This is a genomic window from Bilifractor sp. HCP3S3_D3, assembly GCF_052063915.1.
GTDB lineage: Bacteria > Bacillota > Clostridia > Lachnospirales > Lachnospiraceae > Bilifractor.
Genome location: NZ_JBQHWP010000002.1, coordinates 1 through 115343, shown reverse-complemented (window position 1 = coordinate 115343; position 115343 = coordinate 1). Strand labels below are relative to the sequence as shown.

Annotated in this window: 98 protein-coding genes and 9 tRNA genes (1 of these 107 running past the window's edge); 95 read left to right on the top strand and 12 right to left on the bottom strand. The window is 50.6% G+C overall.

Going from position 1 to position 115343, the window contains the following annotated elements; translation table 11 throughout:
- From rpsM to rny, 22 genes are all read left to right on the top strand, one after another.
- A protein-coding gene (gene rpsM / locus ACTNDI_RS01715) for a 30S ribosomal protein S13 (RefSeq protein ID WP_441099030.1) crosses the window boundary here: on the top strand, window positions 1-119 show its final stretch. The gene continues 253 nt to the left of window position 1, outside the view; only the last 119 of its 372 coding nucleotides appear in the window; its start codon lies off the left edge, out of view; its stop codon occupies window positions 117-119.
- 82 nt (window positions 120-201) lie between these two features.
- The gene (gene rpsK, locus ACTNDI_RS01710) at window positions 202-594 is read left to right on the top strand and encodes a 30S ribosomal protein S11 (protein WP_441099029.1); all 393 of its coding nucleotides are present in this window, start codon (window positions 202-204) and stop codon (window positions 592-594) included.
- Window positions 595-618: 24 nt separating this feature from the next.
- The gene (rpsD, locus tag ACTNDI_RS01705) at window positions 619-1212 is read left to right on the top strand and encodes a 30S ribosomal protein S4 (RefSeq protein ID WP_441099028.1); all 594 of its coding nucleotides are present in this window, start codon (window positions 619-621) and stop codon (window positions 1210-1212) included.
- Between the two features lie 93 nt (window positions 1213-1305).
- A complete protein-coding gene (locus ACTNDI_RS01700) occupies window positions 1306-2268 on the top strand; it encodes a DNA-directed RNA polymerase subunit alpha (RefSeq protein ID WP_441099027.1) in 963 nt (320 codons plus the stop codon).
- A gap of 149 nt (window positions 2269-2417) precedes the next feature.
- Window positions 2418-2954 (top strand): 50S ribosomal protein L17, encoded by a 537-nt coding sequence (gene rplQ, locus ACTNDI_RS01695; protein ID WP_441099026.1) that lies wholly within the window; start codon window positions 2418-2420, stop codon window positions 2952-2954.
- Window positions 2955-3345: 391 nt separating this feature from the next.
- The gene (locus ACTNDI_RS01690) at window positions 3346-4284 is read left to right on the top strand and encodes a diacylglycerol/lipid kinase family protein (RefSeq protein ID WP_441099025.1); all 939 of its coding nucleotides are present in this window, start codon (window positions 3346-3348) and stop codon (window positions 4282-4284) included.
- A gap of 205 nt (window positions 4285-4489) precedes the next feature.
- Window positions 4490-5353, top strand: coding sequence for a class II fructose-1,6-bisphosphate aldolase (gene fba, locus ACTNDI_RS01685; RefSeq protein WP_441099024.1), 864 nt, complete (start codon window positions 4490-4492; stop codon window positions 5351-5353).
- Between the two features lie 220 nt (window positions 5354-5573).
- On the top strand, window positions 5574-7700 hold the full coding sequence (locus ACTNDI_RS01680; RefSeq protein ID WP_441099023.1) for a glutamine synthetase III family protein: 2127 nt from the start codon (window positions 5574-5576) through the stop codon (window positions 7698-7700).
- A gap of 460 nt (window positions 7701-8160) precedes the next feature.
- Window positions 8161-9252 (top strand): PucR family transcriptional regulator, encoded by a 1092-nt coding sequence (locus tag ACTNDI_RS01675; RefSeq protein ID WP_441099022.1) that lies wholly within the window; start codon window positions 8161-8163, stop codon window positions 9250-9252.
- Between the two features lie 37 nt (window positions 9253-9289).
- Window positions 9290-9976, top strand: a complete 687-nt coding sequence (gene ftsE / locus ACTNDI_RS01670) for a cell division ATP-binding protein FtsE (protein WP_441099021.1) — start codon at window positions 9290-9292, stop codon at window positions 9974-9976.
- Window positions 9966-10886, top strand: a complete 921-nt coding sequence (locus ACTNDI_RS01665) for a cell division protein FtsX (protein WP_441099020.1) — start codon at window positions 9966-9968, stop codon at window positions 10884-10886. The genes ftsE and ACTNDI_RS01665 overlap by 11 nt, the downstream gene beginning before the upstream one ends.
- Before the next feature lie 148 nt (window positions 10887-11034).
- On the top strand, window positions 11035-12414 hold the full coding sequence (locus ACTNDI_RS01660) for a S41 family peptidase (RefSeq protein WP_441099019.1): 1380 nt from the start codon (window positions 11035-11037) through the stop codon (window positions 12412-12414).
- A 119-nt stretch (window positions 12415-12533) separates the two neighbouring features.
- Window positions 12534-14516 carry an excinuclease ABC subunit UvrB gene (gene uvrB, locus ACTNDI_RS01655; protein WP_441099018.1) on the top strand — a complete coding sequence of 661 codons (1983 nt, stop codon included), beginning with the start codon at window positions 12534-12536 and terminating at the stop codon, window positions 14514-14516.
- Window positions 14517-14678: 162 nt separating this feature from the next.
- Complete coding sequence (locus ACTNDI_RS01650) at window positions 14679-15680, top strand: LacI family DNA-binding transcriptional regulator (protein ID WP_441099017.1); 1002 nt, start codon at window positions 14679-14681, stop codon at window positions 15678-15680.
- Window positions 15681-15948: 268 nt separating this feature from the next.
- Window positions 15949-17859 (top strand): glucose PTS transporter subunit IIA, encoded by a 1911-nt coding sequence (locus tag ACTNDI_RS01645; protein WP_441099016.1) that lies wholly within the window; start codon window positions 15949-15951, stop codon window positions 17857-17859.
- On the top strand, window positions 17853-19286 hold the full coding sequence (locus ACTNDI_RS01640; protein WP_441099015.1) for a glycoside hydrolase family 32 protein: 1434 nt from the start codon (window positions 17853-17855) through the stop codon (window positions 19284-19286). Before ACTNDI_RS01645 ends, ACTNDI_RS01640 begins: the two co-directional genes overlap by 7 nt.
- A 133-nt stretch (window positions 19287-19419) precedes the next feature.
- Window positions 19420-19677, top strand: a complete 258-nt coding sequence (locus tag ACTNDI_RS01635) for an HPr family phosphocarrier protein (RefSeq protein WP_441099014.1) — start codon at window positions 19420-19422, stop codon at window positions 19675-19677.
- A 184-nt stretch (window positions 19678-19861) separates the two neighbouring features.
- Window positions 19862-21511 (top strand): phosphoenolpyruvate--protein phosphotransferase, encoded by a 1650-nt coding sequence (gene ptsP / locus ACTNDI_RS01630; RefSeq protein WP_441099013.1) that lies wholly within the window; start codon window positions 19862-19864, stop codon window positions 21509-21511.
- A 194-nt stretch (window positions 21512-21705) separates the two neighbouring features.
- On the top strand, window positions 21706-23151 hold the full coding sequence (glgA, locus tag ACTNDI_RS01625; RefSeq protein WP_441099012.1) for a glycogen synthase GlgA: 1446 nt from the start codon (window positions 21706-21708) through the stop codon (window positions 23149-23151).
- Window positions 23152-23604: 453 nt separating this feature from the next.
- The gene (gene recA, locus ACTNDI_RS01620) at window positions 23605-24690 is read left to right on the top strand and encodes a recombinase RecA (RefSeq protein WP_441099011.1); all 1086 of its coding nucleotides are present in this window, start codon (window positions 23605-23607) and stop codon (window positions 24688-24690) included.
- Window positions 24691-24728: 38 nt separating this feature from the next.
- The gene (locus ACTNDI_RS01615) at window positions 24729-25265 is read left to right on the top strand and encodes a regulatory protein RecX (RefSeq protein WP_441099010.1); all 537 of its coding nucleotides are present in this window, start codon (window positions 24729-24731) and stop codon (window positions 25263-25265) included.
- A gap of 165 nt (window positions 25266-25430) precedes the next feature.
- Window positions 25431-27002, top strand: a complete 1572-nt coding sequence (rny, locus tag ACTNDI_RS01610; protein ID WP_441099009.1) for a ribonuclease Y — start codon at window positions 25431-25433, stop codon at window positions 27000-27002.
- Between the two features lie 165 nt (window positions 27003-27167).
- On the opposite strand, the gene ACTNDI_RS01605 is transcribed toward rny, so the two are convergent.
- Window positions 27168-27644 carry a gamma carbonic anhydrase family protein gene (locus tag ACTNDI_RS01605; RefSeq protein ID WP_441099008.1) on the bottom strand — a complete coding sequence of 159 codons (477 nt, stop codon included), beginning with the start codon at window positions 27642-27644 and terminating at the stop codon, window positions 27168-27170.
- A 478-nt stretch (window positions 27645-28122) separates the two neighbouring features.
- Here ACTNDI_RS01605 and ACTNDI_RS01600 point away from each other — a divergent pair, with 478 nt between their 5' ends.
- On the top strand, window positions 28123-29085 hold the full coding sequence (locus tag ACTNDI_RS01600; protein WP_441099007.1) for an N-acetylmuramoyl-L-alanine amidase family protein: 963 nt from the start codon (window positions 28123-28125) through the stop codon (window positions 29083-29085).
- A gap of 50 nt (window positions 29086-29135) precedes the next feature.
- Here ACTNDI_RS01600 and ACTNDI_RS01595 read toward each other — a convergent pair whose 3' ends face one another.
- Complete coding sequence (locus ACTNDI_RS01595) at window positions 29136-29840, bottom strand: helix-turn-helix domain-containing protein (protein ID WP_441099006.1); 705 nt, start codon at window positions 29838-29840, stop codon at window positions 29136-29138.
- 111 nt (window positions 29841-29951) lie between these two features.
- Complete coding sequence (locus tag ACTNDI_RS01590; RefSeq protein WP_441099005.1) at window positions 29952-30740, bottom strand: MarR family transcriptional regulator; 789 nt, start codon at window positions 30738-30740, stop codon at window positions 29952-29954.
- Window positions 30741-31226: 486 nt separating this feature from the next.
- On the opposite strand from ACTNDI_RS01590, the gene ACTNDI_RS01585 reads away from it, so the two are divergent.
- Window positions 31227-31799 (top strand): hypothetical protein, encoded by a 573-nt coding sequence (locus ACTNDI_RS01585; protein WP_441099004.1) that lies wholly within the window; start codon window positions 31227-31229, stop codon window positions 31797-31799.
- A gap of 222 nt (window positions 31800-32021) precedes the next feature.
- Here ACTNDI_RS01585 and ACTNDI_RS01580 read toward each other — a convergent pair.
- Window positions 32022-32092: transfer RNA gene (locus tag ACTNDI_RS01580), tRNA-Gly, on the bottom strand.
- Between the two features lie 218 nt (window positions 32093-32310).
- On the opposite strand from ACTNDI_RS01580, the gene ACTNDI_RS01575 reads away from it, so the two are divergent.
- The 33 genes from ACTNDI_RS01575 to rplT all read left to right on the top strand — a co-directional run bounded on the left by ACTNDI_RS01575 (window position 32311) and on the right by rplT (window position 61669).
- A complete protein-coding gene (locus ACTNDI_RS01575; RefSeq protein WP_441099003.1) occupies window positions 32311-33237 on the top strand; it encodes a class I SAM-dependent methyltransferase in 927 nt (308 codons plus the stop codon).
- A 141-nt stretch (window positions 33238-33378) separates the two neighbouring features.
- Window positions 33379-34848, top strand: a complete 1470-nt coding sequence (locus tag ACTNDI_RS01570) for a L,D-transpeptidase family protein (RefSeq protein ID WP_441099002.1) — start codon at window positions 33379-33381, stop codon at window positions 34846-34848.
- Window positions 34849-35228: 380 nt separating this feature from the next.
- Window positions 35229-36269, top strand: a complete 1041-nt coding sequence (locus ACTNDI_RS01565) for a D-alanine--D-alanine ligase family protein (protein ID WP_441099001.1) — start codon at window positions 35229-35231, stop codon at window positions 36267-36269.
- A gap of 99 nt (window positions 36270-36368) precedes the next feature.
- A complete protein-coding gene (locus ACTNDI_RS01560) occupies window positions 36369-37784 on the top strand; it encodes a UDP-N-acetylmuramoyl-tripeptide--D-alanyl-D-alanine ligase (protein ID WP_441099000.1) in 1416 nt (471 codons plus the stop codon).
- 315 nt (window positions 37785-38099) lie between these two features.
- On the top strand, window positions 38100-39266 hold the full coding sequence (locus tag ACTNDI_RS01555) for a THUMP domain-containing class I SAM-dependent RNA methyltransferase (RefSeq protein WP_441098999.1): 1167 nt from the start codon (window positions 38100-38102) through the stop codon (window positions 39264-39266).
- A gap of 58 nt (window positions 39267-39324) precedes the next feature.
- On the top strand, window positions 39325-39936 hold the full coding sequence (gene rdgB / locus ACTNDI_RS01550; RefSeq protein WP_441098998.1) for an RdgB/HAM1 family non-canonical purine NTP pyrophosphatase: 612 nt from the start codon (window positions 39325-39327) through the stop codon (window positions 39934-39936).
- Window positions 39937-40009: 73 nt separating this feature from the next.
- Window positions 40010-40495 carry a metallophosphoesterase family protein gene (locus tag ACTNDI_RS01545; RefSeq protein ID WP_441098997.1) on the top strand — a complete coding sequence of 162 codons (486 nt, stop codon included), beginning with the start codon at window positions 40010-40012 and terminating at the stop codon, window positions 40493-40495.
- 166 nt (window positions 40496-40661) lie between these two features.
- Window positions 40662-40736, top strand: a tRNA-Pro gene (locus tag ACTNDI_RS01540).
- 4 nt (window positions 40737-40740) lie between these two features.
- Window positions 40741-40811, top strand: a tRNA-Gly gene (locus tag ACTNDI_RS01535).
- Between the two features lie 26 nt (window positions 40812-40837).
- Window positions 40838-40911: transfer RNA gene (locus ACTNDI_RS01530), tRNA-Arg, on the top strand.
- A 66-nt stretch (window positions 40912-40977) separates the two neighbouring features.
- Window positions 40978-41051, top strand: a tRNA-His gene (locus tag ACTNDI_RS01525).
- A gap of 20 nt (window positions 41052-41071) precedes the next feature.
- A tRNA-Gln gene (locus ACTNDI_RS01520) sits at window positions 41072-41143 on the top strand.
- Window positions 41144-41150: 7 nt separating this feature from the next.
- Window positions 41151-41223: transfer RNA gene (locus tag ACTNDI_RS01515), tRNA-Lys, on the top strand.
- A 93-nt stretch (window positions 41224-41316) separates the two neighbouring features.
- Window positions 41317-41396, top strand: a tRNA-Leu gene (locus ACTNDI_RS01510).
- A gap of 249 nt (window positions 41397-41645) precedes the next feature.
- Window positions 41646-43493 carry a transcription termination factor Rho gene (gene rho / locus ACTNDI_RS01505; protein ID WP_441098996.1) on the top strand — a complete coding sequence of 616 codons (1848 nt, stop codon included), beginning with the start codon at window positions 41646-41648 and terminating at the stop codon, window positions 43491-43493.
- A gap of 317 nt (window positions 43494-43810) precedes the next feature.
- Window positions 43811-44011 (top strand): 50S ribosomal protein L31, encoded by a 201-nt coding sequence (gene rpmE / locus ACTNDI_RS01500; RefSeq protein WP_441098995.1) that lies wholly within the window; start codon window positions 43811-43813, stop codon window positions 44009-44011.
- Between the two features lie 223 nt (window positions 44012-44234).
- Window positions 44235-45104: a peptide chain release factor N(5)-glutamine methyltransferase gene (gene prmC / locus ACTNDI_RS01495; protein ID WP_441098994.1), complete on the top strand. Its 870-nt coding sequence runs from the start codon at window positions 44235-44237 to the stop codon at window positions 45102-45104.
- Between the two features lie 16 nt (window positions 45105-45120).
- Window positions 45121-46197 (top strand): peptide chain release factor 1, encoded by a 1077-nt coding sequence (prfA, locus tag ACTNDI_RS01490; protein ID WP_441098993.1) that lies wholly within the window; start codon window positions 45121-45123, stop codon window positions 46195-46197.
- A gap of 155 nt (window positions 46198-46352) precedes the next feature.
- Window positions 46353-47267, top strand: coding sequence for a nucleotidyltransferase (locus ACTNDI_RS01485; RefSeq protein WP_441098992.1), 915 nt, complete (start codon window positions 46353-46355; stop codon window positions 47265-47267).
- A 50-nt stretch (window positions 47268-47317) separates the two neighbouring features.
- Window positions 47318-48742, top strand: a complete 1425-nt coding sequence (locus ACTNDI_RS01480) for a tetratricopeptide repeat protein (protein WP_441098991.1) — start codon at window positions 47318-47320, stop codon at window positions 48740-48742.
- Window positions 48743-48779: 37 nt separating this feature from the next.
- On the top strand, window positions 48780-50015 hold the full coding sequence (hflX, locus tag ACTNDI_RS01475; protein ID WP_441098990.1) for a GTPase HflX: 1236 nt from the start codon (window positions 48780-48782) through the stop codon (window positions 50013-50015).
- A 28-nt stretch (window positions 50016-50043) separates the two neighbouring features.
- Window positions 50044-51111 carry a M24 family metallopeptidase gene (locus tag ACTNDI_RS01470; protein ID WP_441098989.1) on the top strand — a complete coding sequence of 356 codons (1068 nt, stop codon included), beginning with the start codon at window positions 50044-50046 and terminating at the stop codon, window positions 51109-51111.
- Window positions 51112-51375: 264 nt separating this feature from the next.
- Window positions 51376-52092 (top strand): IMP cyclohydrolase, encoded by a 717-nt coding sequence (locus ACTNDI_RS01465; RefSeq protein WP_441098988.1) that lies wholly within the window; start codon window positions 51376-51378, stop codon window positions 52090-52092.
- Between the two features lie 137 nt (window positions 52093-52229).
- Window positions 52230-53408 carry a phosphoribosylaminoimidazolecarboxamide formyltransferase gene (locus ACTNDI_RS01460; protein ID WP_441098987.1) on the top strand — a complete coding sequence of 393 codons (1179 nt, stop codon included), beginning with the start codon at window positions 52230-52232 and terminating at the stop codon, window positions 53406-53408.
- Window positions 53409-53658: 250 nt separating this feature from the next.
- Entirely contained in the window at window positions 53659-54012 is a 354-nt protein-coding gene (locus tag ACTNDI_RS01455; RefSeq protein WP_441098986.1) for a hypothetical protein, read from the top strand.
- A gap of 131 nt (window positions 54013-54143) precedes the next feature.
- Window positions 54144-54623: a DNA-deoxyinosine glycosylase gene (locus ACTNDI_RS01450; protein WP_441099143.1), complete on the top strand. Its 480-nt coding sequence runs from the start codon at window positions 54144-54146 to the stop codon at window positions 54621-54623.
- Window positions 54624-54809: 186 nt separating this feature from the next.
- On the top strand, window positions 54810-55037 hold the full coding sequence (locus ACTNDI_RS01445) for a hypothetical protein (RefSeq protein ID WP_441098985.1): 228 nt from the start codon (window positions 54810-54812) through the stop codon (window positions 55035-55037).
- 138 nt (window positions 55038-55175) lie between these two features.
- Entirely contained in the window at window positions 55176-56009 is an 834-nt protein-coding gene (locus ACTNDI_RS01440) for a P-loop NTPase (protein WP_441098984.1), read from the top strand.
- Window positions 56010-56095: 86 nt separating this feature from the next.
- Window positions 56096-58885 (top strand): ATP-dependent DNA helicase, encoded by a 2790-nt coding sequence (locus ACTNDI_RS01435; protein WP_441098983.1) that lies wholly within the window; start codon window positions 56096-56098, stop codon window positions 58883-58885.
- Between the two features lie 216 nt (window positions 58886-59101).
- Window positions 59102-60040, top strand: a complete 939-nt coding sequence (locus ACTNDI_RS01430; RefSeq protein WP_441098982.1) for a hypothetical protein — start codon at window positions 59102-59104, stop codon at window positions 60038-60040.
- Window positions 60041-60456: 416 nt separating this feature from the next.
- Complete coding sequence (gene infC / locus ACTNDI_RS01425) at window positions 60457-60954, top strand: translation initiation factor IF-3 (RefSeq protein WP_441099142.1); 498 nt, start codon at window positions 60457-60459, stop codon at window positions 60952-60954.
- A gap of 21 nt (window positions 60955-60975) precedes the next feature.
- Window positions 60976-61173, top strand: a complete 198-nt coding sequence (gene rpmI / locus ACTNDI_RS01420) for a 50S ribosomal protein L35 (RefSeq protein WP_441098981.1) — start codon at window positions 60976-60978, stop codon at window positions 61171-61173.
- A 142-nt stretch (window positions 61174-61315) separates the two neighbouring features.
- Window positions 61316-61669 carry a 50S ribosomal protein L20 gene (gene rplT, locus ACTNDI_RS01415; RefSeq protein ID WP_441098980.1) on the top strand — a complete coding sequence of 118 codons (354 nt, stop codon included), beginning with the start codon at window positions 61316-61318 and terminating at the stop codon, window positions 61667-61669.
- Window positions 61670-61999: 330 nt separating this feature from the next.
- Here the strand turns inward: rplT and aroC are convergent, their stop codons facing one another.
- Window positions 62000-63103: a chorismate synthase gene (gene aroC, locus ACTNDI_RS01410; RefSeq protein WP_441098979.1), complete on the bottom strand. Its 1104-nt coding sequence runs from the start codon at window positions 63101-63103 to the stop codon at window positions 62000-62002.
- A gap of 159 nt (window positions 63104-63262) precedes the next feature.
- Entirely contained in the window at window positions 63263-64351 is a 1089-nt protein-coding gene (locus ACTNDI_RS01405) for a glycerol dehydrogenase (protein ID WP_441098978.1), read from the bottom strand.
- Between the two features lie 368 nt (window positions 64352-64719).
- Here ACTNDI_RS01405 and ACTNDI_RS01400 point away from each other — a divergent pair, with 368 nt between their 5' ends.
- The 10 genes from ACTNDI_RS01400 to glmS all read left to right on the top strand — a co-directional run bounded on the left by ACTNDI_RS01400 (window position 64720) and on the right by glmS (window position 74327).
- Window positions 64720-65688: a hypothetical protein gene (locus ACTNDI_RS01400; RefSeq protein WP_441098977.1), complete on the top strand. Its 969-nt coding sequence runs from the start codon at window positions 64720-64722 to the stop codon at window positions 65686-65688.
- Window positions 65689-66051: 363 nt separating this feature from the next.
- Window positions 66052-67329, top strand: a complete 1278-nt coding sequence (locus tag ACTNDI_RS01395; protein WP_441098976.1) for a diaminopimelate decarboxylase — start codon at window positions 66052-66054, stop codon at window positions 67327-67329.
- 130 nt (window positions 67330-67459) lie between these two features.
- Window positions 67460-67543: transfer RNA gene (locus ACTNDI_RS01390), tRNA-Leu, on the top strand.
- A gap of 74 nt (window positions 67544-67617) precedes the next feature.
- Window positions 67618-67944 (top strand): hypothetical protein, encoded by a 327-nt coding sequence (locus ACTNDI_RS01385; protein ID WP_441098975.1) that lies wholly within the window; start codon window positions 67618-67620, stop codon window positions 67942-67944.
- A 112-nt stretch (window positions 67945-68056) separates the two neighbouring features.
- Window positions 68057-68917, top strand: coding sequence for a patatin-like phospholipase family protein (locus ACTNDI_RS01380; RefSeq protein ID WP_441098974.1), 861 nt, complete (start codon window positions 68057-68059; stop codon window positions 68915-68917).
- A gap of 65 nt (window positions 68918-68982) precedes the next feature.
- A complete protein-coding gene (locus tag ACTNDI_RS01375) occupies window positions 68983-69351 on the top strand; it encodes an ACT domain-containing protein (RefSeq protein WP_441098973.1) in 369 nt (122 codons plus the stop codon).
- 158 nt (window positions 69352-69509) lie between these two features.
- Window positions 69510-70118 carry a histidine phosphatase family protein gene (locus ACTNDI_RS01370; protein ID WP_441098972.1) on the top strand — a complete coding sequence of 203 codons (609 nt, stop codon included), beginning with the start codon at window positions 69510-69512 and terminating at the stop codon, window positions 70116-70118.
- 112 nt (window positions 70119-70230) lie between these two features.
- Entirely contained in the window at window positions 70231-70908 is a 678-nt protein-coding gene (locus ACTNDI_RS01365; protein WP_441098971.1) for an acyltransferase, read from the top strand.
- The gene (gene glmM, locus ACTNDI_RS01360; RefSeq protein ID WP_441098970.1) at window positions 70908-72245 is read left to right on the top strand and encodes a phosphoglucosamine mutase; all 1338 of its coding nucleotides are present in this window, start codon (window positions 70908-70910) and stop codon (window positions 72243-72245) included. The genes ACTNDI_RS01365 and glmM overlap by 1 nt, the downstream gene beginning before the upstream one ends.
- Before the next feature lie 243 nt (window positions 72246-72488).
- Window positions 72489-74327 (top strand): glutamine--fructose-6-phosphate transaminase (isomerizing), encoded by a 1839-nt coding sequence (glmS, locus tag ACTNDI_RS01355; protein ID WP_441098969.1) that lies wholly within the window; start codon window positions 72489-72491, stop codon window positions 74325-74327.
- Window positions 74328-74585: 258 nt separating this feature from the next.
- On the opposite strand, the gene ACTNDI_RS01350 is transcribed toward glmS, so the two are convergent.
- Window positions 74586-75383, bottom strand: coding sequence for a type III pantothenate kinase (locus ACTNDI_RS01350; RefSeq protein WP_441098968.1), 798 nt, complete (start codon window positions 75381-75383; stop codon window positions 74586-74588).
- 20 nt (window positions 75384-75403) lie between these two features.
- Complete coding sequence (locus ACTNDI_RS01345; RefSeq protein ID WP_441098967.1) at window positions 75404-76030, bottom strand: ECF transporter S component; 627 nt, start codon at window positions 76028-76030, stop codon at window positions 75404-75406.
- Between the two features lie 367 nt (window positions 76031-76397).
- On the opposite strand from ACTNDI_RS01345, the gene ACTNDI_RS01340 reads away from it, so the two are divergent.
- The 10 genes from ACTNDI_RS01340 to ACTNDI_RS01295 all read left to right on the top strand — a co-directional run bounded on the left by ACTNDI_RS01340 (window position 76398) and on the right by ACTNDI_RS01295 (window position 89786).
- Complete coding sequence (locus tag ACTNDI_RS01340) at window positions 76398-77105, top strand: 4'-phosphopantetheinyl transferase family protein (RefSeq protein WP_441098966.1); 708 nt, start codon at window positions 76398-76400, stop codon at window positions 77103-77105.
- Window positions 77098-78177: an HAD hydrolase family protein gene (locus ACTNDI_RS01335; protein WP_441098965.1), complete on the top strand. Its 1080-nt coding sequence runs from the start codon at window positions 77098-77100 to the stop codon at window positions 78175-78177. The genes ACTNDI_RS01340 and ACTNDI_RS01335 overlap by 8 nt, the downstream gene beginning before the upstream one ends.
- Before the next feature lie 295 nt (window positions 78178-78472).
- Window positions 78473-79552: an ABC transporter substrate-binding protein gene (locus tag ACTNDI_RS01330; protein ID WP_441098964.1), complete on the top strand. Its 1080-nt coding sequence runs from the start codon at window positions 78473-78475 to the stop codon at window positions 79550-79552.
- Between the two features lie 619 nt (window positions 79553-80171).
- Window positions 80172-81122 (top strand): ABC transporter permease, encoded by a 951-nt coding sequence (locus tag ACTNDI_RS01325; protein WP_441098963.1) that lies wholly within the window; start codon window positions 80172-80174, stop codon window positions 81120-81122.
- Window positions 81123-81920 carry an ABC transporter ATP-binding protein gene (locus tag ACTNDI_RS01320; protein WP_441098962.1) on the top strand — a complete coding sequence of 266 codons (798 nt, stop codon included), beginning with the start codon at window positions 81123-81125 and terminating at the stop codon, window positions 81918-81920.
- Window positions 81921-82273: 353 nt separating this feature from the next.
- Window positions 82274-82732: a tRNA adenosine(34) deaminase TadA gene (gene tadA / locus ACTNDI_RS01315; RefSeq protein WP_441099141.1), complete on the top strand. Its 459-nt coding sequence runs from the start codon at window positions 82274-82276 to the stop codon at window positions 82730-82732.
- Window positions 82733-82896: 164 nt separating this feature from the next.
- Entirely contained in the window at window positions 82897-83163 is a 267-nt protein-coding gene (gene rpsO, locus ACTNDI_RS01310; protein ID WP_441098961.1) for a 30S ribosomal protein S15, read from the top strand.
- 233 nt (window positions 83164-83396) lie between these two features.
- Window positions 83397-85544, top strand: coding sequence for a polyribonucleotide nucleotidyltransferase (locus ACTNDI_RS01305; protein ID WP_441098960.1), 2148 nt, complete (start codon window positions 83397-83399; stop codon window positions 85542-85544).
- A gap of 388 nt (window positions 85545-85932) precedes the next feature.
- Window positions 85933-88440, top strand: a complete 2508-nt coding sequence (locus ACTNDI_RS01300; protein WP_441098959.1) for a TIM-barrel domain-containing protein — start codon at window positions 85933-85935, stop codon at window positions 88438-88440.
- Window positions 88441-88595: 155 nt separating this feature from the next.
- Window positions 88596-89786: a trimethylamine corrinoid protein 2 gene (locus tag ACTNDI_RS01295; protein WP_441098958.1), complete on the top strand. Its 1191-nt coding sequence runs from the start codon at window positions 88596-88598 to the stop codon at window positions 89784-89786.
- A 6-nt stretch (window positions 89787-89792) separates the two neighbouring features.
- Here ACTNDI_RS01295 and dut read toward each other — a convergent pair whose 3' ends face one another.
- Both dut and ACTNDI_RS01285 read right to left on the bottom strand, forming a co-directional pair.
- On the bottom strand, window positions 89793-90230 hold the full coding sequence (dut, locus tag ACTNDI_RS01290; protein WP_441098957.1) for a dUTP diphosphatase: 438 nt from the start codon (window positions 90228-90230) through the stop codon (window positions 89793-89795).
- On the bottom strand, window positions 90227-90574 hold the full coding sequence (locus ACTNDI_RS01285) for a DUF1292 domain-containing protein (protein WP_441098956.1): 348 nt from the start codon (window positions 90572-90574) through the stop codon (window positions 90227-90229). Before ACTNDI_RS01285 ends, dut begins: the two co-directional genes overlap by 4 nt.
- 378 nt (window positions 90575-90952) lie before the next feature.
- Between ACTNDI_RS01285 and ACTNDI_RS01280 the strand changes: the two genes are divergently transcribed.
- Both ACTNDI_RS01280 and ACTNDI_RS01275 read left to right on the top strand, forming a co-directional pair.
- The gene (locus ACTNDI_RS01280; protein WP_441098955.1) at window positions 90953-93799 is read left to right on the top strand and encodes an NYN domain-containing protein; all 2847 of its coding nucleotides are present in this window, start codon (window positions 90953-90955) and stop codon (window positions 93797-93799) included.
- 316 nt (window positions 93800-94115) lie between these two features.
- Window positions 94116-94661 (top strand): TetR/AcrR family transcriptional regulator C-terminal domain-containing protein, encoded by a 546-nt coding sequence (locus ACTNDI_RS01275; protein ID WP_441098954.1) that lies wholly within the window; start codon window positions 94116-94118, stop codon window positions 94659-94661.
- 38 nt (window positions 94662-94699) lie between these two features.
- On the opposite strand, the gene ACTNDI_RS01270 is transcribed toward ACTNDI_RS01275, so the two are convergent.
- On the bottom strand, window positions 94700-95761 hold the full coding sequence (locus ACTNDI_RS01270; protein ID WP_441098953.1) for a hypothetical protein: 1062 nt from the start codon (window positions 95759-95761) through the stop codon (window positions 94700-94702).
- 256 nt (window positions 95762-96017) lie between these two features.
- On the opposite strand from ACTNDI_RS01270, the gene ACTNDI_RS01265 reads away from it, so the two are divergent.
- From ACTNDI_RS01265 to ACTNDI_RS01200, 14 genes are all read left to right on the top strand, one after another.
- On the top strand, window positions 96018-97139 hold the full coding sequence (locus tag ACTNDI_RS01265) for a 4-hydroxybutyrate dehydrogenase (protein WP_441098952.1): 1122 nt from the start codon (window positions 96018-96020) through the stop codon (window positions 97137-97139).
- 412 nt (window positions 97140-97551) lie between these two features.
- Window positions 97552-97842, top strand: coding sequence for a 30S ribosomal protein S6 (rpsF, locus tag ACTNDI_RS01260; RefSeq protein ID WP_441098951.1), 291 nt, complete (start codon window positions 97552-97554; stop codon window positions 97840-97842).
- Window positions 97843-97869: 27 nt separating this feature from the next.
- Complete coding sequence (rpsR, locus tag ACTNDI_RS01255) at window positions 97870-98160, top strand: 30S ribosomal protein S18 (RefSeq protein WP_441098950.1); 291 nt, start codon at window positions 97870-97872, stop codon at window positions 98158-98160.
- Window positions 98161-98338: 178 nt separating this feature from the next.
- Window positions 98339-99565 carry an FtsW/RodA/SpoVE family cell cycle protein gene (locus ACTNDI_RS01250; RefSeq protein ID WP_441098949.1) on the top strand — a complete coding sequence of 409 codons (1227 nt, stop codon included), beginning with the start codon at window positions 98339-98341 and terminating at the stop codon, window positions 99563-99565.
- A gap of 214 nt (window positions 99566-99779) precedes the next feature.
- Window positions 99780-100019 (top strand): acyl carrier protein, encoded by a 240-nt coding sequence (acpP, locus tag ACTNDI_RS01245; protein ID WP_441098948.1) that lies wholly within the window; start codon window positions 99780-99782, stop codon window positions 100017-100019.
- Between the two features lie 79 nt (window positions 100020-100098).
- Window positions 100099-100836: a Sir2 family NAD-dependent protein deacetylase gene (locus tag ACTNDI_RS01240; protein WP_441098947.1), complete on the top strand. Its 738-nt coding sequence runs from the start codon at window positions 100099-100101 to the stop codon at window positions 100834-100836.
- A 102-nt stretch (window positions 100837-100938) separates the two neighbouring features.
- A complete protein-coding gene (gltX, locus tag ACTNDI_RS01235; protein WP_441098946.1) occupies window positions 100939-102387 on the top strand; it encodes a glutamate--tRNA ligase in 1449 nt (482 codons plus the stop codon).
- Window positions 102387-104249 (top strand): ATP-dependent helicase, encoded by a 1863-nt coding sequence (locus ACTNDI_RS01230; protein WP_441098945.1) that lies wholly within the window; start codon window positions 102387-102389, stop codon window positions 104247-104249. The genes gltX and ACTNDI_RS01230 overlap by 1 nt, the downstream gene beginning before the upstream one ends.
- Window positions 104250-104275: 26 nt before the next feature.
- Window positions 104276-104692, top strand: a complete 417-nt coding sequence (locus tag ACTNDI_RS01225) for a zf-HC2 domain-containing protein (protein WP_441098944.1) — start codon at window positions 104276-104278, stop codon at window positions 104690-104692.
- 65 nt (window positions 104693-104757) lie between these two features.
- The gene (gene polA / locus ACTNDI_RS01220) at window positions 104758-107481 is read left to right on the top strand and encodes a DNA polymerase I (RefSeq protein ID WP_441098943.1); all 2724 of its coding nucleotides are present in this window, start codon (window positions 104758-104760) and stop codon (window positions 107479-107481) included.
- 183 nt (window positions 107482-107664) lie between these two features.
- Window positions 107665-108276, top strand: a complete 612-nt coding sequence (gene coaE / locus ACTNDI_RS01215; RefSeq protein WP_441098942.1) for a dephospho-CoA kinase — start codon at window positions 107665-107667, stop codon at window positions 108274-108276.
- A gap of 30 nt (window positions 108277-108306) precedes the next feature.
- Window positions 108307-109104, top strand: a complete 798-nt coding sequence (locus ACTNDI_RS01210) for an MBL fold metallo-hydrolase (protein ID WP_441098941.1) — start codon at window positions 108307-108309, stop codon at window positions 109102-109104.
- A gap of 110 nt (window positions 109105-109214) precedes the next feature.
- Window positions 109215-109487, top strand: a complete 273-nt coding sequence (locus ACTNDI_RS01205) for an ACT domain-containing protein (protein WP_441098940.1) — start codon at window positions 109215-109217, stop codon at window positions 109485-109487.
- A gap of 16 nt (window positions 109488-109503) precedes the next feature.
- Window positions 109504-110868: a PFL family protein gene (locus ACTNDI_RS01200; RefSeq protein ID WP_441098939.1), complete on the top strand. Its 1365-nt coding sequence runs from the start codon at window positions 109504-109506 to the stop codon at window positions 110866-110868.
- A gap of 237 nt (window positions 110869-111105) precedes the next feature.
- Here the strand turns inward: ACTNDI_RS01200 and ACTNDI_RS01195 are convergent, their stop codons facing one another.
- The gene (locus ACTNDI_RS01195; protein ID WP_441098938.1) at window positions 111106-112407 is read right to left on the bottom strand and encodes a tRNA(Met) cytidine acetate ligase; all 1302 of its coding nucleotides are present in this window, start codon (window positions 112405-112407) and stop codon (window positions 111106-111108) included.
- Between the two features lie 313 nt (window positions 112408-112720).
- Between ACTNDI_RS01195 and pta the strand changes: the two genes are divergently transcribed.
- The gene (pta, locus tag ACTNDI_RS01190; protein ID WP_441098937.1) at window positions 112721-113719 is read left to right on the top strand and encodes a phosphate acetyltransferase; all 999 of its coding nucleotides are present in this window, start codon (window positions 112721-112723) and stop codon (window positions 113717-113719) included.
- A 271-nt stretch (window positions 113720-113990) separates the two neighbouring features.
- Window positions 113991-115193, top strand: coding sequence for an acetate kinase (locus ACTNDI_RS01185; protein WP_441098936.1), 1203 nt, complete (start codon window positions 113991-113993; stop codon window positions 115191-115193).
- Window positions 115194-115343: the final 150 nt, after the last annotated feature.

Here is a 115343-nt window from a genome sequence, read left to right as displayed (position 1 = left end):
TCGGCTGCTATCGTGGAAAACGTCACAGACAGGGACTTCCTGTTCGCGGACAGAAGACAAAGACCAATGCAAGAACACGCAAGGGTCCGAGAAGAACAGTTGCCAACAAGAAGAAATAATTGTTGCTGACAGTTCCGATAGAACATTTTGACAATCAGAAGATAAAGCGATTAATTTGGAAAAGGTAGGTTAGTTTTTATTATGCCAAAAGCAGTAAAGAAAGCGACAAAGCGTCGCGTTAAGAAAAACGTTGAACGTGGACAGGCTCATATTCAGGCATCTTTCAACAACACAATCGTTACTCTGACCGATACTGCAGGTAACGCGCTGTCTTGGGCAAGTGCCGGCGGGCTTGGCTTTAAAGGTTCAAGGAAATCTACTCCATATGCGGCACAGATGGCTGCAGAGACTGCCACAAAGGCAGCTCTTATTCATGGATTAAAGAGTGTTGACGTATTCGTAAAGGGACCTGGTTCAGGCCGTGAGGCGGCAATCCGCGCACTGGCTGCAGCAGGACTTGAAGTTACAAGTATCTGTGATGTTACCCCGGTACCGCACAACGGATGCCGTCCGCCGAAACGTAGAAGAGTCTGATTGACAACAGGAGGTCATATATAAATGGCAGTAGATAGAACACCGGTCCTGAAGAGATGCAGATCCCTTGGACTTGATCCGACATATCTTGGAATTGATAAGAAATCCAATCGTCAGCTGAGAAATAACCGCCGCAAGATTTCCGAGTACGGCGCACAGCTGCGTGAAAAGCAGAAAGCAAAATTCATTTACGGAGTGCTTGAGAAGCCTTTCCGTAACTACTATGCAAAGGCTGACCGCATGAAGGGTCAGACAGGTGAGAACCTGATGGCTCTGCTTGAGCTTCGTCTTGACAACGTTCTTTTCCGTCTTGCATTCGCAAGAACAAGAAAAGAAGCAAGACAGATGGTAGATCACAAGTTCGTAACCGTTAACGGCAAGGTTGTAAATATCCCTTCTTATGAGGTAAAGCCGGGAGACGTTATCGAAATCAAGGAAAGCAAGAAATCCACCCAGCGGATGAAAGATATCGCTGATGCGACATCCGGACGCGTTGTACCGTCCTGGCTGACTGTAAATGCAGAGTCTCTGCAGGGCACAGTCGCTCAGGTTCCGGCACGTGATCTGATCGATGTTCCGGTTAACGAGATGCAGATCGTCGAGCTGTACTCCAAGTAATCTCTGAAATTCACTGATCACACATGCACTTGATGAATACAGAGTTATTTGCAGGAAATCGGACGACCGTGTATAAGAAGGAGGGACTTGAAGGTGTTTGATTTTAACAAACCCAAAATTGAAATTAGCGAGATTTCAGAAGATAAGAAATTCGGCAGATTTGTCGTTGAACCTCTGGAGCGCGGATACGGCACGACCCTTGGAAACTCTCTTCGCAGAATCATGCTTTCGTCCCTGCCGGGAGCTGCTGTCAGCCAGGTAAAGATCGAAGGTGTACTGCATGAGTTTAGTTCCATTCCGGGCGTAAAAGAGGATGTAACTGAAATCATCATGAACCTTAAGAGCCTTTCCATCAAGAATAACAGCAGTTCCGACGAGCCGAAGGTCGCATACATCGAGTATGAAGGCGAAGGCGTCGTACGCGCTTCTGATATTCAGGTTGACCAGGATATTGAGATCATGAACCCGGATCAGGTGATTGCGCATCTCAATGGCGGTGCTGACTGCAAGCTCTACATGGAGCTCACAATCACAAACGGCCGCGGATATGTAGGCGCTGACAAGGGCAAGACCGATGATATGCCGATCGGAGTAATTGCGGTTGACGCGATTTACACACCGGTTGAGCGTGTCAACATGACGGTTGAAAATACCCGTGTCGGGCAGGTGACCGATTATGACAAGCTGACACTGGATGTTTACACGGATGGAACACTCGGTCCGGATGAGGCTGTCAGTCTTGCCGCAAAGGTTCTCAGTGAGCACCTGAAGCTTTTCATCGACCTCTCTGAGAATGCAAAGACGGCAGAAGTCATGATTGAAAAAGAGAGCAACGAGAAAGAGAAAGTTCTTGAGATGAACATCGACGAGCTTGAGCTTTCCGTTCGTTCCTATAACTGTCTGAAACGTGCCGGTATCAATACCGTAGAGGAGCTCTGCAGCAAGACCTCAGAGGATATGATGAAGGTCCGGAATCTTGGACGTAAATCCCTTGAAGAGGTTCTCGCGAAGCTGAATGAGCTCGGACTGTCCCTTGCCCCGAGTGAAGAACAGTAAGAATCAATTTATTATTTTACAGATATACAGTTAACCCGTAAGACCGGAAGTGCAGGGTGAACGTGTTCTATTTGTAGATTAAAGCGGATGTTCAGTAAGTCCAAAGCAGCGTGAGCATCCGTTCCACAAATAACGGAGGAATTACAGAAATGGCTAAATACAGAAAGCTTGGCAGAACATCATCTCAGAGAAAAGCTCTTCTCAGAAACCAGGTTACAAACCTGCTTTATCACGGAAAGATCCGCACAACTGAGACCAAGGCCGGTGAGATCCGCAAGATCGCGGAGAGCCTCATCGCTCTTGCAGTTCGTGAGAAGGACAATTTTGAGACCGTTACCGTCACCGCAAAGGTTCCGCAGAAGGACGCCGATGGCAAGCGTGTGAAGAAGGTAGAGAACGGAAAGAAGGTTACCGTTTATACTGAGGTTCAGAAAGAACTCAAGAAAGATCTTCCTTCCAGACTTCATGCACGTCGTCAGATGAACAAGGTATTCTATCCGATTACTGAAGTTCCGGCAGAGGCGAAGGGCAGAAAGGCCAATACAAAGACTGTCGACATGGCAGCAAAAATGTTCGATGAAATCGCTCCGAAGTATGCAGACCGCAATGGTGGTTATACCAGAATCATCAAGATCGGTCAGCGCAAGGGCGACGGAGCAATGGAAGTTTTGATCGAGCTTGTATAATACGCTGCGTCGTAACAGCTGTTTTGACCGCATTCCTTGTGAATGCGGTCTTTTTATAGTTTTTTAATTTTTCCCTGTTTATGACTGATTGAAACAGAAATCCTCTTGATGTAAAATACCTATTATCATAATTTACAGTAATATCTCTCCCAGAAAATTACAGATGTCTGTTTAAATGTCTGCTTAATTCTGATCATTACAGCTGTCAGTTTTATTCTGATCTTTACAGCAGTCAGTATTATTCTGATCTATACAGCTGTCAGTTTTGTTCTGATCATTACAGTCAGCTTTCTGTTTCCGTTCCGCTTCTTATGGATCTGCTGTCTATTGTTCTGTCACTAAAAACCTGCTGTTATCATTTATCAAGGAATATTTTATTGAAGGACTATTTATGGGTAAGAAACTCCTGTTCGTTTACAATATGCATTCCGGTAAAGGAATGATCAAGGACCGACTTGCGGATATCATCGATATTTTCACGCAGGGTGGTTATGATGTAATTGCTCACCCCACGCAGGCGGTGGGGGACGCCACACGATTTGTGAGGGATTACGCCGCTATGAGTGACTGTGTGGTCTGCAGTGGCGGAGACGGAACGCTTGACGAGGTGGTAGACGGTGTAATGGACACCATTCCTGAACTCCCCGTGGGATATATCCCGGCCGGCAGCACAAATGACTTTGCCAACAGCCTTGCCATTCCGCGTGACATGCTCCAGGCCGCCCGCGACATTGTTCTCGGCGACTTGTATCAATGCGACGTTGGGGCCTTCAACGACAAGTTTTTCACTTATGTCGCGGCTTTCGGTATGTTTACAAATGTATCCTACGAGACCGATCAGACGCTGAAGAACAATCTCGGCCACCTCGCATATCTTCTGCAGGCAGGGAAGGAGGTTTTCCGCATTCCCAGCTATCACCTGGTCATTCAGGCAGATGGGCGCCGGATCGAGGGCAACTACACCTACGGAATGATCACAAACACACGTGTCGTCGGCGGCATGCGGAATCTGACCGGCACATCGGTCGACATGAATGACGGCCTCTTCGAGGTGACACTTGTGCGCACACCGACAAACCCCATCGAGGTCAATGAGATCGTCCAGAACCTTCTGAATATCAATGAGAACAGCTCGCCCCTTGTGGACAAGCTTAAGGCACACCGGATTGTGATTGATTCATCCGAGGAGATCGCGTGGACACTGGACGGTGAATACGGAGACGCTCATAACCATGTCAACATTGAAAACTGCTATAAAAAGCTAAACCTGTTCCTGAACCGCAGAAACAAGAGCTATCCGGACCAGAACAATTCGGTGGAGAAGCATTGAACCGCAAAACTGTCGCCATTTTTTGACATATAATTCACAAGCTATTGCAATAGCCAAACTATTTAGTATATAATGGGTGCGTCAGAAGATCAGTTTCCGTCGGTAATACGAATCTCATACAGAATCAGAGTCGGCACGGCGGTACTTCTTCTATCAAAACGGTACACGGTAACAATGTACGCAGTAATCCTAAGGAGGATAAGATATGTTAGTTAACGCAGCTGAGATGCTTAAAAAGGCACAGGCCGGTCACTACGCAGTAGGCCAGTTCAATATCAACAATCTGGAATGGACAAAGTCAATCCTCGAGACAGCGCAGAAGCTGAACTCCCCGGTTATTCTCGGTGTCTCCATGGGAGCCGGAAAGTACATGACAGGCTATAAGACAGTTGCTGCTATGGTTAAGGCAATGGATGAATCTCTCGGAATTACGGTTCCGGTTGCGCTTCATCTGGATCACGGCGACTATGATGCCTGCTACGCCTGCATCAAGGCCGGATTTACTTCCATCATGTTTGATGGCTCTCACCTTCCGTTTGACGAGAACTACGCGAAGACAACCGAGCTGGTATCTGTATCTCATAAGCTCGGACTTTCCATTGAGGCTGAGGTCGGAGCAATCGGCGGAGAGGAAGATGGTGTCGTAGGTATGGGCGAATGCGCAGATCCTGAAGAGTGCAAGAAAATCGCGGATCTCGGCGTAGACTTCCTGGCTGCAGGCATCGGCAACATCCACGGCGTATATCCCGCAAACTGGCCGGGACTTTCCTTCGACACTCTGGCAGCGATCAAGGCCAAGACCGGTGATATGCCGCTTGTACTTCACGGAGGCACAGGTATTCCGGATGACCAGATCACAAAGGCAATCTCTCTTGGTGTTTCCAAGATCAATGTAAATACCGAGTGCCAGATTGTATTCGCAGAAGCAACCCGCAAATACATTGAGGCCGGCAAGGATCAGCAGGGTAAGGGATTCGATCCCAGAAAGCTCCTGAAGCCTGGCGCTGAAGCAATCTGCGCAAAGGTAGAAGAAAAGATCAGACTCTTCGGTTCCGTAGACAAAGCCTGAGTAAAATGAGAGAAAAGCTCGCTGCACGGGTTTTTCTCTCTTTATCGCGATATCTGACTCACCCGACCGCTTTGCGGCCGGCTGCGGCTCACTGTTCGCGTAAATATGAAGACTGCCGCACTAGCCGCATTAGTGCGGCAGTCTTTTTGCAGTCATCATTTTCTGTAACTGCCCGGGCTGCAGCTGACAGAAACAATTTCCAGACAAGCAGGAGGAAGTCATGACAGACGATTATAATCCCTATGTAAACCCGGCCGACATCTTCGGCGAACTCGTATTCAATGATGAAACCATGCAGGAGCGTCTGCCGAAAAAGGTTTACGCAAAACTGAAGAAAATCATCAATGAGGGTGGCGATCTGGATCTGGATACCGCAGATGTCATCGCACACGAAATGAAAGAGTGGGCGATCGAGAAGGGCGCTACACACTACACCCACTGGTTCCAGCCCCTGAACGGACTCACTGCCGAAAAACATGATTCTTTTATCACTTCGCCGCTTCCTTCCGGGAAAACCCTGATGAGCTTCTCCGGAAAGGAGCTGATTAAGGGAGAGCCGGATGCTTCCTCCTTCCCTTCCGGAGGACTGCGCGCGACCTTCGAGGCAAGGGGATATACGGCGTGGGACTGCACCTCTCCGGCCTTTATCCGTCAGGATGCAGGTGGAGCCACTCTTTGCATTCCGACCGCATTCTGTTCCTATACCGGAGAAGCTCTGGATCAGAAGACGCCGCTGCTTCGATCCATGGAAGTGATCAATCGGGAATCGCTCCGTCTGCTGAAACTGTTCGGCAATACGACCTCCAAAAAGGTGACTCCTTCCATCGGCGCAGAGCAGGAGTATTTCATTGTCGATGAGAAAAAATATCTGCAGAGAAAAGATCTGATCTATACCGGCCGCACTCTGTTCGGAACCATGCCTGCGAAGGGGCAGGAGATGGATGATCATTATTTCGGAATCATTCAGCCCCGAATCGCTTCTTTCATGAAGGACGTCGATATTGAACTCTGGAAAATGGGCGTGACAGCAAAAACAGAACATAATGAGGTAGCGCCGGGACAGCATGAACTTGCCGTCATTTATTCCGAGGCTAACGTAGCGACGGACGACAACCACCTTGTGATGCAGACGCTGAAACGGGTTGCCAGAAAACATGGTCTGAAATGTCTTCTGCACGAGAAGCCTTTTGAGGGAGTCAACGGATCCGGAAAGCACGACAACTGGTCTCTGACCACCGATGACGGAATCAACCTGCTGGATCCGGGCAAAACCCCTCATGAAAACATCCAGTTTCTGTTGATTCTTTCCTGTATCGTAAAGGCTGTAGACGAACATGCAGGTCTTCTCAGAGAATCCGCGGCAGATCCCGGAAACGACCACAGACTCGGCGCGAATGAAGCACCGCCGGCTATTCTGTCTATTTTCCTCGGTGAACAGCTCGAGGATGTCGTGGAGCAGCTGATCAGCACCGGAGACGCAAAACGAAGTCTGAAAGGCGAACGGCTCTCCACAGGCGTATCCAGTCTGCCGGACCTGTACAAAGACGCGACCGACCGGAACCGCACCTCACCCTTCGCCTTTACCGGAAATAAATTTGAATTCCGCATGGTTGGTTCTCAGGATTCCATTGCAGAGCCGAATGTCGTACTGAATACGATCGTAGCGGAGGCTTTTTCCGACGCCTGTGATATCCTGGAGAAAGCGGATCAGTTCCAGCTGGCGGTTCACGATCTGATCAAGAAGAATTTCACGGAGCACGAGCGCATCATCTTCAACGGCGACGGCTACTCTGACGAGTGGGTGAAGGAAGCTGCCAGAAGAGGTCTTCCCAATATCACCTGCGAAGTAGACGCGATACCGGAGCTCGTCACAGAGCAGACGATCCGCATGTACGAAAAGTTCCATGTCTTCACCAGGACCGAACTTGAGTCCCGTGCTGAAATCAAATACGAGAACTACGCAAAGACAATCAATATCGAGGCGAAGGCAATGATCAACATCGCCAGCAAGCGTCTGATTCCGGCTGTCGTACGGTATACCACCGTCCTTGCGGATTCCATCAATGCAGTGCGTGCTGCCGGTGTCGATGAGGTTTCTGTGCAGACCGAACTGCTTCAGAAGACCAGCACTCTTCTTCGGGAGAGCATGAATGCGCTCCGGGCTCTTTCTGAAGTGGACGGACAGGCGAATACAATGGCAAGAGGAAGAGAGCAGGCGAAGTTCTGCCATGACAAGGTGACTCCGGCAATGGATGCGCTCCGCAGGCCCATCGATGAGTTGGAACAGATTGTTGATAAGTCTCTCTGGCCGATGCCCTCTTACGGAGACCTGCTCTTCGAGGTTTGAGCAGGACTATCATAAAATTTTCGAGGAGTAAGCCTGCATCCATTATTGTTTCAGATATTTGTCTGAAATTTTATGATTTCTTTCCGACATAAGTCTGAATTTGAATTTCATATGACTGTCAGGATAAAAGCTGCTGCCTCCGCATAACCGCGCGGCAGCAGCTGGCTTTATACCTGTTGCGAGGCGGGGAAATCACGCATGACCATCTGTGCGAACCATCAGCCCCGCTATATTTTGTCTTCTGCATGTAAAGGTTGCAATATATTTACGAAAGTGTTACAATTCGAGCGTTGGTTTTAGGCCGTCGGACCTTGAAAATCGCGTTATCCAAAATAATGCACAAATATGCTTCCATTTTTGTGTCATTTATTATAGAATGTACTTGTTTAATTGCGTTTTGATCAGATTAAATGAGTAGAAGCGCGGTTTCCGGCAGCTTAAAATGAAAGAGGGTAGCAAAATGATTTCGAACCAAATTCTGCAGAGCACGATTGAGGGACTCAAAAACATCTCCAAGATGGATTTCGGTGTATATGATACTGCCGGAAAGCTCTTGGTCTCTACATCCTCCCAGGCGGACGCGGCAAAAGATGATCTGCTTGATTTTGCCCAGTCACAGGCAGATTCCCAGACGATCCGCGGCGTACAGTTTTTCAAGGTGTACGATGAACATCAGCTCGAATATATTCTGCTTGCCCAGGGATCCGGCGACGAGAACCTTCTGGTCGGAAAAATGGCCGTATTTCAGCTTCAAAGTCTGCTGACCGCATATAAAGAGCGCTTCGACAAGGACAACTTCATCAAGAATCTTCTTCTGGACAATCTTCTCCTTGTCGATATCTATAACCGCGCCAAAAAGCTGCACATCACCCCGGACGCCAGAAGAGTGGTATACATTCTTGAGGCTTCTCAGGAGAAAGACCATCCGGGAAATCTTGAAAATATCAGGAACACCATAAATGGCAAAAATTCTGATTTTATCACGGCTATCGATGAGAAGAGCATCATTATCGTCAAGGAGCTGGAAGAGGATGATGACTATTCGGAGGCGGAGAAGTTCGCGAATTCCATTCTGGACGCTGTGGGAAGGGATCCGGATGGAGAGGTTCATATCGCGTTTGGCACCATCGTCAGAGAACTGAAGGAAGTATCCAGATCCTACAAGGAAGCCAAGATGGCCATGGATGTGGGAAAGATCTTCTCCGATGGAAAGGATGTATACGCATATAATCAGCTTGGAATCGGGCGTCTGATCTATCAGCTTCCCATCCCTCTGTGCAAGATGTTTATTCGGGAGATCTTCGCGAATAAATCCCCGGATGATTTTGATGAGGAGACCCTGACCACGATCAATAAGTTCTTTGAGAACAATCTGAATGTGTCAGAGACATCCAGACAGCTTTATATTCACAGAAACACCCTTGTATACCGGCTGGACAAGCTGCAGAAGAGCACCGGTCTTGACCTGAGAGTATTTGAGGATGCCATCACATTCAAGATTGCTCTCATGGTCGTGAAGTATATGAAGTATATGGAGACACTGGACTATTAATGCCCGGCTCTCCGGCCACACAGCAGGAGGAGTATAAATGATAACATTCGATAATGTTACAAAGATATATGAAAAAGGACAAAACCCTGCGATTGATCATATATCTCTGAACATCGAAAAGGGAGAGTTCGTATTCATTGTCGGCAACAGCGGATCCGGAAAAACAACCCTGATCGAGCTGATGCTGAAGGAACTCAGTCCGACATCCGGAAAGATTACCATTAACGGACACAATCTGAACCGGATGAGAAGCAGCAGAATTGCGAAATATCGCCGCGGGATCGGCGTTGTATTCCAGGATTTCCGTCTTCTCAAGGACAGAAATGTATATGAGAATGTCGCTTTTGCCCAGCGTGTGATCGAGAAACCGAACCGCATCATCAAGAAGCGTGTGCCAGAGGTTCTCACTCTGGTCGGTCTTGCCACCAAGTACCGTTCCTATCCAAATGAGCTCTCCGGAGGAGAGCAGCAGAGAGTTGCGCTCGCCCGGGCTCTTGTCAATCGTCCTGATATCCTTCTCGCGGACGAACCGACCGGTAACCTTGATCCGAAGAATTCCGCTGAGATTATGGAGCTTCTTGAAGAAATTAACATGCGCGGAACCACCGTTGTAGTAGTTACTCATAACCGGGAAATCGTTAACAAAATGAAGAAACGAGTAATCCGATTGAGAAAAGGCGTCATTGTAAGCGACGAACAGGAAGGTGGTTATATTGAAGATTAGAAGTATCTTTTACAATGCAGGACAGGGTGCCAAGAACATTGTCAGGAACAAAATGTTCTCCCTGGCCTCCATTGCAACTATGGCAGCATGTATATTCATATTCGGCGTATTTTTCTCGATCGTCCTGAACTTCTCCTATATTCTCCGGAATGTAGAGACAAATGTCGGCATCACCGTCTTCTTTAATGAGGATGTGGACCAGGCAGGAATTGACCGTATCGGCGCCGAGATCAGCAGCCAGACAGATATGATCAAGGAAATGCGCTATGTATCCGCGGATGAAGCCTGGGAAAGCTTTTCCGCCAGATACTTCAGCGGCAACGAGGAGGCTGCAGAGGGATGGAGAAATAATAACGACAATCCTCTGGCGAACTCCGCTCATTTCGAGGTTTACCCGAATAATATCGAGCAGCAGGACAAGCTGGTCAGCTACATCAAGGGACTGGACGGTGTCCGTCAGGTCAACCAGAGTGAGCAGGCATCCACGACCTTGTCAACGATGAACCGTCTCATTGCTACAATATCCATCATCATCATCCTTGTGCTTCTTGTTGTCTCTGCATTCCTGATTAATAATACCGTCACCGTCGGTATCAATGTCAGAAAAGAGGAGATCGCCATACAGAAGCTGATCGGAGCGACGAACGCGTTTGTCCGGCTTCCGTTTATTCTTGAAGGTATCCTGATCGGGCTGATCGGCGCTGCCATTCCGCTTGTGATTATATATTTTGTATACAATAAGGCGGTGAGCTACATACTCTCACGTTTCAGCGTACTGAGCAGCTTTATGAACGGACTGCTTCCGGTTAATTCCGTTTACCGCATTCTCCTTCCGGTCGGAATTATCCTGGGCGTCGGAATCGCCCTGATCGGATCCCTGGCAGCGATCCACAAGCATCTGAAGGTATAATCATGCCCGGACCCTGCCGCTATCTCAGGCAGAGTCGGACCGCCACAATATCACCCCGCCTTTTTCCATCTGATTTTTCATTAATCCGGACGGAAAAAGACGGGGTTTTCCTATCACACGCAATCCAAAAATTCAGGCAGGTTTACAAATGGCAGAAAATAACAGCAATCATTCGGATACAAATTCTTTTTTAACTCGTCTTCTAAAAAAATTATACAGAAATTGGAAGCCTTTCCTCGCAGGCGTCCTGGTAACGGTCCTCTCGGGAGCAGTCTTCTTTTCCGTTTATCTCAATCTCGGACCACTTGCCGCTCCTTCCAGTCCCACGAGCCTTTCCGCCTACCGGAAAACGCGTCAGATCCAGGACATCATCCGGCGATATTATCTGAATGATATTGACGAGCAGGCTGAGACAGACACCATGTATCTCGGGCTCGTAACCGGACTCGGAGATAAATACTCCACCTACTACACGGCGGAGCAATACAGCAAAATAAAAATGTCGAATGATGGCAAGATGGAAGGAATCGGAATTACAATTTCAAAAAGTGAAGAGGACAAAGCTTTAAAGATTGAATCTGTGATGAAAAATTCTCCTGCTGAAAAGGCAGGACTTCAAGAGGGAGATCTTATCACCGTGCTGAACGGAAAAGGCACGGAGGATATGACCTCATCGGACGCGGTCTCGCTGATCCAGAACAGTGACAGCGATCAGGTCACTATGACCGTCGTATCTGCCTCAGGCGGGGATCCCAGAGAAGTCACTCTGACGAAGGAAACGCTGACCCGCGATGTCGTGACCGGCAGCATGCTGGACGGCGATATCGGATACATTCAGATCACAAGCTTTAACCGCCTTACTTCCGACCAGTTTCAGAATGTCTTCGACAGCCTCAATCAGCAGGGCATGAAGGGACTGATCATCGATCTTCGGGACAATCTCGGCGGACTGGTCAGCGCGTGCTGCGACACACTTCGAATCTTCATGCCGGAGGGACCGCTGGTCTATGAACAGGATCGCAATGGAGAAGAGCGGCAGCGGGACAATGACACGGACCACCGGACGAGTCTTCCCGTTGTTCTTCTGGTCAACGGAAACACCGCCAGCGCATCCGAAATGTTTGCCGGAGCCGTACTGGATTACAATGTCGGCATTGCCGTCGGCACCGTCACCTATGGAAAGGGAATCGAACAGGATTCCTATACCCTCTCTGACGGAAGCGTTTTGAAAATCACGACAACTCATTACTACACGCCGGACCACCATGACGTCAACGGCAGCGGCATCACGCCGAACATCACCGTTGAAGCGGATAAAGACAACTCCTCAGATATTCAGCTCGAGAAGGCATCCGCCGTAATCAGAGAAGAGCTCTCCGGAAAGACAGCAGATCAGGTCATAAAGGAAAACGGAGGAACAAGTGACAACTACAGCAGCTCCGATTCGGAAAACGCGGAGGCGGGAGATGTCTCCTCCGTATCCGGTACGGCGGACGGGAATGCCCCGGATACCTCATCCCGCTCATAAAGAGGTCTTGAAAATATAGCAGAGGCATGAAAAATATTCGACTCCCGGCTAAATATGCGAAAATAGCACAGTATTTTGAAAAGAATTAAGAAAGCAGGAACTGCAGAAAGGAAATACGTATGCCCGAGTTCAAGCTACATTCTGAATACAAGCCCACCGGTGACCAGCCGCAGGCGATTGACGAGCTGGTGAAAGGATTCCGGGAGGGAAATCAGTGCGAGACGCTTCTTGGCGCCACCGGATCCGGAAAAACCTTCACGATGGCAAATGTCATCGAAAAGCTTCAGAAACCGACACTGATCATTGCGCACAACAAGACACTTGCCGCGCAGCTTTACAGCGAGTTCAAAGAATTTTTCCCTGAAAACGCCGTGGAATACTTTGTATCCTATTACGACTATTATCAGCCGGAAGCCTACGTCCCGTCCTCTGACACCTATATCGCGAAAGATTCCTCCCGAAATGAGGAGATCGATAAGCTGCGTCTCTCCGCTACCTCCTCACTGATCGAGCGCAGAGATGTCATTGTGGTTTCTTCCGTTTCCTGTATATACGGTCTGGGAAGCCCTGCGGATTATGAGAAGATGATTATTCCCCTTCGCCCGGGCATGGAAATCGACCGCGATGACGTCATCCGGAAACTGATCGACATTCAGTATGAACGAAATGAAATCGATTTTCACCGCGGCACCTTCCGGGTACATGGGGACGTCCTTGACATTGTCCCCGCAGACGAAAGCGATATCGGTATCCGCGTCGAATTCTTCGGTGATGAAATTGATTCGATCAAACGTTTTGACCTGCTCACCGGACAGGTAAAGCAGGAGCTCAATTTTGTCTCAATAGCTCCGGCCTCTCACTACGTGATGCCCCAGGAGACAATCAACCGCGCGACAAAGGCGATCGAGAAGGAGCTCGAAGAAAGGGTCCGCTATTTTAAGAGCGAGGATAAGCTCCTGGAAGCACAGAGGATCGAGGAGCGGACAAATTTCGACATTGAAATGCTTCGTGAAACCGGTGTCTGCTCTGGAATCGAGAATTACTCCCGCCATATGTCGAATCTGAAGCCGGGAGAACCGCCCTATACACTCATGGATTTCTTCCCGGATGATTTTCTGATCATCATCGATGAGTCCCACCGGACCATCCCCCAGATCGGAGCCATGTATGCCGGAGACCGTTCCAGGAAGACAACACTCGTCGATTACGGATTCCGGCTTCCGTCTGCCCTGGACAACCGTCCTCTCAGTTTTGAAGAATTTGAGAATAAAATTGATCAGATCCTGTTTGTCTCCGCAACCCCCGGAGAATATGAAGCAAATCATGAGATGCTGCGTGCGGAACAGATCATCCGTCCCACCGGTCTTCTGGATCCCGAGGTCGAGGTACGGCCGGTTGAGGGACAGATCGATGATCTGATCAGCGAGGTCAAAAAAGAGGTCAGCGGCCACCACAAGGTCCTGGTAACCGCTCTTACCAAACGGATGGCGGAAGATCTGACGACTTACCTGAAGGAGGCAGGCATACGGGCAAACTACCTGCACTCTGACATCGATGCCCTGGAGCGGACCAAGATAATCCGTGACATGCGTCTGGATGTTTTTGACGTTCTCGTCGGCATCAATCTTCTTCGCGAGGGGCTTGACATCCCAGAAATCACACTGGTCGCAATCCTGGACGCCGATAAGGAGGGGTTCCTTCGCTCGGAAACCTCCCTGATTCAGACGATCGGCCGCGCGGCCCGCAACGCAGATGGACATGTCATCATGTATGCCGACACGATCACCGATTCCATGCGAAGTGCCATCGATGAAACCAGACGAAGAAGAGCAATTCAGCAGAAGTACAACGAAGAACATCACATTACGCCGAAGACCATTCACAAAAAGGTAAGCGACCTGATCAGCATTGCCAGAGATGTAGCCGCCGATGAGAAAAAGCTGGAGAAGGATCCGGAATCCATGTCTCCTTCTGAAATCGAGAAACTCATCCGGAAACTGGAGAAGCAGATGAAGGCGGCAGCAGCGGAGCTCAACTTTGAAATGGCTGCAGAGCTGCGCGACCGGATTGTTGAACTCCGAAAACTTCTGAATGGCGAATAATCATATCCAGCAGAATTCCTGATCCCTGCACTGTCCGGACATGCAGCAGGCAGAAGAATTTCAGATTTATTCGCTTCCCGATTGCATACCACACGCAGTTAAAGGTATAATCTTTCTGTGGAATGGATTCCACGTCTTACTCTTACCTAAAGGATGAAGCTTATGACAATCAATGAAATTGCAAAAATGGCCGGTGTTTCAAGAACCACTGTATCAAGATACCTGAATGACGGATATGTAAGCCAGGAGAAGGCAGACCGGATCCGGGCCGTCATCGAATCGACCGGATATCAGCCTTCCAGACAGGCTCAGATGCTCAGAACCAAGCGCACAAATCTGATCGGTGTGATTCTCCCAAAACTGAATTCCGATTCGATCAGCCGGGAAATCGACGGCATTACGACTGTCCTCGCAAAAGCAGGTTATGAGGTACTTCTGGCCAATACGAATAACCAGGAACAAGAGGAGATCAAATATCTGAAGCTTTTTGCCGCTAACGGCAGTGTCGATGCGGTCATACTCATCGGTACGATATTAACAAAGGAGCATGACGACATCCTCAGGGAGTATCCGCTCCCCGTAGTTGTTCTCGGACAGCACTGCAGCACATGCTCGTGTGTCTATTTTGATGATTACAAAGCCGCAAAGCAGCAGGCGGAGATTCTGGCCAGAACGGGAAAACGGATCGGATACATCGGGGTAACCGAACTGGATGAGGCAGCGGGACACAACCGCAAAGCGGGATTTCTCGACGCCATGAGCGAGGCTGGAATCGCTGTTCCGCCTGAAGCGATGGTTGTAACCGGCTTTCGTATTCAATCCGGCTATGAGGCTGCCGAGGAACTGCTCAGCCGTTATCCGAACCCGGATTCCATCTTCTGCGCCACGGACAGCATAGCGGTCGGCGCCATGGTCTGGCTCCGTGAAAGAGGATACCGCATTCCAGAAGATATTCAAATCACCGGAATCGGCGATTCAGAGAAGGGACAGGTCGTCACACCACGCCTTTCCACCGTCCACTATTACTATAAGACAAGCGGAAAGGAGACCGCCCGACTCCTCCTGGGTCTTCTCTCAGGCAGCAGAAAGGACAACAGAGCTGTCCGGATGGGATGCAAGCTCACCAGCGGAGAATCCATTCGCCTCCCGAATACCGGCTGCTGACTGTGAAAGTTGCACCAAAATGTCCCTTGATTTTCATGTATTAATTCTTTCCCGTTTTAGTTTACAAAAAATTTAGAAAGCCATATAATGAAAGAATGTGAGAACGATTCCACATTTGTGCACAGTCTCTGCGGCAGGGCGCTTCGCTTTCGGTATTCTGTCTGTTAACGGCGGCAGAATATGTCAGGAGATTACCCAACCGGACACACGTTTAGCCGGCTGCACCGCCTCAGATCTGGCGCACACTACCAAGAAGGAGGAAAGAAGAATGGCACTGGATTACAGAAAAGCAGCGCAGGGCGTTCTGGACAATATCGGCGGCGCATCCAACGTCGCCTCCGCCGCTCATTGTGCTACGAGGCTGAGACTTGTCATCAAGGACAACAGCAAGGTCAACAAGGAAGCCGTTGAGAATGTAGAAGGCGTGAAGGGATGCTTTGAGGCGTCCGGTCAGCTTCAGGTCATTTTCGGCACAGGAACCGTAAACAAGGTATTCGATGAATTTATCAGCATCTCCGGCGTTGAAGCAGGAACGAAGGAGACCGCGAAGGAGGCAGCTGCTCAGAAGCAGAACCCGTTCATGCGCGCGATCAAGACTCTCGGTGATGTCTTCGTTCCGATCATTCCCGCAATCGTTGCATCCGGACTTCTGAACGGTATTCTCGGCGGCCTCGCGAATGCATTCCCGAACCTTGCGGGCAGCGATTATTACAACATGATCAACCTGTTCGCAGGCGCGGCTCTGTCCATGCTTCCGATCCTGATTGCTGTCAGCGCGGCGAAGAAGTTCGGCGGCAATCCGTATCTTGCCGCAGTTATCGGCTTCATCATGATTCACCCGAATCTGATTAACGCATGGAGCGTTGCTACAATGAAGGCCGCTGATATCCCGGTGTGGAAGGTATTTGGCCTGACTATACAGCAGACCGGATATCAGGGACATGTCATCCCCGTCATCATCGCCATCCTGTTCATGAGTACGCTTGAGAAGTGGCTTCACAAGCATGTGCCCGAGATCATCGATCTCTTCGTAACCCCGCTTGTTACCGTACTGGTTACCGGCGTTCTGACCATGACAATCATCGGACCGATCTTCAAGGTGGTCGAGGACTGGATCCTTCTTGCAGCGCAGACACTGATTGGCCTTCCGTTCGGAATCGGCGGCCTGCTGATCGGCTTCTTCTACGCGTTCACCGTTGTAGCCGGCTTCCATCATATGTACAATATGATTGAGGCACAGATGGTCAGCCAGGATCCTCCGGCAAATATCTGGATGCCCGTTGCCACCGCCGCTAACGTCGGACAGGGAGCAGCAGCCATGGCTGTCGCATTCAAGACCAAAAGCGAAAAAACAAAATCGCTGGCACTCCCGGCTTCTCTTTCCGCGTTTCTGGGAATTACAGAGCCTGCAATCTTCGGTGTAAACATCCGTTACCGCACACCATTTATTGCCGGCTGCTTCGGAGGCGCGATCGGAGGCATGATTGCATCTCTGTTCGGAATCAAGGCAACCGCATACGGAATCACAGGTCTGTTCGGGTTCCTGATCACCACGGATTTCTGGCTGCAGTATGCCATTGTCATGATCGCATCCTTTGCGGTAGCGTTCATTATATCCTTCATTCTGTATAAAGACCCGGAGACGGTTGCAAAAGCTGCTCCTGAAGCCGCAAAGGCTGCCGATCCGCTGGAAAAGGATGTGCAGCAGGCAGTAGAATCTCCGGTCAAGGAGACCATTATCTATGCTCCAGCAGAAGGCGAAGCCATTCCATCCTCAGAGGTAGAGGATCCGACTTTTGCATCTGAGGCTCTCGGAAAGGGCATGGCGATCCGCCCGTCTTCCGGTAAAATCTTTGCGCCCTTTGATGGAACCGTCGATATGGTATTCGACACAAAACATGCCGTTGCCGTTTCGTCTGATAGCGGCGTCGAGGTTCTGATTCACGTCGGCATCGACACCGTGAATATGAAAGGAGAGGGCTTCACAGCTCATGTGAACTCCGGAGATTCCGTGAAGAAAGGCGACCTTCTTCTCGAATTTGACATGGACAAGATCCGCGCTGCCGGATACAAGACCACAATTCCTGTTATTGTCACAAACAGCGACGATTACAATGATGTGAAGGCTATGAAGACCGGTCCCGTAAAGCCTGGAGATGAGGTCCTCAAGGTATGCTGAAAGACAGAAAAGGCTGGAGGCTTCAGTATCACCTGATGCCTCCGGACGGCTGGCTGAATGATCCGAACGGCCTGTGTCAGTTTCAGGGAATTTATCACATTTTCTTCCAGTATTCACCAAATACCCCCGGACCGGATGGCAGATTTGCCAGAACTTGGGGGCATTATGCCGGAAGAGATCTGCTTCATCTGAAATACGCAGGAGTTCCGTTCTGGCCGACTGACCCGATAGACCGCAACGGATGTTATTCCGGATCCGCTCTCACGGAAGGAGATCACATCCGCCTCTACTACACGGGTAATGTAAAAGAACCGGGAGATCACGATTATACATACAGCGGAAGACAGGCCAACGAGATTCTGGTTGAAACCGACGGCAATAATTTCGGCGAGAAGAACTGTCTGCTGACGAATCGTGACTACCCGAAAAACTGCAGCTGTCACGTACGTGACCCCAAGGTCTGGAAAGAGGGGGACACATACTATATGATCCTCGGCGCCAGAGTCAAGGGGCCGGATCTCTCCGCCGACACCGACTTCGGAGAGGTGCTGTTCTATCAGAGTGACGACGGTGTGCACTGGAACTTTCTGAAAGCGCTCACATCGGAGAAGCGTTTTGGATACATGTGGGAATGTCCGGATTACTTCCGACTCGGCGGCAAGACCTTCCTCTCACTCTGTCCCCAGGGGCTTCCGGAAGAAGAATACCGGTATCAGAACATTTATCAGTCCGGTTACTTCACCGTAGAAGGTTCCCTCAATGACGCCCAATACCTTCATGATTTCCGTGAATGGGATTATGGCTTTGACTTCTATGCGCCCCAGAGCTTTGTCGATGAACGGGGACGCCGCCTCTTTATCGGCTGGGTAGGAATGCCGGATGCTCCTTACACCAATCCGACCGCCGAGCCGGCGGGCAAAGGATGGGAGAACTGCCTCACCGTTCCAAGAGAGCTCTACCTTGAGAATGGAATCATTCACCAGAACCCCGTCGAAGAGCTGAAGGATCTGCGGTATGATGAGACGCCGGTAATGCCGCACGGAAGCATGATTCTTCCTGACGGAGCCGGAGATTTCGAGATTTCTTTTCTCGAAGGAACCGGGGATCTGGACTGGAGCATCTGTTTCGGGGACGGAGCAGTGCTGTCATACCAGGAGGATGTGCTGCGTCTCACTATCAGCGATTCCGCAGGATTCGGGCGGAAGGAACGCAAGGTGATCATTCCGGACATTGAATTCCTGAGAATTCTTGTAGATTCCTCACTGCTTGAAATCTACGTCAACGATGGCGAGTATGTCATTACATCGAGATTCTACCCTGCATACACGGGAGACAATCAGAATCTCGAGGTAAGGTTCAGCTGCGATCTTGCCGCAGTCACCGGGTGGAAGATGAAAACGATGGAAACCAATATGAATCTGGTATAACTGCCTTAAGTTGCCCGATAATCTTTTAATAAAGTGCTTAACGATAATCCTGTCTTAGGTTATAATGAAAGAAATTACCCGAGGCTGTTTCATATTTTTATTATTCATTATTCGTTCAGGAGGTTCAAATACCATGAAAAGTTTTAAATATGTCATCACGGATCCTGTTGGAATTCACGCGAGACCGGCAGGTGATCTGGTTGCCGCAGCAAAGAAATACAGCTCTGATATCACCATCAAAGCACACGGAAAACAGGCAGGAGCAAAGAAACTGATCCAGCTGATGGGGCTCGGTGTGAAGCAGGGTGATGAAATCGAAGTGATCGTTGAAGGCGCGGATGAAGAAACTGCTGCTTCCGGACTGGAAGCATTCCTTAAGGACAATCTTTAATCTTCCTCTTCGCAGAGGTCTGCCCGGGAATTCATAAGTATGTATAAAGCCAGCTGCGAGAGTTGCCATGCAACGAGTGCAGCTGGCTTTATCCATATTGTGTCACAGACGAATACAGCCTGTGGTGTGGTATGACCTTCAACAGACATAAGACCGGTTTGTTTTAGAAAGGATATAGGGGCATATGGAAAAATTTGAGGGAAAAGCCATTTTCAAGGGTGTCGCAATCGGAAGAATCATGTTTTACGGAAAAAAGGAAAATATCGTGAAACGCTTCAAAATCGAGGACACCGCAGCGGAAATTGAGCGATATGATAAGGCGAGAAAGGAAGCCATCGAGCAGCTCAAAAAGCTTCACGATGACGCAGTGAAGAAAGTTGGAGAAGAGAATGCCGCTATTTTTGAAGTTCACGCGATGCTGCTTGAGGATGATGACTTCAACGATTCCGTGCACAACATGATAGAAAACGAAGAAGTAAATGCCGAATACGCGACCGCAGTTACCGGCGAGAATTTCTCCAAAATGTTTGCTGAAATGGAAGATGAATACTTCAAGGCTCGCTCCGCAGATATGAAGGACATCTCCGAACGGGTGATCTCCGTGCTTTCCGGCAAGGATACGACGGCCACCTTCGATCAGCCTGTGATCATAGCCGCCGACGATCTCATGCCCAGTGAAACCGTTCAGCTGGACAAGGATAAGGTTCTCGCGTTTGTAACAAAATTCGGCTCCGCGAACTCCCACACTGCAATCCTTGCAAGGACCATGAATATTCCCGCGCTCATCAATATTCCGGTTGATCCTTCCTGGGACGGAAGAATGGCCGTCGTTGACGGACATACTGGTACCTTCTACCTGGATCCGGATGAGGAAATTATCCATGAGATGACAGCAAAACAGGACAAGGATCTGGAGGAACGGCGTCTTCTCCAGGAACTGAAGGGAAAGGATAACGTATCTGTTGACGGCAGGAAGATCAACCTGTACGCCAATATCGGTGGTCTTAAGGATCTTGCCTCTGTTCTGGCAAATGACGGAGGCGGTGTCGGCCTGTTCCGAAGCGAATTCCTCTACATCGGACGAGACAGCATACCCACGGAAGAAGAGCAGTTTCAGGCCTACAAGGCCGTTGCGCAGACACTGGCAGGCAAAAAGGTTATTATCCGCACGCTCGACATTGGTGCCGACAAGCAGGCGGATTATCTCCATCTCGACAAGGAAGACAACCCCGCGCTCGGCTTCCGTGCTATTCGCATCTGCCTGACCCGTCCGGAGATTTTTAAGACTCAGCTCCGTGCCATCTATCGGGCGAGCGCCTACGGAACCATCTCCGTGATGTATCCGATGATCACCTCCACGGAGGAGGTTGAAGAGATCAAGAAAATCTCGGCAGCTGTACGCGCAGAGCTGTCCGCAGATGGAGTTCCCTTCGGCAATGTGGAGGAAGGCATCATGATTGAGACCCCTGCCGCGGCGATTATCTCCGATGAGCTCGGCAGGATGGTGGACTTCTTCAGCATCGGAACCAATGACCTCACACAGTATACACTTGCCATGGACCGTCAGAATGACAAACTGGACCGCTTCTATAACCCGCATCATCCGGCAGTACTCAGGCTGATCCAGAAGGTCATCGAGAATGGTCATGCCGGCGGCGCCTGGGTCGGCATCTGCGGTGAACTCGGTGCAGACACCTCCCTGACCGAAACATTCCTGCAGATGGGCGTCGATGAACTTTCGGTATCTCCGTCCATGATACTTCCCGTAAGAGAAGCCATTCGGAAGAGCTATGCCGGAAAGGACACAAAGTCCTGTTGTTTTTCACAGGAATAACAGATATAATAAAAATATACAAATCTTTTTATACTGCACGGCATTATATCATGCATAATGATGATTTTTCCTGCAGGCTCTGGTTCAGACGCATTTTTTGTTTATAGCCGCGTCCCAGAATCCGGAATTTTCCCCCAGACGAGAGGAGAATTCCGGAAATTATTCAATTTGCCCGAGGAGGTTTTTCAGAAGCGATGAAGAAAATACTATTTGCAGCATCTGAGTGTGTCCCGTTTATCAAAACCGGAGGACTTGCGGACGTTGTCGGTTCTCTTCCGAAATGTCTGAACAAGGAATATTACGACTGCAGGGTGGTAATCCCGAAATACACAAAGATCGCCGAGAAATATTCCAGCCAGATGGAATATGTCACCAATTTCTACATGGATCTCAACTGGAGACAGCAGTACGTAGGTATCTTCAAGATGGAATACGAGGGCATCACCTATTATTTCATTGATAATGAGGAGCATTTTGCAGGTGATCAGATCTATGGTGGCATGCCCTGGGATCTTGAAAAGTTTGCGTTTTTTTCCAAGGCTGTTCTGTCAATCCTCCCGATCATCGATTTCCGCCCGGATGTTATTCACTGTCATGACTGGCAGACCGGACTGATTCCCGTCTATCTGCATGAACGGTTCCAGGGCAACGAATTTTTCCGTGGGATAAAGAGCGTGATGACCATTCACAACCTGAAGTTCCAGGGCATCTGGGATACCGCGACGATGAAGAGCATCACGGGCCTTTCGGACTACTATTTCACACCGGACAAGATGGAATACAACAAGGACGGAAGCTATCTGAAGGGCGGGCTCGTCTATGCAGACGCCATCACCACCGTGAGCAAGACCTACGCAGAGGAAATCAAGACACCGTTTTACGGAGAGGGCCTTGACGGCCTGATGCGCGCCCGCGCGCACGATCTGCGGGGTATCGTCAACGGCATTGATTATGACGTTTACAACCCGGAAACAGATTCGCTTATCGTTCAGAATTATAACGCAAAGAATTTCCGAAAGGAAAAACAGAAGAATAAAACCGCGCTTCAGGAAGAGCTTGGACTCGAGATTGATCCGAAGGTGATGATGATCGGAATTGTATCCCGCCTGACCGACCAGAAGGGTCTCGACCTGATCGCTTACATGATGGACGAGATCTGCCAGGATGCCATTCAGCTTGTCGTTCTCGGAACCGGTGATCCGAAATATGAGAACATGTTCCGTCATTTTGCATGGAAGTATGACAAGAAGGTATCCGCGAACATTTATTATTCGAATGACCTCTCACACAAGATCTATGCTTCCTGTGATGCCTTTCTCATGCCGTCGCTCTTTGAGCCGTGCGGTCTCAGCCAGCTGATGGCTCTGCGCTACGGAACGGTACCGATCGTCCGCGAGACAGGAGGTCTCAAGGACACCGTAGAGCCGTATAATGAATATGAAGGCACAGGAACCGGCTTTTCCTTCGCAAACTACAATGCACATGAAATGCTGGGAACTATCCGGTATGCAGAACGGATCTACTATGATAAGAGAAGAGAGTGGAACAAAATCATCGACCGGGCAATGGCTGCTGATTTCTCCTGGTATCGTTCCGCACTGGAGTATCAGGAGCTCTATGACTGGCTGATCGGCTACTGATAAATCGCTTCCAGGCTCTTTCGCGCGCTTCGCGTGCGACGAGCCTGGAAAGCGTTTTCGAAGAGCTTATTTTTTACATTGACGAAGTTGTTTTCTAAAGATATAATAAAATCACATCTCGAACCGCATGATCTTATTTATGCTTTCTTTTCTTCATCTCCATTTGTTATCCAGCATCCCAGTTTCTCTTAAGCTGTCCATACCTTTCATTTTCTCTTCTTAGTATTATTAACGCCCCGTTAGCACTCCATTGTACAATTAAATGCATTGACAACGTTTTGAAAGTAGTGTAGTATAATAACCGGTTTGCGAACAAATGTTCGTTTTTGACGTTTGATTCCCTCAGGACATGATCTCACAGGAAAGGAGAGTCCACTCGAAAACGGCAGATACAGGACGGCCCGGCTGACCCGGGATTCATCCTTTTTCTGCGTTATCAGTGACGATTTTATCATGGCATCTAATAATAGTTCAAATCAGAATCAGGACAAGCAGCGTGCGCTTGACGCCGCTCTCGGTCAGATCGAAAAGCAGTTTGGAAAGGGTGCGGTTATGAAGCTCGGCGACCAGGGCGCGAATCTGAATATCGAAGCGATTCCGACAGGGTCCCTGAGCCTTGATATCGCTCTCGGCGTCGGCGGTATTCCGAGAGGAAGAATCGTGGAGATCTACGGGCCGGAATCTTCCGGTAAGACCACGGTAGCTCTTCATATGGTCGCAGAGGTGCAGAAGAGGGGCGGGATCGCAGGATTTATCGATGCTGAGCATGCCCTCGACCCTGTTTACGCGAAGAACATCGGCGTAGATATCGATAATCTGTACATTTCTCAGCCGGATTCCGGCGAGCAGGCACTTGAGATCACCGAGACAATGGTTCGTTCCGGCGCCATCGACATTATCATCGTCGATTCGGTTGCCGCCCTCGTCCCGAAGGCTGAGATCGACGGGGAAATGGGCGACTCTCACGTGGGTCTGCAGGCGAGAATGATGTCTCAGGCGTGCCGTAAGCTTACGGCGGCGATCAGCAAGACAAACTGTGTCGTTGTGTTTATCAACCAGCTGCGCGAAAAGGTCGGCGTTATGTTCGGAAACCCAGAGACAACCACCGGCGGCCGCGCGCTGAAGTTTTATGCTTCGGTTCGTCTTGATGTGCGCAGAATTGAATCTCTGAAGCAGGGCGGCGAGGTAATCGGCAACCATACCCGTGTCAGAGTGGTGAAGAATAAGGTGGCTCCGCCTTTCAAGGAAGCAGAGTTCGATATCATGTTCGGAAAGGGCATATCCAGAGAGGCAGATATCCTGGATCTTGCCGCCAATCTCGGAATTATCAACAAGAGTGGAGCATGGTATTCTTATCTTGGTGAAAAGATCGGGCAGGGACGTGAAAATGCGAAGCAATTTCTGGCTCAGAACCCCGAGGTAATGTCAGAAGTCGAGAGCAAGGTTCGTGAGGCATATGGTCTTCCGACAGACAGGGCAGCCTCAGAGGCAGCTCCCGCCGACATTGCGCCGGCAACGACCGATACTGAAGAACAGTAAGCCGATCCAATCGCATTGTCAGGAGGCAGAGAGGACTTATGAAAGAATGGAATGCTGCATCATTTGCGAGCAATCGAAATGGAGAGTTTCCGGACTCCCCGAAGCCTCCTGTGCTGACCGATGATTCCAGAAAAGCAGCAGCAAGAGCAATGAAGCTTCTGCTTTATAAGGGCAGAACCAGGCAGGAGCTTCGAAACCGGCTGCTGGAAGAAGGCTTTCCGGAGGAGCAGACCAGCAAAGCGATCGAATACTGTCAGTCATTCGGATATGTTAATGATGAGAAATACGCGGAGAATTATATCTCATCCATGAAATTTCGCAAAAGCCGGAATATGATCCGGCGCGAACTTGAGGACAGAGGCGTCACGGAAGAGGAGATCCGTCAGGCATTTGAGGAAGTGCCATACGATGAGCAAGAGCTGATAGAACAGCTCATCCGGAAAAAGGCCGGCGAGCCTCATGAAATGGATGATAAAGAGCTCCGCAGGACCTATGGTTTTCTGGCACGGAAGGGATTTTCTTCGTCTGAAATCTGGAAGTCTCTCCGAACCTTTCAGGAAGCAGCCGAAAGATAGCTTCAATTACTCATCAGTTTCAAGTCTCACCGCGCGTCTTTCTGACAATTCCATTCAGTCAGTTTTTGACAATTCGTCTATCACAGCGTTGACAATATTGTGAAAAATGTATAAAATGAATACTGGTATTGAACTGTGACAACAAAATAAGGAGGTACATTTGTAATGATTAACCCGATAATCATCCATGTGATTGTCGCGGTCATTGCTGTGATTGTTACTCTGCTTATTGCAGTTCCGCTAGTCAGCAAGCTGGCAGTCGCAAAAAAGGTCCGCGAAGATCAGACCAAAATAGGCACTGCCGAGGAACAGGCTCGAGGCATCATAGATGAGGCACTGAAAACTGCTGAAACCAAAAAACGCGAAGCCCTTCTCGAAGCTCAGGAGGAAAACCTGAAGCTGAAAAACGAAAGAGAGAAGGAAAATCGCGAACGCCGCGCGGAATTGCAGAAGTATGAAAAACGAGTGCTCGCGAAAGAGGAATCTGTCGAGAAAAAGGCAGACAATCTTGAGCGGCGCGAGGGAAATCTTTCAGCAAAGGAAGCGAAATTACTCGAAAAAGAGAAAAGGGTTGATGAATTACAGAACCAACGCGTACAGGAGCTGGAGAGAATCTCCGGCATGACCTCCGAAGAAGCAAAAGAATTTCTGTTAAAATCTGTTGAAGACGAAGTAAAGATTGATGCGGCAAAGCTCTACAAGGATTATGTAGACAAAGCGAAGGAAGACGCGGACAGGAAAGCACAGGAATATGTAGTGACAGCGATTGAAAAATGCGCTGTGGATCATGTATCTGAATCTACGATTTCTGTGGTTGAGCTTCCTAGCGATGAAATGAAGGGACGTATCATAGGCCGTGAGGGAAGAAACATCCGTGCCCTCGAACAGGCTACCGGTGTAGATCTCATTATCGACGATACCCCGGAGGCTGTCGTGCTTTCATCCTTTGATCCGATCCGGAGGGAAGTAGCCCGGATCGCTCTGGAAAAGCTGATCGTTGACGGACGCATTCATCCGGCACGCATCGAAGAGACCGTCGAAAAAGCCAAGAAAGAAGTTGACAACCGGATCCGTGAGGAGGGTGAAGCCGCGCTCCTTGAGGTTGGAGTTCACGGCATCCATCCGGAGCTTGTAAAGCTCCTCGGCCGCATGACTTTCCGTACAAGCTATGGGCAGAATGCCCTGAAGCATTCAATTGAAGTTGCTCAGCTTTCCGGCCTTCTCGCCGGCGAGATCGGATTGGATATCCGTATGGCCAAGAGAGCCGGTCTTCTTCACGACATCGGCAAATCCATAGACCATGAGGTCGAAGGATCTCATGTACAGATCGGGGCGGATCTTTGCCGGAAATACAAGGAACCCGCCATTGTCGTTAATGCGGTAGAATCTCACCATGGAGATGTCGAGCCGCAGTCTTTGATCGCCTGCATCGTTCAGGCAGCAGACGCTATTTCCGCAGCCAGACCAGGAGCTCGCCGCGAGACCCTGGAGGCTTATACCAACAGATTAAAGGACCTGGAGGATATTACCAATTCCTTCAAGGGTGTAGAGAAGTCTTTTGCAATTCAGGCAGGAAGAGAAGTACGTGTTATGGTTGTTCCGGATCAGGTAAGCGATGCCGACATGGTATTGCTTGCTCGCGATATTGCCAAGAAGATTGAGGACAGTATGCAGTATCCGGGGCAGATCAAGGTCAATGTAATTCGTGAAAGCCGCGTAACCGATTACGCGAAATAACCCGGCACAAATTCAGCCAGTGAAAACTTAAGGCTGTCGTATTGTTCTCAAATAGAGAATGATACGGCAGCCTTTTCTGAATGCTGCGAAGCAAGCCCTGAACTGTTTCTCCGATATCGAACGATTACATCATTCATACATATCTTTTTGCGTCGCAAAGACCAGTTACATCAATTCTTTCGCAAAGTCCACATAGTGCTGTGCGCTGATACGATTTCCCTCGATTTCCTCATCCGTCAGCATGCGGATTACTCTCGCCGGACTTCCGAATGCAAGCGAATTATCCGGTATCACACATCCCTGCGTCACAAGAGCCCCGGCGCCAATGATACAGTTACTTCCGATCACTGCTCTGTTCAGAATAATTGCTCCCATTCCGATCAGTGTATTGTCCCGGACCGTGCACCCGTGCACGATCGCAGAATGTCCGATCGTGACATTATCTCCGATTTCAACCGGGCACTCCGGATCACCGTGAATAACTACATTGTCCTGCACATTTGTTCTCTCACCAATCTTAATCTGGGAAGGGACGCCGCGGATCACTGCATTATACCATACTCCCGAGTCTTTCCCGATCTCAACTTCGCCGACAATACGGCTGCCGTCCGCCTGAAAAACGGATTCGTCTATTTTTCTCATTCCCATCCTTCTTTCCCTAATAAAAATCATTTATCTGTCCTATGAAGGCGTCTTCCAGAGAGCCTCCTGTCTCATAGTATCACAGGGACGCAGGGACCGGAATACCACTTTCTGCTTTTTTGAGTCTTCTTACGGACCGGCGGCAACAATGCCTGATCCATCTATCAGATATTTTGAATCTGTTCATTTTTATTTCGAATCCGTCTATTTATCTTTTGAATTTAAATCAGGTTCTTTCGAATTCAAACATAAAAACTCCAGGCCTCTTGTAACAACAGCGATACAATCTATACTGGACAAGAGCAAAGCAAAATATAATCGGAGCTACCGCTGAACAAGGCTGAACAAGCACTGCGATACCACTGCGCAAATCGAGATACGAGCTGTGGTCCTGCCCACCCGTTCTCATATTGATCGGCCTTCGCCACACACATTAAAAGCAGCAGGGTAACCCGAAACACAAGAAAGGCAGATTCAGATGGCAGCATCAAAATTATTAATCGGAATCATTTCAGGAACCATCATCGCAGGCAGCGCAGCGGCAGCATTTCAGGCACAAGCCCCGGCAAGAGCATCCGCTGCTCAGGCCATACAGGAGACATCTTCTCCAGAAACAATGGCAACTGCATCTTCCGCTGACCGCACCAGTTCTGACGCGAAGACTGCCAAAACCATTACCTCTGCCGCAACCGGATCACAAACCAGTTATTCTTCAGAAGCAGAAGAACCCGTTTACCTGAACGGATGGTCCGATGGAAAATATTTTATCGAGAATGTACCGGTCTCGAATTCCTGGGAAGTCATCGATGGTCACACCTACCGTTTTGACGCAGCAGGAAATGAGGTGACCGGATGGTATTCCGAAAACGGCAGTACCTATTACCTTGGCTCGGACGGTACTCTTACAACCGGAAATGCTTCCATTGACGGTAAAAATTATTATTTTAATGAAGACGGCGTAATGCAGACCGGATGGATTGACGGAAATTATTACAACGCGGATGGAACTGAGTATTCTTTCAAAGGCACAACAGGGAATGTCGGACGTCTGTTCATCCCATCTGCAGGCGTCAATGTCGCGTTGAATTATGTCGATGACGATACCGGAGACGAGGCAGCCCAGGCTATCTGTGACGCAGAGGACAGTGCAGCATACATGGTCTTCTCCAATTCTGATGAAGTATGGATTGGCGACCACAATTTTCAGGGGTTTGACGCCATCAAATCCGTGGTGCCGGGAACGGAAGCTTATATCAAGAACACCGACGGGACAATCACCACCTATATCTGCACAGAAACAGATCAGGCGACAAATACAGGCTATGATCTCGTTACCGCCGACGGCAGAAGCGCAAGCAATATCAATGCAGGCGGTATCATCATGTACACCTGTAACGATGACTGGACATCTGTCACGGCAACCTTCTGGCAGCCGGAATAACTATTTGAATTTGTTTTTCAACATGCACAGGCGTGCACAGCGGCTGCATATCACTGATATGCAGCCGCTGTGCGTATTTCCCCGGGCGTTTTTCCTGTATTATTCTTAAAAAAAACACTGAAGCTGCTGGAATTGCGAAAACCGACTTCTTTTGCAATGGCAAAGAGCGGAAGATCGGTCTCTCTCAGCAGATGAATGGCTTTTTCAATTCGAACCCTGTCACGGTAATCCTTAACTGTGATACCGGTGTAATAGTGGAAGAGATTCTGCAATTTGCCGGCACTCATCGCGAATTGCTGTGCCAGTTCCCGGATATTGGAATTATCATCAGGATTTTCCTCGAGGTACCTGATAAAGCGGTCCACAACTTCGCGATCATATTTCGGGATCGAACGGATAACCGTTTTTTCGCCGACGCTTTCGTCCTCAGATGAACCGTTCAGAACTCTAGCAAGAAACTCCATCACGTTTCCCTGAATAAAAAGCTCACGAAGGAGTTCATCTTTAATGGTCCTGCCGCATCCGGACAGATTACGACTGATCCCGGAAAGGTCCGAATTTTTTTCCATCATTTCCGCGTCGGCGTCTATCATAAATACCTTTCCCGAGCGGTAATGAATCTGAATCATACCGCGATGTTCTCCACGCAGAACCTTATATCTGATGATACTGAATTCACTGTCAGTATGGTTTTCCGATACCCAAAACAGGTATTTATTCTTTATCAGCAGATCAATTGCTTCATCTAAATCCATTAAATCCTCCGATACCTGCTCAGATTGCCCGACCTGACTGTTTTTCTTTTTTATTATACCCGATAATATCAGAAAAGAGAACCATGCCGAGACTGCCTTTACGATACATTTTCATCCTTCAGGGGACAATAACTTTCTGAGAATAGTTCGAAGTGTCTCCTGTTCCTCGTCAGTCAGCACATCAAACGGAGAATTTTCTTCTTTCTGCAGCCGTACCTGCGTCTCCGCTGCTCCTTTTTGGGTAAGGCTGATAATGACAGCACGTTTATCCAACCTGCTTTTTTTTCTGACAATCAAATCATTCTTCTCAAGTTTCGACAGAAGCTCTGAAACCGATCCAGGCTGAACCCGAAGCTCTTCCTGAATATCTTTCTGAAAAGCACTGCCATTCTCCATGAGATATGTCAGAATCTGCTCCCGCGAACCGCTTCGCCGTTCCTTGTGGTGAAGCATATGCGCGCAGCTTCGAAAGAGAAGATCAAGATCCTCACAGTTCTCGAAATCATAATTCTCGTGACGGGAATGTCTGTGATAATTCTTGTGACCATCTCTGCCATCTGACCCTTCGTGGTCAAAATGACCGGAGCGATCAAGATGGCTGAAATGACCGGGATGACCGGGATGACCGGTACGGCCAGAAGAATCGAAATGGCGGGACTCACCGGAATGACCGGTACGGGCGGAATGCACAGATTGGCTCGGGCGACCGGAAAATCCGGTCTCGCCCCCACTCACTGTTATTCCGCGCTCCCTGGCGAGTGCCGCTCCCTTCCCACAGGACGGATTCTTTAGAGAACAGTGTTTTCCGCATCCGCTGCAGACATTAGCATCCGGGATGGTATCTGCCACATCTTGGTTTCTTAATATTGTATTTGTATCTGCATTAATCTGATTATTCATATTATATTCCCTCTTTCAGGATTGCGAGAGTGCGAAGCACGGAGCAATCCGTAGCTTATACACTATGTGGTGCCCCACTTGGAGGACACATTGTTTTGGTTTCTTTTGATTAGGCACCTAAATAATATCCGATATTTAACGAACTGTCAAGGCGCATAACTAATTTCATAAATTGTTCACAACGAGATAAAACACGCTGTGCGAGTTTTATCTCGCTATCGCGACGCTCGCCGCACACGAATACTTCGCATTCGGCTGCGGCTCACTGTTCGCGTAAATGAAACCTGACATGGTGAACTGCCTGACAGCTTCTTGCCAAGTAGTTCACCATATCAACGATCAGACTAGCTATTCACCGGAACATCAATGACAATATATGAAAAAAGAAAACAGGATCATATTTCAGATTTTTTAGATTTGTGGTAATCTTGAACAAGAAACGAGTCGAGACAGCAGAAGAGCACCGGAATTGAGGGAGCAATATATATGGCGGTTTGTGTATATAATTACGGCGATGAAACAACAGACGGGGATCTGATTCGACGGATCTGCGGCGGAATCTATGACTCTTATGATCTTTACCGGGACTCCGAAAGAGATAATCTGGCTTACCGGATGATGAAGCAGAATCTTTCCGCAGAAAAGGGCCTGGTGATCACCTCAACCGTCAGCAATTTCGGAAGGAACAAGGCAGAGATTCTGAAAGAACTGAAATGGATGCTGCGTCATCACGTCACGCTCGCCATTGCCCGATATCCCGTCACCTGTCAGATCGACAGCATGACAAACACGATCGCATTGAAGACGCTGATCAATGTCTTTGAAGATCTGATGAATGATCCTGCATTCGAGATTCGATCCGGTTCCAACGCTAAGGGAGGGAGAAAAAAGATCAACTTCCCTGAAAACTGGTATGAACTATACCCGAAGTGGACAGCGAAAAGGATCACTGCCGTCGAATTCATGAAAGAAGCAGGGGTACGCAAAGGTACATTTTATCATCTGGTGAAAGAGTATCAGACTCTGCTGTCTGCGTCTATGCAGACGATTCGGTTATGAAAATCGGGTCTTTCACAAATCCGCTTTTTCATTGTGCACACGACCCGTATCCGATACGCTTTCGGACGCGAAATACTCCTTCAGATACTTGATACGCTTTCGGACGCGGTGATCCTCGATGCCGAGACATCTGAGCCCGGAAGTTCGCCCCGCTTCCATAACACAATAACAGACGAAGCCCCTGAAACCATGAAATGAACAAAGGTCTCAGGGGCTTTCAAAAGCAAGTGACGGGAATCGAACCCGCCTCCCCAGCTTGGGAAGCTGGTGTTCTACCGATGAACTACACCTGCATCAACTACAAAGATTACTATAACACAACCCGATGTCAAAATCAATGTTGTTTTTTGACCGGTGCTTTTACCGTTTCGCCCTTACTTGATCTTTCCGGTGCTTTTACCGTTTCGCCCTTACCGTTGATCTTATACGTAGGGTTACACATTGAATTAATAAATGAAATAACGTATAATAAGCCCATTCTGATACATTTCTAATATGTGAGGTTATAAAAATGTGGTTAGCAGATAACTGGAACGATTATGAAGTACTGGATACCTCATCCGGTGAAAAATTGGAACGATGGGGTGATTATCTTCTGATCCGCCCGGATCCCCAGGTCATCTGGAATACAGAAAAGAAGGCGCGCGGCTGGAGAAAGTGCAGTGGCCATTATCATAGAAGCACAAGGGGCGGCGGCGAATGGGAGTTCTTCGATCTTCCGAAACAATGGCAGATCCGCTATCGCAATCTCACCTTTAATCTCAAGCCATTCAGTTTTAAGCACACCGGACTGTTTCCGGAGCAGGCTGTCAACTGGGATTGGTGCTCGGCAAAGATAAGAGATGAAATAAAACGGCGCGAAAATTCCGGTGACCTGGATCCTGAGACCGGGATGACAAGACCGGTCCGTATCCTGAATCTCTTTGCCTATACCGGAGGTGCAACACTTTCGGCAGCGGCAGCCGGTGCGCAAGTCACACACGTTGACGCTTCCAAAGGAATGGTGACATGGGCAAGGGAAAACGCGGAATCATCCGGTCTGTCAGGCCGCCCGATCCGCTGGCTCGTGGATGATTGTACGAAGTTCATCGAACGGGAGATCCGGAGAGGCCATCATTATGACGGGATCATTATGGATCCCCCCTCGTACGGAAGAGGTCCGAAAGGAGAGATCTGGAAGATGGAGGAAAACATCTATCCGTTTCTTGAACTCTGCGCAAAGCTTCTAAGCGACGATGCGATTTTCTGCCTGATCAATTCCTATACAACCGGCCTGGCGCCCTCCGTACTCACCTATATGCTTTCTGTCGCACTTGCGGACCGTGGGGGAAAGATCGAATCCTCGGAAATCGGGCTTCCGGTCACCTCCACCGGCCTCGTACTTCCGTGCGGATCAACAGGACGTTGGATGCGAACAGGCGAACCTGACGGAATGTAATAATTTCAGAAAACCCAACGCGGGCCTTATAAAAGGCAGCAGGGAGATCATTCCACAAGGGATTCTTTAGAGAAGAATTACCGAAAGGTCAGCGAATAAAGAATTTTATAAAAGAAAAACTGCAGAAAGGATTTTAGATATATGAAGAAACTTTCCAAGAATCTGGTAAGTATGCTGTTTCTTCTGGTACTTCTGATTCTTATTCTGATTGGTATTTATGCCTTTGGCATCTACCATTTCAAGACACACTTTTACAACAATTCAACCATAAACGGCATCAATGTCGGCGAGATGACCGCTGACCAGGCGCGGTATGCCATCCAGAATCAGATGCGCAAGTACACGCTTACCTGCAAAGAGCGAAACAATGTCACAGACAAGATCACCGGAGATCAGATCTACCTGACGTATCAGGACGACGGCACCGTAGATAAACTCCTGGATGATCAGGATTCCAGATTCTGGATTTTCCACATCACTCTCGGAAAAAAATACCACATTCCTCTCGGGTACACCTATGATTCCAGTTCTATCGAAGATGTAATGAATAAGATGAACGCCTTCTCCGCTCCCGATATTCAGGCGCCGGAAAATGCGAAAATTGTCGATAATGGCAGTGACTTTACCGTTTCCGAAAGCGTTCAGGGCAACACTCTGAATTACGAAAAGACAAAGGCAGCCATCATCAACGCAATTGAAAATCACAAAACGGAAATTGATTTTGAGGATCTGGACCTCTATGAGAAGCCAACCGAAAATGAGAGTTCTTCGGATATCCAGGAGAAGGCAGCTGACATCAACAAGCTGCTGAACATCAATATCACCTATAACCTGGCCGATCAGGAATTTACCATTAACAGTTCCAACATCCGTGATTTTCTGGTCGAGGATGACAAGGAGGGATATACCCTCAGCAAGGACAAGCTTGCCGAATGGGTAAAAAACATGGCCTATGAGACCGATACCTACGGTCTCTCCCGCAAATTCCGCACAACGAGCGGCAAGGAGATTCAGCTCGAGGGCGGCGGAGACTACGGCTGGTGTATTTATCAGGAAGAAACCACCAACGATCTATATAACGCCATCCTGAACGGTGACAGCGGGCAGCGTGATCCCATCTATCTGTACAGCGCACTCGACCGCGGTGCCAATGATATTGGAGGCACCTATGTGGAAATCTGCATCACCAAACAGGAGATGTGGTGCTATAAGGACGGCACCCTGATCGTAGACACCCCGGTGATCACCGGAAACCATTCGCTGGGCCAGGATACTCCATCCGGAAGTGTATATGCCATCGACGGAAAAGAGAGCAACACCACCTTCCCCGAGGCTCACAACGTAAAGATCAGCTACTGGCTTCCCTTTGTCGACTCCTGTGGAATTCACGATGCCTACTGGAGAACCGAAGCCCAGTTTGAGAACAAGAATACCTATCTGACCAACGGATCAAACGGCTGCATCAACACCCCGAAGGATGCCGCGGCAAAGATCTTCGATGTGATGGATGTCGGATATCCCGTTGTCGTGTACTATTCGGAGGACCAGCCGGTAGGCCCGCAGCCCACCAGTGCCGATGCATCCGCAAACGTTGCGCTTTCGAATCAGTAACCGGGATACCCCGGATTCCGGACAATGACCGCACAGACCGCTTATTTCCCAGTGGGAACTTCAGGCGGTCTCTGATTTCGGGATTGCAAATTTTCCGGATACTGCTACAATGAACCTGTTGGTCTGACCAGCGCATGTGTCCTGTCCACGCAAAAAGTTCCGCATGACATCCGCGCGTGATATGCGATTAACATGCGCGTCCGGCGGATGCCCTTTTCCGGTCGCAGCGGGGAAGAAAAACAAGCATAATATCCGTCGTATACCAGGCGAGAAGATAAAAAGTCTAACATAGACAACAAAGTTTTACACAGAAAACAAAACACAAGTCCTACACAGAAGACAAAATACAAGTCTTAAATTAAGAAAAAAGGAAGTCAAATATGAAAATTGTAGTGCTCGCAGCAGGAACAAGTACCGAAAGAGAAGTTTCCATCGTATCGGGAACCGGAATCTGCAAGGCTTTACGCAGGCTTGGCCACCAGTCCATCCTTCTGGATGTTTTTTTCGGCTGGAAGGAGGCAGACCCGGCTACAGCATTCGATGGTGAATACGACACGGACGCAGCCGCAGAATACATCAAAGGCTTCAATCCGCAGCTGGAAGAAGCCAGAAAGAGCCGCCGGAGCTTTTTCGGTCCCAATGTAATTGCGCTTTGTGAAGAAGCTGATATTGTTTTCCTTGCGCTTCACGGATCAAACGGCGAAGACGGAAGAGTACAGGCAGCATTTGACCTGCTCGGCATCAGGTACACTGGCACGGATTATATCAGCAGCGCAATCGCAATGGACAAATCCAGAACCAAGCAGGTATTTCAGGCCTCCGGTGTAAATACACCGTCAGGCATCACGATCTATCGCGGAGATTCCCGCAGAAGCGCATCGGAGTTCGGCATGGAACTCCCTGTCATTGTCAAGCCCTGTTGCGGAGGTTCTTCAGTGGGGATCACAATCTGCCGCACGGAAGAGGATGTACGCAATGGGATTGATCTTGCTTTCAGCCTTGAAAACTCTGCTGTCATCGAAGAGTTCATTGAGGGCGGTGAATTCACCTGCTGTGTCATCGACGGCAAAGCCTATCCGGTAGTTATGATTACTCCGAAAACCGGTTACTATGACTTCCGGAATAAATATACCGCAGGAGCGACCGAGGAGCTCTGTCCCGCTCCCATCTCAGATGATCTCACAAAAAAGATACAGGAAGAGGCCTTAAAGGCAGCAGACGCCATAGGCCTGATCGGCTACGGCCGCATGGACTTCCTCGTGCGGAAATCTGATCAGAAGGTGTTCTGTCTGGAAGTCAACACACTTCCCGGCATGACGCCAACCAGTCTCGTACCACAGGAGGCAGCGGCTGTCGGAATCGATTTTGATCATCTCTGTCAGAAACTGATCGACGTATCTCTGAAAAGATATGAGCAATAACCACTCCAACCCCGCGGGCGGGGCGTACACTAATATTAAATCCGGATTGTCCCTGTGCGGCAAACTTCCTCAATCCGGAAGCTGTTCGGAGGCGCATTCATGAAAAATCTTACTCTGTCCAATATTGCACTGGTAACAGACGGAAAATACGACGGACCCGAGGATAAAAGAGAATTTACCGTGACCGATATTGTCACAGACAGCAGAAAGGTTACCAAGGGATGCCTTTTCGTCGCGATCCGCGGCGAACGGACAGACGGTCACCGGTTTATCCGACAGGTTATAGAAGCAGGCGCCGCAGCGGTCCTCACTGAAAAGGATCCGGAAACGCTCCGTAAGGAATATGAAATTCCTGAAAACCTGGAGATCACATCTGTCACAGTTTCTTCCACGCTGCAGGCGGTAAAGGACATCGCGGAATTTTATCTCAGACAGCTCAATAAGCCGATTGTCGGCATCGTCGGAAGCGTCGGGAAGACAAGTACCAAGGAGATGACAGCCGCTGTACTCAGCCAGAAATATCGCGTACTGAAAACAGAGGGAAACTTCAATAATGAGCTGGGCGTCCCCATGACCGTTTTCCGGATGAGAGAAGAGGACGAAATCGGCGTCATCGAGATGGGCATCAATCATTTCGGTGAGATGCACCGCCTTGCATCCATCGTTCATCCAAATACCGTGATCATGACAAATATCGGAACGGCGCACCTGGAATTTTTGAAAAGCCGAGACGGTATCCTGAAGGCAAAGTCAGAGGTCTTTGATTTCTTCAGCTCTGACGGCCACATCATCCTCAACGGCGATGATGACAAGCTTTCGACCATTGAGGAAAAATCCGGTGTCAGACCGGTTCGTTTTGGTCTTTCGAAGGAAGGTTATTCACATCCGAATGATTTCTACGCCGATGAGATTGAACCGCAGGGACTTGACGGCACCAAATGCAGGATTATCACTCCGGCCGGAAGCTTCCTGGTACTGATTCCTCTTCCCGGCACCCATATGATCTATAACGCGCTTGCAGGCGCCGCGGCAGGTCTCACCTATGGCCTAACCCTTGATCAGATTCGCAGCGGAATCGAAAGCTGTGAGTCTTTAAGCGGAAGGTTTCATATCATCCACACCGGACGTTTTACTCTCGTAGATGACTGTTATAACGCAAACCCCGCCTCCATGAAGGCTTCGCTTGATATTCTGCAGGAGGGCTCCGGCAGGAGAATAGCGGTTCTGGGAGATATGGGAGAACTGGGCAATGAATCCGAGCAGCTGCATGAGGAAGTCGGTGCACATGCCGGCAGACTAAAGCTCGATGCAATATATTGCGTTGGACCGCTTTCCAAGGCAATCTGCAGGGGCGCACGTAAGACTTCGGCCGGAAGGACCGATATCCGGCACTTCAAGACCATCGACAAATTTCTCGAAGAAGTTCCAGGACTTTTCAGGGACGGAGACACGATTCTCGTAAAGGCATCCCACTATATGGAATTTGGCAGAATTGTAACCGACCTCCAGAAATGAGCAACAGCTATTTGCCTCATTGCACGAATAATACGTCTATTTGGAAAATTTCTGTTGCATTTTTATTAAGCCTGTTATATAATTCTATACGTAAAAAGAATTTACCCTTCAAAAAATTTTTTTTACAATTAATAACCCCTTATTAATTATTTATACTCCCCTCGAAATGCCTCGGTAGCTCCCCTACCGGGGCGTTTCTCTTACCAGACGCAAAAATCGTCAGATAACACAGCTTATGGATCCGCACCCGGAAGTTGCCGTGAAATCCATTCGTATGGGGAGAACATATCCGGCAGTATTACACAGGAGAATTACATGGAGAGATATGAGCTGATCGCGCCCTGTCATTTCGGGCTGGAAGCAGTGATGAAACGGGAGATCATCGATCTCGGTTATGAGATAACGGAAGTAGAAGACGGAAAGGTTACCTTTGAAGGAGACGCGGAAGCTGTTGCCTATGCCAACATGTTTCTCCGTACAACCGAACGGGTTCTTCTTAAAGTGGGCCAGTTCAAGGCCGTAACTTATGATGAGCTCTTCGAGGCCACGAAGTCACTGCCGTGGGAACGCTATATCCCGCAGCATGGAAAATTCTGGGTTGCCAAGGCAAACTCCATTAAGAGCAAACTCTTCAGCCCGTCTGACATACAATCCATTATGAAGAAGGCGATCGTGGAGCGTCTGAAGGAGAAATACAAGGTCGAATGGTTCCCGGAAGACGGAGAGCCGTACCCGATTCGGGTTTCCCTTCTGAAAGATGTGGTCACAGTCGGACTGGACACGACCGGTACCTCTCTGCACAAAAGAGGATACCGCCAGTTCACCGCAAAGGCCCCGATCACAGAAACGCTCGCATCCGCCCTTCTGATGCTGACGCCATGGAAGGCCGACCGGATTCTCGTAGATCCGTTCTGTGGAAGCGGAACCTTCTGCATTGAGGCCGCCATGATGGCCGCGGATATGGCACCCGGTATCCACCGGTCCTTTTTGTCTGAGGAATGGAAACATCTGATTCCGGAAAGAAGCTGGTCAGATGTGAGAGAAGAGGCGGAGGACAGGGTACGCACAGATGTGCAGACCGATATTCAAGGCTATGATATTGACCGCGAGGTAGTCGGATTTGCGCGTGAAAATGCAAGGCTGGCCGGTGTCGATCACATGATCCATTTTCAGCAGCGTCCGGTTTCCGAGCTTTCTCATCCGGGAAAATACGGTTTTATTGTGACGAATCCGCCTTACGGCGAACGTCTGGAAGAGAAAAGCGCGCTTCCGGCGCTTTACAGAACCCTCGGGGAACGCTTTGCGAAACTGGACACCTGGTCTCTGTACGTCATCAGCGGCTATCCGGACGCAGAGCGATACATCGGCAGAACCGCACCAAAGAATCGGAAGATTTACAACGGAATGATGAAGACATATTTTTACCAGTACCCGGGGCCGAAGCCTCCGCGCCGCAAGCCTCACCCGGAATCAGAAGGCTGATCCGGTTCTCAGCAGGCGGGAATCTCCAGATACAGAAGAGAAGCGAAAGGAAATACGAATGCATACAATCATTTTTGCAACAGGCAATAAGGACAAACTGGCAGAAATCCGGGAGATCATGAGCAGTTTGCCGGTCACCATTCTGTCCATGGCCGATGCCGGAATCTCCTGCGACATCGAGGAAAACGGGAAAACCTTCACTGAAAATGCTCTCATCAAGGCCAGAGCCATTGCGGCGGTTCTCCCGGACAGATATCGCAGCGCTATTGTGATGGCAGATGATTCCGGTCTCGAGGTGGACGCCATGGATAAGCTTCCCGGCGTTTATTCCGCCCGCTGGATGGGTCATGACACTTCTTACCGAATCAAGAACGCAAAAATCATCGAAAACCTGAAAGACGTTCCCGTTCCGGAAAGAACCGCCCGATTTGTATGTGCGATGGCAGCGGTACTCCCGGACGGCAGGACTCTGTCGACCCGGGGGGTCATCGAAGGAAAAATCGGCTATGAAGAACGTGGAACCAACGGCTTCGGCTATGATCCTATTTTCATGCTTCCCGACATGAGCTGCAGCACAGCGGAGCTTCCACCGGAAGAAAAGAACAAAATCAGCCATAGAGGAAAAGCTCTTCGTGAAATGGAGCGTCTTCTCAGAAACGAGCTGAACTGACCATCCAATCTGAACCGGACCACCCGGTCGGAAGTGCGGCAAACCCTAGATCAGAAATACGGAGGGGCACAGAATGAAAGTACTTGTAATCAGTGATACACATGGGAATATTGATCGTCTGCAGTCAATATTGAACACAACCGGACCTTATGACGCTGTCTTCCACTGTGGCGATATTGAAGGACAGGAACACACGATTCAGGAATACGCGGACTGCCCGACATATATGGTTTCCGGTAATAATGACTGGGACAGCAGCCTGCCGGCAGATCTCAATGTGACAATCGATGATTACAGATTCTGGGTATGTCACGGGCACCGGTACGGAGTTTCCCTGAGCCCCTCGGCGATCCGAGAGGAGGCCGAAAGCAGGAATGTTGATGTCTGCCTCTTTGGTCATACGCACAAGCCCTATCTTGAGACAAGCCGCGGACTGACGCTGATGAATCCCGGATCCCTTAATTATCCCAGACAGATCGGCAGAAAACCTACCTTCGGTGTAATTGAGATAGACAGACACCATGATATTCACTTTGCCATAAAAGAGCTGGAGGATTAACTTACCGCAGAGAATTTTCTCGGAATTTACCTGAATTTGCCTTAAAATTCCGACACATTTAATTAATATTTTTGTTGACAACCGCAAAATCTTATAATATACTAGTTTTTGCGTTGAGCGAGTTCGGATAGTTCGGATCTGTGGGATCTGTACGTCCTGTGTCTCTCGGGGTGTGGCTCAGTTTGGCTAGAGCGCCTGGTTTGGGACCAGGAGGCCGCAAGTTCGAATCTTGTCACCCCGACTGCGCAGGTGTAGTTCAATGGTAGAACACCAGCCTTCCAAGCTGGATACGTGGGTTCGATTCCCATCACCTGCTCTTGTATTCTCAATCAGAATACATACGTGTCTGTAGCTCAGCTGGATAGAGCAACGGCCTTCTAAGCCGTGGGTCGGGGGTTCGAATCCCTTCAGGCACGCTCGGAGCCAGATATAGCGCTGGATCATTCAGCACCGCGGGTTCCGGTTTCAATTTAATTACTATGGTGGATATAGCGTAGTTGGTTAACGCGCCAGATTGTGGCTCTGGAGATCGTGGGTTCGAATCCCTCTATCCACCCTGCCGTGATGGCGACATAATGGGCTATCGCCAAGCGGTAAGGCACAGCACTTTGACTGCTGCATCCGCCGGTTCGAATCCGGCTGGCCCAGATCATTCGGAGCATTAGCTCAGGTGGTAGAGCACTTGACTTTTAATCAAGTTGTCCGGGGTTCGAGTCCCCGATGCTTCATTTTGTGATGACCAGAAGAGATGACGTTCTGTCATCTCTTTTTCTATATCATTCAGTTTCTACATCAGACGGATATGAAAAGCTGTACACCATGCGGCTATGGCGGAATTGGCAGACGCGGCGGGTTTAGGTCCCGTTGGGAAACCATGCAGGTTCGAGTCCTGTTAGCCGCAGTATTCACATCCGTTCATCTTTTTTCCCATTTGAGATTATATAAATCCATGTGACCTGATTTTATTCTTCAAAAAACGGATTACGCGGCATATTTCTGAGCGGCACGCCAGATCGCATCTTATCAGGGAAACGGCCGTACCCTGTATGCACAGCGCATCAATTATTCCGGGTTAAATCCCCGGAGCGTTATAACAGCGCACCAGCAATTCCGGATTACATTCCCGGAGTGTTTTAAAAGAGAGGACGATATGACCAGAGAACAGTACGAATCATTACAATTAAAAGAGCTTCGGGAAATCGCGAAATCCAGAAAGCTCAAAGGAACAACGGCGATGCGGAAGGAACAGCTGATTAACCGCATGCTCGATGAAGACGCAAAGGAATCTGCAAAAGCAGAAGTCCCGGGGACAGAATCTTCCGGGGCAGAAGCCTCAGAAACAGATCACGTAAGATCAGGCTACACTCGAAAAGATTCTTCGAGAACATCTTCTTCGAGAGCAGGTTCCTTAAGAGCAGGCTCTCAGAGAACAGATTCCTCGAGAATAGATTCCTCGAAGCCAGAATTCTCAAAACCAGAGTCTCAGAAAATGGAGACAGTAAAAACCGGTCATTCCAGAAACGAGAACGGCAGCCGGAGAAGCTCCTCCCGCGGAAGCGAAAACGATTATGGCAGCCGGAAAGATTTCCGGCATAGCGAATCCCGCGAGCGTCAGAACAACAACGAGCATCAGAGCGGATATGAGCGCCCGAACAGCAGTGACCGCCAGAGCGGATATGAGCGCCCGAACAGCAGTGACCGCCAGAACGGATATGAACGCCCGAACAGCAATGACCGCCAGAGCGGATATGAACGCCCGAACAGCAGCGACCGCCAGAGCGGATACGAATCTCAAAATAGTGACGAACGTCAGAATGACGCTTTTGACGAAAACGAAAACGAACAGATGCGTCAGGAACTCGGGCAGCTCGACAGCGGGTCGGAAGCCCATGGCATACTGGAAGTCATGTCTGACGGATACGGCTTTATCCGCTCGGAAAATTTCCTTCCGGGAGATGACGATGTTTACGTTTCTCCTTCTCAGATCCGGAAATTCCACTTAAAAACCGGAGATGTTCTCTCCGGCAACACAAGAATAAAATCACAGAACGAGAAATTTTCCGCCCTTCTGTTTGTCAAAAGCGTGAACGGTCTTGACCCCTATGTGAATGCGCGCCGGATGAATTTTGAAGATATGACGCCCATTTTTCCAAATGAACGCATTCATCTGGAGCGGCCGGGCGGACCGGTTGCGATGCGGATTGTAGACCTGGTCAGCCCCATTGGCAAAGGACAGCGAGGAATGATCGTCTCTCCGCCAAAGGCCGGAAAAACGACACTGTTGAAGGAAGCTGCAAAATCGATTCTCCGCAATAATCCAGAGATGCATGTCATCATTCTCCTGATCGACGAACGTCCGGAGGAAGTTACTGATATCAGGGAAACTGTCCGTGGAAAGAACGTCGAAGTTATCTATTCCACCTTCGACGAGCTTCCGGAGCATCACAAGAGAGTCTCGGAAATGGTAATCGAACGTGCCAAACGCCTGGTTGAGAACAGACAGGATGTCATCATCTTTATCGACAGCATCACCCGTCTTGCGAGAGCGTACAATCAGGTCGTTCCGCCGAGCGGAAGAACCCTCTCCGGAGGTCTTGATCCCGCAGCCCTTCACATGCCGAAGCGGTTCTTCGGTGCAGCCCGGAACATGCGTGAGGGCGGCAGCCTCACCATCCTCGCGACTGCACTCGTAGACACCGGAAGTAAAATGGATGACGTTGTATATGAGGAGTTCAAGGGCACCGGCAACATGGAGCTGATCCTTGACCGGAAGCTGCAGGAGCGACGTGTCTTCCCGGCCATCGATCTCGCAAGGTCCGGAACCAGAAGAGAGGACCTGCTGCTGGATTCGGATGAACTCGAGGCGGTAAACAACATGCGCCGTGCGCTGAACGGTCTTCGCGCCGAGGAAGCGGGCGAAAATGTACTGAACATGTTTACCCATACGAGAAACAACCGGGAACTTGTTCAGATGCTGAAAAAACAGCGAATTGTCTGATCTCGTCTGATGACAGCGGACTGCATCCGTCACAGACCGTGTGATGGACAGTGGGACCTAAACTGTTTTTCAACCGTTTTTCAACAGCTGCTTCGATGATCGTGAACCGTATCAGAATACGTGGATATCAGAATACACGTCAAAAACCAGTTGCAGAATAGATGTCAAAAATGGGTCAAAAATGCAGAACACATGTCAAAAATCAGTTGCAAAACAGATATTCCCGTGGTATGATGATAAGGCTGTTAATCTGATACGAAAGTTGAGACACAGCATACCAATAAATTTACCAGATATGAATTGGAAGAGGTGAAAACATGAAACAGGGCATTCATCCAGAGTATTATGAAGCTACCGTTACCTGCAACTGCGGGAACACCTTCAAGGTAGGTTCTACAAAGAAGGAGATCCACGTCGAGATCTGCTCCAAATGCCATCCGTTCTACACCGGACAGCAGAAGGCAGCAAAGGCTCGTGGTCGTATTGATGCATTCAACAAGAAATACGGTCTTAAGTAACGTAGAATTTGCGGCACTTATCAGAAAACAGAAACGAGTCGGAACATTCGTTCCGGCTCGTTTTTTCACATATCGAGCGGAAGATCGTCCGTGCCGAACTGCAGGGTTCGTCTCAGACAGTTCTCTTGCACCCATCGTCATGTTATCGTATAATTCTGCTGTATAAAAATGACCACTAAATATCCGGATTGCAAGAATGCGGATATACGCGAGGGAATCTATAATGACCGATCGTTTACAATCTTTCCATGATTGGTATCACTACGGGATTCGTCTGCTGTCCGCTTCCGGAATTGCCGACGCCAAAACCGATGTATGGCTTCTGATGGAGCATGTAACCGGCATTACGCGCAGCTGGTACCTGCTGCACGCCGAGGAGCCTATGCCCGCGGATGCTGCGGCGGAATACTCCCGGCTTCTGACGGAGCGCAGCCGCCGCATTCCGCTTCAGTACCTGACCGGTCAGGCCTGGTTCTATGGCAATTGTTTTTCCGTCAGCCCGGCTGTTCTGATCCCGAGACAGGATACCGAGACTTTGGTAGAAGAGGCAGAGAAGATTCTGGAGAGTGGCTGGCATATTCTGGACATGTGCACCGGCAGCGGATGCATCCTGCTGTCCCTTCTGAAAAGCTGTCCCGGGATAACGGGAAGTGGCACCGATCTTTCGCCCGAAGCGCTCGATATCGCTCGAAAAAACAGAAGAGCTCTGGGCGTGCAGGAAGACCGCGCTGTTTTTTATTGCGGAGATCTTTTTGAGGCGCTTCCCGCCGGAGAGGAATATGACGTAATTCTCTCCAACCCGCCTTATATTCCAACCGGGGTCATCGACGGACTGGATCCCGAAGTGCGGGACCACGAGCCATATCAGGCCCTTGACGGACATGAAGACGGACTCTATTTCGAAGAAAAAATCGCAGAGGAGGCCCGGAAGCATTTCCGAAAGGGACAGAAAGGATATCTTTTTCTGGAAATCGGATATGATCAGGGAAAGGATATGCGGAGGATTCTGCAGCGCCTCGGATATCATGACGTCTGCATCACGAAAGATCTCGGAGGTAACGATCGTGTCGCCTCCGGCTGTTACCTCCGCTGACAGAAAGGTGGAAGCTATGTTTGAGAAGCTGGAAGATGTGCAGCTCCGGCTGGAAGAGGTTTTGAACCGGCTCAGCGACCCGGATACTGCCGGCGATCCGGCACGTCTGCAAAGCCTGATGCGAGAGCAGGCAGAACTGCAGCCGGTCGCGGATACCTATGCGGCTTACAAGAAAAATGAGGCCGCAATCTCCGAAAGCCTTGAGCTCCTGGAATCTGAAAACGATCCGGAAATGCGCGAGATGCTCAAGGAAGAACTACAAAGCGCTCGCAGTCAGAAATCAGATCTCGAACAGCAGCTGAAGCTTCTGCTCCTGCCGAAGGATCCGAACGACGAGAAAAATGTTATCTTTGAGATCCGCGCCGGAGCGGGCGGTGAGGAAGCCGCTCTTTTCGCAGCAGAAATTTACCGCATGTACATGAAGTACGCAGACAGCAGGGGATGGAAGACTGATCTGGTCAATCTGGAAGAGACCGGTCTTGGCGGATGCAAGGAGTGCACCTTCAAGATCATCGGCCGCGGCGCCTATTCCCGCCTGAAATACGAGAGCGGTGTACACCGGGTGCAGCGGGTTCCGGCAACCGAATCCGGAGGAAGAATTCATACATCGACCTGCACGGTTGCGGTCATGCCCGAGGTCACCGATGACATCAGCATAGATATTCCGGACAAGGATGTCCGTATCGATGTCATGCGCGCATCCGGAAATGGCGGACAGTGTGTCAACACGACAGACTCCGCCGTGCGTCTCACCCATTTACCTACCGGAATCGTCATTTATTCACAGACAGAGAAAAGCCAGCTTCAGAACAAGGCCAAGGCATGGGCTCTGCTCCGCGCCAAGCTGTACTTCCTCGAACAGCAGAAACGGCACGATGAAGAAGCCGAGATGCGCAGAAGCCAGATCGGAACCGGAGACCGCTCCGAGAAAATCCGGACCTATAATTTTCCTCAGGGCCGTGTGACAGACCACAGAATACATCTCACCCTGCATCAAATTGACAGCATAATGGATGGAGACCTCGACGAGCTGATCGACAGCCTCATTGCCGCCGACCAGGCGGCAAAGCTTGCGAAATTACAGGAGCAATAAAATAAACAGCGCGAGAACGCTCATGCCTGTTAAAGCACGAAGGCAGCAAAGTGACGTGCGAACTTATATAGTGCGTGGCACGACGCATTGCAGGACACCGCTTTTCAAATCATTCAAATACATGAAACAACAGGAAAATCATGGGAGGAGTAAGTATGAAACAAACTACACTGGCAGTTATGGCGGCAGGAATCGGCAGCCGCTTTGGAAAGGGAATCAAACAGCTGGAGCCTCTCGGCCCGAACGGAGAAATCATCATGGATTACTCCATTCATGATGCAATAGAGGCCGGCTTTGACAAAGTTGTGTTCATCATCCGGAAGGATCTGGAGAAGGATTTCCGCGAGATCATCGGCAGCCGTATGGAGAAGAAGATTCCCTGCGAATACGCTTTTCAGGAGCTGGATGCTCTTCCGTCAGGATTTACAAAGCCTGAGGGAAGGACGAAACCGTGGGGCACCGGCCAGGCGATTCTCGCCTGTCGCGGACTCATTGACACACCGTTTGCGGTTATTAACGCAGATGACTACTACGGCAAAAAAGCCTTTACTCTTTTGCACGACTATCTCGTTGCGGATCATCCGACACAGAACGGCATTCATCAGATCTGCATGGCCGGTTTCCGTCTTGGAAACACCCTCAGCGATAACGGAGGTGTTACCCGCGGAGTATGCGTCCTTGACTCCGACCGGAATCTGATCGGTGTCAATGAAACCCAGAACATTGTCCGTACTCCCGGTGGCGCTGCGGTTCATTCTCCTGACGGAGACGTTCCCATCGATGTCAATTCTATGGTTTCCATGAATATGTGGGGACTGCAGGCAGATTTCATCGATCTTCTGGACAGCGCGTTCCGTGAATTCCTTGCGCAGATTCCCGATGGTGATCTGAAGAAGGAATTCCTTCTTCCAACCTATATTGATCAGCTGCTTCACCAGGGAAAGGCTGTCGTAAAGGTTCTGGACACAGACGACACCTGGTTTGGCGTTACCTATCAGGAAGACAAGGACAGCGTCCGCAAGGCTTTCTCCGACCTTTGCAGCAGGGGTGTTTACGGAAAGCTTATCTGAGTGCACTTGCGCAATCCAGAGGTGACCATATAATCAGAGGTAACCACATCATGATCAAGGATAAAAAATCAGAAAAATCTTTCAGAAAAGCCCGGATATCATTGCCTGTGCTGCTGCTTGGCGCCGTGCTGCTGTTTCCGGGCTGCGGGAACGCCTCTGACAGTGCCTATGCCAGCGGAATGTCAGCTCTGAAATCCGAAGATTACAACACCGCTATTACGAATTTTCAGTCGGCTGTTGATTCCGAGGGGAGAGAGGCAGAAGGATACCGCGGGCTGGGCATCGCTTATCTCAATCTCGGAGACTATGAAAATGCCGTGAATGCCTTCTCCAAATCACTGGCGGCAATAAAATATCCGCGTCAGAATAAGTCCTTCCGCGAAGATGTTCTCTTTTACCAGGCGCAGGCTTATGTAGAAGAGCAGCAGTACGACAATGCCATGACGATTTACAATGAATTGATCAAGTCAGAGGAACACGCCGGACAGGCCTTTCTGCTGCGGGGAAAGCTTTACGCCCTCGAGAACAAATTTGGCCAGGCCGGCCAGGATTTTCAGAAGGCATTGGAGCTGGATAACTCTTATGAGATTTATCTGGAAATCTATGACATCTATGTGCAGAACAACCGGCAGGCAGACGGAGCCGCATTTTTAAAGGACGCCTTAAATCAGAAGCCGTCCGAATCTGATGATTACTATCAGCTCGGACGGATCTGCTATGAACTCAAGGATTACGGAAAGGCAGAAAAATATCTCAAGAAAGCCATAGAAAAAAATATCCCCGGTGCCGTCATGCTGCTCGGAAGAGTCTACTCCGACACCGGAGACTACGAGAGCGCAGAAGATTTGTATCAGAGCTGTATTGACAATGACACCTCCGTTTCCCTGGGATACAACGGCCTGGCTCTGATCGCTATCATGAAAGGCAATTATGACGATGCGCTTCAGAAGATTCAGGCAGGGCTCGACACCGATGAGGCGGAGTACAAGGAAGAGCTGCTCTATAACGAAATCATCGCCTATGAGAAGAAGCTTGATTTCAAAACCGCAGCCTCGAAGATGGAAAGTTTTCTCAAATCCTATCCGACGAACCAGAAAGCTGTACAGGAGAATCTGTTCCTGCAGAGCCGCGTAACGGAGACAGAGGCAACAGCATCCGAGAACGTTACAAGTTCCTCCGTCAGCTCTTCCTCCCCGTCCGACGTCAGCAATACACAGAGCGAAGCATCCGGCAGCACACAATCCAAAACGACAGATACCGCCGATACGGATCAATCCAATGCGTCATACAATTCCGCAGGTGAAGGTCAGAGCAACGGCGATGATTCCGGTTCATACCAGGGAACTGTCGATGCGGACAACGATGGTTACGACGATAATACCGGCGTCTACTATGGCACGGTCTACGGCACAGATACCAGCACCTATGGCAATTACGATTCTGCCGGCTACTACGACGGGAGCACCGGGTATTAAACGGCAGCCTGAATGAACAGATGGATGGACAGCAGATATGTTTGACAATGCAGAGACAAGGGAACGAGTCATCCTGGTTGCCGTCAACACCGGCGATGAGACAGAGACCCGTGATTCCCTGAACGAACTTAAGGCACTTGCAGAGACGGCGGGCGTCGAAACGGTGACTATGGTTCTCCAGAACCGGGAAAACCCGGATCCCGGGACCTACATCGGGAAGGGAAAAATCGAGGAAATCGCCGGCATGCTGGAAATGCTTCAGGCAGACGCCATTATTACAGACGACGAGCTTTCCCCAGCACAGATGAACAACCTGGCAGAGGAATTAAACTGCAGAGTATACGACCGCACAATGCTCATTCTGGACATTTTTGCCCAAAGAGCCCGGACAAGCGAAGGCAAAATTCAGGTCGAGCTGGCACAGCTCCGCTACCGTCAGCAGCATCTGGTAGGAATGCGTTCCTACCTTTCCCGCCTTGGCGGCGGTATCGGAACCCGTGGACCCGGCGAAAAGAAGTTGGAAATCGACCGACGTCTGATCGCGGAGCGAATCAGTGCCCTTAGGGCAGAACTGAAGAAGGTCGAGGAGCATCGGGACGTGCTCCGGCAGGGAAGAAAAAAGGCCAATATCAAGACTGCGGCGATTGTCGGCTATACCAACGCAGGAAAATCCACCCTGCTCAATACCCTCACGAATGCAGGTGTACTGGAAGAAGACGCGCTGTTTGCGACTCTCGACCCCACAACAAGACTCCTGAGCCTGCCCGAGGGCGGACAGATTCTCCTGACGGATACGGTAGGATTTATCCGAAAGCTCCCGCATACCCTTATTGACGCCTTCCACAGCACATTGGAGGAAGCCGCCCTTGCCGACTACATCATCCATGTGGCAGATGCTTCCAGTCCGCATCTGGAACAGCAGATGCAGGTCGTCTACCAGACCCTGCATGAGCTGGACGCGGACCGGAAAAAGATCATCACCCTCTTCAACAAGCAGGACATGGTCTCTCCCGGCGTCCACATGCATGATCACCACGCCGATTATGTCATACCGGTCTCCGCCAAGTTCGGGGACGGACTGGATTCCCTCAGACAGATTCTGGAAAAAATCATCCGGGAGGACCAGATTCACATAGAGAGAACTTTTTCTTACGGTGACGCCGGAAAAATTGCGCTGATCCGTCAGTCCGGAACACTTCTGGAAGAAAAATATCTTCCAGAGGGGATCCGCATCGAAGCATATGTTCCGCAGGAAATCTACGGAAAACTATAACAGTATTTCATCCAAAGGAGGCTCTGACATGAGCAGAGAAATGATACAGGACATTTTCAAGAAAACCGGAGCGCAGGCTCTTTTCATCACGGATCCTCACAATATGATGTATATATCCGGATTCCGCGGGGGCGAGGGTATGGTCTACATATCTCCGAAACAGCAGGTGGTGATCACCGATTCCAGATATACTGAAGCGGCAGGAAAGGAGAGCAGCTTCACCATCATCGAGGAGAACCGCACACACAAGAGAACCCAGATTCTGCGTGAGCTGCTGGCGGTTGATGGTGCTGAAATTGTCGGGTACGAAGATAAATTCATGCGCTGCTATGAATTCAGCCGTCTCACGAACGCTCTCCCGGAAATTCAGCAGTGGCTTCCGCTCGATGAAAGCATCGATCTGATCCGGCAGATCAAAACTCCCGAGGAGCTCCGTCTGATTGCCCGCGCAGAATCCATCGGAGACGCAGCCTTTACCGAAATTCTGAAGTTCCTGAAGCCCGGTGTCACCGAACTGGAAACCGCGGCAGAGCTGGAGTATCAGATGAAGCGTCACGGCGCACAGGGCTTCTCCTTCAATACCATCACGGCATCCGGAATCAACTCCTCCATGCCGCATGCAGTTCCTTCCTCGAAGAAGATCGAAAGCGGAGATTTTGTAACCATGGACTTCGGCTGCACCTACGAAGGTTACTGCTCAGACATGACACGTACCGTTGTTGTCGGAAAGGCAAATGAAAAGCAGAAGGAAATCTATACAACGGTTCTTGAGGCGCAGAACGCCGCCCTCAACGGAATCCACGCAGGACTTACCGGACAGCAGTGTGACGAGCTTGCCAGAAGCGTGATCCGGAATGCCGGTTACGGAGACAACTTCGGACACGGACTGGGGCACGGCGTCGGCCTCTACATCCACGAGGAACCCCGCTTTTCTCCGCTTGACAGCTCCATCATCCAGGAGAACATGGTGATTTCCGTGGAGCCCGGCATCTATGTTCCGGGATTCGGCGGCGTGCGGATTGAAGATCTGGTTGTCATCAAAAAGGACGGCATTGACGATCTCTCGCATTCCCCGAGAGAACTGATTGAGCTCTGATATCGTGAAGACGTGCCGCAGGTGTCAGTGTCACAAATGCCGGAAAGGCTGTCAGGTGCTTATACGGAAAGGCGCCATGCACTTATACGGAAAGGCTTGACAATTCTCTTTCTGCTACGTAATATAAAAAGTGACTCTTGAAAACTATATATAGTGGTCAGAAATGACGCAGGCGGCACATCATGTTATCCATACGCTCCCCGGCTATCCTCCGGAATCCCGCGGATTCATGTCGTGTCAAGGAATCACAGGAGGAAGCTATTGATGCAGAAGATCAATCTGTCAGACGAATTGAAAAGCAACGCCTACCCCGGCCGTGGAATTGTAATCGGACGTTCAGCCAACGGAAGATATGCAGCCACGGCTTATTTTATCATGGGCAGAAGCGCAAACAGCCGCAACCGAGTATTTGTCAAAGAGGAGGACGGCATCCGTACTCAGGCATTTGATCCTTCCAAAATGGAGGATCCGAGTCTGATCATCTATGCGCCGGTCCGCGTGCTCGACAAAGCACACACCATTGTTACCAACGGTGACCAGACCGACACCATTTTCGACGGCATGAAAAAGGGACTTACCTTCGAGCAGAGCCTTCGTTCCCGTGAATTTGAGCCTGACGGGCCGAACTACACCCCGCGGATCTCAGGACTTCTGACCGTGGAGAACGGTGTCTTTGGCTACACGATGTCTATTCTGAAAAGTGACAGCGGAAATCCGGACCAATGTCTGCGATATACCTTCGATTATCCGAATGCGCCGGCAGGAGAAGGCCACTTTATTTCCACCTATATAACGGACGGTAATCCGCTTCCAAGCTTTGAGGGCGAGCCGAAGCCTGTCGATGTCCCGGACGATATCGATGCCTGGACCAGCATGATCTGGAGCAGCCTGAACGAGGATAATAAGGTATCTCTCTTCGTGCGCTACATTGACATTCAGAGCGGAAGCTTCGAGACCCGGATTGTAAACAAAAATCAGTAACCGTGTACGTTCTTTAGAAAACACACAGGAGCACCGCATATGCGGCCGGTACAGAAGGCCGCATACATGTTTCCGCAGGAATTGATGTTTTCCGAAACATATTCACGATCTTCAAATATTAATACGAGGTGAAGCAGATGAAAGAATTACAGTTAAAATACGGATGCAACCCGAATCAGAAGCCTTCCCGCATCTATATGGAGGACGGCAGCGAGCTCCCGATCAAGGTAATTTCCGGCAGACCCGGATACATTAACTTCATGGATGCCTTCAACGGCTACCAGCTCGTTCGTGATCTGAAGAAGAACACCGGTCTTCCGGCAGCAGCCTCCTTCAAGCATGTATCTCCTGCCGGCGCCGCGGTAGGCCTCCCGCTTTCCGACACGCTGAAGAAGATCTATTTTGTCGATGATATGCCGGAGCTTTCTCCGCTTGCCTGTGCCTATGTCCGCGCAAGGGGGGCAGACCGCATGTCATCCTTTGGCGATTTCATTTCCCTGTCGGATGTCTGCGACGCAAGCACTGCTTCTGTTATCAAGCGTGAAGTTTCCGACGGCGTCATCGCCCCGGGCTACACCGACGAAGCACTTGAGATTCTTCATCAGAAGAAGAAGGGGAATTATGTTGTCATTCAGATCGATCCTGAATACGTGCCGGCGCCCCTGGAGAAACGCCAGATCTTCGGTGTCACCTTTGAGCAGGGCCGTCAGGAGCTGGATATCAACGATGAACTTCTCTCGAACATCGTGACAAAGAACAAGGATCTTCCGGAATCCGCACTTCGCGATCTGAAGATTTCGCTGATTACGCTGAAATACACACAGTCCAATTCCGTATGCTTCGTAAAGGACGGACAGGCTATTGGTGTCGGTGCCGGACAGCAGTCCCGTGTGCACTGCGTCCGTCTGGCCGGACAGAAGGCAGACAACTGGTGGAAACGGCAGAGTCCGCAGGTTCTCAGCCTCCCGTTCAAGGATAACATCCGCCGGGCAGACCGGGACAATGCCATCGACGTCTATATCGGTGACGAATACATGGACGTACTTCGGGATGGTGAGTGGCAGAAGGTATTCACAGAAAAGCCGCCGGTATTCACCGCAGAAGAGAAGAGAGCATGGCTTGACAAAATGGAGGGCGTAACCCTCGGTTCGGACGCCTTCTTCCCGTTCTCCGACAACATCGAGAGAGCGAAAAAATCCGGCGTTCAGTACATCGCCGAGCCCGGCGGTTCCATCCGCGACGACGCTGTCATCGAGTGCTGCGACAAGTACAATATGGTGATGGCATTCACCGGAATCCGCCTCTTCCATCACTGATATCCGGGGCTGTTTCCGGAATCTCTGAAAAACGTCTCCCGGAGCTTCTGCATAGTTCCGGGAGACGTTCTATATTTACGTGAACAGTGAGCCTCAGCCGAATGCGAAGTATTCGTGTGCGGCGAGCGTCGCGATAGCGAGATAAAACTCGCGCAGCGTGTTTTATCTCGTTACCCCGTAATTCCGGGAGTCTGTCGTGCAGAAAACTGGATTTCTTTGAAACAGGATTTATTCAGGGAAGGACATGCACATGCGTTATTCAGAATTTAAAATGGAACGGGAAAATCTTGTCCGGGTTGGAGATGATGTAACCATCACTGAGAGTCAGCTTCCATCCTCGTATTACTACACAATCATCCCTGCGATCGCGATGAGCAGAAACTATGCTCCCTATGAGCGGATTCATTCCAGAAGCGGAAGAGTCGTTGACATCCGCGATACCCCGCGCGGCTTCTACGTCGTGACCGCCTTCGATGAGGAGGGCATCGAAGGCGAGACCGAGGAGGACTTTCAGAAGATGCTCGCGAGAGACAGAGAAGATAGCAAATCGACAGCCGGTGTACCGGCCAAACAGGCAGACGGCAAGACAGGAGAAGTCTCATGAGTGCAGAAAAATCCGGCCATTCTGTAAATCCTCGGAAGGAAATGCAGACCGGACGACAGCAGCCCCAGACCAGGCGCCACCATCCCCAGACCGGAAAACAGAAGCCGCAGACCAGACGGCAGCAGCCGCAGATGCAAGTGCATCCGATCCCGCCATTTTTTGACGAAGAATCCACTGTGCTGGTCCTCGGAAGTTTTCCGTCCGTGAAATCCCGCGAGGCTGGATTTTTCTATGGTCATCCCAGGAATCGCTACTGGATGGTTGTTGCCGCCATCTTCGGCTCAGAGCCCCTGACAACCATAGAAGAGAAAAAGGTCTTTCTCCGGAAAAATCACATTGCCATGTGGGACACAATTCAATCCTGCACGATTACCGGGTCCAGCGACAGCAGTATTCGTGATGTTGTCCCGAATGATCTCGACCGCATCCTGAAGGCTGCACCAATCCGCAGAATCTTCTGCAACGGGACCGCCTCCTATAACCTGTATATGAAATACATCTACCCGAAGACGGGAAGAGAAGCTTTGAAAATGCCTTCAACCAGCCCGGCAAATGCCGCGTGGTCGTTACCCCGGCTGATTGACGCATGGCAGATTCTGAAGGATGTATGACCTGATTATTAGCTGATCATTATACAAAAACATAACGATACGGACACAGCCGGATGCCGCACAGACCAGGAACAACCGGGGGCGCGGATTACCTGTATCCCCTCTATACGACAGCAGCGATGTTAAGCAAATAAAAGAATACCACGGCTTTAGTCATCAGATTGTGTCCAGGAAAGGAACCAGACAATGAAAGAGTATGAGACCGTTTGGGAAATATTTAATAAATGCCCGAACAACCAGATGAGGGATGTTTTCATCGATGAAGTGCGGACCGACGACCCGGAGGAATTCATACGCAACAAATTTAAGGATAAGGTCTTTACCTATGAGAAAACCGTACAGGAAGACGGTACCATCATCTTTGACATCGTCACCTCCGGCATACGGCAGCGCTACAGCTTTACGGAAATCTGAAAAACCGGAAGCGCAGCCGAAATATACGGCGCGGAGCAATCCGTAACCTGTGTGCTTTGTCGTTCGCGTATCATGGTATATAATAGCTGCATCGGAGTCCCGATAGTAACCGAAACAATATAAAAAAAGGAGATTAGTATGGCAGAAGAAAACGTAAAATCCACAGAATCCGCCCGGCCCTCCGGGGATGAGCAGAAGCCGGATTTCCACATTGAGGAAAACGCATTTTCCAACATCGACCACATCATCGGCGTAGTCAGTGGGAAGGGCGGTGTCGGGAAATCTATGGTGACCGCATCCCTCGCAAACGCGATGACGCTGCAGGGATTCAGCACAGGCATTCTCGACGCAGACATCACCGGCCCTTCCATCCCGAAAATGTACGGAATCAAGGGAAGTGCCGAATCAGACGGCAACGGCATCTATCCGAAGATGGCCGCGAACGGCATCGAAATCATGTCCACAAACCTTCTTCTCCCCAATGAGGAGGATCCGGTGATCTGGAGAGGTCCGGTCATTGCGGGAGTTGTAAAACAATTCTATACCGATGTGATCTGGGGCCAGCTCGACTACCTGTTCGTGGATATGCCTCCGGGGACCGGCGATGTGCCGCTCACCGTATTCCAGTCACTTCCCGTTGACGGCGTCATCATCGTGACCTCTCCCCAGGATCTCGTGCGCATGATTGTCACAAAGGCATACAACATGGCCAAAATGATGAACATACCGGTTCTGGGCATCGTCGAGAACTACAGCTATATGAACTGCCCGCACTGCGGAGAAAAGATCTACCCGTTCGGCGAAAGCCACATTGATGAGATCGCGAAGGAGCTCGGCGTACCGGTTCTCGGAAAGATACCGATGAACCCGGAATACGCAAAGGCATCAGACGCAGGCGATTTTGCCGCTGTGAACAATACCAGCATCGATGAAGCTGCCGTTGCTCTGCGCAGCGCAGGGAAGAAGGCCTGAGCGTTTCAGAGCGTACCTTAAACGATAAATAATGAAACCCGTCTTTGAACAGAATTGCTGAAGTTTGTGAATGGAATCCACGGCAGATGAAACAGAAAAGCAGGGAAAACAGCACAACCGAACAGAAAGAGAAAACCGTCCCGGAGAAAAAAGTTCTTCGGATCTCCGTGCGTAATCTCGTGGAATTCCTTCTTCGAAGCGGAGACCTTCAAGGTGCACGAGAGGGCTTTGCTGACCGCGAAGCCATGCAGGAGGGAAGCAGGATTCACCGCAGACTGCAGAAGCAGCGCCGGAGCGGTTATCAGGCGGAGGTCCCCCTGTCCTATCAGAGGGAGTACGAAAAATTCACCCTCATCGTGGAGGGCCGCGCGGATGGTATCTATCACGGTTCCGGATGGGCAGATTTCCAGGGAGCTGAGTTCTGCGGCAGAGAAAGCGACGCGTCAATCCTGACATCCGGGGCAGTGCAAAATGACAGCCCTTCGTCTGCCGCAGCGCAGGACCTTGCGACCCAGGCCGAGACAGGACAGGGAGGATCTGCGCAAGCGGCTGCTCGCCGGTACAGGCGCAAGCCCAGGACAGGCGCAAAACCGATCACTATCGTTGAGGAAATCAAGGGAATCTCGCAGGATCCCGCACATCTGACCCAGCCTGTGCCGGTACATCTGGCACAGGCAAAATGCTATGCCTTCCTGTATGCGCTTCATCACCCGGAATTATTTCCAGAGTCCCGCGATCTCTCCGCCCAGCCTGTTCTCTACGTGTGCATGTCTTATGTCCGGCTGGAAACGGACAAACTCCGTCAGTTTCTTTTTGCATACACCATCCAGGATCTTGCAGACTGGTTTCAGGATCTTCTCTCACGATATTACAGATGGGCAGATTTTCAGGTCTCATGGGAAAGTGAACGAAATGGTTCCATCCACGGTCTGGAATTTCCCTACACATACCGCCCTGGCCAACGTGAGCTTGCTGTAGATATCTACCGCACCATTCTCCGAAAAAAAGAGCTCTTTGTTCAGGCACCGACCGGAATCGGTAAGACCATATCCTCGGTTTTTCCCGCGGTCCATGCACTGGGAGAACATCTTGCCGACAAAATCTTCTATCTGACAGCCAAGACCATCACCCGGACTGTCGCAGAAGATGCATTTTCGCAGCTGAAGGCCGGTGGTCTCCGCATCAAATCCCTGACTCTTACGGCGAAGGAAAAAATCTGTGTCCTTGACGAGCCGGACTGCAGACCCGAGATCTGTCCCCGCGCAAGAGGGCACTTTGACCGCGTCAATGACGCGATTTTTGAGATGCTGACCAGGGAAACGGAATACAGGCGCTCCGACATAGAGAGGCAGGCAGAAAAATGGTCAGTCTGCCCCCACGAATTTCAGCTGGACCTGGCACTTTTTGCAGATGCTGTGATCTGTGATTACAACTACGTCTTCGACCCGAACGCCAGACTGAAACGCTTCTTCGGCGACGGGAGCCGGAAAGGCGAATATCTGTTTCTGATTGATGAAGCTCACAACCTGGTAGAACGCGGAAGAGAAATGTTCAGCGCCGGTCTTTTTCTGAGCGATTTCCGGGGAATGCGAAAGAAATTGAAGGATTTCGCGGATACCCTTCCCTCTATGCCCGCCGGGAAGGGCGTCTCCGAGGATCTCCCGTTAAAGCTGAAGCAGTCTGTCCGCAGCCTGTCCTCCTGTATCAGAACACTTCTCAAATATCAAAAATCCTGTGAAAATCTCGAGATTCTCTCCCTTCCGGGGGATTTTCTCAATCAGCTGATAAATCTGACCGGAAAACTCGAGGATCTCCTCGAGGATCTTCGCGAGGACGGCCCAAGAAAGGATACTCTGGAGTTTTATTTTCAGATATACGCCTTTCTCAATATCGCGGATCTGACAGACGAAAATTATCTGATCTATGACGAGGTCACTGCCCCGAAGGATCTGCATCTGAAGCTCCTGTGCGTGAATCCGGCTTCGAACCTGCAGCGCTGCCTGGACAGAGGCCGCTCAGCCGTCTTTTTTTCTGCGACGATGATCCCGGTCAATTATTACCGAAATCTTCTGACCACCAGGGATGACACCTATGCCGTATACATACCTTCTCCTTTTGACCGCCGAAAGCGCCTGATCCTCGCAGGGTCCGATGTCAGCAGCCGGTACCGGCGAAGAGGTCACGATGAGTATGTACGCATCGCCTCCTACATTCGGATCATCACCGAGAAAAAAGCCGGCAATTATATGATCTTTTTCCCTTCCTATCAGATGATGACCGAAGTTCGTGAGATCTATATGACATCATTTGCAGATATCGGAGATGAACCTGCTTCGTGCGCAGGTGGCGAAGGGGACAGAAATAATTCCGGCACGGACGGAACCGGCGTCTCCTGCGTCAGCCAGACCCCGCAGATGTCCGAACAGGAGCGCGAGGAGTTTCTGATAAAATTCGCGGAGCAGCGGAGCGGAACGCTGCTCGGGTTCTGCGTTTTGGGTGGAATCTTCTCTGAGGGAATCGACCTCACGGGAGAGCAGCTGATCGGCGCGATAATTGTAGGAACCGGTCTTCCTCAGATCGGGACAGAGAGAGAGCTGCTCCGGCAATACTACGACCGGAAGCGTGACGGCACGCAGAGGGAAGCCGGCTTTGATATTGCTTACCGTTATCCCGGAATGAACAAGGTTCTCCAGGCCGCCGGGCGCGTCATCCGGACCACCCGTGACTGCGGAATCATCGCGCTTCTCGATGACCGGTTTCTGACGGAAGAGTACCGCAGGCTTTTTCCGCGCGAATGGAGCGATGTACAGAGAGTCACCCTCAGGACCGCGGGAGAAAAGGTTGAAACCTTCTGGCGCTCTCTGGATATGCGCTGATCATCTGCGTTTCTCCCGCGCAGGAAAAACCATGATCCCGGACTATTTTCCGCTGTGCGGGAACAGCAGGGCACCCGGTCGAAGACATGCGCTTTCCTGACGGGTATATATTGAAAAATCCGGAATGATTGTGTTATCATAGGCTTGTTCTTCTGCGCCTTGAATTGCAGCGGAACCGATATCCGTTTCAGAATTTAATAAGGGAGTGTGAAAAAATTGGGTAAAAAGGGACGTTTCGTATTATTTGTAATCAGCCTTCTGCTCACAATCGGCGTAGCCGGTTACATCGGATTCCGGATCGTACGGGTCCAGCAGGAGGCCTCCACGTATCGCGCATCACAGGCAGATGCCTCGGCAGAAGCCGTGAAATCAGATTCCTCTGTGGCTCCGGCCGAATCGGTCAGAGAATCCTCCGTATCGTCATCCAGCACCGGATCTAGTGTCGTCGCGAAAGCAACCGCGACGCCGACACCGACGCCTGCGGCAAAGACCATGATCAGTATCCGCGGAGATATTCTGGATGAAGACGGTTCTACAGATACCAGCTATCCGGATTATCTGTCACAGCTGCTTGAGAAGAACGGTTACACCAATTACACGGTAGAAAACAACACCTGGGACAACTCCGGAACCCTTTCACAGATGGCACTTGCCGGCGTAAGCGACAATGACATCAATACCTACATCACCGCGCATCAGAACAACGCGAACGGAGCAGAACTGGACGCGACCGAATACATCGTGCGCGATGATCTCAGCCAGTATAAGAAGGACCGCGATGATCTTGACGCCATTCCGGTGATCTGCATGGGCTATTACGGCGGATGGAACAATGATCCGAACGAGCTTGCCGAGCAGATTCAGAAGATCCTTGATACGTACACACAGAAAAACGACTACGTCGTTGTCGGCATGTATCCGTACAACGAAGTCGACACTGCCTCCTACGATCAGGCCATGACGGACGCTTTCGGCGATCATTACCTCGCGCTGACCTCAGACATTCTCGATCAGCCGGCCTTTGATGACGCCGGTCACCAGGAGATCGCGCAGGCAATTTACGACAAGCTGAACAGTCTCGGCTACCTGAAGGCACAGACCTCCGCAGAAAGCGCTGACAGCAACGCGGTCTCATCTGCCTCCGAGGCACAGTAACAGAATACCCATCGCCTGTGTTACCGATGACAGCCGGTTTCAAAGGTCCGGCATTCATACATGCTGCATGGACAGGAAACCGTCATGCCCCGCAGGAGTGGCGCCATTTTTCGAAGGATTCCGGTTTTGAAGAATGGTTTTGGAAAATTGGTTTTGAAGAATCCTGCAAATAAATATTGACATCGCCTCATGATCATGGTATGGTAGTGAAGTTGAAAAGAAAGAAGAGCTTCCACTCTCACCTGATCACGGAGGCGTGTCTCAGGTTTATATCGTACGAGAAAGCAGGATTGTGAGCAGTCCGATGTTTTTCTCAGCGTATAGAGTGGATAGCCGTCTGGTTATTCACTTTTTTCTTTTCCGGAGTTGAACGGTAGGATCTCATGAAGGAGGGTAAGGAAATTAATAACGAAGCGATGATCAACGAGCAGATCCGCGACCGCGAGGTTCGTCTGATCGGTGAAAACGGGGAGCAGTTAGGCATCATGTCCTCTAGAGAGGCTTTTCAGAAAGCTCAGGACGCAGGACTGGATCTGGTAAAGGTAGCCCCAATGGCAAAGCCGCCGGTATGTAAGATTGTAGATTACGGCAAATACCGTTATGAGCAGGCACGCCGCGAGAAGGAAGCCCGCAAAAAACAGCATATTGTAGATATCAAGGAGATTCGTATGTCCCCGAATATCGACGCAAACGATCTGAACACCAAGGTTGGTGCAGCCCGCAAGTTCCTTACAAAAGGCGACAAGGTAAAGGTCACCATCCGTTTCAGAGGCCGTGAGATGGCTCACATGAACGCAAGCAGGCCTGTTCTGGACAACTTTGCGAAACAGGTGGAGGATATTGCTGTTCTCGAGAAGCCGGCCAAGATCGAAGGCCGCAACATGAGCATCGTGCTGGGACAGAAAAGGAAATAACACACAAGGAGGATTTTAGAAATGCCAAAGATGAAAACACGCCGTGCAGCAGCAAAACGTTTTGAAGTTACAGGAACCGGAAAGATTGTAAGACATAAGGCTTACAAGAGCCACATCCTGACCAAGAAGACCACAAAGAGAAAAAGAAATCTGAGAAAAGCAGCCGTTCTGGATGCGACAAACGTTCGTCAGATGAAGAGATGCCTGCCTTACATGTAATGTGGCTTCCATCGCAGAAATTTTCCGAGATCTAAAGTTTCGGAGGGCAGACGAGAGGCAGACAGTACATTCTGCCGATATACGACAGATTCCATCGAATCTGATTCATTTTGGTTCATTTGGTTAAGGAGGATAATCGAAAATGGCAAGAATTAAAGGCGGTTTAAACGCTAAGAAAAAACATAACAGAGTATTAAAGCTGGCTAAGGGCTACAGAGGAGCCAGAAGCAAACAGTATCGTGTCGCAAAGCAGTCCGTTATGCGCGCGCTGACCTCTTCCTACGCGGGACGCAAGCAGAGAAAGCGTCAGTTCCGTCAGCTGTGGATCGCGCGTATCAATGCCGCAGCAAGACTGAACGGACTTTCCTACAGCAAGTTCATGTACGGACTGAAGAAATCAGGCGTAGATCTGAACCGCAAGGTACTGGCTGACATGGCGGTTACCGATAAGGAAGGCTTCACCAAGCTCGCCGAGCTTGCAAAGAGCGCTCAGTAAGCTTCCATGCCCCGCAGACGGGGCGTCGCAATATGTATGAATATGTATGAAGACAGCTGCCAGAGTTGCTTTTCAGCTTTCGCAGCCGTCACATGCCGTCCCGGAGAAGAAGGGACACGGCAATCATATATTATATAGCAGAACCCCGGCTGGTTTCCAGCCGGGGTTCTGCTATATCTGCCAAATAATTCCAGCCACGCTATTCCTGGCACACGACCTGCCTGCTCACCAGTGGGCAAGAACATTTGTGGTGGCGACAGATATGAACGAACATGGTACCGTGGAAATAACGCGAGAACGAGAACACGGCTAAAAACCAGGGAAATTTTCTCAGCGCTCAGGCATCCATATCCGGCGCACATTTTCGATCCGGCTGCCCATTCCAGTAAGAAGCTTATCTGCAATCGTAATGGCTGTCATCGCTTCGACAACCACAACCGCTCTCGGTGCCACAATCGGATCATGTCTGCCGTGTATCTCAATCTCAACCTTTTTCCCGTCCCGGCTGACTGTTTGCTGCGGTCTTGCGATAGAAGGAGTTGGCTTGCTCGCGCACCGGATCACAATATCCGATCCGTCGCTGATGCCTCCCAGGATTCCGCCGGCATGATTGGTCTGTTTCGTGATTCTGCCGTTCTCATCGATGGTAAAGTCATCATTGTTCTCCGCACCGGTTGCCTCTACAACACCAAAGCCGTCGCCGATTTCCACTCCCTTTATCGTTCCGATCGACATGATTGCCTTCGCCAGATCCGCATCCAGCTTGTCAAAGACCGGTTCCCCGACTCCCGCCGGCATTCCCTTCACAACGCATTCTATCATCGCGCCGGACGAATTCTTCTCCGACATACATTTTTCCAGGTATGCGGACGCCATTGCGGCCGCGGAAGCATCCGGCATATACAGCTTGTTGTTCATAATCTCCTTCTCATCAAAACTCCGGATCGGTATCGGCCCGATTTGTCTGACATAGGTAGTGATCGTGATTCCCAGCTGTTTGAGCAGAAGAGAAGCGATTGCTCCCGCGGCAACCCTTCCGATGGTTTCCCGGCCTGAGGACCGCCCGCCGCCCCTATAGTCCCGTATGCCATACTTACTGTCAAATCCGTAATCCGCATGTCCGGGGCGGTATTTATCCATGATACTGCTGTAATCCCCCGAGTGTTGATCGGTGTTATGTACCATCATCGAAATCGGCGTTCCTGTGGTCATCCCCTCAAAGGTGCCGGATAAAATTTCAATTTTGTCGGATTCCGCACGCTTCGTTGTATACCGGCTCTGGCCGGGTTTCCTCCGGTCCATAAAGGGCTGTATATCCTCCTCTTTAAGAGGAAGCCCCGCCGGACATCCGTCCACGACAACGCCGACTCCCTTGCCGTGCGACTCTCCCCAGGTAGTGACGCGAAAGATTGTTCCAAAAGTTGATCCCGCCATGCTTTTCTCTCCCGATTGGTAAAAACGTGAGGCGGATGGCCGCGAAACAGTCCATCCGCCTCCGATATAAATCACTTTAGCACAGGGGAGCTGTCCTTTCAATCCCCCGCACCTCCTTCACCGCTCCACACACGAACCGGAAACGAACCGCTTTATTCCTTATTGCAGTTCTTTTCCAAGTGCATCTGCAGCCAGGATTGCGTCATAAAGCTGCTCCGCTGTAACATCCGCAACCATGTTGTGAATGGATTCCCCTTCAACGCAAGCCAGCTCTGCAATCTTTCTGACCTGTTCATCCGTAGTTACACCGAGCTCTGCAAGCGTAACCGGAAGCCCCGTCTCACGGCAGAAGTTCTGCACTTCATCGAACTCTTCACGGGGAGCGCCCTCAAGCTGCAGCTGAACCAGAGTACCGAATGCAACACATAATCCATGCTGCGCCGGATGATTCTCGAGACCTGTGTACCCATTGTAGAAGGAATGCGCAGCTGCCAGCCCGGCATTGTCCGCACCAACTCCTGAGAGATAGGTATTTGCCTCAATGATCGCATCCAGTGCGGGTGTTACCACATGATTCTCACACGCGCGAATTGCTGCTGCGCTGTAGTCACGCAGTGTCTTGTAGCAAAGCTCACAGAGCGCCATGGCAGAACGGGTAATTCCACCATTTTCAAGGCTCGGCGCATCGGTACGAACGCAGGCTCTTCCCTCGAAATATGTACCGAGCGCATCACCAATGCCCGCAATCAGAAAACGGGTCGGCGCGTTTGCGATAACCGCACTGTCGACAATTACGGCATCCGGGTTTTTCGGATAGAAGAGATAGCTGTTAAACGAATGATCATCGTTGTAAATAACAGAAAGTCCTGTGCAGGGAGCATCTGTCGCGCAGACAGTGGGGCAGGAGACGTCATGGATCTTCTCATAATATGCGGTTGCCTTGGCGGTATCAATTGCCGATCCTCCGCCTACACCGACTACCGTATCGATGCCTTCCTCACGGACAATCTTCCGCATCTTTTCAATCTCACCGATACTGGAGATACCGCTGAATACTTCATAATGACGGACGTTATCTGTTCCCTCAAAACTCTTCTCGATTTTATCATGACAATTCTTATATCCGCTGTGTGAACAGATAAAAAGCCATTTTGATCCGAGATCCTGCAGCTGATCATAGAAATGAAGCAGCGAATCCTTTCCCTGAACATACTTTAGCGGTGCTCTCATTAAACGTAATCTAGCCATAGTATCCTCCTTTATGGAATCTGTCTTGTATAATTCTCTGAGACCGTTCCGGAATCCTCTGTGATTCCGATGTTCTGTCCTAACCCCGGCCTGAAAAGTCCTACTATCCGCCTTCATCCAACCGGGATTACAATTCCATATTATGTCATTTTGTTAAATTGTTATCAACGAAGAATACGAGAAAGATGCGTCAAATATTGCAGACAACCAACGCAGGGCTGCGGCATTGTGCGACGTTGACAACCCTTCGGCTGCCCCTTATAATTGTAGAAATTAACAAGAGAGTCGGCAATATCGTATCACCGGATGACAGGATATTCTGTTTCACCTGACATCCGTCTTAATACGGGAAAGAAAGGACAGGATCCATGGATTTTTTACACAAACTGGAACGAAAAATCGGAAAGTATGCAATCCATCATCTGACCATTTACATCATTATGACCTATGTAGCAGGATATATTCTCTACTTCATGGCACTCATGAATCCGGAATATGGAACGGTCTTTAACTATCTGACGCTTTCACCATCTCTTATTCTGAAGGGGCAGGTGTGGCGTCTCGTATCCTGGTGGCTGATTCCCCCGTCATCTCTGAATATCTGGACCATCATCATGCTGATCTGTTACTATCAGCTCGGAACGCTCCTGGAGCGGACCTGGGGCGATTTTCTCTATGACGTATACATTTTCTTCGGTCTGATCATGACCGTCATCGGCGCATTCGTCCTGTACGCCATCACCGGTGTGGATTATGGAATGATGTTCTCCACGTACTATGTCAGTCTGTCCATCTTCCTCGGATTCGCCCTGACCTTTCCCGATCAGAAGATGCTGTTTATGTTCATCATACCGATCCGGATCAAATACCTGGCCATCGTTGACATCATTTATCTGATCTATGACGTCATCAGTTCCCCCGCGTCAATGCGTCTTCCGAGGATCATCATGATTGTCTGCTCACTCGCCAGCACGATTATTTTCTTCTTCCTCACACATGGAACGCAGGGCATGAGCAGAAGCCAGCGGCAGACGCGGAGAAATTTCCGCCGCTACATGAACGGCTACAACACCGGCCGGAACAGTTCTCCCTATAATAGCGGGCAGAACAGCTCCCCTTACGGAAACAGCGCAAACAGAGGAGACAAAATTGACCGCAGCACCTTCGGCGCCGGCCAGGGCAATCCGAACAGCGGCCGACGGCCAATTCACCGCTGTGCCGTGTGCGGACGAACAGAACTCGATGACCCGAATCTCGAATTCCGGTTCTGTTCCAAATGCAACGGAAACTACGAATACTGTCAGGATCACCTTTATAATCATAAACATATCCAATAAACCCTTATATGATAAGTCGTGCCACAAACTGTATAAGCTACGGATTGCTCCGTGCTCCGCACTCCCGCAATCCCACAGGTATGAGCACTTCCGTGCCGCTTGCGCGTCACTTCTTGCTCATACCTGTTGCCTTCGAAATCGCATACAGCCTCTTACACACGCTTCGCGCGTGACGATCCTGTATGCGTTTTCGAAGAGCTTATACAGTACATTTTAGCTTTGTAAAGTCACAAAGTGTTTTACTTTTTAATCAGAGTATGTTTTAATGGTACAGGAAACCTGGTGTCCCGTGAATGGGGCTCCGCATACTGTATAAGTTCACCTCCGATCTGTTTGCCGGAGTCATTATAAGGAGATCTACCCATGAAGAAAACGCCTTTTGTCACAAAGGAGAAACTTGAAGAGATCATTCGCGATGTACCGACTCCTTTTCATATTTACGACGAAAAAGGAATCCGTAAAAACGCACAGGCGGTGAAGGAAGCATTTGCCTGGAATCCCGGCTTCCGAGAATATTTTGCCGTTAAAGCAACCCCGACACCCGCACTCATCAAAATTTTGAAAGAGTACGACTGTGGCTGCGACTGTTCCTCTATGACCGAACTGATGCTTTCCGAGGCAATGGGGTTTGACGGAGACCATATCATGTTCTCCTCAAACGACACTCCGCTTTCGGAATACAAGAAGGCGAATGACATCCATGCCATCATCAACCTGGACGACTTCACCAGCATTGCGGATATCGAGGAAGCACTGGGATATGTCCCGAAACGGATCTGCTGCCGCTACAATCCCGGCGGGCTGTTCGAGCTTTCCAATGGAATCATGGACAATCCCGGGGATTCCAAGTATGGTATGACGACAGACCAGCTCTTTCAGGCATTCCGTATTCTGAAGGAGAAGGGCGTCGAGGAATTCGGCATCCATGCTTTTCTCGCAAGCAATACAGTCACAAACGAGTATTATCCGAAGCTTGCCGAAGTCCTGTTCAATCTCGCCGTAAAGCTTCAGAACGTAACCGGCGCGCACATCGGATTCATTAATCTGTCCGGCGGTGTCGGCATCCCTTACAAGCCATGGGAAGAGCCGAACGACATCCATGTCATCGGCGAAGGTGTGCACAAAGTCTACGACAAGATCCTCGTACCGGCAGGAATGGGCGATGTCAAGATCTTCACCGAAATGGGCCGTTTCATGATGGGTCCCTATGGAGCCCTTGTCACCCGCGCGATTCACGAAAAGCACATCTACAAGGAATATATCGGTGTGGACGCCTGCGCAGTCAACCTGATGCGCCCTGCCATGTACGGCGCGTACCATCACATCACAGTGATGGGCAAGGAAAACGCGGAATGCGATCACAAATACGATATCGTGGGTTCGCTCTGCGAGAATAACGACAAATTTGCAATCGACCGCATGCTCCCGGAAATCAAGAAGGGCGACATTCTGTATATACACGACACAGGAGCACATGGTTTCTCCATGGGATACAACTACAACGGAAAACTCTGGTCTGCGGAAATCCTTCTGAAGGCTGATGGCAGCTACGAGATGATTCGTCGTCCTGAAACGCCAAAGGATTATTTTGCCACTCTGGATTTCACCCCGGAATACCGCAAAATGTTCGGAGAGCAGTAAACCGCCATACCCCGCAGGCGGGCATTGTGTGTCAGCGACGAGCTGTGAACTTTGCATTGATTTTAAATACCTGATATGCTACACTAACAGAGTGCCCGAAAAAGGCACTCTGTTTTATTTTCTGACAAACGCCGGTGTGTCGGAATCGGTAGACGAGACAGACTCAAAATCTGTTGTCAGCAATGGCGTGTGGGTTCGAGTCCCACCACCGGCATATTACTTACCCGGAAATCTGTCGTATCGGATTTTCGGGTATTTTCATGGAAAACGAGGAAGTATAAAACAATCATGATGAGTCTGGAGAACCGAGAAAATATGTATGATACGGACGAATTCTACCACCTTGAGAAAATTTTTGTCGGACTGATTATCGCAGCCGCGATACTGATCGGCGTTGTTTTCGGTTTTTTTATCGACCATACCCGGATACCCAGAATTGTGTTCGGGGCAGTAGGAGCCACCTCTGTGATTTCCTCTCTGGCGGGAATCATTCTGATCAATTCTCTTCAGCTCGGTTACTGCGATAACGCGCTGCCGGTGAGAATTCTTCTGATTGTATCAGCTGGTCTCATGGTTTGTTTTCTGGTTCTCGCAGTGATCGGGCTTTGCATCTGATCTCACTTGAACCTGTGGCTTCATCCGCAGGGACTATTTCACCTGAACCTGTGGCTTCATCCGCAGGGACTATTTCACTTACAGCTGCGTTTCCAGCAGAAAGAGGAAAAAAATGAGCAAAATCGGACTTGTAGTCGAAGGCGGAGGTATGAAATGCGCATACAGCGCCGGCGTTCTGGATAAATTTCTGGACGATGAGATCTGCTTCGATTATGTGATCGGCGTATCCGCCGGATCGGCGAACTGTGCCTCCTTTCTGGCAGGCCAGCGGGAGAGAAATCTTCGCTATTACACCGAACATCTGAAGCGAAAAGAATATTTTGGATTTAACAGTTTTCTGAAAACAGGCGATCTCTTCGGGTTGGACTTTATATACAGCACAATGACAAACCACGACGGCGACGATCCCCTCGATTATCCGAAGCTTGCAGCGAATCCGGCCGAATATGAAGTCGTCGCTACCAATGCACTCACCGGTGTTCCGGCCTATTTTTCCGGGAAGCAGATGTCCCAGGACAATTATGAAATTATCAAGGCATCCTGTGCCCTGCCTGCCGCATGCAGACCCCGCTTTATCAACGGTACTCCGTATTTTGACGGCGGCGTCTCCGACCCGATTCCTGTCGACCATGCTCTGCGTCAGGGCGGCTGTGACAAGATCGTTGTCATTCTCTCAAAACCCAGGGATTTTCAGAAAAAGCCAGAACATATGCGGTTATTCTACTCTCTGCGTATTATGAAATATCCAAAAATCGTGGAAGCGCTGAACAACAGGCACATCAGCTATATGCAGCGTTTCCGCAGAGTCTTTGAGCTCGAGAAGGAGGGGAAGGCTTTTGTATTCGCGCCGAGCAGGCATCTTGAGATGAGTACCTACGCGATGGATCCGGAAGAAAACCGCCGCCTCTATGATCTCGGAATTGAGGACTACCGGAATGAAAAGGATCGTCTGGGTGAGTTTCTGACCCGTTGATAACCGGTATCTGTTTCAACTGACAGTTTGTTGTAAACTATATCATATATGTTTCGGAGGATGATATGAATATCAAGGTAATAGACGAGGAATTTTCCGTCTGCAAGGTAAAGGATTTCAGTGAGACAAACCTGGAAAAAAATTTCTGCTTCATGGAGCGTACTGATGAAGAGAATTCCCTGGTCTGTCTGACCAGATATATCCCGGAAAACGCCACCGATGTCGACTACGGATGGAAGGCTATGAGAATCGAGGGACAGCTTGATTTTAATCAGATCGGCATCCTTGCAAAGATCTCGGAAATACTCGCAGAGAACAGCATCAGTATTTTCGTAGTCTCTACCTATAATACAGATTATATCATGGTCAAGAAGCAGAACATCGAGAAAGCGCTCCACGCGCTGGAAAATGCCGGCTACCATATTGACCCGTAACGTTAAAAACAGACTCCTCCGGCACCTGTTACCGCAATTTCAAGATGATTCCGGCTGTTGCTGCCGAGTTTTCCAGATGATTCCGGCAGTTACCGATGGAATCTCCAGATCATTCCGGTCATTATTCCGATATCCATCCGCGAGCGAAAGGATCTATTATGAAAATCTATCTTCTGAGGCATGGCGAAACCAGGATTAACGCGCTCGGCGGCCGGTTCCAGGGTCAGATTAACTCCCCGGATGCCGCTCTTACCGAAAAAGGCCGGAGGCAGGCACGGGAAGTTCGGGAAGAATTCCGGACAATGGGACTGCATTTTGATCTCGTATACACAAGCCCGCAGGAGCGCGCGGTGGAGACCGCCATGCTTGCGACAGGTCTTCCGGCCGAGCGGCTGACCATGGATGACCGGCTGAAGGAGATCAGCTTCGGGCCGTTTGAGGGACAGAAGTGGGAGAAGATGAACCCCAAAACCCTGCACACCATGCTGTATGACTTCGGCAACTATATTCCCGGTCCGGGCATGGAAAGCGGAATCCGTCTGATCCAGCGGGTGAGCAGTTTTCTCGAGGATTTGAAAAGAGAAAAACCGGCAGAAAGCATTCTGGTATCCACTCACGGAGGCGTGATACGTGCCGCTCTCGTTCACATTCACGCAGATCCCCTGAAGACCTTCTGGGAGAATCCTGTCGGAAACTGTGCGTGGTTCGAAATCACATGCGAAAATGGCGTCTTAACCTTGACAGGCTGCGACAGGAAAGAAGACTAAAGAAAACTGACCGGTGCGCGGCATCACAGCGAGATCAGGGCAGTAGCGCTTCCTTACATTTTGTGATATAGTAATAAACTATATATTATTCCAACATATAGAGGAGCATCATATGTACACTATCAGAGATTTGTATGATCTGGATCACACTCTTGCAAAGGACTATCTCAGCCGTTTCACCTATCCCTGGGAGGCTCTTGCAGGAATTAAGGACCTGATCCTCTCCCTTGGCAGGGATCTCGACAAAAATGAATATACAGAGGTTTCCGAGCACGTCTGGGTTCATCGGACAGCACGGATTTTCCCGTCTGCCTACCTCGGCGCACCGTGTATCATCGGACCGAACACAGAGGTCAGGCACTGTGCCTTTATCCGTGGCTCCGCCCTTGTCGGCGCTGACTGCGTAGTCGGAAATTCGGTTGAATTGAAAAATGTCATTCTCTTCGACCATGTTCAGACGCCGCACTACAACTACGTCGGGGACTCGATTCTCGGATATTTCTCCCATATGGGCGCAGGATCCATCACCAGCAACGTCAAATCCGACAAGCTCCCGGTGGTTGTCCACGGACAGGATGAAAATATCGAGACCGGTCTCAAGAAATTCGGAGCCATGCTCGGAGATCATGTGGAAGTCGGCTGCAACAGCGTCCTCAATCCAGGCACGGTCATCGGAAGAAACTGCAATATTTATCCGACCTCCTGTGTCAGAGGAGTTCTTCCTGAGAATTCCATCTGGAAGGACAACGGAACAGTAATCAGAAAAATTATCCCGGAGGAGAAGAGATAATGGGAAGATATTTCGGTACAGACGGCATCCGCGGCAAGGCAAATGAGGGGCTCACGGCTTCCCGCGCTTTTGAGGTTGGAAGATATCTCGGCTATTATTACAGCAGAAACGGCAGAAGCAAAATCATCATTGGAAAGGACACCCGTCTTTCCTCTGATATGCTGGAGAACGCGCTTGCTGCCGGCATTGCTTCCGAGGGATGCGACGCGTATCTGGCAGGATACTGCCCGACCCCGATGATCTGCTACCTCACGGTTCATGAAGATTTTGCCGTAGGCGCCATGATCAGCGCCTCCCATAATCCGTTCTATGACAACGGAATCAAAATTTTTTCAAAGGACGGCATAAAGCTCCAGGGCGAGGTGGAAGCTCTGATCGAGGATTATATCGACGGCAAGGAGACCATCCATTTTGTGACGGATGAAAAAATCGGCCGTGTAATTCCCTACCCGCAGGGCATTGATCATTATATCGATTTTATCTGCCGTACATTCCCGACAGACCTCACCGGAATGCGTGTTGCCATGGACTGCGCAAACGGATCCAGCACATATACGGCAGAAAAGGTTCTGACCCGTCTGGGCGCATCCTGCACGGTCATGAACAACAAGCCCAACGGTATTAACATCAACAACAACTGCGGCAGCACCCACCCGGATGCTTTCCGCGAATTCATGAAGACAGGAAGCTTTGATCTCGGCCTCACCTTTGATGGAGACGCGGACCGGCAGATCCCGGTACGGCCTGACGGCGCACTTGTAGACGGAGACTTTGTGCTTTATATCTGCGGCAAATATTATCGCGACAAGGGAATGCTGAAGGGGAATACCGTTGTCACCACTGTCATGGCAAACCTCGGTCTCTGGAAAGCGATGGAGCGTGAGGGCATCCATGTGGAAAAAACCGACGTCGGCGATAAGTATGTCTATGACTGCATGCTGAAAAACGGATACATCGTCGGAGGCGAACAGAGCGGTCATATCATCTTCAGTGAATACGAGACAACGGGCGACGGACTTGTCACCGCCCTCGCGCTTCTGAAGATCATGAAGGAGACCGGCCGCACAATCAATGAGCTCTGTGAGGGCCTGAAGATCTACCCGCAGCTTCTGGTAAATGTAAAGGTTACCGATAAGAATCAGGTCATGGGCGATCCGGAGGTTCAGGATGCCATCGATCAGGCGAACAGGAGCCTTAACGGCAACGGACGAATCCTGGTGAGACCGTCCGGCACGGAGCCACTGCTCCGGATTATGGCGGAGGCAGAAACCGACCGGATCTGCGAAGATGAATGTGAGAGAATAGCCTGCATCATCCGCAGAAAATACGGGGCCTGAGAATTCTGCCGGCTGTCTCGGTTCATGACATTAATTTCACAGCTCCGCTGTATTCACGAACCGGCAGACATTTCACAGCTCTGCTGCATTCACAAACCGGCAGGCGCTTCAGATATGGCGGTCCGTGCCGCCCGGGTTGATTTTCTCCGGGCACTGATGTATGTTAGACTATATGCAGGCGGAAGGGTCTGTTCCCTTCCGCCTTATGCAGATTCATATGAAGAAAGACAGGAGATATTTATCATGTGTGGAATAGTAGGATATACCGGCGACCGCCAGGCGGCTCCGATCCTTCTTGAGGGTCTGACACGGCTGGAATATCGCGGATATGATTCCGCCGGAATCGCCGTACGAAATGGAGACAAGACGATCATCGTCAAGGCTAAGGGCCGTCTTTCCGAACTGAAGGACAAGACCGACAACGGCGCTGCTGTTCCGGGCTTTTGCGGAATCGGGCACACCAGGTGGGCAACCCACGGCGAACCCTCGGAGATTAACGCCCACCCTCACTGCAGCGATGATATGAATGTCGTCGGCGTTCACAACGGAATCATCGAGAATTTCCAGGAGCTCAAGGCAAAGCTTCTGCGCCATAACTACACCTTCTACTCCGAAACCGATACGGAGGTTGCGATCAAGCTGATCGACTACTATTACAAGAAGTACGAAGGCACCCCGATTGACGCCATCAACCACGCGCAGGTTCGTATCCGTGGTTCGTATGCTCTTGCCATCATGTTCAAGGACTATCCGGGTGAAATCTATGTAACCCGGAAGGACAGTCCCATGGTGCTCGGCACCAACAAGGACGGCTCCTTCCTCGGTTCCGACGTTCCCGCCATTCTCAAATATACCAAGAATGTGTATTACATCGGGAACATGGAGGTCGGACGGCTTACCAGAGACGGAATCACCTTCTATAATCTGGACGGCGACGAGATCCAGAAGGAACTCAAGACCATTGAATGGGATGCGGAAGCAGCGGAAAAGGGCGGCTACGAGCATTTCATGATTAAGGAAATTCATGAACAGCCGAAGGCGGTCAGAGACACGGTCAATGCCTATCTCAGGGACGGCCATGTAAACCTCGAGGCACTTAATCTGACCGAAGGACAGCTTGCGGATCTCACCCGCGTATACATTGTGGCCTGCGGTTCTGCCTACCATGTCGGAATGGTCGCGAAATACGCGCTTGAAAAGATGACTGACATATGCGTAGAGGTTGACTTCGCCTCGGAATTCCGTTACCGGAACCCCAAACTTCAGAAGGAACACTCTCTCGTTATTATCATCTCTCAGTCGGGAGAAACCGCCGATTCACTGGCTGCACTTCGCCTGGCGAAAGACCGGAATATTCCGGTTCTCGCCATTGTCAATGTCGTCGGATCGTCGATCGCGCGTGAAGCCGATCACGTGATGTACACCTACGCCGGACCGGAAATCGCAGTTGCCACCACCAAGGCATACAGCTGTCAGCTTATTGCCAGCTACCTCCTCGGCATTGCAATCGGTACCGCACAGGGCTCTATCTCCGAGGAACGGGAAGCACAGTATATCGACGCCCTTCTGGCGCTCCCGGATCACATCGAAAAGGAGCTTGAGGATAAGGAGCGTATCCAGTGGTTTGCGGCAAAATATGCCAGCGCCCACGATGTCTTCTTCATCGGCCGTGGCATTGACTACGCGATCTGCATGGAAGGCAGCCTTAAGATGAAGGAGATCAGCTATATTCACTCCGAGGCATATGCTGCAGGCGAACTGAAACACGGAACAATCAGCCTGATCGAAGACGGGACTCTGGTGGTCGGTGTCTGCACACAGCAGGATCTCTATGAGAAGACCCGCAGCAATATGGTCGAGGTCAAGAGCAGAGGCGCTTATCTCATGGGGCTTACCACCAACGGGAATTACAGCATCGAGGACGTCGCGAACTTTGTCGTATACGTTCCGAAGACGGAACCGGCTTTCGAAGCAAGCCTTGCCGTGATTCCGCTTCAGCTTCTGGGCTATTACATCAGTGTCGCAAAGGGCCTCGATGTTGACAAGCCGAGAAATCTCGCGAAATCCGTAACCGTAGAATAACCGCAGAATAACTTCAAGTGGATGTAAAAAACGCCTGCAAACGCTGCCATCGCCAGATGACAGTGCGCAGACGATTACATCTTGATCGTGCAGATTATTACAGGCTGTTAGCGCAGACGATTACATCCTGATAAGGATTACAAAGCCGGGAAAGGCGGCACCTCCACGGTGCCGCTTTTCCCGGCTCTATTTTTTCCCCGATATTCTAACCCTTCATCGGAATTTTTCGTTCTGATTCAGTTCATCGGGATTTTTCGTTTACTTCTGATTCAGTTTCCAGATAATACCCAGTCCCTTCAGAAGCAGTTCATTGTCTACAATGATCGAATGACGGCAGAACGGCGCGATCAGCCGTCCCATACCGCCGGTAGCCAGACACGTAGGCGAAACCTCTCTTCCCTCAATTTCAGAAAGCTCATTTGTGAACCGGTCCAGAAGGCCGTCTATCTGTCCGGCAGAGCCGTAGACGATACCGCTGCGGATCGCGTTCACAGTATCTTTTGCAATTGCCCGGTCTGGCGCTATAAAATCAACGGCGGGCAGAAGAGAAGTATCCGCGATCAGGCCCTTCAGGGCAGTTCCCGGCCCCGGAAGTATGCAGCCTCCCAGATAAACACCCGCGGATGAAAGAGCGGTCATCGTGGTTGCCGTTCCCATATCGATGATCAACGCCGGCATCGGATATTCCGCCTTTGCAGCGACAGCAGTTGCCAGAAGATCCCCCGCGATTGCCGACGCGGGAATTCCGTTCATGTCGAGTTCCAGGCCGACCTCAACGCCTTCTCCGAGGATTCGTGCATTCTCACCGGTCAGAAGTCTTACTGCCTCAGCCACCACATGGGTGACAGACGGTACAACCGATGAAATCAGACATCCCCGGAATTCCTTCGGGTCTATCTTCTCCAGAGCAAGTATTCTGCTGATTTCTGCAGCATATTCATGATAGGTCTCGATTTTGTTGGTACTCATCTGAATGTGACGAATCACTTTATTATCCGACTCACGGATACAGCCGAGAACCATATGTGTATTTCCGATGTCGATTGCGAGAATCATTTGTATTCCCCCGTTTACGCTCAGCTTCTGTCTTTCTTCACAATCCGGAGAATGCGGATGATTATCGGGGTGAGTGCGACATTGATTATGAACTCAACCACGAAGTTTAATCCGATAAAGGTTGTCAGAAAAACGCCGAGCAGATTCTGGTCTGTTCCGAGCGCACCTGCAATGAGTCCGCGGAAAATCGTAAGAGCGGTGACACTGAAAATTCCCGTATTTATGATTGGCGCGATAATCGCCGCCAGGACAACTCCTGTGTAGAAATTGATTCTGGAGAACAGACGGAAAAACAGTCCGCTCACCAGACCGGCAAAGGTTCCCTTCAGGATGCAGACGAGAATCGTAGCCACCGGCTGGTACTCAAGCATCATTGTCGAAAAAGCGCCTGCCGCTCCGGTGATGACCTGAATCGATACCACGGCCCCGAATACCGCTCCCAGAAACGCTCCGCCTGCCGGGCCATCAAGAATCGCTCCGATAATAATCGGAACAAGCGTCAATGTAATGGTGAATGGTCCGAGCGGTATGCTTACTGCCGCCTGCAGGATGATTACAATCGCCGCCAGGATCGCAAGCATGGTCATACGCTGAACCCTGCTCCTTGGTTTGTTTACAGAATCCTTTGTTACTGTTGCTGTATTCATTTTTTTCCTCCTTGCTGCTGTTTTGGTCAATCCAAATATAGCGCAGAATTACTGTAACATACTTTTCCCCGCATGTTAACCTTTTGTCAAAAAAAATGCTACAATGTACTGTATAAGTCCAGTCGCAATGTTCGTGGCCCACGGGGAGCTTGCTCACCAGTGGGCAAGAACATTAGCGACGACAACAGGTATGAGCACGAAGTGACGCGTAAGCGGCACGGAAGTGCGAATACCTGTTAGCGGCACGGAAGCTGCGAAGCAGCGAAGTGACGCGGGGACTTATACAGTATGTGGCACGACTTATCGTATGAGGTGTGCTGTATAAGTCCAGCCGCAATGTTCTTGACCCGCATACAGGAGACATTCTATGACCATTCGTCTGTATATATTCGACAATAATTGCCCCATCCAGAGAGAAGACCGTATCCGGGCTGCTGTCCGTTCTTTTACGCACGACTCTCAGGGCAGCCTGACCGCATCTCTTAAGATTTGCAGGACGAACAGGGGCCGCCCATATCTGGTTCAAAACGGAAAAACATCGGAAGAGGACCCGTCTGTTCCGGAAATATCTATAACGGACAGTGGTTCCTGCTGGATTGTTGCTGTCTCGGATCAGCGAATCGGCATTGATCTCCAGGAAAACCGTATACGAAGACAATCCTGCCCGACGGATGACACCGAACGCTGCCGAAGACTCGCGTCCCGGTATTTTCACGCTTCAGAAAGTTCCTTCATTCTCTCCGCACAGACAGACGAAGAAACCATCCGTCGATTTTTTCAGGTATGGACCGCAAAAGAAGCTTACGTCAAATATACAGGCACCGGAATTGATGGCAACTTTTCCTCCTTCGCGGTAAATACCGGAACAACATATGCCAGCCGTGATCCCGATCACCCATTTTTCTACCTGAATCCGGAGCTTGACTGTGCGTTTCTCTATCCCCGCACTGACAGTTCCCGCACCCTCTGCGTCTGTATCGGCTGTTCCTGCAGGATTCCGGGATCAGTGCCGCCCGCCGACTGCCGGCTTTATTATTATGATCTCAAACAGAAAGGATTCCTTCTTTATGATTAAAATGATCGCTTCTGATCTCGACGGCACACTGCTTCTGGATTCCCGGACCGTCAGCGCACGCAATCGTATGGCCCTGACCCGGGCTACAGCATCGGGCATCGAGGTCGTCGTCGCAAGCGGGAGAGTACTGACCTCACTTCCGGAGTCCGTGTTCCGCATCCCCGGAATCCGTTATGCCATCACCTCGAACGGAGCAGCAATCTACCGGATTCCTTCTGATGCAGATACCTCTTCTGGCGCAGATGCCTCATCCGGTGCAGATACTTCATTTGGCGCAGATACTTCATCCGCTACAGATGCCTCTTCTGATGTTTCCTCAGCTCCCGCCCGGATACTCCCCGGCTTCCAGCCAGATAAACGGAACAATCTTTACAAAAAATCGTATTCAGACTTTCAAAGTATTCTGGCCCGCAATCCTCAGAACTATTCTGACAGTTTCCGCGGCCGACTGTTGTCTTCGAAGCGTATTTACCACCGTCCCCTGTCAGAGAAGGCTGTACTCGACCTGCTTGAGCTCACCGCGGCATATCCTTCAGACCTTTTTCCACTTTCTTATGAGGTCTTTATTAACGGCGTTGCCTATGCCTGTACCGCCTACGTCAATGAACCCGGAAACTTCGGAGCGTCCTCAGCATATGTCGATTATGTGCGGACAACCCGTGTCATGAAGGATGATATCCGCGGCTTTATCTTTCAGCACAGAAAGGAGCTTGACGGACTTGATCTTGTCGTCGGTGACGATGCGCTCTGCGAGCAGCTGCGCAATAAAATCCACAGCACGCTCAGGAATATCTATACCACCTCCTCCGTATCAAACCGCATTGAAAATTCCTCCCCTGAGGTGGGTAAGGGAGCAGCGCTTCGATTCCTGTCTTCTCAGTTAAAAATACGAAAGGAAGATATCGTCGCCTTCGGAGATGCAGACAACGATATCGACCTTCTGACCTCCGCAGGTACCGGAATTGCCATGGAAAACGGCACCGAGCGATGCAGAAAATCGGCCGACTACGTAGCCGGCCGCTATGACAGCGACGCAGTAGCAGAAGTTCTCCAATCCCGGTTCGCGATCTGACATCACATCCGAATTACATGACTAACCCGAGATCCTATGACAAAATCTTAATATTCCTCGTCGGGAAATCCGATCCGGACGAGGAATAATGGCCGATTGTGATTTGAGCGTTAATTTTTTGTGAAAATTAACAATTATTTTTTATAAGCTTCACATTGACGGCCACCCCGGTGTGTGGTAAATTATCTCTTAAATACTTTAATACAGCAACGTGTAACGCTTTTAAGCGTTAAAGCGTTTTGTATGATCCAGCAAAATCCAGCATCAAAACAGTAAAATTCAGGGAGGACAAGAAATGAAATTAAAGAAAATCACATCCGTCTGCCTTTCGGCCGTCATGGCAGGAGCACTTCTCGCCGGCTGCGGAAGCAGCTCTGCAGCCTCTTCCACGGCATCATCTGCGGATTCTTCCGCTTCTTCCGCGTCCGCTTCGGCGTCGGTAACCGCCGCTTCCGCATCGGCCGCAAAAACATCCGGCAAATATACGATCGGTATCTGCCAGCTCGTACAGCATCCGGCTCTTGACGCCGCGACCAAGGGATTCGAGGACGAGCTTAAATCCGAGCTTGGAGAAGACAACGTAACTTTCGATGAACAGAATGCTGCAGGCGACGCCGCAACAGCAACACAGATCTGCACGAATCTCGTATCTGAAAACGTAGATCTGATTCTGGCAAACGCTACCGCAGCTCTTCAGTCCGCAGCTGCTGCGACAAGCACAATCCCGATCCTTGGAACTTCCATTACAGACTATGGCGTTGCACTTGACATCGACGACTTTAACGGAACGGTCGGCGGCAACATCTCCGGCACATCCGACCTTCCTCCGCTTGATCAGCAGGCGGACATGGTTACCGAGCTTTTCCCTGATGCAAAAAATGTCGGCATCCTGTACTGCTCTGCTGAGCCGAACTCCAAATACCAGGCGGATCAGGTGAAAGGATATCTGGAAGACGCAGGACTCACCGTAAATGTATACACCTTCTCAGATTCCAACGATGTAGCCTCCGTCACCGGAGAGGCATGCAACAACAGTGATGTTCTCTACATCCCGACCGACAACACAGCGGCTTCCTGCACCGAGGCCATCAACAATGTAGCCCTTCCGGCAAAGGTTCCGATCATTGCAGGTGAAGAGGGTATCATGGCCGGATGCGGCGTTGCCACCCTTTCCATCGATTACTACGGCCTTGGTCAGACGACCGGCAAGATGGCGGCACAGATCCTGAAGGGAGAGGCAGACATCTCCGAGATGCCGATTCAGTACTATGACAACCCTGTGAAAGAGTATAACCCGGACATCTGCGAAAAGCTCGGCATCACCGTACCGGACGGATACACCGCATATGAAGCCGACAGCTCCGACAGCGAATAAAATTCAATGATTTCACGCGCGAAAATCAAACATTTATGACACCAGCTGTCAATGTGTGATATACTATTCAACGTGTTCGTGAAACAGATCAATCAATGTTTCCCCACCAGGGTGTGAAGAGCACATGGTGGGGCTTTTACTGTATAAGCTCTTCGAAAACGCAGACAGGATCGTCGCACGCGAAGCGCGCGTAAGAGACTGTATGCGATTTCGAAGGCAACAGGTATGAGCACGAAGTGACGCGCAAGCGGCACGGAAGTGCGAATACCTGTAGGATTGCGAGAGTGCGAAGCACGGAGCAATCCGTAGCTTATACAGTATGTGTCACGATGTATCTATAAGCTCTTCGAAAACGCAGACAGGCCGCCTGCCGCGAAGCGTGTGTAAGAGACTGTATGCGATTTCGAATACCTGTAGGATTGCGAGAGTGCGCAGCACGGAGCAATCCGTAGCTTATACAGTATGTGTCACGATGTATCTATAAGCTCTTCGGAAACGCAGACAGGCCGCCTGCCGCGAAGCGCAGCACACATAATCCGGCCATCCGACAGATCTCCGGACACACCTTCGCCAGAAAAGCAACAACAGAGAAAAAGAAAACCAGGAGGAACAATTATCTATGGAGGCATATTTCGCATCGCTGAACCCGATGGATCTGCTGGGCAGATTCCCCTCAGGCATTGCACAGGGCCTTATCTGGGGCATCATGGCTCTCGGCGTCTATATTACTTTCCGTCTGCTCGACATTGCAGACCTTTCCGTCGACGGAACCTTTTCAACCGGTGCAGCTGTAACAGTAATGCTGATCCTCGCGGGCTGGAATCCGTGGGCGGCACTTGTAATAGCATTTATCGCGGGTCTGATCGCAGGCTCCGTCACCGGCCTCCTTCACACGGTATTCGGAATCCCGGCCATTCTCGCAGGAATTCTGACGCAGTACGGTTTGTACTCCATAAACCTCGTAATCATGAAGATGAAAGCCAACCAGGCTGTCAGCGTTGACAAATACAACCTGATCATCTCCGGGCGGAATGTACCGAATGCTATTCTGGTGGGCGGCATCTTCGCCATCGCCCTCATAGTCATTCTCTATCTCTTCTTTGGAACCGAGCTCGGATCGGCCATCCGGGCAACCGGCTGCAACCAGCAGATGGCAAAGGCACAGGGCATCAACATCAATATTATGAAGGTTCTCGGCCTCGCGATTTCCAACGGAATCGTAGCCGTTGCCGGTGGTCTTGCCGCTCAGTACTCCGGTTTTGCGGATGTCAACAGCGGACGCGGATCCATCGTCATTGGGCTTGCGGCTGTCATCATCGGAGAAGTACTCGGAGAAGCGATCCTCCACAAAAAGCTGAATTTCTTCGGCCGCCTGGTTTTTGTAATTGTCGGCGGCATCATCTACTATCTGGTATACACTCTGGTTCTGTGGCTGAAGATCGACTCGAACCTGATGAAGCTTTTCACCGCCATCATCGTCGCCGTCTTCCTTGCAGTGCCGTATCTGAAGGGACAGGCAAAAAGCTCCTTCAGCCGTGCCGGAAAAAACTCGAGATCGGAGGGAAAGTAAATGTTAGAGGTCAAAAACATCAGCAAAACATTTAACCCCGGAACCATAAATGAGAAAAAGGCTCTGCGAGGTGTCAGCCTCACGCTCAATGACGGTGATTTTGTGACCGTTATCGGCGGCAACGGCGCCGGAAAATCCACCCTTCTGAATGCCATTGCCGGTGTATGGCCGGTAGATACCGGATCCATCACAATTGACGGACAGAATGTGACGGGATTCCCGGATTACAGGCGCGCCAGCCTTATCGGCCGGGTCTTCCAGGATCCCATGACAGGAACTGCCGCAACCATGCAGATTGACGAGAATCTTGCGCTTGCCAGACGCCGCGGCGCCAGAAGAGGCCTCAGGTGGGGTGTAACCGCCGCGGAAAGAAACGAATACCGCGAGCAGCTCAAGATTCTGAACCTCGGCCTCGAAGACAGACTCACAGCCAAAGTCGGTCTCCTGTCAGGCGGTCAGCGGCAGGCACTTACCCTGCTCATGGCAACCCTGCAGAAACCGAAATTGCTGCTTCTCGACGAACACACAGCCGCTCTTGACCCGAAGACAGCCGAGAAGGTGCTCAACGCTACAGAAAAGATCATCAACCGCGATCATCTCACAGCGCTGATGATCACCCACAACATGAAGGACGCAATCACCCATGGGAACCGTCTGATCATGATGCATGAGGGGAATATCATCTACGATGTGTCCGGAGAGGAGAAGAAGAATCTTACTGTTTCCCAGCTTCTCGATAAATTCGAGGAGGTATCCGGCAACGAATTCGCAAATGACAAGATGATGCTCGGTATCTGACCACAGAGATTCTGAGAACAAAAGCAGGATAAAACAGACAGCCGGGGCGCATCAGGCGTTAAGCACAGCATATCCTGCTGGCAGGGCACCACATAATGAATGATAAGAAAAGCAAAATCGAAGTATCCTCCACGGCAGAACACAAGGTCCTCCCGGCTGCCGGGGAGGATATTTTCCTCTTAAATAGTAATAAAAATAATATAGAGACCGGCCGCACCCAACTTAAAGAGGACCGGCGCGCGGCAGACCGCGCTGCCAAACAGATCAAATGGGAACAGAGAATGCGGCGAAAAAAATCACGGGAAGAAAAGGCTCGAAAAGAAGCGGAACAAAAAAATGCCGTAATCCGGTCCATGCACGAAAAATACATGAGAGCAGCCCTGGCGGAAGCGCAGAGGGCAGCCGCTCTCAGAGAAGTTCCCATCGGATGCGTCATTGTAAAAGAAGGCAGAATCATTGCCCGTGGATATAACCGGCGCAACACGGACGCGAACACACTGTCTCACGCAGAGCTGAACGCCATCCGGGAGGCCAGCCATGCTCTCGGCGACTGGAGACTCGAGGGCTGCACCCTGTATGTCACCCTTGAGCCCTGCCAGATGTGCGCGGGTGCCATCGTCCAGTCCAGAATCGACGAAGTCGTCATCGGCTGCATGAATCCGAAGGCGGGATGTGCAGGATCCGTTCTGAACCTCATGCAGGTACCCGCATTTAACCATCAGGTGAAGATTACGCGGGGAATTCTTGAGAAAGAATGCAGTCATCTCATCAGCAGCTTCTTCGAGCAGCTCCGTTCCGAAAAATCCGGATAAAGAAAATCCGAAAAATCCGAAAGATCCGGATAAAGAAAATCATTTACTTTTTCTATACGCTATGCTATATTGAGTGGGCATGAGTTTTAACCTTGATTCAGATCCCGGAAACTCCGACCAGATCTTAATCACAGGCGATTAGAAATATTTTGGAGGAAAATGAAATGATTACAAAAGAACTCAAACAGCAGATTATCAAAGAGTATGCAAGAACAGAGGGCGACACCGGTTCACCTGAGGTACAGGTTGCAATCCTCACCGAGAGAATTAAAGAGCTCACAGAGCATCTGAAGACAAACCACAAGGATCACCATTCCAGACGCGGTCTTCTGAAGATGGTAGGTAAGAGACGCGGACTTCTTGATTACCTCAAGAAGACAGATATCGAGAGATATCGTGCTCTGATCGAGAAGCTGGGACTTCGTAAGTAATCGAATCGCTTTCAGGGCGGGTAGGACTCACCTATCCGCCCTGTTTCCGTGTTTACAAGCAATGAGCCGCAGCCACCGCGAAGCGTGACTCATCTCGTTTTTCGGAAATCGGGACAGATGTTCCGCACGAGGATCCGTCCGTTTTCAAAGAGTAACATCCGGCGCCGCAGCAGGGCCTGCACGGTCCCGGCGGTTCGGAACAATGGCATTCGCCGAGAAGTAAAGGAGTAAAGATGGAAGAAAACAAGACATTCTCAACCAGACTTGAGAACAACTACAAGACCTATGAAATGGACCTGGCCGGAAGAAAACTTTCCGTGGATATCGGGAGAGTCGGCAAGCAGGCAAACGGATGCGCGTTCATCCATTATGGTGACACCACACTTCTGTGCACCGCAACCGCTTCCAAAGAGCCGCGGGAGGGAATCGATTTTTTCCCGCTTTCCGTTGAATTTGAGGAGAAAATGTACTCGGTCGGCAAATTCCCGGGCGGCTTCAATAAGAGAGAGGGAAAAGCTTCCGAGCATGCCGTACTCACATCCCGTGTTATCGACCGTCCGATGAGGCCTCTTTTCCCGAAGGATTACAGAAACGATGTCACACTGAATAATATGGTGATGTCCGTTGATCCGGAATGTGACCCGGAAGTTGTCGCCATGCTCGGTGCGTCTCTCGCCACATCCATTTCCGATATTCCTTTTGACGGTCCCTGCGCCGCCACACAGATTGGAATGATCAACGGCGAATTTGTCATCAACCCGGGTTATGAGAAGAAGGCCGAGTCAACGCTTGCTCTGACCGTTGCCTCTACAAGAGAGAAGGTCATCATGATCGAAGCCGGCGCGCAGGAAATTCCGGAGCAGAAGATGATCGAGGCCATTTATCTTGCCGATGAGACAAATAAAAAGGTTATTGCTTTCTTTGATCATATCGTGGCAGAGTGCGGAAAACCGAAACACACCTACGAGAGCTGCGCGGTTCCGGAGGAGCTTTTTGCCGCGATCCGCGAGGAGGTTCCGGATTCTGAGATGGAAATTGCCGTGTTCACGGATGACAAGCAGACCAGAGAGAACAACATCGCCGCCATCACAGACAGACTCAAAGAGAAATTCGCAGACAACGAAGAGTGGCTTGCCCTCCTGCCCGATGCTATCTACCAGTATCAGAAGAAGACCGTCCGCCGCATGATTCTGAAGGAGCATAAGAGACCGGACGGACGCCAGATCCGTCAGATCCGTCCGCTTGCAGCCGAGGTGGATGTCATCCCACGTGTACACGGCTCCGCGATGTTCACCCGCGGACAGACACAGATCTGCGACGTTGTGACTCTCGCTCCTCTTTCCGAGGCGCAGAAGGTAGAGGGACTTGATCCCTATATCACAAAGAAACGCTACATGCATCAGTACAACTTCCCGAGCTACTCTGTCGGTGAGACAAAGCCGTCCAGAGGACCGGGGCGCCGCGAAATCGGTCATGGCGCTCTTGCAGAGAGAGCTCTCCTTCCGGTTATGCCTTCGGAAGAGGAATTCCCATACGCAATACGTGCCGTATCCGAGACCTTTGAGTCTAACGGTTCCACCTCACAGGCTTCCGTCTGTGCTTCTTCCATGGCTCTGATGGCAGCCGGCGTGCCCATTAAGAAGCCCGTTGCCGGAATATCCTGCGGCCTTGTTACCGGAGATACCGACGACGATTATATCGTGCTCACAGACATTCAGGGTCTTGAAGACTTCTTCGGAGACATGGACTTCAAGGTTGCCGGAACACATGACGGCATCACCGCAATCCAGATGGATATCAAAATCCACGGCCTTACCCGTCAGATCGTGGAGGAAGCCATTTCCAGATGCAAGGAAGCAAGAGAATATATTCTGACCGAGGTAATGGAGAAGGCAATCGCCGGACCGCGTCCGACTGTCAACGAGTACGCGCCGAAGATCGAGCAGATCAAGATTGATCCTGACAAGATCGGTGATGTAGTCGGCAAACAGGGAAAGAATATCAATGAAATCATCGCCCGCACGGGTGTAAAGATCGATATCGACGAAGACGGATCCGTCTCCATCTGCGGAACGGACCGTGCGAAGATGGATGAGGCCGAGAAATACATCGAGGTCATCACCACAGATTTCGAAAAGGATCAGGTTCTGAAAGGAAAGGTTATCAGCATCAAGGAGTTCGGTGCTTTCCTGGAGTTTGCTCCCGGCAAGGAGGGAATGGTTCACATTTCCAAGATTGCTAAACAGCGTATCAATCACGTAGAAGATGTTCTTACTCTCGGCGATGTTGTAAAGGTTGTCTGCCTTGGAAAGGACCGCATGGGAAGACTCAGCTTCTCCATCAAGGACTGCCCGAAGGACGCAAAGGCGATCAACGAATAATCAGCTGTATACATATTTATTTATATGGGGAATCCCCTGCTGTACACGAAAATGTATGGCAGGGGATTTTTATGTTCATGCCCGCAGGCGGGGCGCAGCTATATCTATAAGCCCTGCGTCACTTCGCTGCTTCTCAGCCTCCGTACTGCTTACAAGTCCGCGATACTGCATAAGCTGCGGATTACTCCGGTACTTCGCACTTTCGCAATCCACAGAAAAAAAGTACATAAAACGGACAAACTGATGCATGGTGATTTTTGTCGATTTCTTATACAATGTAGCCGTAATCGGATCATATTTTATGCAATCCGGAGCTTATACAATAGGCGGAGCCCCGCCTGCGGGGCATAGACGTTTATGAACGATACACAGAAAGAGAAAATCCAGAATGAAGATACAAGACTGTCAGAAAATCAGTGATAACAAGATTCGGATCCGGACAGACCGGGGACTGCTTTTCATCTCTGCCGAGACAGATAATATTATGCGCTGTGTCTATACCGGAAGAGAAGAGGAGTCTTCCGCGTCCCCTCTTCAGATCAGGCACAGCGAGTCCGCATGTCCTCTCGCTCTGGAGGTGCGTGATCTGGATCTGCAAATTTCCACAAAACTTCTCACACTCCGGATCAGGCGGACAGACGGCTGTTTTGTCTGGATTCGAAGAAAAGATGGTTTTCAGTTGCTGGAAGAAGGAGAGAAAGAGCTTACCGGGATTCCAGTTATGAAATACTCAACCTGCGGAGAGAAGCCAGTCATCCGCAGAGTGAAAACCGTAGACGGAGAAAGAAATTTTGTTGAAAACCTGCGGGAGGTTGAGGACCACAGAGCGTATCGGGCGAAGCTCTCGTTCCGATTCCAGCCCGGAGAACAGATCCACGGGCTTGGTCAGGGGGAAGAGGGCATCTACAACTACAGAGGCCACACCCAGTACCTCTACCAGCACAACATGCGCATCCCGGTTCCTTTTCTGATCTCCGACAGAGGCTACGGTATCCTCGCCGACTGCGGAAGCCTCATGACCTTTAACGACGATGAGCGAGGCTCCTATCTCTTCTGCGACACTGTGGAACAGCTGGACTATTACTTTATCTCCGGGGATTCTGCGGATGCACTCATCGATGGATTCCGCCGGCTGACGGGGAAGGCGGCAATGCTCCCGAAGTGGGCCTTCGGATATATCCAGTCCAGGGAAAAGTATTCCACGCAGGATGAACTCGTTGAGGTTGCTGAGAAATATCGCCACATCGGCGTCGGACTTGACTGCGTCGTGCAGGACTGGAAGACCTGGCCGGCAGATGACTGGGGATGCAAGATTCTGGACAAAACACGCTATCCGGATATCCGGGCGGCAATCGACAGGATTCACGAGCTCCATGTCCACACCATGGTGTCCGTCTGGCCGAATATGAATTACGGAACAAAAGATTATTGTGAGATGTCCGACGCAGGCTTCCTTCTCAATGACCTGGCGACCTATGACGCTTTTGACGAAAAGGCCAGAGAGCTGTACTGGAAGCAGTGCAGCCGGGAACTTTTCTCCGGCGGCTTTGATTCCTGGTGGTGTGACTCGACAGAACCTTTTTCCGGTCCGGACTGGAACGGGGAATATGAGCGGGAACCCTGGGAGCGGTTTCTTCTTGTCGGCGGCGAGCACAAGAAATTCCTCGGCGCGGACCGGGCAAATCTCTATGCTCTCGCCCACGCCAGGGGTATTTTTGAAAACCAGAGAAAGGCGGATCCGGACCGCAGAGTTCTGAATCTTACCCGCTCCGGATATGCAGGAAGCCAGAAATACGGAACGGTTCTCTGGTCCGGCGACATCTCTGCCAGATGGGATGTTCTGAAGAAGCAGCTCCCAGAGGCGCTCAACATGGCGATGAGCGGCATGCCTTACTGGACCTTCGACATCGGTGGATTTTTCGTCGTACATGAAAACTGGTCCGGACGCGGCTGTGAGTGCAGCGGAGACCCCTCGATGAAATGGTTCTGGCGCGGCGACTACGAAAAAGGACTCGAGGATCCGGGCTACCGGGAACTGTATGTCCGGTGGTTTGAATTCGGCTCCTTCCTCCCGATGTTCCGCTCCCACGGAACCGATGTGCCTCGTGAAATCTGGAATTTTGGAAAGCCCGGCGATCCTTTTTACGATGCACTGGAGAAGACGATCCGCACACGATATCGCCTGATGCCCTATATTTATTCCATGGCAGGCGCGGTCGTACAGCAGAACAGCACCATGGTTCGGAGTCTGCTCTTTGATTTTTCCGATGACACCAGGGCAGCTTTGCTTGATTCTGAATATATGTTCGGAGAAACCCTGCTGATCTGTCCGATCACCGATCCGATGTATTACGGCAGAGGCGGGGAGCATCTCAACACCCCGAAAACCTGGACAGTCTATCTGCCGGAGGGAACCGGATGGTATGACTTCTACACGGACGACTATTATGAAGGCGGACAGACGCTGACGCTCGCGGTTTCTCTGGATCACATCCCGGTGTTTGTGCGGGCGGGAAGCATCCTGCCGATGGAGTCCGGTCTCACCTATGCAGAGGAAGTGCCCGACACTCCCTTTGAATTTCATCTGTACCCGCTTCGCCATCCGGGGAAGAAAAGTTCCTCCGTGCACCGGATTCTGTACTATGAGGATGACGGCGACGGATATAGATATGAAAACGGAGTATTCCAGCAGATTTCCGTTACATGGGATGAAAAAGAAAATCTTTTTTCCATCGGTTCGTCACCCTTCCGTTTCAGGGGCGGCATCGCCGGCAGGGATATCCGCCTCGTATTTGCCGGCGGCGGAGAGCAACTCTTCCGTTACCGAGGTGAAGAGCACACCGAACACCTTTCAGCTTCTTGCCGGTCACTGAGCCACATACCGGAGAAAGAATAACATACGAAAGGAAGCGCACAAATAATCAGGCGTGGAACAACACCCTCGAATAATCGATTGATATACAGGCCCTGAAATAAATCCGCAAACAAAAGATCTCCAATTCAGAGATTTGTTATTTCAAGCCATAAAAAAGCAAAGTAAAGGAGAATGCAATGCAATACAAGGACAACTGGGATGAAACAAAAAAGAAATTTGACGGCTGGTGGCACCAGAGCAATACCGGAAGACCGCTGATGCACATCGTCGCGAGAAAACCGGAAATCGAACACCTATCCGATGGTCAGCCGCATGAGGGCGGAATGGATCAGGTCTTCTGCCAGGGCCTGTATTATGATCTTCCTGAGAATCTCAAATGGAAAGATATGGAGGACAAATATATGAACCCGGAGCGCATGGTACTCCGGTACCGCGACTTCTGTGAGAAGCATCTGTTCCTCGGAGAGGCATTTCCGAACATGGAAACCAACTTCGGACCAGGCTCCGTCGCGGCTTATCTCGGCTCTGATATCGGATTCAAGGAGGATACGGTCTGGTTCAAGCCCTGCATCGACGAAGATGACGACTGGGAAGACGTTCCGCCGTTGAAATTTGACCCGGAGAATAAATGGCTTCGCAGACATCTCGAAGTGGTCGAAGGCTGCAGAAAATTCGCGGGCAATGATTTTTGCCTGGATATGCCGGATCTCATGGAAAACGTTGATGTGCTTTCCTCTCTCCGGGGCGCCCAGACCCTCATGATGGATATGATTGAGGATCCGGACTCCATTGAGGAGCGGGTCGGACAGGTGACCGACGCATATTTCGAGTTCTTTGACCGTTTTTATGATCTCGTCAGAACTCCTGACGGAGGCAATTCCTATTCCTGCTTCCAGATCTGGGCTCCGGGAAGAATGGCAAAGCTTCAGTGTGACGCCTCAGCCATGATGTCGGTTGACTTCTTTGACGAATTTGTTCTGGACTCGCTGAAAAAACAGACACAGAAGCTCGATTATGCCATGTATCATCTGGATGGCCCCGGCGCCATCCGCCATCTCGATCATCTTATGGAAATCCCCGGCATCAATGCCCTTCAGTGGACGCCGGGAGACACCGGTCCGGACGGAACTTACGAAGAGTGGGACAAAATCTATGACAAGGTAATTGCCTCCGGCAAATCCCTGTGGATCAAGGTATACAGCGGCGGCTTTGACGACTGGATCCGGAACTGTGACAGAATTGTCCGTAAATACGGCTCCGCGTCCATCATGTTCTATTACCCGGAGATGTCTCTGTCACAGGCTGAGCAGCTTCTGAAATACGCGGAAGAAAACTGGTCGGATATCAAAGGATCCTTCCGCGGATAATTTGTATCAGGATCTTCCGGTGCTTCCGAAGCCGCCTTCTCCCCGTTCCGTCTCGCCGAGCTGTTCCACCTCCTCAAACTCGGCGGGAAGGAAGGGAAGGATCACAAGCTGCGCAATCCGTTCTCCCGGAGTCACACAGCGCGCTGTCTCGCCGTCATTGTGAACAGCGATCATAAAGGGGCCCCGGTAATCCGAGTCAACCACACCGACACAGTTTGCGGGTCGGAGAGATTCCTTTGCGGCAAGTCCGCTTCTTGCAAAAATGGCTCCGAAATATCCTTCCGGAATCTCCATCGATAAGCCTGTGCCAACCATTACCGTTGCGTGAGACTCAATTTCCACCGGTGTTTCCACGTCTGCATAAAGATCGTAACCCGCAGCCGATGCGCTTCCGCGCGTCGGCATCTTGGCGGTATCGGTCAGTTTCTTCACTTTGATTTTCATGTCTCATCCTCCGTAAGGTCAATATTTTTCGTCATGGCTTCGAAAATCGCCGAAGCTTCTCTGTATTCATCCTCACTTTCAATCTGTGTCACAACCGGTGCGCCTTCATCATCTGTATCAAAATGATACAGATACGCCGTACCTTTCGTACTTCCGTCCTCCGGAATCAGAACGATATATTCCTGCGCTGGTGTCTGGAAGATCCTGACGATTGTGCATCTCACGTCCCTTCCGTCCTCATAGGTCAGTGTCAGGCTTTCCTTGTCCGTATCGATAAAAGAGCAGCCCTCCGTGCGGGCCGCACCTTCCGGCGCATGATTCTTCTGTTCTCTTTCTTCCGCCATATTTTCCTCCATTTCAGACTGTTGAGCCAGCCATCCATTTCCTTCTGTTTCAGGCTGCCCTGATCCGGCCATCCGCTTCCCTCTGGTTCAGACTGCCTTGATCCGGCCATCCGTTTCCCTCTGGTTCAGGCTGCCCTGAGCCAGCCATTTAATTCCTTCTGATTGTACCTGTTTCCGGAGCATGTTACAATACTTCACAGAAAGATCTGTCCCTCCGGAGGCCATACTGTTAAGCCGATGCCTGATATTCTCCGTGGACAGTACGGTAAGACGCACATGCCCCGCAGGCGTGGCACCACAATATGCATATGCTGCAGATTGCTCCGTGCCTCGCACTCTCGCAATCCACAGGGTATGAGCAGAACAGAAGGATAAGCAATGAGCAGCAGACATATCACAGCAGGAATTCTGGCACATGTAGACGCGGGAAAGACAACCCTTTCCGAAAGTCTTCTGTACCTGTCCGGAAAAATACAGAAACAGGGAAGAGTCGATCATAAAGATGCCTATCTTGATACCTGGCAGCTGGAGAAAGACAGGGGCATCACTATTTTTTCCAAGCAGGCGGAGCTCTCTTTCGGCGGCACCGACGGGCTCTCCGTAACCCTTCTGGACACACCTGGTCATATCGATTTTTCGCCGGAAACAGAGCGGGTTCTTCAGGTTCTAGACTACGCCATCCTGGTTATCAGCGCGGCGGATGGCGTCACCGGGCAGGTCCGGAATCTCTGGAATCTTCTCGCACATTACAGAATTCCGACATTTCTTTTCGTAAATAAGATGGATCAGCCGGGTGCGGACACCGCGGACCTTCTCCGCGATATCCGGGATAATCTCGGCTCGCAATGCGTGGATTTTACCGGAGTTCAGTTTGGTCCTGTGCTTCAGATCCCGGGAAGTCAGGCGGAGAATATTGCCGTCTGCGATGACCGTGTTCTGGAACACTATCTGGAGACAGAGGAGATTCGGGAGGACGATCTCCGCATCATGATCCGGGACCGGAAGCTCTTTCCCGTTTTCTTCGGATCTGCGCTGCGAAATGAAGGCGTCAGCGCGTTGATGCGGGCGATGGACGCTCTTGCACTGATGAAACATTATCCGGACGAATTCGGCGCACGAATTTTCAAGATATCCCGCGATGATTCCGGAAACCGTCTGACCTGGATGAAAATCACCGGAGGCAGTCTCAGGGTTCGTTCTGTCATCTCTGTCAGGAATGAGGACAGCACAGAGAGCAGCGGAGAGAACACGGAGCAGAAGGTCAACCAGATCCGTATCTACTCCGGCAAAAGCTTCGTGCAGGTGCCCCAGGTGGACGCGGGTTTTGTCTGTGCGGTTACCGGACCTGACGAAACCCGGATCGGAATGGGTCTCGGCTTTGAGCATGACTCGGATGTATCTGTTCTCCAGCCGGTATGGAAGAGCCGCATCCTTCTTGCGCCGGACCAGGACAGAGCCGAAGCTCTCCGGAATCTTCGGGTTCTTGAGGAGGAAGAGCCGCTTCTTCACATTGACCAGGATGATGTCTCCGGTGAGATTTCCGCCCGTATCATGGGAAAGGTCCAGATGGAAATTCTGAGGGAGCTCTGTGCGCAGCGGTTCGGCATGCGGATTGATTTCGCACAGCCGTCAATCATGTACAAAGAGACCATAGCGGATTCCGTCGAGGGCGTAGGGCATTACGAACCTCTGCGGCATTATGCAGAGGTGCATCTTCTGATGGAACCCGGCGAGCCGGGAAGCGGGCTGGTCCTGGAATCCGACTGCAGCACTGATGATCTGGCGCTCAACTGGCAGCGCCTTATCCTGTCTCATCTGGAGGAGCAGCCGTTTCCGGGCGTTCTGACAGGATCGGAAATCACAGATATTAAGATCACCGTGATCGGCGGAAGAGCATCGGAAAAGCATACCTCCGGAGGTGACTTCCGACAGGCGACACACAGAGCTGTCCGTCAGGGTCTGATGATGGCAAAAAATGTGCTCCTCGAGCCGGTCCTGCGGCTTCACGCCGAACTGCCGTCAGGGAGCATGGGCCGCTTTATGACAGACATACAGAGAATGGAGGGATCCGCGGATCTTCGCGAGAACGACGGCACCACCGCGATCATCACAGGTTCTGTGCCTGCCGCGGCCATCGGGGATTATCAGCAGGATTTCATGTCCTATACCCACGGACACGGAAGACTGAGCCTGACACTCAGGGGGTATGAGCCCTGCCGCCATTCCGAAGAGGTGATTCTCGAGAAGGGTTATGATCCGGAGGCAGATACGGATCACCCGTCCTCCTCTGTATTCTGCTCCCATGGAGCCGGAATCCGGGTACCGTGGGATCAGGTCCGCGACTACATGCACATCGACACCGGATGGCGTCCGGATATGAAATGGCTCACCGAAGAAGACCAGGCACTCTGCACTGACAGTCCGAAGACGGAGAATACGGAAAATACCGGAGGGAAGAAAATTTTTTCCGCCGGATGGCAGAAAAAGCACAGGACAAAAGAAAAATCATGGACAGAAGAGCAGCGCACCCGCGAAAACGAGGAAAATGAGCTGCAGCAGATTTTTGAAAAAACCTACAGTGGATCCAGCTGGAACACCCCTATCCACAGCGTTGCGAACAGCTATTCAAATGAAACCGGCATATGGAGCCGTGACGGCTCTTTGGAAAAAGCGGAGCGGGACAGAACAGAGAAGAATAAATCGGAGAGCAGCAGAACAGCGGCTGTAAAGTCTGCTGGTGAACAGACCTCCTCCGGCAAAAATCGACGGTCCGGAACTTCCGGAGCCGCTTCAAAAAAGGAAGATTACCTGCTGGTTGACGGATACAACATCATCTTCAGCTGGGAAGAACTCCGCAGCCTTGCGGCGTCCGGCATGGATGCCGCAAGAGACCGGCTGATCGACATTCTGAGCAACTTCCACGGCACAAGATCCGGTACGCTGATTCTGGTTTTTGATGCGTATAAGGTGCCTGGCGGGAGAGGCGCGGTCTGCCGTTACCATAACATCTATGTCGTTTACACGAAGGAAGCGGAAACTGCAGACGCCTACATTGAAAAGACCGTACATAAAATCGGAAAGCAGGGCAATGTCACCGTCGCGACCTCCGACGGCCTTGAACAGGTGATCATCTTCGGTGAAGGCGCGCGTCGAATGTCTGCCCGGGAACTGCTTCTGGAAGTAGAGGCCTCCCGGAAGGAACTCCGTTCGAGCTACCATTTATAATTACCTTTGATAACGGACTTTTATTAGTGTATTGATAATGGTCTTCTATAATAGCTTTCGATTACAGCCTTCATAATGGCCTTCAAGATACAGAATCTGACTTTCCCTGTATCCTGTCCTGTGATATAATTGGAACAGTTTTTGGAATGTGTTACCGGATAAATATCTGTACCTATTTGATATTTATTTACAAGATCAGACACCTCTGCCTGCCATAAGCCGGCAACGGTCTGCTGCATGCCCGGCGTGCAGAAGGCCCTGCGTCGATCTGACGCAGGCTGGTGTCTGATTTCAGAATGGACAGGAGAGTGATTTTGTGCCCGATGCTAACATAACGAAAAATGCACTTGCTTCTTCCATGAAAAAGCTGATGAAGGAAAAGCTTTTTGAGAAGATCAGTGTCATTGACATCTGTGAGGGCTGCGGGATGAACCGCAAGAGCTTTTATTATCACTTCAAGGACAAATACGATCTGGTTAACTGGATTTTCTACACCGACTTTATCAAAACCGCCAGCAAACGATCCTATACCAACGGATGGGATCTTCTGACCGCAGTTGTCGAGCTGTTCTCAAGTGACCGCGACTTCTACAAGGCGGCTCTTGAGATCCACGGCCAGAACTCCTTCCGTGATTATTTTTATGAGGCAACCGTGCCAATCTTCTCCATGTTTTCGGAAGCAATGACCTCCGACACCGACAGTGCTGTCCTCGATCCACATTATTTCACGGATGCCTTTCTGGTCATCATGTACCGCTGGCTCAGCCAGAAGACCGATCAGAGCCCCGAGGAATTTATCGAGAGTCTGAAGAATGTACTCGTAAAGGTCGGAAAGGATATTGTCAGATCAGAAAATTCCTGATACATCTCCCCCCGTGGATCCGGTGACAATCATCGGATTCATGAGGGATTTTCTCTTGGAAGGCCGATCGTAAACAGCTGATCCAGCGATGTCGTGTGTCTGAAATCAGAGATCGTCTCCGTCGTGGTCTTAATGTCTCCGTTCTCGAGAAGCTCGAAGTAACATTCATCCTCTGAGATGATGTGGTTGATCTGCACAGCATCTCCTACCAGATCGAACAGGATCATCGGATACTCCGGATGCGTACGCAGAGACCGGCAGTACTTCGCGACCTTTGCTCCATTCCTTTTCGAACAGGTGTCGTCACTGACCAGAAGATTGATACCTGCATTGAGCTCCGCGAGCTCCTCGGCCTTCTGATCATTGTACCAGGCAGCCGCGTCGTCATTCCCGTACACCGCGTAAATGCCATAAAGGATCTTGCTTTTCTTCATTGCGCTTACATTTTCTGCCGTTGCAGCACCCCTGTTCTGGAACATAACCATGCTGTTGGTACACTCCTTGATTCCCGCGACCTGAACCGGATTCAGCGGCTCGTCCGGAAGCAGCGACACAAAAGCACACTCCGGATGCTGCTTCACCAGATCCATGAGTCTGCCAATGCAGGTAATTGCGCCGGATAGACGAATGAAATAGCAATATATTCCCATCGCCGTTCCCTGACGGACACAGCTTTCCAGTTCGCTGACCGACAAACCGTCCTTCAGCGTCGGATTGATCCGGAGTGTAAGTGCCCACGGAATGTGATAGGGAAGCGACAACTCATGTTCCCGTATCACCTTGCCGCCATAGGTAAGTCCACTGTATCCGAAGCTGATCCCGAAATCCTTCAGATTTTTCCGGTCCGTATTCCGCAGCATCTGCTCAATTGCCTCATAGTAAGGGCTGTCATCATTGCGAAGAAGATCCTGCACGATGCTCAGCACCTCATCCATGAATCTTCCCTTGATGAACATCCGGCCCATGTCCGTGAGCTTCCGGATACTCCGCTTCGGGTCCTCCTCGATCTCACGAAGTCCCCGGTCTACAGACGCGTCGATCAGCGCCCTTGTTATATTATTCGGCCCCTGTGGCTTATTGTCATCCCTCGAAATTTTCATTGCTTTTCCTCGTTAATCTCTAAAATTCAATTCATTATAGAAAAAATGAAAGCAGATTCACACGGTCAGATTTTTCCGTTTGTCTAAAGAATCTGTCATTCCCAGTCCGTTCCGGAAATCCGGGATCACCAGCAGTTTAATGAAATATAAGTAGCCGATCGGGCAAAATCCATACAATAAAAGAATGGAATATTTCAAAGCGGGTTATATAATTGTTATAAAAAGCGTATAAAATACGAACAAGGAGGCAGAGAAATTGGAAGGTTTTTGCATTCGCACCAAAATAAAGGAGTATGACACATTTAAGGAGTTCGCGGATGATGAACAGCTCGGGCCGGACGACCTTATTCTGACGAATGAATACATTTACAATCCATCCATCGCACCGCTGGAGCTCGGCTCCCAGACACTGTTTCAGGAAAAATACGGAGCAGGTGAACCGACAGACAACATGGTAAACGCTATTCTGGATGACCTGCGTGACAAAAATTTCACCCGGATTATCGCCGTCGGAGGCGGAACAATCATTGATATCGCAAAGGTTGTTGCCGTTGCATCTCCGGAGGACCATGTCGATGATCTGTACGATCATAAGGACAGCCTGAAGAAGCATCACGAACTGATCATTGTGCCCACGACCTGCGGAACCGGAAGCGAAGTGACAAATATCTCGGTGATCAACCGTGTCAGCAGGGGCGTGAAGATGGGGCTGACCTCCCCGTCCATGTATGCGGATGCCGCAGCCATGATCACAAACATGCTGGCAACTCTTCCGTACAAGGTATTCGCCACCTCTTCCATCGACGCGATGATCCACGCCGTGGAGTCCTATCTGAGCCCGAACGGGTGTAGCATTTCCAGAATCTTCTCGGAAGCTGCTCTCCGCACGATTCTGAAGGGCTGGAGTCTTTCCGTTGAAAACGGAGGAAATGACGCATGGAAGGCGTACAGCGCAGACTTCCTGAAGGCATCCAACTGGGCCGGCCTTGCATTTGGATACGCGGGATGCGCGGCGGTTCACGCCCTGAGCTATCCTCTCGGAAGTGTGTACCATGTGCCGCACGGCCAGTCCAATCAGCTAATGTTCGCGGATGTAATGCGTAAGTACAAGGAGATCAAACCGGTTGGAAGAATCAACGATCTCGAGAACCTTCTCGCAGAGTGCCTGGGCACGAAGCCGGAGAACGCGCTCGACGCTCTGTACGCATTGATGGATAAAGTTCTGAAGAAGGAGCCGCTCCGCAGCTTCGGCGTGAAGGAGTCCGACCTTCCGGTATTCGCAAAGAATGTACCGCAGACGCAGCAGCGTCTTCTGAAGAACAACTATGTACCCCTGACCGAAGCACAGATCCTCGAAATCTATAAAGCAGCGTACTGAAGTTTCTCCTGCTTGCAGGATTGCGTGAGTGCACAGCACGAAGCAATCCGCAGCTTATTTACGCGAACAGTGAGCCGCAGCCGAATGCGAAGTATTCGTGTGCGGCGAGCGTCGCGATAGCGAGATAAAACTCGCGCAGCGTGTTTTATCTCGTTCAAGTAAACCGCCATGTCCCGCAGGCAGGGCACCTCAATATGTATGAGACCCACGTCACGCCGCTGCTGCGCAGTTTCCGTACCCCTAACAGGGGACAGCTAACCGGACATAAAAAAATTTACAGCTAACAGGGCATTAAAAATTTACTTTACATCTGAAAAACCATATGCTAAAATATCTAGCCGTGAGACAATCTCTTACACCTTGTTTTCTGCGAGACGCAGAAAGCCATTAATGTCCAGAAGGGAGAAATACAATGCATAAGTATGAACTGGCACTGGTAATCAGTGCAAAGCCGGATGATGAAACCAGAGCAGCTATCCTTGATAAGGCGAAAGGTTATATCACCCGTTACGATGGAACAATCGGAGAGATTGAGGAGTGGGGCAAGAAGAAGCTCGCTTACGAGATCCAGAAAGAGACTGAAGGATTTTATTACTTTATCCCGTTTGAGGCACCGGTAACCGCACCGGCAGAGATCGAGAGACATTGCCGCATCATGGACAACGTTCTTCGCTATCTGATTGTACGCACAGACGAAGAGTAATTCATTTTTAATAAGGAGGATAAAGTAATGGCAGAAGTAGAAAATACAACAACTGCAGCAGCAAACGAGAGACCGGCAAGAACCGAAGCTCCGGCTAGAAGAAGAGTACAGCGCAGAAGAAGAAAAGTATGCGTTTTCTGCGGTAAGGACAACGTTATTGATTACAAGGACGCAGCAAAACTCAGAAGATACATCTCCGAGAGAGGCAAGATCCTTCCGAGACGTGTCACCGGCAACTGCGCAAAGCATCAGAGAGCAATTACCTCTGCGATCAAGCGTGCAAGACATCTGGCAATTCTTCCGTATGTTGAGGATTAATTCCGGATATTTCAGTCAGGTTATTTCGCTGTAATGGCAAGGAAGCTGTCAGGCTATATAATAGCCGGGCAGCTTCTTTTGTTTTGCGTAATCATCCGCTATGTGCTATACTTTGCTAAAAGATGAGCCGTGAGCCGTATCTGCTGCGGTCCACGCATCGAAGGAGAGAGTAAGATCCATGCCTTTTTCCAGAAAAACTGCCCGGAAACCTTCCGCATCCCGCGCATCCAGAAAGAACGAACCGGGATATTTTGATTATAATCTGCTCGCTGTTATCATTATTCTGATCTGCTTCGGCCTTGTCATGCTGTACAGTGCCAGCGCGTACGAGGCAAAGAACGATCCCGTGATCAACAGCGACATGTTTTATTTTATCCGGCAGGCGGAATTCAGCGCCGCAGCCATTGCAATCGCTCTTATTATATCCCGGATCAACTATCATCTCTGGATTCGCCTTGCGCCGGCAATATATGTCCTCGCCATGATCCTCATGGCGATGGTTCGTTTCACCCCATTCGGAATCACGGTAAACGGTGCCAGGAGATGGCTGAAGATCGGCATACAGTTTCAGCCGGCAGAGATCGCGAAGATCGCGATCATCTTGTTCATGCCATACATGATTCTTCGCATGGGCAGAAATCTGAATACCTGGAGAGCGGTCCTCTGTCTCGGAATATTCGGGGTTGCCCAGGCAGCCGGCGCGTATGTCTTTACAGACAACCTGAGTACTGCGATCATCATCGCAGGAATTGTGATTGGAATTATTTTCCTCGCTCACCCGAAGACGAGGGGATTTATCGTGGCCGGCCTGGGGGCACTTGCGCTGGTGATTATTATTCTGATCATTATGAACTACTCCATGACTTCGAGCAGCAGCTTCCGTCTGAGACGTATACTGGCCTGGCTACACCCGGAGGAGAATCTGAGCACTGACAGCTATCAGGTACTGCAGGGACTGTATGCAATCGGTTCCGGCGGGCTGTTCGGAAAGGGCCTTGGCAACAGTGTCCAGAAGCTTTCCATCATCCCCGAGGCTCAGAATGACATGATCTTCGCGATTATCTGCGAGGAGCTGGGACTTTTCGGAGCGATTCTGCTGATGCTGCTATTCGGCTATATGCTCTACCGGCTTATCGTTATCGCGCAGAATGCACCTGACCTCTACGGAACGCTGATTGTCAGTGGTATCTTTATCCATATATCCCTTCAGGTCATTCTGAATATCGCCGTTGTTCTCAACGTCATTCCAACGACAGGTGTCACGCTTCCGTTCATCAGTTACGGAGGTACGTCGGTCATATTCATCATGATTGAAATGGGAATTGCGCTGAATGTCGCGCGTAACATCCGCAATACGGAAACTGCGGAAAACCGGCGGTTTGAAAGGGTATTTCGTGAGGATTGATCTCCTGCCTGCACAGAACCGCTTTACCGGCAGGATCCGCGTCTTCGCTTTCCGGATCTTGTGCTGACCCATGCGTGCCGCCAGCCGGCGTCCGGCTTGTATTCCGCCGCGTGACTTAGCCAGGATTAAAAAATAACCTGCAATATAACACTGCAATACTGTACAGAGAAGTATAAAAGGAAGTATAAAAAAATAATGACAGAGAGGTGATAATATGTTAGAGAAAATGAAGAAAATCCTGTCGGAGCAGCTTGATATTGACGAAAATGAGATTACACCGGAATCCAGATTCAAGGAAGACCTTGATGCCGATTCCCTTGACCTCTTTGAGCTGCTAACCACACTCGAGGAGCAGTATGACATCGAAATCCCTGCCGAGGACATGGAGGGACTGACTACCGTTGGAAAGGTAATTGACTATCTGAAATCAAAGGGAATCGAATCCAGGATGTAATACCGTAAATGATCAGGCGGGCTTCGCGTGTCCGAAACCGCCCGACGATGGCTTGATACAGTAGAAGGGGGCTTTTACTATGAGCATCGGTTACTTAAAATCCATTCTGGAGAATGGAAGAAATATCGTATGCCTTCTTGGAAGAGGTCCGGCGGCTGAACAGGGATGCGACCTGTATCGCGAGGATTTCAGCTACGATGTCGAGGTGCGCTACGGGCGTTCTCCCAGTGAAATCGTCAACAGCACATTCTACAACAACCGGCCGGAGGTCTTCTATGAATTTTACCGCGAAGATATTCTGAAGCGAAGAGGGGAGCCCGACGAGGTGAACTTCTGTCTGAAAAGGCTTGAGGATGACGGAAAGCTCAGAGGCATTGTAACAAGAGGATTTTTTGATCTGTCACGGCGTGCCGGCTGTCACAATGTGATTCACCTGTACGGCAACATTGACCGGAACTTCTGTCCGCACTGCGGAAGGATTTATGACGCGGAATATATATTAAGCCATAAGCCGCTTCCTCTCTGTGAGAAATGCGGAACTCTGATCCATCCGGGAATCGCGCTCTCCGGCGAGATGCTGGACCGCCGCACCATGAACCGGGCGATCGAGCTCATCAGCTCCGCGGACATTCTTCTGGTCGTGGGCACTGATCTGCAGTCCAGGCTCGGATCGATGGCAAAGTACTTCACCGGCGACAGAATCTGCCTGATCAATACGACAGATCATTATTCTGATGAAGCGGCGGACTGTGTATGCATCGGCAACATCGCAAAAATCATGCACGAGGCATATCCGGTTTCCCTTGGCATTAAATAATGCTCCGAACCCGGTCAGAATACGCCCTGTTCCGCATAAAAGCCTGTGTCAGAAACGCTACAGGCAATTACTAACCATACCAACATGAAGGAGATTTTGAAAATGACACCAGTAAAAACCAGATTTGCTCCAAGTCCCACAGGACGCATGCATGTAGGCAACCTCCGCACAGCATTATACTCCTATCTGATCGCCAAACATGCCGGAGGCACCTTTATGCTTCGCATAGAGGACACCGATCAGGAACGTTTTGTCCCGGAAGCGCTGGATATTATCTACCAGACGCTGAAGGACACCGGTCTTGAGCATGACGAGGGTCCGGACAAAGATGGCGGTGTGGGGCCCTACATCCAGAGTGAGCGCTGCAAGCTCGGCATTTACCAGAAATATGCCGACCAGCTCGTGGAACAGGGCGATGCCTACTACTGCTTCTGCAGCAAGGAGCGTCTGGAAAGCCTGAGACGTACCGTCGGGGGCAAGGAAATTTCTGCATACGACAAGCATTGTCTCCACCTCTCGAAGGAAGAGGTGCAGGCGAAACTGGCAGCGGGAGAGCCCCATGTCATCCGTTTCAACATGCCTCTGGAGGGCACCACGACCTTTCACGATGAAATCTACGGAAACATCACGGTAGAAAACGCGGAGCTTGATGATCTGATTCTGATCAAATCTGACGGCTATCCGACCTACAATTTTGCGAACGTCGTCGATGATCACCTGATGGGCATCACACACGTGGTCCGCGGTAATGAATATCTTTCCTCAACGCCGAAATACAACCGGATTTACGAAGCCTTCGGCTGGGATATCCCGACCTACGTCCATTGCCCGCTGATCACCAATGAAGAAGGGCAGAAGCTCTCCAAGCGTTCCGGTCACTCCTCCTTTGAGGATCTGATCGATCAGGGCTATCTGAAGGAAGCCGTTGTCAATTTCGTTGCCCTTCTCGGATGGAGCCCGGCGGGAGACCGCGAGATCTACTCGCTCAAAGAGCTGACCGAAATATTTGACTATCATCACATCAATAAGTCCCCGGCTGTCTTCGATATGACCAAGCTGAAATGGATGAACGGCGAATACATCAAGGCCATGAGTGACGAGGATTTCTATCCGCTTGCGGAGCCGTATCTGAAGAAGTATGTTACCGGTCCCTATGATCTGAAGAAGATTGCTGCGATGGTTCGGACCCGTATTCAGATCCTGCCCGATATTGAGGAGCAGGTGGATTTCTTCAATGCCGTTCCGGACTATGATGTGGATCTGTTTAACCACAAGAAATCAAAGAGCACCATCGATTCTTCGCGCGCCATCCTGAAGGATGTTCTTCCCCTTCTCGAAGACGCCGGAAGCTTCGACAATGATACGCTGTTTAATATTCTCAAGAACTACGCAGCGGAAAAGGAATACAAGGTCAACACCGTGATGTGGCCGCTTCGCACTGCGGTTTCCGGCAAACCGGCGACACCGGCGGGCGCCACCGGACTGATGGAGGTACTTGGCAGAGACGAGACCATCGCCCGTATTCAGGCTGCGATCCGGAAGCTCGGCTGATGCAGTACAATTCTTCTCAGCTGAAGGCGATTGAGCACGGAGGCGGTCCTGCGCTTGTACTTGCCGGGCCCGGCTCCGGCAAGACCGCAGTCATAACCGGCCGGACCGTACGGCTGATTCAAAACGGAATCTCTCCTTCCTCCATTCTTGTCGTAACCTTTACCAGGGCAGCGGCAGCGGAGATGAAGGAGAGATTTTTAAAAATGACCGGACGTTCCGCCAGTCCGGTAACCTTCGGCACCTTTCATGGCATTTTTTACGGAATTCTGAAAAATACCTATCGCATCAGCGGCAGCAATATACTCGCAGACGCCAGAGCTCTGCAGCTTCTCCGCGAGATTCTGGAGCACACCTGTCCCGATACGCAGGAGGCGGATCTGCCATCTTCCGTCGCACGGGAAATCAGTCAGGTCAAGGGCAGCCGGATGGACATCAGCCATTTCTACTCCGGAGTTCTTCCCACGGACGCTTTCCGCAAGGTTTTTCGTGCCTATGAAAACTGGAAGAGAGACAATCGGATGCTGGATTTTGACGATATTATCACCCGGTGTTACGAGCTCCTGACGACGCGCCAGGATATCCTGAGCCTCTGGCAGCAGAAGTTCCGGTACATCCTTGTCGATGAATTTCAGGATATCAGTCCTCTGCAGTACGAAATCATCCGGCTTCTCGCCTTTCCCGAAAACAATCTCTTTATTGTCGGAGACGACGACCAGTCGATTTACCGTTTTCGCGGCGCCAATCCGGATCTTATGCTGAACTTCCCGAAGGTCTATCCGGGCTGTCAGGTCATTGCGCTGGAGGAAAACTACCGCAGCACCCCCGAGATCCTGAAGGCCGCGGAAAATCTGATCTGCCACAACCGGAAACGCTTCAGGAAGAATATTCTCTCTTCCAGTCCCTCCGGTTCTCCCGTTTCCTTTGAATGCTTTGACAATCCGAGAAAGGAATGTGTGCGCATGGCACAGCAGATCCGGGAAGCACATGACAGGGGAGTGCCATATGAGGAAACCGCGGTACTGTTCCGCACGAATGTCGGATGCAGACAGGCTGTCGAACAGCTGATGGCCTATCAGATTCCTTTCCGGATGGGTGATGTCATCCCCTGTGTCTTTGATCACTGGATCGCAAAGGATGTCATGGCCTACATGGATCTTGGAGCCATGAGCCGTGAGCGCAGAGGAAAGAGAAGTGATTTTCTCCGCGTATATAACCGCCCGAACCGTTATTTTTCCAGAGAAGCGTTCTATGACCCGCTGGTCACCTATGAGAGTCTGTACAGCTATTATGAAGATAAGGACTGGATGGTTCGGAGAGTCGATGAGCTTGAAACCAATCTCACAATGATCCGTCACCTCGCCCCCTATGGTGCCCTGAACTACATCCGGAGAGAGATCGGTTACGAAGGTTATCTCCGTGATTATGCGATGCAGCGGAACATTCCGCCGGAGGATCTTCTGCAGGTTCTCGATGAACTGACGGAAAGCGCCCGCAATTACAGAACCTGTGAGGAATGGAAGGCGTCCATCGAAAAATACCGGGAAAAACTGAAGCAGCAGAGGGCTCTCCGTTCGGAGGAACATTCCGGCGTTGTTGTATCTACTCTGCACGCCTCCAAAGGTATGGAATATGACACCGTATATATCCTTGACGTAAATGAGGGAATCATCCCCTATCACAAGGCAGTTCTTGACGCCGACCTGGAAGAGGAACGGCGCATGCTCTATGTCGGAATGACCCGCGCCCGGAAAGACCTGTACATCTATTCTGTCCGGGAGCGGTACGACAAGAAGATCGCTCCGTCCCGCTTTCTGCGGGAAATCGAGGCAGGGCTTACCGATACCGCCCGTCAGCAGACGTAAGCCGTATTCTATCAGGGAGAGAACATATGGATTCTTCTGAATTTATCAGCAAAAGCAGGAAAATCACCTGCCGCGAGGCGGAAGCAATGATACCCGATTACCTTGAGGACAGGCTGTCGGACAAGGATCTTGCGGTTTTCCTGAACCATATAAACAACTGCAACAAATGTCACGATGAGCTGGAGACAAATTTCATGGTGGACCTTACGGTCCGTTACCTGAACGAGGAGGATCCCCAGGGGTCTTTTAATCTGAAACCAATGCTGCAGAAGAATATCAACGAAAAAACAGCCCGTCTCGTTCATAAGCACCGGATGAGAAAGCTGAGAGCGTTGATTTTCTTTATCACCATGATGCTGATTATTCTCTGGCTCCTGGACCTCGCCCATGTTCTGGGAATCACCGACGCGGCTGCAGAGTTCTTCCGCGGAATCGGACGGTAATCAGCATCCCTGCAATCCTGCAGCATATGATTATCCTGCAGCATATAATTTAAGGAGAGAATGCTTTGAGTGAAACATTTCTGGTAATAGACGGACACAGTATGATGAACCGCGCCTTTTACGGTCTTCCCGACCTCACCAATGCCGAAGGCAGACACACCAATGCCGTCCTTGGATTTCTGAACATCATGCTGAAGGTTCTCGAGGAAGAGAAACCCGCATATCTGGCGGTCGCCTTTGATATGCACGCCCCGACCTTCCGGCACCGGATGTTTGAAGCCTACAAGGGCACGCGTCATCCGATGCCGGAGGAACTAAAAGAACAGATTCCTCTCATTCAGGAAGTCCTGAAGGCAATGGGAATTCTGATCCTGACAAAGGAAGGCTACGAGGCCGACGACATCATCGGCACTATATCGAGAAGAAGCGAGGCGAAGGGGATGAACGTCACCATCCTCTCCGGCGACCGGGATCTCCTTCAGCTCGCCACGGACAAGGTTCTGGTCAGGATTCCGAAGACGAAGGGCGGACAGACCATTGTCCAGGACTATCATACCCGGGAGGTCATTGAAGAATACCAGATCACCCCCGCCCAGGTCATTGAACTGAAAGCCCTGATGGGAGACAGCTCCGATAATATCCCGGGTCTTCCCGGAGTAGGTGTCAAGACCGCGACAAAGATCCTGCAGAGCTATGGAACTATTGAAAATGCCCACGAGCATCTCGAAGAGATCAAGCCTAGGAAAGCCATGGAGGCGATGCGGGATCACTGGGATCTTGCAGTTCTCTCCAAGAAGCTGGCCACGATCAACACCGACAGTCCGATCGTTCTGGACTATGATCAGGCAAGACTTGGCAATATTTTCACGCCTGAGGCATACCAGCTCTTCAAGGAACTGGGCTTCAAAAAGCTGCTGCTTCATTTTGACTCCTCTGCCCAGAACACAGAAGACGCACTCACGGTTCAGACGGTCAGAGACAGCGAAGAAGCCGACCGCATCTTCACGAAGGCAGCCGCCTCCGCGGAAGCCGGTATCTATCTTCTACAGAGCTTTGAACCCATATCCCGCACGTCAGAGATCTTCGGTCTTGCTGTCTCACTGGCAGATGCCGGAACCTGGTACATCCCGGCTTCCGAAACGATTTCCGCCTCAACGCTCAGGGACGGAGTACTGCGGATCGCACAGAGTCCCTGCGTGCTTTCCACCTTTGAGCTCAAGGACCAGATGAAATCTCAGCCGCTTCCCGAGGAGTTTTTTACCGAACCCGCGAACGGCAATCCGGAGGTTTCCTCAAAGGAAAACGGCACGGATCCCTCCGTCACCGGAATCTTTGACATCAGCATAGCCGCTTATCTTCTGGATCCTCTAAAAGCAGACTATCCCTTTGACAGCATCGGCGCCGCGTATCTCACAGAGCCTGTTCTGTCCGCCGGAGAGATTTTCGGCACAAAGAAGCTGCCCGCTCCGCAGGAAATGGAAGAGTCGAAGGCTGCGCTCTACGCCGGACAGATTGCCCGGATTTCGCTGAAGTCAAGAACTCCGATGACCCGCGCGCTGAAGGAATCCGGCATGTACCAGCTCATGACAGATATCGAGATGCCGCTTGTGTTCACCCTTCATGATATGGAGACAGAAGGGATCCGCATTCTGCCGGAGGAGCTCGCAGCCTACGGGCAGAGACTTGCCGGAGGAATTGCCTCCCTTGAGAAACGGATCTATGAGGAGGCGGGAGAGGAATTCAATATCAATTCTCCGAAGCAGCTCGGCGTCATCCTTTTTGAAAAGATGAAACTTCCCGGCGGCAAGAAGACAAAGACAGGGTATTCAACCTCGGCAGACGTGCTTGAAAAGCTCGCTCCCGATGTTCCCCTTGTTCAGGATATCCTGGACTACCGGCAGCTCTCCAAACTGAAATCCACCTACGCGGACGGTCTCGCCGGCTTTGTGTCGGATGACGGACGAATCCACACGACCTTTAAGCAGACCATCACCGCAACCGGCAGAATCAGCAGCACCGATCCGAATCTTCAGAACATCCCGGTGCGGATCGAGCTTGGCAGACAGATCCGGAAGGTCTTTGTCCCCAGAGAAGGGTATATCTTCGTGGACGCCGACTATTCGCAGATCGAACTGCGTGTGCTCGCGTCAATGTCCGGAGATGAAAAACTGATCGAGGCATATCGGGAGGCGAAGGACATACACCGCATCACTGCCTCTCAAGTCTTCCACGTTCCCTTTGACGAGGTCACACCGGTCATGCGGCGGAACGCAAAGGCTGTGAATTTCGGAATCGTATACGGGATCAGCGCCTTCGGCCTGAGCAGGGACCTCGACATCTCACGGAAGGAGGCCGCGGATTACATCGAGCGCTACTACGAAACCTATCCCGGAATCCGGTCCTTCCTGGAGGGTCTCGTCACAGACGCTAGGGAGAAGGGATATTCCGTCACCAGATTTGGCCGCCGCCGTCCCATGCCAGAGCTGAAATCCTCCAATTTCATGCAGCGCTCCTTCGGTGAAAGAGTCGCGAAGAACGCGCCTATTCAGGGCACGGCCGCCGATATCATCAAGATCGCCATGAACCGGGTGGACCGGCGCCTCCGGAGAGAGCATCTGAAATCACGGCTTCTCATCCAGGTTCACGATGAGCTTCTCGTAGAGACGGCAATGGATGAGGAAGAACAGGTGAGGAATATTCTCCGGGAAGAAATGGAAGGCGCGGCAGACCTTGCCGTCCGCCTTGAGGTCGATATCCATGACGGATCAAGCTGGTACGAGGCAAAATGACACGCCGGATACTGCTGGTTTCTGTATGACTGCCCAGTCTCACATGCCGGGTATTAGCAATCCCTGAAGCTGCGGATTTCGAAACAACAGTTTCACAGCCATGCATCGCAGCGGGGCATTCTCACAAAAACCATGCGGATGGACATACAGCAGGTCACGGCCATCACAGCAGGAGGAACGACATTGAAAATAATCGGAATTACCGGCGGCGTCGGAAGCGGAAAAAGCGAGGTAATGAAGTATCTGGAAACCCACTACGACTGTGATCTGATCCGTTCGGATGAACTTGCACATACGATGATGCGGAAAGGACAGGCCTGTTACGGTCCGATTCTCAGCCTGCTTGGGCCAGGTGTTCTGGCCCCCGACGGTGAGTTTGACCGGAAAGCCGTCGCGGCAAAGATCTTTGCGGACAAAAGACTTCTGGAACAGATGAACCGGATCATACATCCGGCTGTCCGCAAAAGCATTGCCCTCTCCATGAAGGAGGCAGAGACAGCGAGCCGTCCGTTTTTCTTTCTGGAGGCAGCCCTTCTGATCGAGGAAAAATATGATGAAATCTGCGATGAATTATGGTATGTTTATGCAGATGCGGAGATAAGGAAGAAACGTCTCCGGGAAAGCCGGGGGTATTCTGATGCGAAAATCCGGGAGATCATGTCAAATCAGCTCCCAGATTCCGAATTCCGGAGAATATGCGCGTTTGTTCTCGACAACAGCGGCCCGTTCCCGAATACCATTCGCCAGATTGACGCCAGAATGCGTCACTTCGCACCGCAGCCAGGCACCGGTTAATCAATCTCAAAACAGAGGAAGCGTATAATTATGAAAATGTGCAGTCTCTCCAGCGGAAGCAGCGGCAACTGCATTTTCGTTGGAAGCGAACATACCAGCCTTCTTGTCGATGCCGGGATTTCCGGCAGGCGGACAGAACAGGGGCTCAACACCATCGGATATACCGGGAAGGATATTGACGGAATCCTGATTACACATGAGCACTCGGACCATATCAAGGGTCTGGGCGTTCTTTCAAGAAAACTGAATCTTCCGATCTATGCCACAAAGGGAACCTGGGACGCGATCCGGAACAAAAACTCAACCGGAAAAATCCCGGAAGGCCTGTTTCATGAGATCCGGCCGGATCAGGTGCTGCGGATCGGAGACCTTGACATCGAGCCCTTCAGCATTATGCACGATGCCGCAGACCCCGTAGGGTACCGTATCTGCAGCGACGGCCGTTCCTGCGCCGTGGCGACCGATATGGGAACCTACACCGATTACACAATCCGTCATCTGCAGTATCTGGACGCCATTCTGCTGGAGGCCAATCACGACGTCAACATGCTGGAGGCCGGCCGCTATCCATATCCGCTGAAAGTCCGCATTCTCAGCGACAGAGGACACCTCTCCAACGAAACCTCCGGACAGCTCCTCTGTCAGATCCTGCATGACAACATCCGTCACATTTTTCTGGGCCACCTGAGCGCGGAGAACAATTATCCCGCCCTTGCCTATGAAACCGTATGCAGCGAAGTCACCATGGGAGAGAACCCCTACAAATCCGGTGACTTCCCGATCACCGTCGCGAAAAGAGACACAGTAAGCGAATTCGCGGAATTCTGAAAAAAGCCGTGCATCTTCCACGAATCGTAGTATAATCGAACAAACAACGCAAACCGAAGGTGTCCCTGATCTATCATTCAGGCACCGCTATTCACCGAGGAGACAAGATCATGAAAAAAACAATCATCACAGTCACCGGAAAAGATACTGTCGGCATTATCGCGAAGGTCTGCAACTACCTTGCAGAGAATAATGTGAATATCGAAGATATCTCCCAGACCATTCTGCAGGGATATTTCCATATGATGATGATCACCGATGCGTCCAAATCCGAGAAGAATACTGCGGAACTCGCCGAGGATCTGAAGAAAGTCGGAGAGGAGATCGGTGTAATGATTCACTGCCAGCGGGAAGACATCTTCGACATGATGCACAGAATCTGAACAGAAAGGTACAGCCATGATTAACATTTTTGAAGCAAATGAAACCAATGAAATGATCGAAAACGAAAATCTGGACGTGCGTACCATTACTCTCGGCATCAGCCTTCTGGATTGCATCGATTCAAACCTGGACCGTCTGAACCAGAAAATCTATGACAAGATCACAACACTCGCCCGCAACCTGGTGCAGACCGGCAAAGACATCGAGGCCGAGTACGGCATCCCGATCGTCAATAAACGGATTTCCGTGACACCAATTGCCCTGATCGGGGGCGCAGCCTGCAAGACTCCGGAGGATTTTGTGACAATCGCCGAAACACTGGACAGAGCAGCTCATACCGTCGGCGTCAACTTCCTCGGCGGTTATTCCGCCCTTGTATCCAAGGGCATGACAAAGGCTGACGAGCTCCTGATCCGTTCTATTCCGATGGCAATGGCGCGCACCGAACTTGTATGCAGCTCCATCAATGTCGGTTCCACAAAGACCGGCATCAACATGGACGCGGTGAAGCTGATGGGCGAGATTGTGAGAGGCACCGCGGAGGCAACAAAGGACAACAACTGCCTCGGCTGCGCGAAGCTCGTTATTTTCTGCAATGCGCCGGATGACAACCCCTTCATGGCAGGCGCCTTCCACGGCGTCACGGAAGCGGATGCCATCATCAATGTCGGCGTATCCGGCCCCGGCGTCGTAAAGCACGCGCTGGAAAAGGTAAGAGGGGAGAATTTCGAAGTTCTCTGCGAGACCATCAAAAAGACCGCCTTCAAGGTCACCCGTGTGGGACAGCTCGTTGCCAGGGAGGCATCCAGACGTCTCGGGGTTCCCTTCGGCATCATTGATCTGTCTCTGGCTCCGACTCCCGCGGTCGGCGACTCTGTGGCAGACATTCTTGAGGAGATCGGCGTGGAATCTGTCGGTGCTCCCGGAACGACAGCTGCACTTGCCCTTCTGAACGACCAGGTAAAAAAAGGCGGTGTTATGGCTTCCTCCTATGTCGGCGGACTTTCCGGTGCCTTTATCCCGGTCAGTGAGGATCAGGGAATGATCAATGCCGTAAACCGCGGTTCTCTCTGCATGGAAAAGCTCGAGGCGATGACCTGTGTCTGCTCCGTCGGTCTTGACATGATTGCTATCCCCGGAAACACAAAGAGCACTACCATATCCGGCATCATCGCCGATGAGATGGCAATCGGCATGATCAACCAGAAGACAACGGCAGTCCGTGTAATTCCTGCCATCGGTAAGGATGTCGGAGATTCCCTGGAGTTCGGAGGTCTCCTCGGAAGCGCGCCGATCATGCCGGTCAGCCGCTTCGGATGCGACGCACTGATCAACCGCACCGGCAGAATCCCTGCCCCGGTACACAGTTTCAAGAACTGACATAGAACCGACATAGAATTGACCGTGTTTCAGCTGCAGAAAAAGACGGTCTCCCTTCTCCGGGAGCCGTCTTTTTCTTTGCCCGGATGACCACTCCTAACATTCTTGTCGTATCATCCGTCTGCCGCCTCTGTCAGAATCCAGGTGACCCACCCGGACTACCTGTTATATTTTCCGTCTGCCACCTCTGTCAGCCTCTGATCTCCGCCACGAATGGACCGGATTTCAGCATTCTCATCATACCCGGATCACCTGTCTCCTGAATTCATGAATAAAATCCTGGCCGTTCTTCTCTGAACGGACTGCTTCATACAGATTCGACGCGAACACATCGGCCCGGGTCAGCTCCGGAGGAAGAGAGGATATCTTTGCCACAGGACAGAGCCTTCCCGGCCCGCCTGTCTTAATCTCCCTCAATACCTCCCGTCCTTTTTCAGAGAACCCCAGCAGATGCACGTATTCCGGATGAAGTGCCCGGTTCAGATCATCCTCCCGGATATTCAGAAGAATATGGAGCAGTGCGCGGTTCATCTGCGTCAATGGATAATTTTTTGCCGAGAGCAGTTCTGCAAATTGTGAAAATGACCGGTACCTGCTCAGATGATTCCGTATCCGCAAAGCAAGATCTTCCGTCACATCCAGATACCGCGAGAGCGCCCTGTTTTCCGATACTTTCCTCCCGGTTTGTTTTACCCCTGTTACCCCCGAATGCCTGAAGATATTCCCGCTGTCCTCCCGCAGCAGCTGATACCGCAGCATCGCGGAAAAATCGTTTTCCCCGACAGGAGCGGACGAACGGCAGGCCTCCTTGAGTATGTTGTACACCCGTGGCGGAACAGAGTCCTCCAGACGTTCAGGACCATTCTTCTCAAAAATCTGACAACGGATTGCGGATGCCGAATTATAGCCGTTTTCCTGTCTAAAGATGCTGTCATTGAAGCCGGCCCCGACCCTTTGAATCGTCCTCGGTACAACGGCGCTGGCTGTTTTTTCGAGAGCGATGCAGTACTCCAGACCCAGAATATTATTCGGCATGCTCAGAAACTCCCGGATTTCTTCACCCATCCGCGGTGTTCCCTTATCTTTGAAATAACCGGTGAGTGCCTCTTCCCTCGCACGGGGAAAAGAGAGCCCTGCAGCCAGCCATTTTCTGAGAAGCGACCGGTATTCCTCCGGCTCAGTGGAGAGAACCGGCGCGAGCAGACGGAACATGTCCATTTTCCCGGATTCACTTCCGAACCAAAGTTCATCGACCACGCCGATTCCATTCAGAACAGCCAAAGCCCCCTCCGCAAACCGCTGGGCGGACGAAGCCGCGGCTGCCACCGGAAGCTCCAACACCAGATCACATCCGCCTGCGAGAGCCATTTCCGTCCGCGTATACTTATCGAATACCGCAGGCAGTCCCCGCTGTACAAAATCGCCGCTCATAACCGCGACAACTGCGTCAGCGCCGGAAACCTCCCTCGCCCTCCTGATCAGATACGCATGACCGTTATGGAACGGATTGTATTCCGCTATGACACCGATTATCTTCATGAACATTCTCCTCGAAAAACCTGCTGCAGGACTGATTTTTCTGCACTTTATCATATCGTATCATGATATTCCTTCTCCTGGCAAAAGGAAATGGATCCTCCGGGACTTTTCCCTCGGGCAACCCTGTCTGGAGATGACCGGATCCTCCTGTTTTTCTGCTTTTGTATTATTTATAATACAATTTTACTGCTTGTCGAAGGCCTGAGAAGGTACTATACTTTATTCATGAAAGTGAGTGCGTACAGGTATGTTGCGGACTTTTCAATCAGTGTGTTCGGAATGCGTTAAGGCATATCCAGAAAGGAGCCTGGAAATGGCATTTATTGACAGTATCAAAGAAAAAGCAAAATCCAACAAGAAAACAATCGTATTGCCGGAGTCGATGGACCAGCGCACCTATGAGGCCGCTGTTAAGTGCACCAAAGAGGGAATTGCGAATATCATCATTCTTGGTACCCCTGAGGATATCCAGAACCACGGTACCGGTTATGATCTGACGGGAATCACGATCCTTGATCCTTTCACCGATCCGAACCGCCAGAAATATATTGACAAATTCGTTGAGCTTCGCGCAAAGAAGGGCGTTACCCCTGAGATCGCAGAGCAGCAGATGACCAAGGACTATATGTATTACGCATGTCTGATGTGCAGGTGCGGAGATGCCGACGGTGTTGTTTCCGGCGCATGCCATTCCACCGGCAACACTATCCGTCCGGCTCTTCAGCTTCTGAAGACAAAGCCCGGTGTAAAGAGCGTTTCCGGATTCTTCATCGTAGAAGTTCCGAACTGCCCGTACGGTGAGAACGGTACCTTCCTCTTCGCCGACTGCGCTGTCAATACTGATTTCGATTCTGAGAAGCTTGCAGAGATCGCAGGCCTTTCCGCTGACTCTTTCCGCGCATATATCGGAGCGGAGCCGAAGGTCGCAATGCTTTCCTTCTCCACAAAGGGCAGCGCAAAGCACGACAATGTAACCATGGTAGCAGAAGCAGCAAAGATCGCGAAGGAGAAATATCCTCAGGTGAAGATCGACGGAGAGCTTCAGTTTGACGCGGCTATTGTTCCGGAAGTTGCGAAACTCAAAGCTCCGGTCAGCGAGGTGGCCGGCCACGCCAACACCCTGATCTTCCCGAGCCTTGAGGCAGGAAATATCGGATATAAGATCGCGCAGAGACTGGCTCACGCGAATGCGTACGGCCCGGTTCTGCAGGGTCTTTCCATGCCGGTTAACGATCTGTCCCGTGGATGCTTCGCGGATGATATCGTAGGCGTCGTAGCCATGACAGCAGTAGAGGCCATGATGAACAGCTGATTTCCGGTCCTTCTTTTGCAAAACAGCGAGATAAAACACGCTGCGCGAGTTTTATCTCGCTATCGCAACGCTCGCCGCACACGAATACTTCGCATTCGGCTGCGGCTCACTGTTCGCGTAAATTGAGAAATAACCGAACCCCCAGAAGGCTCGGTTATTTCTTTGCGTCCTTTGTAAATCCGCTGTCCGTCACGGATGGCATCTGCGGCAGGCTTTTCCACCTGTGTGCAGGATATAATCTATATAATCACATGATCAGGAGGGTTTATTCATGAAAGTTTTAGTCATTAACTGTGGAAGTTCTTCTCTGAAATATCAGCTGATCGACTCGGATTCCGAGGAGGTTCTTGCCAAGGGACTCTGCGAGCGTATTGGTATCGACGGCCGTCTCGTATATCAGAAGGAAGGTCTCGACAAGGAAATCACAGAAGCACCGATGCCGACACACAAGGAAGCCATCAAGATGGTTCTCGATGCGCTCACCAACGACAAGACCGGCGCAATCCGCTCCCTGAAGGAGATCGATGCGGTAGGTCATCGTGTCGTACACGGCGGCGAGAAGTTCGCACGCTCCGCAAAAGTAGACGATGCCATGATCAAGGCACTGGAAGACTGCTCCGATCTGGCACCGCTTCACAACCCCGCTAACCTGATCGGAATCAATGTCTGCAAGGAGCTTATGCCGGGCGTTCCGATGGTCGGCTGCTTCGATACCGCCTTCCATCAGACCATGCCGGAGAAGGCATATCTGTACGCGATTCCGATTGAATATTATGAGAAGTACCGCATCCGCAAATACGGCTTCCACGGCACAAGCCACAGCTTTGTCTCCAAGGAGACCGCAAAGTTTCTCGGTCTCGATCTCAACAACAGCAAGATCATCGTCTGCCATCTGGGCAACGGCGCGTCGGTCAGCGCTGTGAAGAATGGCAAATGCGTGGACACCTCCATGGGCCTTACTCCTCTTGCCGGTCTTGCCATGGGAACCCGCTCCGGCGACCTTGATCCTTCCGTTGTCGAATTCCTCGGAAAGAAGCTGAATCTCGATGCTTCCGGTATCCTTAACATTCTGAACAAGAAGTCCGGCGTATACGGTCTCTCAAGAGGACTTTCCAGTGACTTCAGGGATCTGGCCGATGCGGCGAAGAAGGGCAATCACGACGCAGAGGTTGCACTGGAGGTATTCGCTTACCGCGTAAAAACCACCATCGGTGCTTATGTGGCGGCTATGGACGGCGTTGACGCAATCGCGTTCACGGCAGGAATCGGAGAGAACGACGGAGCCACCCGCGCCAGAATCATGGACGGCTTCAGCTACCTTGGCATCAAGATTGATCCTGAGAAGAACAAGCTCCGCGGACAGAACGTAAAAATCTCCACAGACGACTCCAAGGTAGCTGTCTGCGTCATCCCGACAAACGAGGAACTCGCGATCTGCCGCGACACTGTAGCGATCCTCGGCGGAGACAAATAATTTATCTTCGGAGGATCCTCGGCGGAGGTAAATAATTTTCCTGTCAAGCATAAATGAAAATGTCTCGAAAAAACTTTAACATGAGCCCCGGTTTTCAGGGGCTTTTATTTAATATCCGTGTTAACACTCTAATCATGCACTTTTTAGATC

Bases quoted from the DNA above. Each gene is read 5' to 3' on its own strand.
- rpsK (WP_441099029.1), top strand. From the start codon at position 202: ATGCCAAAAGCAGTAAAGAAAGCGACAAAGCGTCGCGTTAAGAAAAAC.
- rpsD (WP_441099028.1), top strand. From the start codon at position 619: ATGGCAGTAGATAGAACACCGGTCCTGAAGAGATGCAGATCCCTTGGA.
- rplQ (WP_441099026.1), top strand. From the start codon at position 2,418: ATGGCTAAATACAGAAAGCTTGGCAGAACATCATCTCAGAGAAAAGCT.
- ACTNDI_RS01690 (WP_441099025.1), top strand. From the start codon at position 3,346: ATGGGTAAGAAACTCCTGTTCGTTTACAATATGCATTCCGGTAAAGGA.
- fba (WP_441099024.1), top strand. From the start codon at position 4,490: ATGTTAGTTAACGCAGCTGAGATGCTTAAAAAGGCACAGGCCGGTCAC.
- ACTNDI_RS01680 (WP_441099023.1), top strand. From the start codon at position 5,574: ATGACAGACGATTATAATCCCTATGTAAACCCGGCCGACATCTTCGGC.
- ACTNDI_RS01675 (WP_441099022.1), top strand. From the start codon at position 8,161: ATGATTTCGAACCAAATTCTGCAGAGCACGATTGAGGGACTCAAAAAC.
- ftsE (WP_441099021.1), top strand. From the start codon at position 9,290: ATGATAACATTCGATAATGTTACAAAGATATATGAAAAAGGACAAAAC.
- ACTNDI_RS01660 (WP_441099019.1), top strand. From the start codon at position 11,035: ATGGCAGAAAATAACAGCAATCATTCGGATACAAATTCTTTTTTAACT.
- uvrB (WP_441099018.1), top strand. From the start codon at position 12,534: ATGCCCGAGTTCAAGCTACATTCTGAATACAAGCCCACCGGTGACCAG.
- ACTNDI_RS01650 (WP_441099017.1), top strand. From the start codon at position 14,679: ATGACAATCAATGAAATTGCAAAAATGGCCGGTGTTTCAAGAACCACT.
- ACTNDI_RS01645 (WP_441099016.1), top strand. From the start codon at position 15,949: ATGGCACTGGATTACAGAAAAGCAGCGCAGGGCGTTCTGGACAATATC.
- ACTNDI_RS01640 (WP_441099015.1), top strand. From the start codon at position 17,853: ATGCTGAAAGACAGAAAAGGCTGGAGGCTTCAGTATCACCTGATGCCT.
- ACTNDI_RS01635 (WP_441099014.1), top strand. From the start codon at position 19,420: ATGAAAAGTTTTAAATATGTCATCACGGATCCTGTTGGAATTCACGCG.
- ptsP (WP_441099013.1), top strand. From the start codon at position 19,862: ATGGAAAAATTTGAGGGAAAAGCCATTTTCAAGGGTGTCGCAATCGGA.
- glgA (WP_441099012.1), top strand. From the start codon at position 21,706: ATGAAGAAAATACTATTTGCAGCATCTGAGTGTGTCCCGTTTATCAAA.
- recA (WP_441099011.1), top strand. From the start codon at position 23,605: ATGGCATCTAATAATAGTTCAAATCAGAATCAGGACAAGCAGCGTGCG.
- ACTNDI_RS01615 (WP_441099010.1), top strand. From the start codon at position 24,729: ATGAAAGAATGGAATGCTGCATCATTTGCGAGCAATCGAAATGGAGAG.
- rny (WP_441099009.1), top strand. From the start codon at position 25,431: ATGATTAACCCGATAATCATCCATGTGATTGTCGCGGTCATTGCTGTG.
- ACTNDI_RS01605 (WP_441099008.1), bottom strand. From the start codon at position 27,644: ATGAGAAAAATAGACGAATCCGTTTTTCAGGCGGACGGCAGCCGTATT.
- ACTNDI_RS01600 (WP_441099007.1), top strand. From the start codon at position 28,123: ATGGCAGCATCAAAATTATTAATCGGAATCATTTCAGGAACCATCATC.
- ACTNDI_RS01595 (WP_441099006.1), bottom strand. From the start codon at position 29,840: ATGGATTTAGATGAAGCAATTGATCTGCTGATAAAGAATAAATACCTG.
- ACTNDI_RS01590 (WP_441099005.1), bottom strand. From the start codon at position 30,740: ATGAATAATCAGATTAATGCAGATACAAATACAATATTAAGAAACCAA.
- ACTNDI_RS01585 (WP_441099004.1), top strand. From the start codon at position 31,227: ATGGCGGTTTGTGTATATAATTACGGCGATGAAACAACAGACGGGGAT.
- ACTNDI_RS01575 (WP_441099003.1), top strand. From the start codon at position 32,311: ATGTGGTTAGCAGATAACTGGAACGATTATGAAGTACTGGATACCTCA.
- ACTNDI_RS01570 (WP_441099002.1), top strand. From the start codon at position 33,379: ATGAAGAAACTTTCCAAGAATCTGGTAAGTATGCTGTTTCTTCTGGTA.
- ACTNDI_RS01565 (WP_441099001.1), top strand. From the start codon at position 35,229: ATGAAAATTGTAGTGCTCGCAGCAGGAACAAGTACCGAAAGAGAAGTT.
- ACTNDI_RS01560 (WP_441099000.1), top strand. From the start codon at position 36,369: ATGAAAAATCTTACTCTGTCCAATATTGCACTGGTAACAGACGGAAAA.
- ACTNDI_RS01555 (WP_441098999.1), top strand. From the start codon at position 38,100: ATGGAGAGATATGAGCTGATCGCGCCCTGTCATTTCGGGCTGGAAGCA.
- rdgB (WP_441098998.1), top strand. From the start codon at position 39,325: ATGCATACAATCATTTTTGCAACAGGCAATAAGGACAAACTGGCAGAA.
- ACTNDI_RS01545 (WP_441098997.1), top strand. From the start codon at position 40,010: ATGAAAGTACTTGTAATCAGTGATACACATGGGAATATTGATCGTCTG.
- rho (WP_441098996.1), top strand. From the start codon at position 41,646: ATGACCAGAGAACAGTACGAATCATTACAATTAAAAGAGCTTCGGGAA.
- rpmE (WP_441098995.1), top strand. From the start codon at position 43,811: ATGAAACAGGGCATTCATCCAGAGTATTATGAAGCTACCGTTACCTGC.
- prmC (WP_441098994.1), top strand. From the start codon at position 44,235: ATGACCGATCGTTTACAATCTTTCCATGATTGGTATCACTACGGGATT.
- prfA (WP_441098993.1), top strand. From the start codon at position 45,121: ATGTTTGAGAAGCTGGAAGATGTGCAGCTCCGGCTGGAAGAGGTTTTG.
- ACTNDI_RS01485 (WP_441098992.1), top strand. From the start codon at position 46,353: ATGAAACAAACTACACTGGCAGTTATGGCGGCAGGAATCGGCAGCCGC.
- ACTNDI_RS01480 (WP_441098991.1), top strand. From the start codon at position 47,318: ATGATCAAGGATAAAAAATCAGAAAAATCTTTCAGAAAAGCCCGGATA.
- hflX (WP_441098990.1), top strand. From the start codon at position 48,780: ATGTTTGACAATGCAGAGACAAGGGAACGAGTCATCCTGGTTGCCGTC.
- ACTNDI_RS01470 (WP_441098989.1), top strand. From the start codon at position 50,044: ATGAGCAGAGAAATGATACAGGACATTTTCAAGAAAACCGGAGCGCAG.
- ACTNDI_RS01465 (WP_441098988.1), top strand. From the start codon at position 51,376: ATGCAGAAGATCAATCTGTCAGACGAATTGAAAAGCAACGCCTACCCC.
- ACTNDI_RS01460 (WP_441098987.1), top strand. From the start codon at position 52,230: ATGAAAGAATTACAGTTAAAATACGGATGCAACCCGAATCAGAAGCCT.
- ACTNDI_RS01455 (WP_441098986.1), top strand. From the start codon at position 53,659: ATGCGTTATTCAGAATTTAAAATGGAACGGGAAAATCTTGTCCGGGTT.
- ACTNDI_RS01450 (WP_441099143.1), top strand. From the start codon at position 54,144: ATGCAAGTGCATCCGATCCCGCCATTTTTTGACGAAGAATCCACTGTG.
- ACTNDI_RS01445 (WP_441098985.1), top strand. From the start codon at position 54,810: ATGAAAGAGTATGAGACCGTTTGGGAAATATTTAATAAATGCCCGAAC.
- ACTNDI_RS01440 (WP_441098984.1), top strand. From the start codon at position 55,176: ATGGCAGAAGAAAACGTAAAATCCACAGAATCCGCCCGGCCCTCCGGG.
- ACTNDI_RS01435 (WP_441098983.1), top strand. From the start codon at position 56,096: ATGAAACAGAAAAGCAGGGAAAACAGCACAACCGAACAGAAAGAGAAA.
- infC (WP_441099142.1), top strand. From the start codon at position 60,457: ATGATCAACGAGCAGATCCGCGACCGCGAGGTTCGTCTGATCGGTGAA.
- rpmI (WP_441098981.1), top strand. From the start codon at position 60,976: ATGCCAAAGATGAAAACACGCCGTGCAGCAGCAAAACGTTTTGAAGTT.
- rplT (WP_441098980.1), top strand. From the start codon at position 61,316: ATGGCAAGAATTAAAGGCGGTTTAAACGCTAAGAAAAAACATAACAGA.
- aroC (WP_441098979.1), bottom strand. From the start codon at position 63,103: ATGGCGGGATCAACTTTTGGAACAATCTTTCGCGTCACTACCTGGGGA.
- ACTNDI_RS01405 (WP_441098978.1), bottom strand. From the start codon at position 64,351: ATGGCTAGATTACGTTTAATGAGAGCACCGCTAAAGTATGTTCAGGGA.
- ACTNDI_RS01400 (WP_441098977.1), top strand. From the start codon at position 64,720: ATGGATTTTTTACACAAACTGGAACGAAAAATCGGAAAGTATGCAATC.
- ACTNDI_RS01395 (WP_441098976.1), top strand. From the start codon at position 66,052: ATGAAGAAAACGCCTTTTGTCACAAAGGAGAAACTTGAAGAGATCATT.
- ACTNDI_RS01385 (WP_441098975.1), top strand. From the start codon at position 67,618: ATGATGAGTCTGGAGAACCGAGAAAATATGTATGATACGGACGAATTC.
- ACTNDI_RS01380 (WP_441098974.1), top strand. From the start codon at position 68,057: ATGAGCAAAATCGGACTTGTAGTCGAAGGCGGAGGTATGAAATGCGCA.
- ACTNDI_RS01375 (WP_441098973.1), top strand. From the start codon at position 68,983: ATGAATATCAAGGTAATAGACGAGGAATTTTCCGTCTGCAAGGTAAAG.
- ACTNDI_RS01370 (WP_441098972.1), top strand. From the start codon at position 69,510: ATGAAAATCTATCTTCTGAGGCATGGCGAAACCAGGATTAACGCGCTC.
- ACTNDI_RS01365 (WP_441098971.1), top strand. From the start codon at position 70,231: ATGTACACTATCAGAGATTTGTATGATCTGGATCACACTCTTGCAAAG.
- glmM (WP_441098970.1), top strand. From the start codon at position 70,908: ATGGGAAGATATTTCGGTACAGACGGCATCCGCGGCAAGGCAAATGAG.
- glmS (WP_441098969.1), top strand. From the start codon at position 72,489: ATGTGTGGAATAGTAGGATATACCGGCGACCGCCAGGCGGCTCCGATC.
- ACTNDI_RS01350 (WP_441098968.1), bottom strand. From the start codon at position 75,383: ATGATTCTCGCAATCGACATCGGAAATACACATATGGTTCTCGGCTGT.
- ACTNDI_RS01345 (WP_441098967.1), bottom strand. From the start codon at position 76,030: ATGAATACAGCAACAGTAACAAAGGATTCTGTAAACAAACCAAGGAGC.
- ACTNDI_RS01340 (WP_441098966.1), top strand. From the start codon at position 76,398: ATGACCATTCGTCTGTATATATTCGACAATAATTGCCCCATCCAGAGA.
- ACTNDI_RS01335 (WP_441098965.1), top strand. From the start codon at position 77,098: ATGATTAAAATGATCGCTTCTGATCTCGACGGCACACTGCTTCTGGAT.
- ACTNDI_RS01330 (WP_441098964.1), top strand. From the start codon at position 78,473: ATGAAATTAAAGAAAATCACATCCGTCTGCCTTTCGGCCGTCATGGCA.
- ACTNDI_RS01325 (WP_441098963.1), top strand. From the start codon at position 80,172: ATGGAGGCATATTTCGCATCGCTGAACCCGATGGATCTGCTGGGCAGA.
- ACTNDI_RS01320 (WP_441098962.1), top strand. From the start codon at position 81,123: ATGTTAGAGGTCAAAAACATCAGCAAAACATTTAACCCCGGAACCATA.
- tadA (WP_441099141.1), top strand. From the start codon at position 82,274: ATGCACGAAAAATACATGAGAGCAGCCCTGGCGGAAGCGCAGAGGGCA.
- rpsO (WP_441098961.1), top strand. From the start codon at position 82,897: ATGATTACAAAAGAACTCAAACAGCAGATTATCAAAGAGTATGCAAGA.
- ACTNDI_RS01305 (WP_441098960.1), top strand. From the start codon at position 83,397: ATGGAAGAAAACAAGACATTCTCAACCAGACTTGAGAACAACTACAAG.
- ACTNDI_RS01300 (WP_441098959.1), top strand. From the start codon at position 85,933: ATGAAGATACAAGACTGTCAGAAAATCAGTGATAACAAGATTCGGATC.
- ACTNDI_RS01295 (WP_441098958.1), top strand. From the start codon at position 88,596: ATGCAATACAAGGACAACTGGGATGAAACAAAAAAGAAATTTGACGGC.
- dut (WP_441098957.1), bottom strand. From the start codon at position 90,230: ATGAAAATCAAAGTGAAGAAACTGACCGATACCGCCAAGATGCCGACG.
- ACTNDI_RS01285 (WP_441098956.1), bottom strand. From the start codon at position 90,574: ATGGCGGAAGAAAGAGAACAGAAGAATCATGCGCCGGAAGGTGCGGCC.
- ACTNDI_RS01280 (WP_441098955.1), top strand. From the start codon at position 90,953: ATGAGCAGCAGACATATCACAGCAGGAATTCTGGCACATGTAGACGCG.
- ACTNDI_RS01270 (WP_441098953.1), bottom strand. From the start codon at position 95,761: ATGAAAATTTCGAGGGATGACAATAAGCCACAGGGGCCGAATAATATA.
- rpsF (WP_441098951.1), top strand. From the start codon at position 97,552: ATGCATAAGTATGAACTGGCACTGGTAATCAGTGCAAAGCCGGATGAT.
- rpsR (WP_441098950.1), top strand. From the start codon at position 97,870: ATGGCAGAAGTAGAAAATACAACAACTGCAGCAGCAAACGAGAGACCG.
- ACTNDI_RS01250 (WP_441098949.1), top strand. From the start codon at position 98,339: ATGCCTTTTTCCAGAAAAACTGCCCGGAAACCTTCCGCATCCCGCGCA.
- acpP (WP_441098948.1), top strand. From the start codon at position 99,780: ATGTTAGAGAAAATGAAGAAAATCCTGTCGGAGCAGCTTGATATTGAC.
- ACTNDI_RS01240 (WP_441098947.1), top strand. From the start codon at position 100,099: ATGAGCATCGGTTACTTAAAATCCATTCTGGAGAATGGAAGAAATATC.
- gltX (WP_441098946.1), top strand. From the start codon at position 100,939: ATGACACCAGTAAAAACCAGATTTGCTCCAAGTCCCACAGGACGCATG.
- ACTNDI_RS01230 (WP_441098945.1), top strand. From the start codon at position 102,387: ATGCAGTACAATTCTTCTCAGCTGAAGGCGATTGAGCACGGAGGCGGT.
- ACTNDI_RS01225 (WP_441098944.1), top strand. From the start codon at position 104,276: ATGGATTCTTCTGAATTTATCAGCAAAAGCAGGAAAATCACCTGCCGC.
- ACTNDI_RS01210 (WP_441098941.1), top strand. From the start codon at position 108,307: ATGAAAATGTGCAGTCTCTCCAGCGGAAGCAGCGGCAACTGCATTTTC.
- ACTNDI_RS01205 (WP_441098940.1), top strand. From the start codon at position 109,215: ATGAAAAAAACAATCATCACAGTCACCGGAAAAGATACTGTCGGCATT.
- ACTNDI_RS01200 (WP_441098939.1), top strand. From the start codon at position 109,504: ATGATTAACATTTTTGAAGCAAATGAAACCAATGAAATGATCGAAAAC.
- ACTNDI_RS01195 (WP_441098938.1), bottom strand. From the start codon at position 112,407: ATGAAGATAATCGGTGTCATAGCGGAATACAATCCGTTCCATAACGGT.
- pta (WP_441098937.1), top strand. From the start codon at position 112,721: ATGGCATTTATTGACAGTATCAAAGAAAAAGCAAAATCCAACAAGAAA.
- ACTNDI_RS01185 (WP_441098936.1), top strand. From the start codon at position 113,991: ATGAAAGTTTTAGTCATTAACTGTGGAAGTTCTTCTCTGAAATATCAG.